Annotated in this window: 108 protein-coding genes, 2 tRNA genes and 2 pseudogenes (1 of these 112 cut by a window edge); 62 read left to right on the forward strand and 50 right to left on the reverse strand. The window is 71.8% G+C overall.

The genetic code is table 11. From position 1 onward, the window contains the following. Window positions 1-348: 348 nt before the first annotated feature. Both ABZS40_RS10455 and ABZS40_RS10460 read right to left on the reverse strand, forming a co-directional pair. Window positions 349-540 (reverse strand): annotated as a pseudogene (locus tag ABZS40_RS10455) (XRE family transcriptional regulator); the annotation flags it as partial. A gap of 242 nt (window positions 541-782) precedes the next feature. After that, window positions 783-1,685 carry an NADP-dependent oxidoreductase gene (locus ABZS40_RS10460; RefSeq protein WP_354943054.1) on the reverse strand — a complete coding sequence of 301 codons (903 nt, stop codon included), beginning with the start codon at window positions 1,683-1,685 and terminating at the stop codon, window positions 783-785. Window positions 1,686-1,794: 109 nt separating this feature from the next. Between ABZS40_RS10460 and ABZS40_RS10465 the strand changes: the two genes are divergently transcribed. Together ABZS40_RS10465 and ABZS40_RS10470 are read left to right on the forward strand one after the other, a co-directional pair. Continuing rightward, complete coding sequence (locus tag ABZS40_RS10465) at window positions 1,795-2,193, forward strand: helix-turn-helix domain-containing protein (protein WP_354943055.1); 399 nt, start codon at window positions 1,795-1,797, stop codon at window positions 2,191-2,193. 232 nt (window positions 2,194-2,425) lie between these two features. Further along, window positions 2,426-2,839, forward strand: a complete 414-nt coding sequence (locus tag ABZS40_RS10470; RefSeq protein ID WP_354943056.1) for a nuclear transport factor 2 family protein — start codon at window positions 2,426-2,428, stop codon at window positions 2,837-2,839. A gap of 3 nt (window positions 2,840-2,842) precedes the next feature. Here ABZS40_RS10470 and ABZS40_RS10475 read toward each other — a convergent pair whose 3' ends face one another. The 3 genes from ABZS40_RS10475 to ABZS40_RS10485 all read right to left on the reverse strand — a co-directional run bounded on the left by ABZS40_RS10475 (window position 2,843) and on the right by ABZS40_RS10485 (window position 6,417). Beyond that, window positions 2,843-3,073, reverse strand: coding sequence for a DUF1737 domain-containing protein (locus ABZS40_RS10475; RefSeq protein ID WP_354943057.1), 231 nt, complete (start codon window positions 3,071-3,073; stop codon window positions 2,843-2,845). 151 nt (window positions 3,074-3,224) lie between these two features. Then, the gene (locus tag ABZS40_RS10480) at window positions 3,225-4,145 is read right to left on the reverse strand and encodes an alpha/beta hydrolase (RefSeq protein WP_354943058.1); all 921 of its coding nucleotides are present in this window, start codon (window positions 4,143-4,145) and stop codon (window positions 3,225-3,227) included. A gap of 127 nt (window positions 4,146-4,272) precedes the next feature. Next, window positions 4,273-6,417 (reverse strand): prolyl oligopeptidase family serine peptidase, encoded by a 2,145-nt coding sequence (locus ABZS40_RS10485; protein WP_354943059.1) that lies wholly within the window; start codon window positions 6,415-6,417, stop codon window positions 4,273-4,275. An 87-nt stretch (window positions 6,418-6,504) separates the two neighbouring features. Between ABZS40_RS10485 and mshB the strand changes: the two genes are divergently transcribed. The 3 genes from mshB to ABZS40_RS10500 all read left to right on the forward strand — a co-directional run bounded on the left by mshB (window position 6,505) and on the right by ABZS40_RS10500 (window position 8,466). Beyond that, a complete protein-coding gene (gene mshB, locus ABZS40_RS10490) occupies window positions 6,505-7,431 on the forward strand; it encodes an N-acetyl-1-D-myo-inositol-2-amino-2-deoxy-alpha-D-glucopyranoside deacetylase (RefSeq protein WP_354943060.1) in 927 nt (308 codons plus the stop codon). Between the two features lie 17 nt (window positions 7,432-7,448). Beyond that, on the forward strand, window positions 7,449-7,886 hold the full coding sequence (locus ABZS40_RS10495; RefSeq protein WP_354943061.1) for a hypothetical protein: 438 nt from the start codon (window positions 7,449-7,451) through the stop codon (window positions 7,884-7,886). A gap of 115 nt (window positions 7,887-8,001) precedes the next feature. Next, window positions 8,002-8,466, forward strand: coding sequence for a hypothetical protein (locus ABZS40_RS10500; protein ID WP_354943231.1), 465 nt, complete (start codon window positions 8,002-8,004; stop codon window positions 8,464-8,466). A gap of 19 nt (window positions 8,467-8,485) precedes the next feature. On the opposite strand, the gene ABZS40_RS10505 is transcribed toward ABZS40_RS10500, so the two are convergent. Then, window positions 8,486-9,457, reverse strand: coding sequence for a GNAT family N-acetyltransferase (locus ABZS40_RS10505; protein ID WP_354943062.1), 972 nt, complete (start codon window positions 9,455-9,457; stop codon window positions 8,486-8,488). Window positions 9,458-9,536: 79 nt separating this feature from the next. Here ABZS40_RS10505 and fdxA point away from each other — a divergent pair, with 79 nt between their 5' ends. From fdxA to ABZS40_RS10530, 5 genes are read left to right on the forward strand one after another with little or no spacing between them, the layout of a single operon-like run. Next, complete coding sequence (fdxA, locus tag ABZS40_RS10510; RefSeq protein ID WP_354943063.1) at window positions 9,537-9,863, forward strand: ferredoxin; 327 nt, start codon at window positions 9,537-9,539, stop codon at window positions 9,861-9,863. After that, entirely contained in the window at window positions 9,860-10,963 is a 1,104-nt protein-coding gene (gene dapC / locus ABZS40_RS10515; protein ID WP_354943232.1) for a succinyldiaminopimelate transaminase, read from the forward strand. The genes fdxA and dapC overlap by 4 nt, the downstream gene beginning before the upstream one ends. A 22-nt stretch (window positions 10,964-10,985) precedes the next feature. After that, window positions 10,986-12,005, forward strand: coding sequence for a prephenate dehydrogenase/arogenate dehydrogenase family protein (locus tag ABZS40_RS10520; RefSeq protein WP_354943064.1), 1,020 nt, complete (start codon window positions 10,986-10,988; stop codon window positions 12,003-12,005). A 13-nt stretch (window positions 12,006-12,018) separates the two neighbouring features. Continuing rightward, window positions 12,019-12,666: an SIMPL domain-containing protein gene (locus ABZS40_RS10525; protein ID WP_112675777.1), complete on the forward strand. Its 648-nt coding sequence runs from the start codon at window positions 12,019-12,021 to the stop codon at window positions 12,664-12,666. After that, window positions 12,666-13,313 (forward strand): nucleoside/nucleotide kinase family protein, encoded by a 648-nt coding sequence (locus ABZS40_RS10530; protein WP_354943065.1) that lies wholly within the window; start codon window positions 12,666-12,668, stop codon window positions 13,311-13,313. Before ABZS40_RS10525 ends, ABZS40_RS10530 begins: the two co-directional genes overlap by 1 nt. On the opposite strand, the gene ABZS40_RS10535 is transcribed toward ABZS40_RS10530, so the two are convergent. Next, window positions 13,310-13,867 (reverse strand): sugar O-acetyltransferase, encoded by a 558-nt coding sequence (locus tag ABZS40_RS10535; RefSeq protein WP_354943066.1) that lies wholly within the window; start codon window positions 13,865-13,867, stop codon window positions 13,310-13,312. The genes ABZS40_RS10530 and ABZS40_RS10535 overlap by 4 nt on opposite strands. 172 nt (window positions 13,868-14,039) lie before the next feature. Between ABZS40_RS10535 and ABZS40_RS10540 the strand changes: the two genes are divergently transcribed. Further along, window positions 14,040-17,363, forward strand: coding sequence for a S8 family serine peptidase (locus tag ABZS40_RS10540; protein ID WP_354943233.1), 3,324 nt, complete (start codon window positions 14,040-14,042; stop codon window positions 17,361-17,363). Between the two features lie 52 nt (window positions 17,364-17,415). On the opposite strand, the gene dapD is transcribed toward ABZS40_RS10540, so the two are convergent. Next, a complete protein-coding gene (gene dapD / locus ABZS40_RS10545; RefSeq protein WP_354943067.1) occupies window positions 17,416-18,375 on the reverse strand; it encodes a 2,3,4,5-tetrahydropyridine-2,6-dicarboxylate N-succinyltransferase in 960 nt (319 codons plus the stop codon). A gap of 78 nt (window positions 18,376-18,453) precedes the next feature. Between dapD and dapE the strand changes: the two genes are divergently transcribed. After that, window positions 18,454-19,527, forward strand: a complete 1,074-nt coding sequence (gene dapE, locus ABZS40_RS10550; protein WP_354943068.1) for a succinyl-diaminopimelate desuccinylase — start codon at window positions 18,454-18,456, stop codon at window positions 19,525-19,527. A 50-nt stretch (window positions 19,528-19,577) separates the two neighbouring features. Here dapE and ABZS40_RS10555 read toward each other — a convergent pair whose 3' ends face one another. Continuing rightward, window positions 19,578-19,745, reverse strand: a complete 168-nt coding sequence (locus tag ABZS40_RS10555) for a hypothetical protein (RefSeq protein ID WP_238677800.1) — start codon at window positions 19,743-19,745, stop codon at window positions 19,578-19,580. A gap of 154 nt (window positions 19,746-19,899) precedes the next feature. On the opposite strand from ABZS40_RS10555, the gene ABZS40_RS10560 reads away from it, so the two are divergent. The 7 genes from ABZS40_RS10560 (at window position 19,900) to ABZS40_RS10590 (ending at window position 30,980) form a co-directional block, all read left to right on the forward strand. Further along, window positions 19,900-20,766: a TIGR00730 family Rossman fold protein gene (locus ABZS40_RS10560; RefSeq protein WP_354943069.1), complete on the forward strand. Its 867-nt coding sequence runs from the start codon at window positions 19,900-19,902 to the stop codon at window positions 20,764-20,766. Next, entirely contained in the window at window positions 20,766-21,311 is a 546-nt protein-coding gene (locus tag ABZS40_RS10565; protein ID WP_354943070.1) for a TIGR00730 family Rossman fold protein, read from the forward strand. The genes ABZS40_RS10560 and ABZS40_RS10565 overlap by 1 nt, the downstream gene beginning before the upstream one ends. 168 nt (window positions 21,312-21,479) lie before the next feature. Then, window positions 21,480-25,040, forward strand: coding sequence for an ATP-dependent DNA helicase (locus tag ABZS40_RS10570; RefSeq protein ID WP_354943071.1), 3,561 nt, complete (start codon window positions 21,480-21,482; stop codon window positions 25,038-25,040). 79 nt (window positions 25,041-25,119) lie between these two features. Further along, entirely contained in the window at window positions 25,120-28,563 is a 3,444-nt protein-coding gene (locus ABZS40_RS10575; protein ID WP_354943072.1) for an ATP-dependent DNA helicase, read from the forward strand. A 226-nt stretch (window positions 28,564-28,789) separates the two neighbouring features. After that, on the forward strand, window positions 28,790-28,993 hold the full coding sequence (locus tag ABZS40_RS10580) for a cold-shock protein (protein WP_007464836.1): 204 nt from the start codon (window positions 28,790-28,792) through the stop codon (window positions 28,991-28,993). A 227-nt stretch (window positions 28,994-29,220) separates the two neighbouring features. Continuing rightward, a complete protein-coding gene (locus tag ABZS40_RS10585; RefSeq protein WP_354943073.1) occupies window positions 29,221-30,534 on the forward strand; it encodes a DEAD/DEAH box helicase in 1,314 nt (437 codons plus the stop codon). A 245-nt stretch (window positions 30,535-30,779) separates the two neighbouring features. After that, a complete protein-coding gene (locus tag ABZS40_RS10590) occupies window positions 30,780-30,980 on the forward strand; it encodes a hypothetical protein (protein WP_354943074.1) in 201 nt (66 codons plus the stop codon). 107 nt (window positions 30,981-31,087) lie between these two features. Here the strand turns inward: ABZS40_RS10590 and ABZS40_RS10595 are convergent, their stop codons facing one another. The 4 genes from ABZS40_RS10595 to ABZS40_RS10610 are packed head-to-tail and all read right to left on the reverse strand — an operon-like array spanning window position 31,088 to window position 34,240. Next, complete coding sequence (locus ABZS40_RS10595; protein WP_354943075.1) at window positions 31,088-31,522, reverse strand: Rrf2 family transcriptional regulator; 435 nt, start codon at window positions 31,520-31,522, stop codon at window positions 31,088-31,090. A gap of 3 nt (window positions 31,523-31,525) precedes the next feature. Next, window positions 31,526-32,410, reverse strand: a complete 885-nt coding sequence (locus ABZS40_RS10600) for an ABC transporter permease (RefSeq protein ID WP_354943076.1) — start codon at window positions 32,408-32,410, stop codon at window positions 31,526-31,528. After that, window positions 32,400-33,179 carry an ABC transporter ATP-binding protein gene (locus tag ABZS40_RS10605; RefSeq protein ID WP_354943077.1) on the reverse strand — a complete coding sequence of 260 codons (780 nt, stop codon included), beginning with the start codon at window positions 33,177-33,179 and terminating at the stop codon, window positions 32,400-32,402. The genes ABZS40_RS10600 and ABZS40_RS10605 overlap by 11 nt, the downstream gene beginning before the upstream one ends. Beyond that, window positions 33,176-34,240 (reverse strand): ABC transporter substrate-binding protein, encoded by a 1,065-nt coding sequence (locus ABZS40_RS10610; RefSeq protein ID WP_354943078.1) that lies wholly within the window; start codon window positions 34,238-34,240, stop codon window positions 33,176-33,178. The genes ABZS40_RS10605 and ABZS40_RS10610 overlap by 4 nt, the downstream gene beginning before the upstream one ends. Before the next feature lie 172 nt (window positions 34,241-34,412). Here ABZS40_RS10610 and ABZS40_RS10615 point away from each other — a divergent pair, with 172 nt between their 5' ends. From ABZS40_RS10615 to nudC, 4 genes are all read left to right on the forward strand, one after another. Then, a complete protein-coding gene (locus ABZS40_RS10615) occupies window positions 34,413-35,528 on the forward strand; it encodes an LLM class flavin-dependent oxidoreductase (protein WP_354943079.1) in 1,116 nt (371 codons plus the stop codon). A gap of 10 nt (window positions 35,529-35,538) precedes the next feature. Then, entirely contained in the window at window positions 35,539-36,849 is a 1,311-nt protein-coding gene (locus ABZS40_RS10620; RefSeq protein ID WP_354943080.1) for a pitrilysin family protein, read from the forward strand. Further along, window positions 36,846-38,195, forward strand: coding sequence for a pitrilysin family protein (locus tag ABZS40_RS10625; RefSeq protein ID WP_354943081.1), 1,350 nt, complete (start codon window positions 36,846-36,848; stop codon window positions 38,193-38,195). Before ABZS40_RS10620 ends, ABZS40_RS10625 begins: the two co-directional genes overlap by 4 nt. Before the next feature lie 76 nt (window positions 38,196-38,271). Further along, on the forward strand, window positions 38,272-39,231 hold the full coding sequence (gene nudC / locus ABZS40_RS10630) for an NAD(+) diphosphatase (RefSeq protein WP_354943082.1): 960 nt from the start codon (window positions 38,272-38,274) through the stop codon (window positions 39,229-39,231). Between the two features lie 127 nt (window positions 39,232-39,358). On the opposite strand, the gene ABZS40_RS10635 is transcribed toward nudC, so the two are convergent. The 3 genes from ABZS40_RS10635 to ABZS40_RS10645 all read right to left on the reverse strand — a co-directional run bounded on the left by ABZS40_RS10635 (window position 39,359) and on the right by ABZS40_RS10645 (window position 41,166). After that, window positions 39,359-39,634, reverse strand: coding sequence for a hypothetical protein (locus ABZS40_RS10635; protein ID WP_091406149.1), 276 nt, complete (start codon window positions 39,632-39,634; stop codon window positions 39,359-39,361). 237 nt (window positions 39,635-39,871) lie between these two features. Further along, on the reverse strand, window positions 39,872-40,111 hold the full coding sequence (locus tag ABZS40_RS10640; RefSeq protein WP_354943083.1) for a DUF397 domain-containing protein: 240 nt from the start codon (window positions 40,109-40,111) through the stop codon (window positions 39,872-39,874). A gap of 74 nt (window positions 40,112-40,185) precedes the next feature. Then, the gene (locus ABZS40_RS10645) at window positions 40,186-41,166 is read right to left on the reverse strand and encodes a helix-turn-helix transcriptional regulator (protein ID WP_354943084.1); all 981 of its coding nucleotides are present in this window, start codon (window positions 41,164-41,166) and stop codon (window positions 40,186-40,188) included. 215 nt (window positions 41,167-41,381) lie between these two features. On the opposite strand from ABZS40_RS10645, the pseudogene ABZS40_RS10650 reads away from it, so the two are divergent. Then, a pseudogene (locus ABZS40_RS10650) lies at window positions 41,382-42,575 on the forward strand (MFS transporter); the annotation flags it as partial. 169 nt (window positions 42,576-42,744) lie between these two features. Here the strand turns inward: ABZS40_RS10650 and ABZS40_RS10655 are convergent. Next, complete coding sequence (locus ABZS40_RS10655; protein ID WP_112681335.1) at window positions 42,745-42,987, reverse strand: mycoredoxin; 243 nt, start codon at window positions 42,985-42,987, stop codon at window positions 42,745-42,747. Window positions 42,988-43,079: 92 nt separating this feature from the next. Here ABZS40_RS10655 and ABZS40_RS10660 point away from each other — a divergent pair, with 92 nt between their 5' ends. The 3 genes from ABZS40_RS10660 to ABZS40_RS10670 all read left to right on the forward strand — a co-directional run bounded on the left by ABZS40_RS10660 (window position 43,080) and on the right by ABZS40_RS10670 (window position 46,110). Continuing rightward, a complete protein-coding gene (locus ABZS40_RS10660; protein WP_354943085.1) occupies window positions 43,080-45,245 on the forward strand; it encodes an ATP-dependent DNA helicase UvrD2 in 2,166 nt (721 codons plus the stop codon). A gap of 120 nt (window positions 45,246-45,365) precedes the next feature. Next, on the forward strand, window positions 45,366-45,614 hold the full coding sequence (locus ABZS40_RS10665; protein WP_354943086.1) for a hypothetical protein: 249 nt from the start codon (window positions 45,366-45,368) through the stop codon (window positions 45,612-45,614). Between the two features lie 130 nt (window positions 45,615-45,744). Further along, window positions 45,745-46,110 carry a WhiB family transcriptional regulator gene (locus tag ABZS40_RS10670; protein WP_030490434.1) on the forward strand — a complete coding sequence of 122 codons (366 nt, stop codon included), beginning with the start codon at window positions 45,745-45,747 and terminating at the stop codon, window positions 46,108-46,110. A 317-nt stretch (window positions 46,111-46,427) separates the two neighbouring features. On the opposite strand, the gene ABZS40_RS10675 is transcribed toward ABZS40_RS10670, so the two are convergent. From ABZS40_RS10675 to ABZS40_RS10685, 3 genes are all read right to left on the reverse strand, one after another. Beyond that, window positions 46,428-47,774 (reverse strand): AarF/ABC1/UbiB kinase family protein, encoded by a 1,347-nt coding sequence (locus ABZS40_RS10675; protein WP_354943087.1) that lies wholly within the window; start codon window positions 47,772-47,774, stop codon window positions 46,428-46,430. Beyond that, complete coding sequence (locus tag ABZS40_RS10680) at window positions 47,771-48,883, reverse strand: hypothetical protein (protein WP_354943088.1); 1,113 nt, start codon at window positions 48,881-48,883, stop codon at window positions 47,771-47,773. The genes ABZS40_RS10675 and ABZS40_RS10680 overlap by 4 nt, the downstream gene beginning before the upstream one ends. A 273-nt stretch (window positions 48,884-49,156) precedes the next feature. Beyond that, complete coding sequence (locus tag ABZS40_RS10685) at window positions 49,157-49,327, reverse strand: DUF5679 domain-containing protein (RefSeq protein WP_167457767.1); 171 nt, start codon at window positions 49,325-49,327, stop codon at window positions 49,157-49,159. 513 nt (window positions 49,328-49,840) lie between these two features. Between ABZS40_RS10685 and ABZS40_RS10690 the strand changes: the two genes are divergently transcribed. Further along, window positions 49,841-50,365 (forward strand): M48 family metallopeptidase, encoded by a 525-nt coding sequence (locus ABZS40_RS10690; RefSeq protein WP_354943089.1) that lies wholly within the window; start codon window positions 49,841-49,843, stop codon window positions 50,363-50,365. Between the two features lie 182 nt (window positions 50,366-50,547). After that, complete coding sequence (locus tag ABZS40_RS10695; RefSeq protein WP_091406135.1) at window positions 50,548-51,156, forward strand: hypothetical protein; 609 nt, start codon at window positions 50,548-50,550, stop codon at window positions 51,154-51,156. 82 nt (window positions 51,157-51,238) lie between these two features. On the opposite strand, the gene ABZS40_RS10700 is transcribed toward ABZS40_RS10695, so the two are convergent. Beyond that, a complete protein-coding gene (locus ABZS40_RS10700; protein ID WP_354943090.1) occupies window positions 51,239-52,555 on the reverse strand; it encodes a zinc-dependent metalloprotease in 1,317 nt (438 codons plus the stop codon). 115 nt (window positions 52,556-52,670) lie between these two features. Between ABZS40_RS10700 and ABZS40_RS10705 the strand changes: the two genes are divergently transcribed. From ABZS40_RS10705 to ABZS40_RS10735, 7 genes are all read left to right on the forward strand, one after another. Further along, window positions 52,671-53,684 carry a PDZ domain-containing protein gene (locus ABZS40_RS10705; protein WP_354943091.1) on the forward strand — a complete coding sequence of 338 codons (1,014 nt, stop codon included), beginning with the start codon at window positions 52,671-52,673 and terminating at the stop codon, window positions 53,682-53,684. Between the two features lie 96 nt (window positions 53,685-53,780). Then, window positions 53,781-56,765: a UPF0182 family protein gene (locus ABZS40_RS10710; RefSeq protein ID WP_354943092.1), complete on the forward strand. Its 2,985-nt coding sequence runs from the start codon at window positions 53,781-53,783 to the stop codon at window positions 56,763-56,765. 185 nt (window positions 56,766-56,950) lie between these two features. Next, entirely contained in the window at window positions 56,951-57,460 is a 510-nt protein-coding gene (locus ABZS40_RS10715; RefSeq protein ID WP_354943093.1) for a SigE family RNA polymerase sigma factor, read from the forward strand. Next, on the forward strand, window positions 57,450-58,379 hold the full coding sequence (locus ABZS40_RS10720; RefSeq protein WP_354943094.1) for a hypothetical protein: 930 nt from the start codon (window positions 57,450-57,452) through the stop codon (window positions 58,377-58,379). The genes ABZS40_RS10715 and ABZS40_RS10720 overlap by 11 nt, the downstream gene beginning before the upstream one ends. A gap of 81 nt (window positions 58,380-58,460) precedes the next feature. Then, window positions 58,461-58,534, forward strand: a tRNA-Met gene (locus tag ABZS40_RS10725). A gap of 125 nt (window positions 58,535-58,659) precedes the next feature. Further along, window positions 58,660-58,736 (forward strand) — tRNA-Met (locus ABZS40_RS10730). Window positions 58,737-58,942: 206 nt separating this feature from the next. Continuing rightward, the gene (locus tag ABZS40_RS10735; RefSeq protein WP_354943095.1) at window positions 58,943-59,191 is read left to right on the forward strand and encodes a hypothetical protein; all 249 of its coding nucleotides are present in this window, start codon (window positions 58,943-58,945) and stop codon (window positions 59,189-59,191) included. 56 nt (window positions 59,192-59,247) lie between these two features. Here ABZS40_RS10735 and ABZS40_RS10740 read toward each other — a convergent pair whose 3' ends face one another. Next, the gene (locus ABZS40_RS10740) at window positions 59,248-60,567 is read right to left on the reverse strand and encodes an extracellular solute-binding protein (RefSeq protein WP_354943096.1); all 1,320 of its coding nucleotides are present in this window, start codon (window positions 60,565-60,567) and stop codon (window positions 59,248-59,250) included. 138 nt (window positions 60,568-60,705) lie between these two features. Between ABZS40_RS10740 and ABZS40_RS10745 the strand changes: the two genes are divergently transcribed. Next, complete coding sequence (locus ABZS40_RS10745) at window positions 60,706-61,539, forward strand: phosphoribosylaminoimidazolesuccinocarboxamide synthase (RefSeq protein WP_354943097.1); 834 nt, start codon at window positions 60,706-60,708, stop codon at window positions 61,537-61,539. Between the two features lie 15 nt (window positions 61,540-61,554). Here the strand turns inward: ABZS40_RS10745 and glpK are convergent, their stop codons facing one another. After that, window positions 61,555-63,039, reverse strand: coding sequence for a glycerol kinase GlpK (glpK, locus tag ABZS40_RS10750; protein ID WP_354943098.1), 1,485 nt, complete (start codon window positions 63,037-63,039; stop codon window positions 61,555-61,557). A 101-nt stretch (window positions 63,040-63,140) separates the two neighbouring features. Between glpK and ABZS40_RS10755 the strand changes: the two genes are divergently transcribed. Further along, the gene (locus ABZS40_RS10755; RefSeq protein WP_328652263.1) at window positions 63,141-64,079 is read left to right on the forward strand and encodes a ribose-phosphate pyrophosphokinase; all 939 of its coding nucleotides are present in this window, start codon (window positions 63,141-63,143) and stop codon (window positions 64,077-64,079) included. A gap of 120 nt (window positions 64,080-64,199) precedes the next feature. On the opposite strand, the gene ABZS40_RS10760 is transcribed toward ABZS40_RS10755, so the two are convergent. After that, entirely contained in the window at window positions 64,200-64,655 is a 456-nt protein-coding gene (locus ABZS40_RS10760) for an ATP-binding protein (protein ID WP_354943099.1), read from the reverse strand. A 119-nt stretch (window positions 64,656-64,774) separates the two neighbouring features. Here ABZS40_RS10760 and ABZS40_RS10765 point away from each other — a divergent pair, with 119 nt between their 5' ends. Both ABZS40_RS10765 and ABZS40_RS10770 read left to right on the forward strand, forming a co-directional pair. Next, window positions 64,775-65,908, forward strand: a complete 1,134-nt coding sequence (locus tag ABZS40_RS10765) for a DUF5931 domain-containing protein (protein WP_354943100.1) — start codon at window positions 64,775-64,777, stop codon at window positions 65,906-65,908. A gap of 14 nt (window positions 65,909-65,922) precedes the next feature. Next, complete coding sequence (locus ABZS40_RS10770; RefSeq protein ID WP_354943234.1) at window positions 65,923-66,576, forward strand: response regulator transcription factor; 654 nt, start codon at window positions 65,923-65,925, stop codon at window positions 66,574-66,576. A 7-nt stretch (window positions 66,577-66,583) separates the two neighbouring features. On the opposite strand, the gene ABZS40_RS10775 is transcribed toward ABZS40_RS10770, so the two are convergent. The 3 genes from ABZS40_RS10775 to ABZS40_RS10785 form a co-directional block, all read right to left on the reverse strand. After that, entirely contained in the window at window positions 66,584-67,156 is a 573-nt protein-coding gene (locus ABZS40_RS10775; protein WP_354943101.1) for a DUF5709 domain-containing protein, read from the reverse strand. Between the two features lie 88 nt (window positions 67,157-67,244). Beyond that, the gene (locus tag ABZS40_RS10780) at window positions 67,245-67,976 is read right to left on the reverse strand and encodes an ATP-binding protein (protein WP_354943102.1); all 732 of its coding nucleotides are present in this window, start codon (window positions 67,974-67,976) and stop codon (window positions 67,245-67,247) included. Window positions 67,977-68,035: 59 nt separating this feature from the next. Then, window positions 68,036-69,034, reverse strand: coding sequence for an SDR family oxidoreductase (locus ABZS40_RS10785; protein ID WP_354943103.1), 999 nt, complete (start codon window positions 69,032-69,034; stop codon window positions 68,036-68,038). A gap of 225 nt (window positions 69,035-69,259) precedes the next feature. On the opposite strand from ABZS40_RS10785, the gene ABZS40_RS10790 reads away from it, so the two are divergent. Further along, the gene (locus ABZS40_RS10790; RefSeq protein WP_354943104.1) at window positions 69,260-70,459 is read left to right on the forward strand and encodes a glycosyltransferase; all 1,200 of its coding nucleotides are present in this window, start codon (window positions 69,260-69,262) and stop codon (window positions 70,457-70,459) included. Window positions 70,460-70,504: 45 nt separating this feature from the next. Here ABZS40_RS10790 and ABZS40_RS10795 read toward each other — a convergent pair whose 3' ends face one another. From ABZS40_RS10795 to aroA, 4 genes are all read right to left on the reverse strand, one after another. Continuing rightward, window positions 70,505-71,359: a hypothetical protein gene (locus tag ABZS40_RS10795; RefSeq protein ID WP_354943235.1), complete on the reverse strand. Its 855-nt coding sequence runs from the start codon at window positions 71,357-71,359 to the stop codon at window positions 70,505-70,507. A 59-nt stretch (window positions 71,360-71,418) separates the two neighbouring features. Continuing rightward, on the reverse strand, window positions 71,419-72,237 hold the full coding sequence (gene hisN / locus ABZS40_RS10800) for a histidinol-phosphatase (protein WP_354943105.1): 819 nt from the start codon (window positions 72,235-72,237) through the stop codon (window positions 71,419-71,421). Between the two features lie 28 nt (window positions 72,238-72,265). Further along, on the reverse strand, window positions 72,266-73,261 hold the full coding sequence (rsgA, locus tag ABZS40_RS10805) for a ribosome small subunit-dependent GTPase A (protein ID WP_354943236.1): 996 nt from the start codon (window positions 73,259-73,261) through the stop codon (window positions 72,266-72,268). Window positions 73,262-73,400: 139 nt separating this feature from the next. Continuing rightward, window positions 73,401-74,702: a 3-phosphoshikimate 1-carboxyvinyltransferase gene (gene aroA, locus ABZS40_RS10810; protein ID WP_354943106.1), complete on the reverse strand. Its 1,302-nt coding sequence runs from the start codon at window positions 74,700-74,702 to the stop codon at window positions 73,401-73,403. Between the two features lie 103 nt (window positions 74,703-74,805). Between aroA and ABZS40_RS10815 the strand changes: the two genes are divergently transcribed. From ABZS40_RS10815 to ABZS40_RS10850, 8 genes are all read left to right on the forward strand, one after another. Continuing rightward, window positions 74,806-75,516, forward strand: a complete 711-nt coding sequence (locus tag ABZS40_RS10815; RefSeq protein WP_354943107.1) for an SOS response-associated peptidase — start codon at window positions 74,806-74,808, stop codon at window positions 75,514-75,516. 195 nt (window positions 75,517-75,711) lie between these two features. Beyond that, window positions 75,712-76,104 carry a WhiB family transcriptional regulator gene (locus tag ABZS40_RS10820; RefSeq protein WP_354943108.1) on the forward strand — a complete coding sequence of 131 codons (393 nt, stop codon included), beginning with the start codon at window positions 75,712-75,714 and terminating at the stop codon, window positions 76,102-76,104. A gap of 51 nt (window positions 76,105-76,155) precedes the next feature. Next, the gene (locus ABZS40_RS10825) at window positions 76,156-76,773 is read left to right on the forward strand and encodes an alpha/beta family hydrolase (RefSeq protein WP_354943109.1); all 618 of its coding nucleotides are present in this window, start codon (window positions 76,156-76,158) and stop codon (window positions 76,771-76,773) included. Window positions 76,774-77,008: 235 nt separating this feature from the next. After that, entirely contained in the window at window positions 77,009-77,833 is an 825-nt protein-coding gene (locus ABZS40_RS10830) for a sigma-70 family RNA polymerase sigma factor (RefSeq protein WP_354943110.1), read from the forward strand. A gap of 1 nt (window position 77,834) precedes the next feature. Beyond that, entirely contained in the window at window positions 77,835-78,122 is a 288-nt protein-coding gene (rsrA, locus tag ABZS40_RS10835; RefSeq protein WP_030490399.1) for a mycothiol system anti-sigma-R factor, read from the forward strand. Between the two features lie 59 nt (window positions 78,123-78,181). Beyond that, on the forward strand, window positions 78,182-78,346 hold the full coding sequence (locus tag ABZS40_RS10840; protein ID WP_210784647.1) for a hypothetical protein: 165 nt from the start codon (window positions 78,182-78,184) through the stop codon (window positions 78,344-78,346). Window positions 78,347-78,551: 205 nt separating this feature from the next. Continuing rightward, on the forward strand, window positions 78,552-78,773 hold the full coding sequence (locus ABZS40_RS10845; protein WP_181518367.1) for a biotin/lipoyl-binding carrier protein: 222 nt from the start codon (window positions 78,552-78,554) through the stop codon (window positions 78,771-78,773). After that, window positions 78,770-79,279 (forward strand): GNAT family N-acetyltransferase, encoded by a 510-nt coding sequence (locus ABZS40_RS10850; protein ID WP_354943111.1) that lies wholly within the window; start codon window positions 78,770-78,772, stop codon window positions 79,277-79,279. The genes ABZS40_RS10845 and ABZS40_RS10850 overlap by 4 nt, the downstream gene beginning before the upstream one ends. Window positions 79,280-79,321: 42 nt before the next feature. Here the strand turns inward: ABZS40_RS10850 and ABZS40_RS10855 are convergent, their stop codons facing one another. Beyond that, complete coding sequence (locus ABZS40_RS10855; protein ID WP_354943112.1) at window positions 79,322-79,900, reverse strand: helix-turn-helix domain-containing protein; 579 nt, start codon at window positions 79,898-79,900, stop codon at window positions 79,322-79,324. Window positions 79,901-80,011: 111 nt separating this feature from the next. Between ABZS40_RS10855 and ABZS40_RS10860 the strand changes: the two genes are divergently transcribed. After that, on the forward strand, window positions 80,012-81,598 hold the full coding sequence (locus ABZS40_RS10860) for an MDR family MFS transporter (protein ID WP_354943113.1): 1,587 nt from the start codon (window positions 80,012-80,014) through the stop codon (window positions 81,596-81,598). 101 nt (window positions 81,599-81,699) lie between these two features. Here ABZS40_RS10860 and ABZS40_RS10865 read toward each other — a convergent pair whose 3' ends face one another. After that, entirely contained in the window at window positions 81,700-83,526 is a 1,827-nt protein-coding gene (locus tag ABZS40_RS10865; RefSeq protein WP_354943114.1) for a tetratricopeptide repeat protein, read from the reverse strand. Between the two features lie 188 nt (window positions 83,527-83,714). Here ABZS40_RS10865 and ABZS40_RS10870 point away from each other — a divergent pair, with 188 nt between their 5' ends. Together ABZS40_RS10870 and ABZS40_RS10875 are read left to right on the forward strand one after the other, a co-directional pair. After that, on the forward strand, window positions 83,715-84,746 hold the full coding sequence (locus ABZS40_RS10870) for an SIS domain-containing protein (RefSeq protein ID WP_124776247.1): 1,032 nt from the start codon (window positions 83,715-83,717) through the stop codon (window positions 84,744-84,746). A 25-nt stretch (window positions 84,747-84,771) separates the two neighbouring features. Further along, window positions 84,772-86,364, forward strand: coding sequence for a histidine kinase N-terminal domain-containing protein (locus tag ABZS40_RS10875; protein ID WP_354943115.1), 1,593 nt, complete (start codon window positions 84,772-84,774; stop codon window positions 86,362-86,364). Between the two features lie 150 nt (window positions 86,365-86,514). Here ABZS40_RS10875 and ABZS40_RS10880 read toward each other — a convergent pair whose 3' ends face one another. Next, entirely contained in the window at window positions 86,515-88,023 is a 1,509-nt protein-coding gene (locus ABZS40_RS10880) for a glycosyltransferase family 39 protein (protein WP_354943116.1), read from the reverse strand. Between the two features lie 309 nt (window positions 88,024-88,332). On the opposite strand from ABZS40_RS10880, the gene ABZS40_RS10885 reads away from it, so the two are divergent. From ABZS40_RS10885 to ABZS40_RS10900, 4 genes are read left to right on the forward strand one after another with little or no spacing between them, the layout of a single operon-like run. Further along, on the forward strand, window positions 88,333-90,045 hold the full coding sequence (locus ABZS40_RS10885) for a nitrite/sulfite reductase (RefSeq protein ID WP_354943117.1): 1,713 nt from the start codon (window positions 88,333-88,335) through the stop codon (window positions 90,043-90,045). Next, window positions 90,042-90,203, forward strand: coding sequence for a hypothetical protein (locus tag ABZS40_RS10890; protein WP_165435836.1), 162 nt, complete (start codon window positions 90,042-90,044; stop codon window positions 90,201-90,203). Before ABZS40_RS10885 ends, ABZS40_RS10890 begins: the two co-directional genes overlap by 4 nt. Continuing rightward, window positions 90,200-90,961: a phosphoadenylyl-sulfate reductase gene (locus ABZS40_RS10895; RefSeq protein ID WP_354943118.1), complete on the forward strand. Its 762-nt coding sequence runs from the start codon at window positions 90,200-90,202 to the stop codon at window positions 90,959-90,961. The genes ABZS40_RS10890 and ABZS40_RS10895 overlap by 4 nt, the downstream gene beginning before the upstream one ends. Window positions 90,962-90,978: 17 nt before the next feature. Continuing rightward, a complete protein-coding gene (locus ABZS40_RS10900) occupies window positions 90,979-91,746 on the forward strand; it encodes a CbiX/SirB N-terminal domain-containing protein (protein ID WP_354943237.1) in 768 nt (255 codons plus the stop codon). An 87-nt stretch (window positions 91,747-91,833) separates the two neighbouring features. Here the strand turns inward: ABZS40_RS10900 and ABZS40_RS10905 are convergent, their stop codons facing one another. Beyond that, on the reverse strand, window positions 91,834-92,091 hold the full coding sequence (locus ABZS40_RS10905) for a WhiB family transcriptional regulator (RefSeq protein ID WP_088950012.1): 258 nt from the start codon (window positions 92,089-92,091) through the stop codon (window positions 91,834-91,836). A 448-nt stretch (window positions 92,092-92,539) separates the two neighbouring features. After that, window positions 92,540-93,490 (reverse strand): diacylglycerol kinase family protein, encoded by a 951-nt coding sequence (locus ABZS40_RS10910; protein ID WP_354943119.1) that lies wholly within the window; start codon window positions 93,488-93,490, stop codon window positions 92,540-92,542. Window positions 93,491-93,533: 43 nt separating this feature from the next. Here ABZS40_RS10910 and ABZS40_RS10915 point away from each other — a divergent pair, with 43 nt between their 5' ends. Then, window positions 93,534-93,923, forward strand: coding sequence for a hypothetical protein (locus ABZS40_RS10915; RefSeq protein WP_354943120.1), 390 nt, complete (start codon window positions 93,534-93,536; stop codon window positions 93,921-93,923). A 22-nt stretch (window positions 93,924-93,945) separates the two neighbouring features. Here the strand turns inward: ABZS40_RS10915 and ABZS40_RS10920 are convergent, their stop codons facing one another. From ABZS40_RS10920 to sodN, 3 genes are read right to left on the reverse strand one after another with little or no spacing between them, the layout of a single operon-like run. Beyond that, entirely contained in the window at window positions 93,946-94,353 is a 408-nt protein-coding gene (locus tag ABZS40_RS10920) for an ATP-binding protein (protein WP_354943121.1), read from the reverse strand. Continuing rightward, complete coding sequence (locus tag ABZS40_RS10925; protein ID WP_354943122.1) at window positions 94,350-94,907, reverse strand: GNAT family N-acetyltransferase; 558 nt, start codon at window positions 94,905-94,907, stop codon at window positions 94,350-94,352. Before ABZS40_RS10925 ends, ABZS40_RS10920 begins: the two co-directional genes overlap by 4 nt. Then, window positions 94,904-95,308: a superoxide dismutase, Ni gene (gene sodN / locus ABZS40_RS10930; RefSeq protein ID WP_354943123.1), complete on the reverse strand. Its 405-nt coding sequence runs from the start codon at window positions 95,306-95,308 to the stop codon at window positions 94,904-94,906. The genes ABZS40_RS10925 and sodN overlap by 4 nt, the downstream gene beginning before the upstream one ends. Before the next feature lie 84 nt (window positions 95,309-95,392). Between sodN and ABZS40_RS10935 the strand changes: the two genes are divergently transcribed. The 3 genes from ABZS40_RS10935 to ABZS40_RS10945 all read left to right on the forward strand — a co-directional run bounded on the left by ABZS40_RS10935 (window position 95,393) and on the right by ABZS40_RS10945 (window position 98,068). Continuing rightward, the gene (locus tag ABZS40_RS10935) at window positions 95,393-95,743 is read left to right on the forward strand and encodes a S24/S26 family peptidase (RefSeq protein ID WP_238677854.1); all 351 of its coding nucleotides are present in this window, start codon (window positions 95,393-95,395) and stop codon (window positions 95,741-95,743) included. Window positions 95,744-95,888: 145 nt separating this feature from the next. Further along, on the forward strand, window positions 95,889-97,067 hold the full coding sequence (locus ABZS40_RS10940) for an NADP-dependent malic enzyme (protein ID WP_354943124.1): 1,179 nt from the start codon (window positions 95,889-95,891) through the stop codon (window positions 97,065-97,067). A gap of 38 nt (window positions 97,068-97,105) precedes the next feature. After that, window positions 97,106-98,068: a zinc-binding dehydrogenase gene (locus ABZS40_RS10945; RefSeq protein WP_238677856.1), complete on the forward strand. Its 963-nt coding sequence runs from the start codon at window positions 97,106-97,108 to the stop codon at window positions 98,066-98,068. A gap of 258 nt (window positions 98,069-98,326) precedes the next feature. On the opposite strand, the gene ABZS40_RS10950 is transcribed toward ABZS40_RS10945, so the two are convergent. Continuing rightward, window positions 98,327-99,295: a chlorophyllase gene (locus ABZS40_RS10950; RefSeq protein ID WP_354943125.1), complete on the reverse strand. Its 969-nt coding sequence runs from the start codon at window positions 99,293-99,295 to the stop codon at window positions 98,327-98,329. Window positions 99,296-99,383: 88 nt separating this feature from the next. Then, window positions 99,384-100,433, reverse strand: coding sequence for an aldo/keto reductase (locus tag ABZS40_RS10955; protein ID WP_354943126.1), 1,050 nt, complete (start codon window positions 100,431-100,433; stop codon window positions 99,384-99,386). A gap of 91 nt (window positions 100,434-100,524) precedes the next feature. Here ABZS40_RS10955 and ABZS40_RS10960 point away from each other — a divergent pair, with 91 nt between their 5' ends. Beyond that, the gene (locus tag ABZS40_RS10960) at window positions 100,525-100,986 is read left to right on the forward strand and encodes a MerR family transcriptional regulator (RefSeq protein WP_354943127.1); all 462 of its coding nucleotides are present in this window, start codon (window positions 100,525-100,527) and stop codon (window positions 100,984-100,986) included. On the opposite strand, the gene ABZS40_RS10965 is transcribed toward ABZS40_RS10960, so the two are convergent. After that, window positions 100,868-101,413, reverse strand: a complete 546-nt coding sequence (locus ABZS40_RS10965) for an aminoglycoside adenylyltransferase (protein WP_354943128.1) — start codon at window positions 101,411-101,413, stop codon at window positions 100,868-100,870. The two genes, ABZS40_RS10960 and ABZS40_RS10965, sit on opposite strands and share 119 nt — an antisense overlap. 27 nt (window positions 101,414-101,440) lie before the next feature. Further along, complete coding sequence (locus ABZS40_RS10970; protein WP_354943129.1) at window positions 101,441-101,677, reverse strand: hypothetical protein; 237 nt, start codon at window positions 101,675-101,677, stop codon at window positions 101,441-101,443. Between the two features lie 157 nt (window positions 101,678-101,834). Between ABZS40_RS10970 and ABZS40_RS10975 the strand changes: the two genes are divergently transcribed. Next, entirely contained in the window at window positions 101,835-102,008 is a 174-nt protein-coding gene (locus ABZS40_RS10975; protein ID WP_238677859.1) for a hypothetical protein, read from the forward strand. A gap of 50 nt (window positions 102,009-102,058) precedes the next feature. On the opposite strand, the gene ABZS40_RS10980 is transcribed toward ABZS40_RS10975, so the two are convergent. The 7 genes from ABZS40_RS10980 to ABZS40_RS11010 form a co-directional block, all read right to left on the reverse strand. Further along, entirely contained in the window at window positions 102,059-103,174 is a 1,116-nt protein-coding gene (locus ABZS40_RS10980) for an acetate kinase (protein ID WP_354943130.1), read from the reverse strand. Continuing rightward, complete coding sequence (gene pta, locus ABZS40_RS10985) at window positions 103,171-105,240, reverse strand: phosphate acetyltransferase (RefSeq protein ID WP_354943131.1); 2,070 nt, start codon at window positions 105,238-105,240, stop codon at window positions 103,171-103,173. Before pta ends, ABZS40_RS10980 begins: the two co-directional genes overlap by 4 nt. Before the next feature lie 72 nt (window positions 105,241-105,312). Then, a complete protein-coding gene (locus tag ABZS40_RS10990; RefSeq protein ID WP_030490374.1) occupies window positions 105,313-105,498 on the reverse strand; it encodes a DUF6104 family protein in 186 nt (61 codons plus the stop codon). A 116-nt stretch (window positions 105,499-105,614) separates the two neighbouring features. Next, the gene (locus tag ABZS40_RS10995) at window positions 105,615-109,367 is read right to left on the reverse strand and encodes a multifunctional oxoglutarate decarboxylase/oxoglutarate dehydrogenase thiamine pyrophosphate-binding subunit/dihydrolipoyllysine-residue succinyltransferase subunit (protein WP_354943132.1); all 3,753 of its coding nucleotides are present in this window, start codon (window positions 109,365-109,367) and stop codon (window positions 105,615-105,617) included. 271 nt (window positions 109,368-109,638) lie between these two features. Continuing rightward, the gene (locus ABZS40_RS11000) at window positions 109,639-110,463 is read right to left on the reverse strand and encodes an ABC transporter permease (RefSeq protein WP_354943133.1); all 825 of its coding nucleotides are present in this window, start codon (window positions 110,461-110,463) and stop codon (window positions 109,639-109,641) included. Further along, the gene (locus tag ABZS40_RS11005; RefSeq protein WP_091406038.1) at window positions 110,460-111,395 is read right to left on the reverse strand and encodes an ATP-binding cassette domain-containing protein; all 936 of its coding nucleotides are present in this window, start codon (window positions 111,393-111,395) and stop codon (window positions 110,460-110,462) included. Before ABZS40_RS11005 ends, ABZS40_RS11000 begins: the two co-directional genes overlap by 4 nt. Before the next feature lie 142 nt (window positions 111,396-111,537). After that, window positions 111,538-111,892: the 3' portion of a hypothetical protein gene (locus tag ABZS40_RS11010; protein WP_354943134.1), read on the reverse strand. The gene runs 293 nt beyond the window's last position; the window shows 355 of its 648 coding nt (coding positions 294-648); the start codon falls outside the window, past its right edge; it ends in the stop codon at window positions 111,538-111,540.

The raw sequence follows: 111,892 nt of genomic DNA on the forward strand, positions 1-111,892 counted from the left end.
CTCAACGACCGCCCCCGAATGACCCTGGGCTGGGCCACCCCAGGTGAGAAGATGACCCAGCTCCTGGGTGTTGCAACCACCGGTTGAGCCCGCCGAGCTAACGGAAACTTTCCAAGATTGCAGCAGTTTGTGGTGGGTGAGAAGCGGCTTGGGCGCGCCGCGTTGCTGCTCGGCCGCCTGGCTGAGGCAGCCGGCGGTTCACGTCGAACCGCACCACTAATTTTGGCTGTCAACGCTCTGATCTCGGCACCTGCGTGGGCATGGGGCGTCCGAGTGAACGCTGCGGGCGGGGCAACAGGCAGCGGCTGATGACGCGAAGCATCCGTGCGGCCGGTGATGGGCCACCTTCTATTCGGGCGAGGTGTTGTACTGGTCGAGCGTCGCCTTGGACGTGGAAGCATCCCGGAAGGTCAGCTCCCAGGGGCCGGTGTTGACGTCCATGTCCTTGCCGAACCCGACCCATTTCCCGGCCATCCGTCGGCCGGTGGGCTCGACCAGTAGCTGGATTGCGCCGTGGTATCGGGCACCTCGGTAGTAGCCGGCCGGGTCGGGATGCCCAGATCGCGGCGATCATGGAGTTGTGGTGCCCGTTCTGGTCATTTAGGGGCGTTTTGTAGCCCACCACAACTCCATGATCGGCGAGGCGGTGCTGGTTGGTGAAGAGCCGTTCCGCCAAGCTCAGGCCGGTCCACCGGGCGACATCCCCGATGGGGTCCACGACGCCACTATGCGACCTCAAGCGGCTTGAGATACAGCCCAAATCGAGCCTCCGCTGCGGCGGATCAGGGGACGATCACCACGCCGCCGCGCACGCCGCCCTGGGCCAGCCGCTCGTGGGCGCTCGCCGCGTCGGCGAAGGGGTACACGTCAGCGACGCGGAGCGGGATGTCGCCGCGGGTGACGAGTGTGACCAGTTCGCCCAGCCGGGTTCCGTCCGGTAGCACCTCCAGCGCGAGGGTCCGGATTCCCCGCACCGGCTCCGGGCGAAGCGGGGGTGACGCGGCCACGTAGCCGCCGCCGTTCCGAACGAGGTCCAGCAGCGAGGAGCCGATCACCGCCAGGTCGATGACGGCGTCGAACGTCCCTGTCGGATCGTCGGTGCGCGACAGGAACGCGGCGCCCAGCGACTCGACGAACTCGCGGTCGTCGGCCCCGGCCAGTCCCGTGGCGTGCAGACCGGCCGCGCGGGCCAGCGCCAGAACGAACCCACCCACCTGCCCGGCGGCGCCGGTGACGAGCACCGTCGAACCCGCCGGGAGCGCGAGCAGGTCGAGCGCTTGGGCGGCGGCGAGGCCATTGGTCGGCAGGGTCGCCGCCTCGGTGGCGGGGACGCCGGCGGGCGCCGACGTCAGCCAGGCGGCGTCGAGGACCACGTACTCGGCGTGGGCGCCGGCAGTGGTTTGCAGCCACGGCGAGAAGCCGATGACCTCGTCGCCGATCGTGAAATCCTCGACCGACGGGCCGACCGCGTCGACGCTGCCGGCGACGTCCCAACCGGGCGTGTATGGCAGACCGGTCGGCAACGGGGCGGGGAAACGCCCGGCGCGGACCATCAGATCGACCGGGTGTACGACCGACGCGGCGACCCGCACCCGCACCTGCCCCGGACCGGGCTCGGGCACCGGCACCTCGGCCACGTGCAGGACCTCCGGCCCTCCGAACGTGTCATAGCTGACTGCGCGCATCGCCGTCGTCTCCTCGGTGGGATTTCGTGATCACCACGACCGTACGAACCAGCAGCACTATGAGAAAGTAGGTACCTAAAAGTGCCTAGGGCACCCAAGGGGGAGAAAAATGGCGACGTCGACCGCAGCCCAGCGCCGCGAACAGGCAAAACGTGACTACGACGCGTTCCTGGACCAGTGCCCGACCCGTGAGCTGCTGAGCAGGCTCACCGACAAGTGGGTCGCCCTGGTGATCCCGGCGCTCGTCAACGGCCCGCAACGGCACGGCGAGCTCGCCCAGCGCATCGCCGGCGTCAGCCAGAAGATGCTCACCCAGACCCTGCGCACCCTGGAGCGCGACGGCCTGGTCACCCGCACTGTCACTGCCTCGGTGCCGGTGCGCGTCGACTACGAGCTCACCCCGCTCGGCCATGAACTGTTCCCGGTCATGATCGCGATCAAGGACTGGGCGGAGACGCACATGGACCGTGTCTTCGAAGCCCGGACCCAGTACGACACACGCCCCTGAGAACCGGCGACGCCGATCACGTCGGAGGCCGCAGCGACGTATTCGCCAAGGCCACCGTGAAAGAGGAGATCTTGGACAGTTTCCGTTTCGCGCTGACGGAAAGTGTCCAAGATTCACGGCCCCGGCGTCGCCGGAGATCAGCCAGGAGGGGTACGCCGGGCGGCGCTGACGCTCAGGCTGGCGTGCTGGGGCATCGGCGCGGGTAAGGCGCTGATGCGCCGGGCTCGTCGGAGTGTCGCTGGTGGAGGCTAGGGTCCGCGTCGTGGATGACACCTCGACGGCCCGGCGGACCGCCCACGCCTACGTTGATCTTCTAGAGCGCCGCGACTGGTCCGGGTTGGCTGCCCTGCTCACCGATGATGTGGTCTACGAGATGCCGCAGACTCGGGAGCGCATTCGCGGCAAGGACGCGTTCCTGCGGTTCAACACCGAGTATCCGGGCGACTGGCACCTGCGGCCGCGACGGGTGATCGCCGATGGCAGTCTTGCTGCCCTGGTGCTCGACGTCAGCGTCGGCGACGAGCAGCAGGACGCGTGCGTCTGGCTGGAGATGTCCGAGCAGGGGCTGATCAGCAAGATCACCGACTACTGGCCCGAACCGTACGACCCGCCGCAGGGCCGGGAACACCTCGTGGAACGTTGGTGATCGTCAGCTTGCCGCAGCGGCGGGCCAGGCACTTCCCGCGGACGCCTCGGAGCCGACAGGGTGCGACAGCACCAACGCTTGAGCGGCGATGACGCGTTCGCCGTCGAAGGTCAGCGCCGGCGACCCGTGCAGCCGATAGCCCTGATCGAGAAGCCCGCTGACGCGGGCGCAGAATTCGGCATCATCGGGCCCGGTGATGAGGCGGTAGCCGAGGGGCTTCGTGGAATCCGACACCGCTGCATTGTCCGTACTCGGATGCCGGAGCGCCGCCCCGGCCCGGATACCACTAGATCCTGGATCGAGCGCGATCTTGGGAGTGCGGAGTGCGGAGTGCGGAGTGCGGGCGGCGGCGACGGGCGGCGGACTGGCCGATCTGCCCCTGCGTTCAGGATCGACCGATGGAGCGGTCCAGGAAATCGTGGATCATCGGTGCGGCGACGTCGAGCTTGTCTTCCAGTAGGAAGTGGCCGGTGTCGAGCAGGTGGAACTCGGCCGAGGGCAGGTCGCGCCGATAGGGATGGGCCCCGTCGGGCGGGAAGATCGCGTCGTTCTGGCCCCAGATGATCAGCGTCGGTGGCTGGTGGTCGCGGAAGAAGGCGTGGAACTCCGGGTACAGCGTCACGTTGCTGCCGTAGTCGTAGAACAGGTCCAGCTGGATGTCCGCGTTTCCGGGGCGGGCGAGCTGCGTGTCGTCGTGGAGCCACATGTCGGGGTCGAGCCGGGTGAGGTCCTTCACGCCTGCCGTGTACTGCTGCTTGACCGTGTCGGAGTTGAGGATGAACGCGATGGCCTGACGGTGCGCGTCGGTCTTCTCGGCCCAGTACGCCTTGATCGGATCCCAGAACGGGCTCAGGCCCTCTTCGTACGCGTTGCCGTTCTGCACGATGAGCGCGCTGACCCGCTCGGGCCTCTTGAGAGCCAGCCGGAACCCGGTCGGTGCCCCGTAGTCGAAGCAGTAGAGCGCGTAGCGATCCACGCCGAGCTGGCCGATCAGGCCGTCCATCAGGTCGGCGAAATTGGCGAATGTGTAGTCGAACGTCGACCGGTCCGGGCTGGCGCTGTGGCCGAAACCCGGGAAGTCCGGCGCGATCACCCGGTAGCGGTCCGCGAGCAGGGGGATCAGATGACGGAACTGCGCGGAGGACGTGGGGAATCCGTGCAGCAGCAGAACAGCGGGCCCGTCGGCCGGTCCGGCTTCGCGGTAGAAGATGTCGATCCCGTTCACGGTCGCCGTGCGAAAGTGCGTGACCGGAAGTTCGCCTTCCTGGACGGCGGCGACCGAGGGTTTCTGCGCGATGCCAACCATCCTGGAGTCCTTTCCGCACAAGGGAAAGCGGTGTCTCCCCGGGGTGATCGCGCCGCCGGGTGCCGCTTCGGCCAGCATGGCATTCACCGGACGGCTCGGTGTGCCGAACGCACTTATCGAATACCGCTTACAGCAGGTGGGTGCGGAGGAAGTTGAGTTCCAGGGGGAGAAGCCGCTCGGCGGTCCCGTTCGCGGCCAGGTGGGTGGCCCCGGTCAGCGGCAGCACGGCGTGTGGCCGGCCGGTGCTCAGCAGGGCGGCCGAGAGCCGGAGCGTGTGCGCGGCCACCACGTTGTCGTCGGCCATCCCGTGCACCAGCAGCAGCGGGCGGGCCTGGTCCGGGCTGGTGACCGGCTCGGCGGCCAACTCGACGAGCGAGTGGTGCGCGTAGATGTCCTGGCCGTCTTCCGGCAACCCCAGATAACGCTCGGTGTACGCGGTGTCGTACAGCGCCCAGTCGGTCACGGGGGCACCCGCGATCCCGCAGCGGAACAACTCCGGGTGGCGCAGCACCGCAAGCCCGGCCAGCCACCCGCCGAACGACCAACCACGCACCCCGACCCGGCCCAGATCCAGGTCCGGGTGCTTGCCGGCGAGCGCGGTGAGCGCGTCGATCTGGTCGGTCAGGATCACGTCGGCGAGGCGCCGGTGGATCGCCTTCTCGAACGACGGCGCCACGCCCGGCGTACCCCGGTTGTCGATGGTGACCACCGCGAACCCGGCGTCGGCCCACCACTGCCGCTCCAGCCACGCGGCCCGCGCCGCCACGACCTCCTGGTGCCCCGGGCCGCCGTAGATGTCCAGCAGCACCGGCAGCCGCCGGCCCGTCACGTGGTTGTCCGGGTAGAGCACCGCCGCCGGCAGCCGCCGGTCGGTCACCCGTTCCAGCAGCGGCAACGGCGAGTACGGCGGGGTGGCGGCGAACGAGCAGAGCTCGGCGATCTCCTGATCAGCGCGGCGGACCGTCCAGCGCACCCCGGCGTGATCCAGCGACGCGACGCCGACGGCCAGCACGTCCCCGCCCACCGCGGCGGTGTACCAGCCGGAGTCGGTGGTGAGCCGGCGCGCGTCCACCCCACCGCCGATGGTGGTGCGGACCCGGAACAGGTGCCGCTCGCTCGGCTCGCCGTCGCTCGCCTCGACCAGCAGGTCGGCGGGGCCGGCGGTGGCCGGCAGCCGACCCACCACACGTCGTACGTACAGCGACGGCGGGGTGAGCAGGGTGCCGTCCGCGAACAGGCACCGGGCGTCGTACCCGTCGTGGGCCAGCTCTCCACCGACCAGCACCCGGCCGTCCGGCAGGTGCGCGGGGGTGCCGGTGATCGGCTCGACCCAGCGCGGATCGGCCAGCTCGGCGTGCACCTGCGTCTCACCGGTGCGCGGGTCCACCGCCAGCACCAGCCCGTGCTGCTGCGAGCGGCGCAGCACGGTGATCAACGGGCTGCCCTCACCCCAGCTCACCCCGGTCAGGTACGGGTAGGTCTCCCGGTCCCAGTGCACGTCGACCCAGCCGTCGTCCAGGTCCAGCAGGTGCAGGCTGACCTCCGCGTTCGGGCCACCAGCCCGGGGGTACGCGACGGCGGTCGGCGGGCTCGCCGGCTGCGCCGGGTCGTGCAGGTGCCACCGCTCCAGGCGGGACTCGTCGACCCGGGCGGCCAGCACCGAGCGGCTGTCCGGCGCCCACCAGTACCCCCGGAACCGGCCGAACTCCTCCGCCGCGATGTGCTCGGCCAAGCCCCAGCTCACCCCGGCGTCCTCGCCCGCCAGCAGGGTGTCGGTGCCGTCGGGGTCGATCACCCGCAGCTCACCCCGGCGCACACCCTCGGCCGCGTCGGTCACGTACGCCAGTCGCTGCCCGCTCGGGTCCGGACGTGGGTCCAGCACCGGGCCGACGGCCGCGACCTCCACCACGTCGCCGTGCACCAGATCGGCCCGGAACAACCGCCCGGCCAGCGCGAACACCGCAACCCGACCGGCGGCGTCCAACGCGTACGAGCCGATGCCGGCGGTGCTGAGCCGCAGCCGCTCGCGCAGCGCGCGTTCACCGGGGGAGAGGGAGCGGACGTCCCCGCTCTCGCCCAGCAGGGCCGCCGGATCGGCGACCAGCCGTTCCTCGCCGGTGCCAACGTCCAGCAGCCAGAGCGCGTCCGCCGGGTCCTCGGGGCCGGCGGAGCGCAGGAAGATCACCCGGGAGCCGTCCTCAGCCACCGAGACAGCGCGTGGCGCGCCGTGGCTGAACCGGCGGGTGCGGGCGGCCAGCTCCGGAAAGTCCACAGCCCAAATCGTAGAGCGGGAGCGGGGGTGATGTGGCCGACCTGGGCGGACGCGTCAGCGTCGGCCGGGGGAGAACCGCCAGTTAGAGTGACCGTCGTGACGATGCTGCCCGACCGCCGCCTGCTGCTGGTCCACGCGCACCCCGACGACGAGTCGATCGGCACCGGCTCGACGATGGCCCACTACGCCGCCGACGGCGCTCACGTCACGCTGGTGACCTGCACGCTCGGCGAGGAGGGCGAGATCCACGTGCCCGCGCTCGCGCAGCTCGCGGCCGCCGAGGCCGACCAGCTCGGCGGGTACCGGGTGGCCGAGCTGGCCGCCGCGTGCGCCGCGCTCGGCGTCAGCGACCACCGCTTCCTCGGCGGTGCCGGCCGCTACCGCGACTCCGGGATGATGGGGCTCGCGACAAACGAGCACCCCCGGGCCTTCTGGCAGGCCGACCTCGACGAGGCCGCCGGGCACCTCGTGGAGATCATGCGAGAGGTACGCCCGCAGGTGCTCGTCACGTACGACCCGAACGGCTTCTACGGCCACCCCGACCACATCCAGGCGCACCGGGTGGCAATGCGCGCCGTCGAGCTGGCCACCGCCGAGGGCTGCGCCCCGCTCAAGGTCTACTGGACGGCCATGCCGCTCAGCGTCCTGGAGGCCGGCATGACGCATTTCGCCGAGTCGTCCGACAACCCGTTCGGCGGCATCGAGGACATCGCCGACCTGCCCTTCGGCACCCCGGACGCCCAGATCGCCGCCCGGATCGACGGCACCGACCAGCACACGGCCAAGGAGGCCGCGATGCGGGCGCACGCCACCCAGATCCCGGCCAGCTCCTGGCTCTACTCGATCGCCGGCAACTTCGGTGGCGAGTTCATGGGCGTGGAGTTCTTCACCCTCGCGGTCGGTGAGAAGGGCCCGGGCGCCGGGCCGTACGGCTGGGAGGACGACCTCTTCGCCGGCCTGCCCGCGGAGACCGCCCCGGACCGGTCCCCGGTCGCGGCGGCGGGTCTCCGGTGACAGTGCCGGCCGCGCCGATGACGGTCGTGGAGGACCAGGAAGCCCCGCCCCCGGCGGGGCCACCGCCGCGACTGCTGGACCTGGGCGTCCGGCTGGTCGGTGCGATCGTTGTGGTCCTCGCCGGTGTGCTGACCGGCGTGCTGGAGCTGCTGCTCGTCACGGTCCGCGTCGGCGGGCAACTGATCGGCGTGTCGGTACTCCTCGCCATCGGCGCCAACATCGTGCTGAGCTGGTTCGCGTACGAGGCGGTCGGCCGTCGCTGGGCGGTGGCGTTGCCGGCGGTGCCGTGGTTCGCGCTGATGGCGGTGGCCGCCATCCGGACCAACGAGGGCGACCTGTTGCTGGCCGGCGACAACTGGGTCGGGCTGGCCATGATCGTGGCCGGCGCGATGACTTTCGCGGTGATGGGCTTCCGGCAGATCCTCGCCCCGCAGCCGCCCATGCTCGGCAGCTGACGCCGGGCTGGTTCCAGGTTGCTGCCGGGTGATGACGTCTCCCAGGTAAGGGTGGTAGATATTCCTGCCAGGGATGCGAACCCCGCGACGGGGCGTACGGCAGGAGGGTCTGGCGTTGGACAAGCGGTGGCGTGACATCGGGGTGCTCGTAGCAGCACTGTTCGCGGTCAACGTGGTCGCCCGACTGATCACCCGGTTCGGCTTCGACGACGACGAGGCCGCCGCCGATCGGGTGTCGCTGGCGATGTTCGCGGTGATCGGGCTGATCCTCGCCGTGGCCGCCTTCCGTTGGGGTCGTCGCCGGCCGCTGGCGGGCTGGGCCGCCGACATGGCCCTCGTGGTGCCGGTGGCGATGCTGCTGACCGTGCTGGTCGGGCCCCTGCTGGTCGGTCAGAACCCGTTCGACGGCGACGCGGCGGCGTTCCTCCTCCGGATCGGCTTCTACCTGCTCGCCACCGGCGCAGGGCTGCTGATCGGCTACCTGTTGCTCACCGCGCTCGGGCGTGACTACCGCTCTCAGCAGCTCAAGCGGTACGCGGAGGTCAAGGCCGCCAAGCCCCGCCGAGCCGTCCGCCGCTGACCACCAGGGCCGGTCGGGGTCAGTTCGGGGCGACCCGGGTCAGGTAGGTGTGGTGGGTGACGAGACCGAGCCGCTGGTAGAGCGCGACCGCTGCCGCGTTGCGCTGCTCGACCTGAAGGAACGCGTGTGTCGCGCCGCCCGACACGCCCCAGCTGGCCAGTTCGTGGATCACGCGGCGGGCCAACCCCTGGCGGCGGACCGCCGGTACCACCTCGATCAGGCTGAGCCCCAGCCAGCGCCCCTGGCCGGTCACCGTGCCGCGGCCGACGGCCACCAGGACGCCGTCGGCGTACACGTGGGCGAAGCGGACCTGGTCCACGGCGGTGAGCACGTGCCGGGCGGCGTCCGGCAGGCCGCCCTTGCGGCCGGCGGCGATGGCCAGCCACCCGTCGCTGGGCGCGGTGGCCAACTCGACGAGCGCACTGCCCCACAGGTCGGCCTGGTCGCCGGTGGGCGTCGACGCCGGCAGGGGCAGCGGCGCTGTCTGCACCAGCGTCGGCGGACGGGTGCTCCAGCCCCGGGCGTCCAGCTCGGCACCGACCGGTGCGGCGAGCGGCAGTGGCGTGTTGATCAACGCGGGTTGGCCCCGCTCGGCGTACCAGCGCTCCACCGCGTCGACCGCGGCGGCCAGGGGCCGGTCCGGGTCGCCGATCGGCAGCGCCGAGTTGGCGCGCCCGGTCCAGCCCTCGGCCGACCGGAGCAGCCAGTCACCGAGCCGGCCCCGGGTCGGTGCCGGCCATGCCTCGTCGGCGGCCCGCTCCAGCGCCACGACCGCGGCGGCGGTCGGCCGACGGGTCGGCGGTACGCGCTTGGCGCGGTGGACCTGCGCCACCGGGACCCGTAGCTGCCCCTGCGCGGTGGCCAGGGTGAGATGAGTCTCGCTCAGCTCGACCAGCTCGCCGAGGGCATCGGAAAATTGTGGGCGGCCCTCGCGAATCCCCACAATCCGGCGGACCACGATCCGGTGTCCCACATCCTGCTGTCGGAGCACGATCGACCCCCTCCCCGGCGAGATACTAGGCTCTTACCGTCGCGGGAGATCGCGGCGAGTCTTGCGGAGGAGAAGACCGGTGACCTACATCATCGCCGAGCCGTGCGTAGATGTGATCGACAAGGCATGCATCGAGGAGTGCCCGGTCGACTGCATTTACGAGGGCAATCGGATGCTCTACATCCACCCCGACGAGTGCGTCGACTGTGGTGCCTGTGAGCCCGTCTGCCCCGTGGAGGCGATCTTCTACGAGGACGACGTCCCGGAGCAGTGGAAGGACTACACCGGCGCGAACTACGAGTTCTTCGAGGACCTGGGCTCGCCCGGTGGCGCCTCGAAGGTCGGCAAGGTGGAGAAGGACGCCACCTTCGTCGCCGCGCAGCCGCCGCGCGGCGAGGGCCACTGAGCCGGCCCGCGCCGGTCTCGTCGCGGCTGCCCGAGTTCACCTGGGACACCCTGGACGCCGCGGCCACGCTGGCCGCGGCGCATCCGGAGGGCCTGATCAACCTCTCCATGGGTACGCCGGTCGATTCGGTGCCCGAGGTGATCCGGCGGGCGTTGGCTGACGCGTCCGATGCTCCCGGCTACCCGCTGACCGCCGGCACGCCGGCATTGCGGGCCGCGATCGCGGCGTGGGTGTCCCGAGCCTGTGGCGCCGCCGTCGACGGTCTCGGTGTGCTGCCGACCATCGGCTCGAAGGAGCTGGTGGCCTGGCTGCCCACGCTGCTCGGCATCGGCCCGGGTGACGTGGTGGTGGTGCCGTCGATCGCGTACCCCACCTACGAGGATGGTGCCCGGCTGGCCGGTGCCACAGTCGTCCGTACCGACTCGCTCACGTCGGTCGGGCCGACCTCGCGGGTCCGGTTGGTCTGGGTCAACTCGCCCGGCAATCCGACCGGCCGGGTGCTGCCCGCAGCGCACCTGCGCAAGGTGGTCGACTGGGCCCGCGAACGTGGCGCGGTGGTCGCGAGTGACGAGTGCTACCTGCCCCTGGGCTGGTCGGCCGCGCCGGTCTCGGTGCTGTCTCCGCAGGTCAGCGGGGGCAGCTACGCCGGGGTGCTGGCCGTGCACTCGCTCTCCAAGCGGTCCAACCTCGCCGGCTACCGGGCCGGCTTCGTCGCCGGCGACCCGGCGCTCGTCGCCGAGCTGCTCAAGGTCCGCAAGCACGCGGGCATGATCGTGCCCGCGCCGGTGCAGGCGGCCATGGTGGCCGCGCTCGACGACGAGCGACACGCCGAGGAGCAGCGGGAGCGTTACCGCGCCCGGCGGGAGGTGCTCGCCGAGGCGTTCACCGGTGCCGGGTTCACCGTCGAGCACTCCGAGGCGGGCCTGTACCTCTGGCTCACCAGGGGTGAGGACTGCTGGCAGACGGTCGACTGGCTGGCCCGACGCGGCATCCTGGTCGCCGCCGGCGTCTTCTACGGCCCCACTGCCGGGCAGCATGTCCGGGTCGCCCTGACCGAGTCCGACGAGCACATCGCCGCCGTCGCGGCACGTCTCGCCTGATCGCGGATCCGGGCGGCCGACGGTGGTGGACGGGCCAGGCACGCGGGTGCGGGCGGCGGTGGTCGGCACCGGCCTGATCGGTGGTTCGGTGCTGCTTCGGATGTACGCCGCCGGCATCGACGTGGTCGGCTGGGACCCGGACGAGGCCACCCGGCGGGAGACCCGCCGGGTGGGCGTACCCGCGCCGGACCGGCTGGTCGAGGCGGTGGCCGACCGGGACGTGGTCTTCCTGTGCGGGCCGTTGCCCACCCTGCCGGCGACGCTGGTCGAGGTGGCGGCGATGACCGGTGAGCGGTGTGTGCTGACCGACGTCGGTAGCACCAAGGAGCAGGTGGCGGCGTTCGCCGCCGCGCAGGGGCTGACGCACCGGTTCGTGCCGGGCCACCCGATGGCGGGCACCGACCGGGCGGGCTTGACGGCGGCGCGAGCGGACCTGCTCACCGGCGCGGCCTGGGTGCTCTGTCCGGCGCCCGGGCCGGCCACCACCGCGTTCCGTTGGCTGGCCGAGCTGCTGGTGGAGGTCTTCGAGGCCCGGGTGGTGCCGATGTCCGCCCCGGAGCACGACTCGGCTGCCGCGCTCGCCTCACACGTGCCGCACCTGCTCGCCGGCGCGCTGGCCGGCGCCGTGCAGCGCGCACCGCTGCGTGACGCGATCCTCGCGCTCGCCGCCGGCAGCTTCTCCGACGGCACCCGGGTCGCCGGAACCCCTGCCGACCGGACCGCGAACATGCTGCTCGGCAACCGGGACCGGGTGCTGCGTGAGGTGGCCGCGGTCACCGCGTTCCTGGACGACCTGACCGCCGCGCTGCGCGCCGACGACGCCCCGGCGCTCACCGCTTGCTACGACGAGGCGCGGGCCTCCCGTGCGGCACTGCGCGACCGGCGGTTCGACGCGGACGACCGGCAGTTCCCGGCCGGTGGTGACCACGCCGCAGAGGCGTCCTGGCTGCGCGAGCTGGGGGTGGCCGGCGGCCACCTGACCGGTCTGCGCGTCGACGCGGACACTGTCTCCTACGCGGCGCGGCGCCCTGTCGCTGACTAGGCTGAGGGGCATGGTGGTCGACGGTCCGGTGGTGCAGGTGCGCGGCGAGGCGTACCGGGAGGTGCCGCCCGAGCTGGCCCGGTTCGCGGTCACCGCGACAGCCCGCGACCGGGACCGGGAGGCGACGCTGACCCGGTTGGCCGAGCGGGCCGCGGCGGTCCGGGTGCTGCTCGACGGCTCCGGGCCGGCGGTGGCGCGGCGGGAGACCGGCGACCTGCGGGTGCGGCCGGAGACCCGGCGCTCGGGTGAGCGGGTGGTCGCCTGGCACGGCAGCGTCACCACCACCGTCACGGTCACCGACTTCACCGCGCTGGGTGAGCTGATGCTCCGGCTCGCCGACCAGGACCAGGTCGAGGTGGCCGGTCCGTGGTGGGAGCTTCGTCCGGACAGCCCCGCCCATCGTGCGGCTCGGCACGCCGCGATCAGTGACGCCCTGCTGCGGGCACGGGAGTACGCGGAGGCGCTGGGCGCCCGGGTCACCTCGTTGATCGAGCTGGCCGACGCGGGCCCCGCCGACCGGCCGATGTTCGCCCGTGCGGCCTTCGCCGGGGGCGGTGGCGCGGGCGGTGGTCCGCCGGAGCTCGAGCTGGACCCGCAGCCGCAGACTGTGCAGGCGGCGGTGCAGGCGCGGTTCACCATCAGCGACCCGGTCCTGGGCTGATGCCGCAGGCCCGGGTGCTGTCCGCCGACGAGTTGGTGGCGCGGGCGTTGGTGCTCGCCGAGGCCGGTCCGCGACAACTGCTCGGCATCGCCGGCCCGCCGGGCGCCGGGAAGTCCACTTTGGCGGAGCGGATCGTCGCCGAGGTCGGGTCGGCCGCCTGCCTGGTGCCGATGGACGGCTTCCACCTGGCGCAGTCGCAACTGGTTCGCCTGGGTCGCGCCGACCGCAAGGGTGCGGTGGACACCTTCGACGCCAACGGGTATGTCTCGCTGCTGCGCCGGCTGCGCCGGTTGGAGCCGACGTCGGTCTACGCGCCGGAGTTCCGCCGGGAGCTGGAGGAGCCGGTGGCCGGCGCCATCGAGGTGCTGCCGTCGGTCCGGCTGGTGGTGACCGAGGGCAACTACCTGTTGTTGTCGGACTTCCCCTGGCAGGAGATCCGACCGCTGCTGCACGAGGCGTGGTTTCTCGACCTGGACGCCGAGGTGCGGCACCGCCGGCTGGCCGCCCGGCACGAGGCGTTCGGCCGGTCTCCGGAGCAGGCGCGGGCGTGGGCGCTGGGCAGCGACGAGTCGAACGCCGCTCTGATCACCCCCACCGCCGACCGGGCCGACCTGGTGGTCCGCCTGTCGGATCCGCCGACGGTCTAGCCGAGTTCGCGGACCGGTCGGGCCGGGTTGCCGACGGCCACCACGTTGGCGGGCAGGTCCCGGGTGACCACAGCGCCAGCGCCGACGACGGTGTCCGCGCCGATCGTCACGCCGGCCAGCACGATCGCGCCACCGCCGAGCCACACGTTGTCGCCAATGGTGATCGGCTTGGCCGCCTCCCACTTGTCCCGTCGCGGGCCGGGCTCGACCGGATGCGTCGGGGTGAGTAGCTGCACGTTCGGGCCGACCTGGACGTCCGCGCCGAGGGTGATCCGAGCGACGTCGAGGAAGACAGCGTTGTAGTTGACGAAGCTGCGCGGGCCGATCCGGATCTGCCAGCCGTAGTCGCAGTAGAACGGTGGGCGGATCCAGGTGTCCTCACCCAGTTCGCCGAGGAGGTCACGCAAGGCCGCGATCCGGGCCTGTGGATCGGCAGCGGGACTGGTGTTGAAGCGCTCCATCAGCCGGGCGGCCCGGTCCAGGTCGGCGATGATTTCGGGATCGTCGGCGATGTATGGCTCGCCGGCGAGCATCTTGTCCTTCATGGAGGTCACCGCCCGATCATGCCGGCCCGGTTCGTCGGCTCGTGGCGGGTCCGTCATTTTTTGGCCTTCATTTTACATACCCGGTATGCAATTCTGGGTTGTCAATGTGACTCCATCCATCAAGACGCTTGACGAGGAGGATCCGTTGCACCAGGGAAGAAGATTGGCCGCTCTCGGCCTCGTGTTCGCGCTGGCGCTCTCCGCGCCGGCTCCCGCCTCAGCCACGGCCGCCGTGCCCGCCCCACCCGGCGGCACCGGCCAACAGTCCACTCCGGGTGGACCCACAGCCAACCGCTCGACGACCGTCACGCTGATCACCGGTGACCGGGTCACCGTCACCGCGTCCGGTGCCTCGGTCCGGCCCGGCGCCGGCCGCGAGGACGTGCAGTTCCTCATCCAGCGCGAGCGCAGCCGCCTCACTGTGACGCCGACGGACGCGCTGCCGTTGCTGCGCTCGGGTCGGGTGGACCGGCGGCTCTTCGACGTCACCGGGCTGATCGAGGCGGGTTACGGCGACGCCCACCGCAACACCCTGCCCCTGCTGGTGTCGTACGGCTCGACGGGTACCGCCAAGCGCGCCTCGGCCGCTCTGCCCGGCACGCGGCTGACCCGCGACCTGCCGGTGATTCGCGGTGCCGCCCTGAGCAGCGACAAGTCCTTTCTCGGATCGGTCTGGGAGAAGGTGACCACCGGTCCCGCTGGGGCCCGGCTCGACGCGGCGGGGGGCGTCGAGCGGATCTGGCTGGACGGCCGTCGCCGGGTGACCCTCGACCACAGCGTGCCGCAGATCGGCGCGCCCACCGCCTGGGCGGCCGGTTTCACCGGTACGGGCGTGTCCGTCGCGGTGCTGGACACCGGCGTCGACGCGACCCACCCGGATCTGGCCGGCAAGGTGGCCGAGGCCCGCAACTTCACCGAGGTCGCCGACGCTCAGGACACGGTCGGCCACGGCACCCACGTGGCCTCGACCATCGCGGGCAGCGGCGCCGCCTCCGGTGGCAGGTACCGGGGTGTGGCGCCGGACGCGACGCTGCTGGACGGCAAGGTCTGTGAGGACGCGGGCTGCACCGATTCGGCGATCCTCGCCGGCATGCAGTGGGCCGCTGTGGAGAAGAAGGCCGCAGTGGTCAACATGAGCCTCAGCGGCTGGGACACTCCGGAGCTCGACCCGGTCGAGGAGGCCGTGCAGACCCTGACCGCCCAGACCGGCACGCTGTTCGTCCTCGCCGCCGGCAACGACGGCTCGGACGGCTCGGTCGGCTCCCCGGCCAGCGCCGACGCCGGGCTCGCCGTGGGCGCTGTGGACCGCGACGACGAGCTGGCCGAATTCTCCAGCCGGGGACCGCGGGTCGGCGACGACGCGCTGAAGCCGGACATCACCGCGCCCGGCGTCGACATCGTCGCCGCGCGGTCCGCCACCGGCGTCATCGGCGATCCGGTGGGGGACCGCTACGTCACGCTCTCCGGCACCTCGATGGCGACCCCGCACGTTGCCGGGTCGGCCGCGCTGCTGGCCCAGCAGCACCCGGGATGGCGGGCCGACCGGCTCAAGGCCACCCTGATGGCCGCCGCCAAGCCGCACCCGGACCAGACCGCCTACCAGCAGGGTGCCGGGCGGGTCGACGTCGCACACGCGATCACCCAGCAGATCACCACCGACCCGGTGAGCGTGTCGTTCGGGCGTACCCTCTGGCCGCACACTGACGACGCCCCGATCACCCGCACGGTGACCTGGCGCAACGACGGTCCGGCTCCGGTCACCGTGGACCTGAGCATCGAGGGCGCCGGCCCCGGCGGTCGGGCGCTACCGGCCGGCCTGTTCGTCCTGGGCGCCAACCAACTCACAGTGCCGGCGGGCGGCACGGCCGCCACCACCGTCACCACTGACACCCGGCTCGGCGACGCCGACGGTTACTGGACCGGGCGGATCGTGGCCCGGTCCGGTGCGGCGGTCGCTGTCACTCCGCTGGCGGTGAACCGGGAGGTGGAGAGCTACACGCTGACTGTGGAGCACCTGAACCGCGCCGGCGCGCGCACCGCCGACCACTGGACCTCCCTGGTCGGGCTGGACTCCTTTGGCTTCTGGGACGTCGTCAGCTCCGACGGGGTGGCCACCGTGCGGGTGCCCAAGGGCCACTACGGCCTGACCGGCCTCGTCTTCGAGCCCGGGCCGGAAGATGAGCAGCGCGGGATGTCCCTGTTGGCGCAGCCCGAACTGACTGTCGATCAGGACACCCGGATCGTCGTGGACGCTCGCCGGGCCAAGCCGGTACGGACGACGGTGCCGGACCGGACCGCCGTCCCGCAACTGATCGACCTCAGCGCGAACTTCACCGCCGACGACGGCAGCGGGTACGGCGTCGGGCTCTGGGCGGAGACGTTCACCGGCCTGACCAGCGGGCAGCTCGGCAAGCCGGTCTCCGCTGACAAGTTCGTCGCCACCGTCAGCAGCAGCTGGACCAAGCCGGACCCGGCCAACAGCCCCTACCTGTACGCGTTGGCCGAGGCAATTCCGGGCCGGATGCCCACGGGGTTCGTCCGCGACTACGCCCGACGGGACCTGGCCACCGTTGTGCACCAGTTCCGCGGTGGCTACCCGGGCATGGAGGCCGAGCGGATCGTGTTTCCCGTGCTGGAGTACAACGTCGGTGGTTCGGCCCTCGTCCTGCCCACAGCCGTGCCCGGCCAGCGCGTCGAGTACTACAACACCAGGGGTGTGAAGTGGGAGTCCGACCTCTACATCGGCACCCGTGACGACGAGGGCTGGCTGATCCCGCAGTTGGCGCTCTTCTCGGTCCCCACCGCGTACCGGGCCGGGCGGACGGTCCAGGAGATCTGGAACCAGGCTCCGTACGGACCGTCCTTTCCGAAGCCGCGCTGGCCGGAGCAGAGCGTCACCCGGGTCGGCGACACCATCCTGGTCGACGTGCCGATCTTCAGTGACGCGGCCGGGCACCCGGGCTTCTCGCTGAGCGACAGTGAGCACACCACGCTCTGGCGCAACGGCAAGCTGGTCGGCGAGAGCGAGTACGCCGGCTACGGGGAGTTCACAGTGCCACCGGGTGCGGCGGACTACCGGCTCGTCACGTCGTCGAAGCGAAGCTTCACCGACCTGAGCACCGCTGTGGAGTCCAGTTGGACCTTCCGGTCGAGGCACGTCGCGGGTGAGACGCCGGCCCGACTGCCCCTGTCGGCGGTGCGGTTCGCGCCGCCGCTGCGGCTCGACAACAGCGCTCCGGCCGGTCAGGGCTTCGTCGTACCGGTACGGGTGCAGCGGCAGCCCGGCGCGCCGGCCGCCCGGGTGGAGAAGCTCGCCGTTGACGTCTCGTACGACGGCGGGAAGACCTGGCGCAAGGCGAAGCTGGTCCGCACCTCGGCCGACGGCTGGTCGGCAGTGTTGCGGCATCCGGCCGGCGCCGGCCACGTCTCGCTGCGGGCCACCGCCCGGGACACCGCCGGCAACACGGTGACCCAACGGATCATCCAGGCGTACCGGTTGCGCTGAGGCGTACCCCGTCCGGGTCCGCGGCCGAGCGCCGCGGACCCGGGCGGGTCCGTCAGTCGTTGGCGTGCAGGGCGGCGTTCAGCTCGATGCCCCGGCCGGTGCGCGGCCGGGCCTCCAGCGCGCCGGTGATCGAGTTGCGCCAGAACAGCAGGCCGTCGACGCCGGACAACTCCCGGGCCTTGACCACCCGGCCGTCGGGGAGCGTGATCTTCGACGCGGCGGTGATGTAGCAGCCGGCCTCGACCACACAGTCGTCGCCGAGCGAGATCCCGACGCCGGCGTTCGCGCCGACCAGGCTCCGCTCACCGATGCTGATCTTGTCGGTGCCACCGCCGGAGAGGGTGCCCATGATGGAGGCCCCGCCGCCGATGTCGGAGCCGTCGCCGACCAGCACGCCCTGCACGATCCGCCCCTCGACCATTGAGGTGCCGACGGTGCCGGCGTTGAAGTTGACGAAGCCCTCGTGCATCACTGTGGTGCCGGCTGCCAGGTGGGCGCCGAGGCGGACCCGGTCGGCGTCGGCGATCCGCACACCGGCGGGCACAACGTAGTCGGTCATCCGCGGGAACTTGTCGACCCCGTACACCGCCAGGTGCCGGCCGGCGGCCCGCTCGATCACCCGCAGCTCGTCCACCCGCTCCGGGGGGCACGGCCCGGCGGACGTCCAGGCCACGTTGGCCAGCTTGCCGAAGATGCCGTCCAGGTTGAGCTGGTTGGGTCGCACCAGGCGGTGCGAGAGCAGGTGCAACCGGAGGTACGCGTCGGACGCGTCCTTGATCGGGTCGTCCAGCGAGCCGATCACGGTGACCACCTGCACGGTACGCAGACCGGGCAGGGACCGGTCACCGAGCGCGGCCGGCGGCAGGTCGAGCACGTCCGCCTTGTCCTCGCCGGCGACCAGCGGCAGCTCGCCCAGGCCCAGCTTGCCGGTCGGGTACCAGGTATCGAGCACCTGCTCGTCGGCGGTGACCGTGGCCAGGCCGATGCCCCAGGCGGAATCTGCGGACGTCACTGTTACACCTCTCGGTCACGGCCGGGCTGACCTCGGCTCGCTCCTCGCGCTGACAGACCTGAAGGTACCGTGCGAACCATGGAGAACCCGCTGACCCCCGAGGTCCTCGCCGATCCGGTGCAGCTGACCCGCGCTCTGGTCGACATAGAGTCCGTGTCCCTCAACGAGAAGGCGATCGCCGACTGTGTCGAAGAGGTGCTGCGGGGCGTACCGCACCTGACCACCCACCGGCACGGCAACACGGTGATGGCGCGCACCGACCTCGGTCGGTCGCAGCGTGTCGTGCTGGCCGGGCACCTCGACACTGTGCCGTTGAACAACAACTTCCCCTCGACCATGCGCGGCGACCTGATGTACGGCTGCGGCACCTCCGACATGAAGTCCGGCACCGCGTACGCCCTGCACCTGGCGGTGACGCTGCCCGAGCCGCGCTACGACGTGACGTACTTCTTCTACGAGGCCGAGGAGATCGAGTCCCGGTACAACGGCCTCAACCTCGTCGCCCAGGCGTTCCCGGAGTGGTTGCAGGCGGACTTCGCCGTGCTGCTGGAGCCGACGTACGGCATCGTCGAGGCGGGCTGCCAGGGCACCATGCGCTCGGTCGTCACCACGACCGGCGTACGCGCCCACTCGGCGCGCTCCTGGCACGGGGTGAACGCCATCCACGCGGCCGGCGAGGTGCTGCGACGCCTCCAGACGTACGAGGCGCGTCGGGTCACCATCGACGGCTGCGACTACCGCGAGGGCATGAACGCCGTGCGGATCAACGGTGGGGTGGCCGGCAACGTGGTCCCCGACCTCTGTGAGGTCGAGGTCAACTACCGGTTCGCCCCGGACCGCACCCCGGCCGAGGCGGAGGCGCACCTGCGTGAGGTGTTCGCCGGCTTCGAGGTGGCAGTCACCGACACGGCTGCCGGTGCCGCGCCCGGGCTCGACGCGGCCCCCGCGAAGGAGTTCCTGGCGGCGGTCGGCGCCGCGCCGATCGGCAAGCTGGGCTGGACGGACGTGGCCCGGTTCGCGGCGATGGGCATCCCCGCGCTGAACTTCGGCCCGGGCGACCCGAACCTCGCCCACCACCCCGACGAGCACGTCGAAATCAGCAAGATCCGCGACGGTGCGGCAACCCTGCACCGCTGGCTGGCCCCGGCCTGACCCTGGTCGCCCCGTCGCGTCCGGTCGCCCCGGTGATCAAGAGGTTTGCGTCAGCCTGGCCCGTTGTCGGCGACGCAAACCTCTTGATCGGTCCCGGAGGGGATGGGGGAGGTGGGGGTCGGGTTCTGCTGGCGGGTGCGGCGGCGTTCGGCCACCACGTCTCGGATCCGTCGCTGCATCTGGCGACGGATCCGGATCATCTCGTTGTTGCTGATCACGCTGTCTCCTCCCCCGAAGGCGCGCGCCGGGGCATACCCGGTATGTGAATAGTAAGACGTACGGGAGCGCCGAATAGTTGCCCATGATCCCGAACAATTTCTCGGCGTCCCCGCCCCGCGCACCCGGCCGGTGCTGCTCCACTACGGTTGCCCCATGAGCCAGAGCAACGGGCGGGAGGCCGGTCGCGGTCCGGGACAGGAGCGGCATCGCGGTGCGGTCACGCTGCGCAGGGGGGCGATCACCAGCAGCACCGCCGACCAGCGGTTGCTGGATTCACGGGGTCGGGGCGACTGGAAGACCAAGGACGCCTGGCGCGCGCTGCGCATCCTCTCCGAGTTCGTCGAGGGTTTCGACACCCTCGCCGACCTGCCGCCGGCGGTCAGCGTCTTCGGCTCCGCGCGCAGCGCGCCGGACAGCGTCGAGTGCCAGCTGGCCGAGCAGTTGGGTGGCGCGCTGGCTCGAGCCGGCTACGCGGTGATCACCGGCGGCGGGCCCGGGGTGATGGAGGCCGCCAACCGCGGCGCCAGCGAGGCCGGTGGGCTCTCCGTGGGGCTCGGCATCGAGCTTCCGTTCGAGCAGGGCATCAACGAGTGGGTCGACCTGCCCATCGACTTCCGCTACTTCTTCGCCCGCAAGACGATGTTCGTCAAGTACGCCCAGGCGTTCGTCGTGCTGCCCGGCGGGTTCGGCACCATGGACGAGTTGTTCGAGGCGCTCACCCTGGTGCAGACCGGCAAGGTCACCCGCTTCCCGGTGGTGCTCATGGGCGTCGCCTACTGGCAGGGCCTGCTCGACTGGCTGCGCGACACGATGGCCGCCACCGGCAAGATCGGGCCGGTCGACCTGGACCTGATCTGTCTCACCGACGACGTCAACGAGGCGGTCCGCTACATCGTCGCCTCGGAGGCCGCGCTCTCCGTCGAGCAGGAGGCGGTCCGCGAGGAGGCTGTCGCCCGCACCGGCGCGGACCAGCAGGCCGCAGCCGAACAGGCCGCCGAGCAGCCCCGGGACCACGACTGATGGCGGCGATCTGCGTCTTCTGCGCCTCCTCTCGTACCCTCGATCAGCGCTGGTTGGACCTGGCCGCCGAGACCGGCGCGGAGCTGGCCCGGCGCGGCCACACGCTGGTCAGCGGTGGTGGCTGCGTCGGCATGATGGGCGCGCTGGCGGACGGCGCCCGATCCGCCGGTGGGCGGACGGTCGGCGTGATCCCGCAGTCGCTGGTCGACCTGGAGGTCGCCGACCTGGCCTCGGACGAGCTGCTGGTGACCGACTCGATGGCCAGCCGCAAGACCCTGATGATCGACAAGTCGGACGCCTTCCTCACCCTGCCCGGCGGGCTGGGCACCCTGGACGAGTTGTTCGAGGTCTGGACCACCGCCACCCTCGCCCTGCACACCAAGCCGATGGTGCTGATCGACACCGACGGGTTCTACCGCCCCCTGGTGGACTGGCTGGACGCGCTGGCCGACCAGACCTTCCTCAAGCCCGCCGGCCGCGACCTCCTGACGGTCACCACCACCGTCACCGAGGCCCTCGACGTCCTGGAATCCCACCTGACCTGACCGCCCCACCTCGGGCCCACCCCGCCCGTCCGCGGTGATCATGAAGTTGACGACGTCGCTGTCGGCGTGTCGCGCCGCCAACTTCATGATCGACGGGGGTTGATGGGGTGCGGTGTGGGGGTGGGGTTTGGGTGGGTGGGTGTCGTATGGGTCTGATGGGATGAGCTGATGCAGGCGTACCGGTTGGTGCGGCGGCCCGGAGGGCCGGCGCGGGGAGACGGGACGACGCCTGACAGCGCTCCCGTGCCCGCCGGCGGCGGCCTGTCAGTGGGCGTTGTCGGCGCGTCGGGTGGGCCCGATGGCGTGGCCGGGCCCGAGCTGGCCCTCGGCGGCGGCTGGCGGGCCGATCCGGTGCAGGCCGAGGTGGTCGGGCACACCGACGGGCCGATGCTCGTGCTCGGCGGCCCGGGCACCGGCAAGACCAGCACGCTGGTCGAGGCTGTCGCCGCCCGGGTGGCCGAGGGGGTCGACCCCGAACGGATCCTGGTGCTGACCTTCGGCCGTCGAGGCGCCACAGCGCTGCGACAGCGCATCGAGGCCCGGGTCGCGCAGGACGGCCACCGGGTGCTGCGCGAGCCGCTGGTGCGCACCTTCCCGGCGTACGCCTTCGGGCTGCTCCGCCGCGCCGCCGCCGAGCGGGGCGAACCATCGCCCCGGCTGCTCACCGGCCCCGAGCAGGATCTGATCATCCGTGAGCTGCTGGACGTGGTGGGCGAGGAGCCCGAGGACGACCCGGTCGGCTGGCCGACCGACCTGCGCCCCGCCCTGCGGACCCGGGCGTTCGCCGGCCAACTGCGCGACCTGCTCATGCGCGCCGCCGAGCGCGGCGTGGGCCCGGTCGACCTGGCCCGGCTGGGTGACAGACTCGGCCGTGCCGACTGGCCGGCCGCCGCGCGCTTCCTGCGGGAGTACGTCGCAGTGCTCGCGCTGCGCGACGTCAGCAACCGGGGCTCCATCGCGTACGACCCGGCGGAGCTGGTCCGGGCGGCCACCGGGCTGCTGCGCGACGACGAGGAGTTGCTGGCCGCCGAGCGCCGTCGGCTCGCGTACGTCTACCTCGACGAGCTGGCCGACACCGACCCCGCCCAACTGGAGCTGCTCTCGGTGATCGCCGGCGGTGGCAAGTCGCTCGTCGCGTTCGCCGATCCGGATTCCTCCACGTATGCCTTCCGGGGCGCCGACCCGGCCGGGGTGGCGACGTTTCCGCACCGGTTCCGGACGGCGTCCGGTGCTCCGGCCGCGCAGGCGCTGCTGACCACGTCGTACCGGGCCGGGCCGGGTCTGCTCGCGGCGATCGCCCGGCTGGGTCGCCGGCTGCGGGGTCCGGCCGCACACCGTCGGCTGCACCCCCTGCCGGACGCGCCGCCCGGCGTGGTCGAGGTGCACACCTTCCGCTCGGCGACCAGCGAGGCCGCCTGGCTGGCCCATGCGCTGCGCTCGGCCCACCTGCTCGACGGCGTGCCCTGGTCCCGGATGGCGGTGCTGGTGCGGTCGACAGCGTTGCAGCTGCCCACCCTGCGACGGGCGCTGCACGCTGCCGGCGTACCCACGGTGGTGCACGGTGAGGATCTGCCAGTGCACCTGCAACCGGCGGTAGCGCCGCTGCTCCTTCTGCTGCGCTGCGCGCTGGAGCCGGCACGACTCGACGAGGAGGCCGCCGTCGCGCTGCTGCACTCGCCGCTGGGCGGGGCCGACCCGCTGGCCGAGCGGCGGCTGCGGCAGGGCCTTCGCGCGCTCGCGCTGGCCGGTGGTGACCGACGCCCCTCCGGGGAGCTGATCGTCGAGGCACTGCAGGACCCGGAGGAGTTGGCCGGCATCGAGCGGCGCTGGGCGGAGCCGGCGCAGGCGGTGGCCGGGCTGCTGGCCATCGCCCGCGAAGCCGCCGCCCGGCCGGGTGCGACAGCCGAGGACGTGCTCTGGGCCGTCTGGCACGCCAGTGGTCTCGCCGAGCGGTGGGCCGGCGCGATCAACCAGGGGCGTCCGGAGGCCGGCGAGGGCGACCTGGCCCGGCGACGGCGGGCCGAGGCGGCCGACCGCGATCTGGACGCCGTGCTGGTCCTCTTCGACGCGGCGGCCCGGTTCACCGATCGGCTGCCCGGCGCCCGCACCGAGGTCTTCCTCGATCACGTGCTCGCCCAGGACCTGCCGGCCGACACCATCGCCCCGACCGCCGACCGGGGTGCGGCGGTACGCCTGCTCACCGCGCACGCCGCGAAGGGCCTGGAATGGGACCTGGTCGCGGTGGCCGGCGTGCAGGAGGGCATCTGGCCGGACCTGCGGCTGCGCGGCAGCCTGCTCGGCTCCGAGCGACTGGTCGACGTGCTGGCCGGTCGGTCGGTCGACGGCGCGACCGCGGCGAACGTGGTGGGCCAGACCTCGGCGTTGCTGGACGAGGAGCGCCGGCTCTTCCACGTCGCCATCAGCCGGGCCCGGCACCGGCTGCTGGTCAGCGCCGTGGCGTCGGCCGCCGTGGGCGGGGACGACCACGAGGAGCAGCCCAGCCGCTTCCTGCACGAGCTGGGCCCGAGCACGCCGCCGCCGAGCACGCCGCCGCCCGGCCCGCCGCCCACCCCGCCGAGCACACCGCCGACTCCGCCGACGGCGCCCGGCCCGCCGCCCGGTCCCCGCACCGAGCCGGCCTCCGGCGGTACCGGGGGCGCTGCGACGGGCGAGACCGGCGACGAGGAGCCGGACCGCCCCGGGGCACTGCCGGTGACCCGTCCACCCCGGGCGCTGACACTGCCGGCGTTGGTCGCCGAACTGCGTACCGCCATCACCGACCCGGCCGCCCCGGCGGCCCGGCGGCGCGCCGCGGCGGCCGAACTGGCCCGGCTCGCCGCCGCCGGCGTGCCCGGCGCGCACCCCGACGACTGGTGGGGGTTGCGGGTGCTCTCCGACGACCGGCCGCTGGTCGACGACGGCGACCCGGTGCGGGTCACCCCGTCGGCAATGGAGAGCGCGCTGCGGTGCAGCCTGCGCTGGCTGCTGGAACGGCACGGCGGCAGCGGCCCGACCAGCACCGCGCAGGGAGTGGGCAACCTGGTGCACGCCGCCGCGATGCTCGCCGAGGACGCCAGCGCCGACCGGGGCGCGCTGCTCGACTACGTGGCCGCCCGGTTCGACGCGATCGAGCTCGCCGCCCGGTGGATGGCCGGGCCGGAGCGGGAACGCGCCGAGGCGATGGTCGACAAGCTGCTGCGCTGGCTGGCCACCAATCCGCGCCGGTTGCTCGCCATCGAGCACGAGTTCGCCGTCCGCCTGGACGACCCGAGTCGGCCCATCGACCTGACCGGTCGGGTCGACCGGCTGGAGGTCGACGAGGCCGGACGCCTCGTGGTGATCGACCTGAAGACCGGCAAGTCCACAGCTGTCACCGGCACCGACCTGGCGGAGCACCCACAGCTCGGCGCCTACCAGGCGGCGGTGGAGGCGGGGGCGTTCGCCGAGTTCGGTGACGAGTCCGGGGGTGCCGCGCTGGTGCAGCTCGGCACCTCAGCCAAGGACGCCAGGGAGCAGAATCAGCCGGCCGCCAGCGAGGGGCCGGCGGCCGGTTGGGCGACCGCGCTGGTCCGGCGGACCGCCGATACGATGGCAGCCGCCACGTTCGCCGCGGTGGCCAACTCGAAGTGCCGGGTCTGCCCGGTGCGCACCAGCTGCCCGGTCTCCGGGCAGGGTCGCCAGGTCGTCGAGCCGCCCACCGTCCGACGCACAGGTGAGGGCGAGGAGTGAGCGTGCGAGCCCAGTCGCGACCTGGGACGGCACCCGTGAGGGCGAGGAGTGCGCCGGTGTTGGGAACTGAGACGGCACTGTGAGTCAGCCCACCCTGTTCGGCGCGGGTCCCGCGCCAACGCCCCGACTCGCGGACTCCGGCCCCCGGTACACACCGGTCGAGCTGGCCAAACTGCTGCGGTTGCCGGCGCCCACCCGGGAGCAGGCCGCGATCATCGCCGCCCCGGTGGAGCCGCTGCTGGTCGTCGCGGGCGCCGGGTCGGGCAAGACCGAGACGATGGCCGCCCGGGTGGTCTGGCTGGTGGCCAACTCGTACGTGCGGCCGGAGCAGATCCTCGGGCTGACCTTTACCCGCAAGGCGGCCGGCGAGCTGGCCCACCGGGTACGAACGCGGCTCGACCAGTTGATCCGCCGACTGGGCCGGCAGGAACGGAACCCGCTGGACGACCCGCTCGCGGGTGAGCCCACCGTCTCCACCTACCACTCGTACGCCGGGCGGATCGTCACCGAGCACGGGCTGCGGGCCGGCTACGAGCCGTCCACCCGGCTGCTCACCGAGGCGTCCCGCTGGCAGTTGGTCGACCTGCTGGTGCGCAACTACGACGGCGACATGTCCGCTGTGGACCGGATGCCGAGCACCATCACCGACGCGGTGCTGGCGCTCGCCGGGGAGCTGGACGAGCACCTTGTCGCACCGGACGACCTGGCGGCCTGGACCGGTCGGTTCTTCGCCGAGGTGCAGTCCCGGCCGGGTCGGGTGTACGCCGACGTGCGCAAGGCGCTCACCCTCCAGCAGACCCGGTTGCGTCTGTTGCCGCTGGTGCGGGCGTACGCCCGGCGCAAGGAGGACTTCGAGGCGATGGACTTCGCCGACCAGCTCGCCCGGGCGGCCCGGGTGGCCCGGGACCACCCGGGGGTCGGCGTGATCGAGCGGGACCGCTTCCGGGTGGTGCTGCTCGACGAGTACCAGGACACCAGCCACGCCCAGGTGGTGTTGCTCAACGCGCTGTTCGGTGGCGGGCACCCGGTGACCGCTGTGGGTGACCCGTGCCAGTCGATCTACGGCTGGCGGGGGGCCAGCGCGGGCACCCTGGACCGGTTCCCCACCGAGTTCGCCCGCGCCAACGGCGAGCCGGCCCCGGCGCTGGGGCTCACCACGAGTTGGCGCAACCGCCCGGAGATCCTCCGGGTGGCGAACACGCTCTCCACCCCGCTGCGGGCGGCGGGTGCCCGGGTGCCGGAGCTGCGCTCCGCGCTGACCGTCCGGGACCCGATCCCGCACCGCAGCCCGGGCGGTACGGCCGGCGGCACTGTGCACTGCGCGATGCTGCCCACGTACGCCGAGGAGGCCGACTGGATCGCCGACAGCGTGCTCGCCGCCTGGGGCGGGGCGGCCGGGATGCCGGGCGCGGCCCCGGAACACATCCCGGTGGCCCGCCGCCCGACGACCGCCGTGCTGGTCCGGGTGCGCAGCCAGATCCCGGCGATCGAGTCGGCGCTGCGGGAGCGGGGCCTACCGGTCGAGGTGGTCGGGCTGGGCGGCCTGCTGGACACCCCCGAGGTACGCGACGTGGTCTGCACGCTGCGGGTGCTGGCCGACCCGACCGATGGCGCCGCGCTGCTGCGGTTGCTCACCGGCGCCCGTTGGCGGATCGGGCCGCGTGACCTGGTGGCGTTGCACCGGCGGGCCCGGGCCATCGCGAACGCCCGGCGACAGGTGGCCGCCGACGAAGCCTCGGAGATCAGCCCCGACCTGTTGGACGAGGCGACTCTGGTGGAGGCGTTGGCCGACCTCGGGCCGGCGCAGGCGTACTCGGCGGAGGGGTTCGCGCGGCTGCGCGCGTACGGCCGGGAGTTGGCGCTGCTGCGCTACCGACTGGACCAGGCGCTGCCGGACCTGATCGCGGACATCGAACGGACCATCGGTCTGGACGTGGAGGTCGCGGTGCGGGCCGGCCGGGACGGCGCCGGCGACGCGGGCCTGGCCCGGGGGCATCTGGACGCGCTCGGCGACGTGGCGGCCCGGTTCAGCGGGGAGACGCCCGGGGCGACCCTGTCCGGGTTCCTGTCCTACCTGGCCGCCGCCGAGGACGAGGAGCGTGGTCTGGCGCCGGGCGAGGTCGAGGTGGTGGAGGGCGCGGTGCAGGTGGTCACCGCGCACGCCGCCAAGGGCCTGGAGTGGGACGTGGTGGCGGTGGCCGGGCTCAGTCGCGGGCTGTGGCCGGGGCCAGTCCGCAACTCCGACCACTGGCTGGGTGGGCTGGGCGTGCTGCCGTTCCCACTGCGCGGCGACGCCGACGGGCTGCCCGAGCTGGCGCTCGACGAGGCGGGGGACCAGCGGGCCGTGGCGCGGGCGGTGACCGACTTCACCGACGCGTGGCGGGCCCACGACGAGCGGGAGGAACGCCGGCTGACGTACGTGGCGGTCACCCGGCCGCGCCGGCTGCTGCTCTGCTCCGGTTACTGGTGGGGGGAGGGCACGAAGCGACCGCGGGGTCCGTCGGTCTTCCTGCGTGAGGTGTACGACGCCTGCCTCGACGGCGGCCCGGGGCACCTGATCGACGCGTGGGCGCCGGAGCCGACCCCCGACGCGACGAACCCCACGGCCGAGGTGGTGCTCCGCGCCGAGTGGCCGGCCGACCCGCTGGGCGGTCGCCGGCCGGCGTTGGCCGAGGCGGCCGGGCTGGTGCGTCGCCTGATGACCGACGGTCCGGCGGCGGCGCTCCCCGGGCCGGTCGGGCCGGTGCTCGCCACGCCGGTCACGCCGACCGGGTCGACGGCCGAGCCGGTCGAGCCGGTCGAGCCGGTCGAGCCGGAGGTGGATCCGGAGGTGGCGCGCTGGCAGAGTGAGGCGGACCTGTTGTTGGCGGAACGCGCCGAGCTGACCCGGCTCTCCGGTGCGATCGAGGTGGCGCTGCCCGGGGCGCTGAGCGTCACCCAGCTGGTCGCGCTGCGGCGCGATCCGGCGGCGCTGGCCCGTACGCTGCGTCGCCCGGTGCCGGCCGAACCCAACCCGTACGCCCGTCGAGGCACCGCCTTCCACGCCTGGTTGGAGCAGCGCTTCGGCGCCGACCGCCTGTTGGACCTGGACGAGCTGCCCGGCGCGGCCGACGCCGATGCCGCACCCGACGAGGCGCTGGTCGAGCTTCAGGAGCGGTTCCTGGCCAGCGAGTGGGCCGACAGGTCACCGGTGGAGGTGGAGGTGCCGTTCGCCTCGGTGATCGCCGGAGTGGTGGTGCGGGGCCGGATGGACGCGGTCTTTGCCCGGCCGGGCGGTCGGTTCGACGTGGTCGACTGGAAGACCGGCGCACAGCCGACCGGGCCGGCGGCCGACGTGGCAGCCGTGCAGCTGGCCGTGTACCGGCTGGCCTGGGCGGAGTTGGCCGGCGTGCCGGTCGACCGGGTGGGCGCGGCGTTCCACTACGTCCGGCACGGGGTGACCGTCCGGCCCGCCGACCTGCTTGATGTGACGGGCCTCACGGCCATGATCGCCCAGTTGCCCGAAGATTCCGCCCAAGCTTGACCCTGACGGGGGAAGCTGTGGTAGCTTAGCCGGGTTGCAGTTTTGGTTACCAGAGACTCTGTGTGCGCCTGGCGGGATTGTGGCCCCAGGCGCTCTTTGTTGTGTCCGGAGTTCTCCGGGCGGGGCGACCAGAAGCGACAGGCGATTCGCGCATCCCCGCGCGGAGCGCTCCTCTTCGGGCAGGCAACACGTGCGTGTCCGACGTTCCGTCAAGGAGACGAAACACATGGCTATTGGCACCGTGAAGTGGTTCAACGCTGACAAGGGCTTCGGCTTCATCACCCCGGACGGCGGCGGCGCTGACGTCTTCGCCCACTTCTCGGCGATCCAGTCCTCCGGCTACCGGAGCCTGGACGAGAACCAGCGGGTCGAGTTCGAGGTGACCCAGGGCCAGAAGGGCCCGCAGGCGGAGAACATCCGCCCGCTCTGATCTTCGGATCGGTCAGCATTATCTGTCCCGCCCTCCGGGTGTGACGGTGACGGGACCGGCCCGCCCCGCTGTCGCCTGCGCATGCAGGCGGCGGCCCGGCGGCGGGCCGGCCCGTACTCCAATCGGTTCGTGCTTGTGAGTCCTGGCTGCCTTGCGCCGCCGGTTGACAGCGCCGACTTCGGCGCCCTCCCTCGACACGTTCCGCGTCGAGGAAGGCTCGTTTCCGCATGACCACAGTTATTCCTTCGTTCGCTCATACCGGTCTGGCACCGGCGCTGCTCACCGCGCTGACCGCGCAGGGCATCACCGAGCCGTTCCCGATCCAGACGGCGACGCTGCCCGACTCGCTCGCCGGCCGGGACGTGCTGGGCCGGGGTCGTACCGGCTCCGGCAAGACCCTCGCCTTCGGGCTTCCGCTGCTGTCCCGCACCGCCGGCCGTAAGGCCCGTCCGGGTCGCCCGCTGGCCCTGGTGCTGGTGCCGACCCGCGAACTGGCCCAGCAGGTCACCACCGCGCTGGCCCCGTACGCCCGCGCCGTCGGGCTGCGCTGCACCACAGTCGTCGGCGGCCTGTCGTTGCAGCGGCAGGCGGACGCTCTGCGCGCCGGCGCCGAGGTGGTCGTCGCGACCCCCGGCCGGCTGCACGACCTGATCAACCGTGGCGACGCCCGGCTCGACCAGGTCGAGATCACCGTCCTGGACGAGGCCGACCAGATGGCCGACATGGGCTTCCTGCCGCAGGTCACCAAGCTGCTGGAGCAGGTCGCGCCGCAGGGGCAGCGGATGCTGTTCTCCGCCACGCTGGACGGCGGTGTGGACCGGCTGGTCCGCCGCTTCCTGAGCAACCCGGTCACCCACTCGGTCGACCCGGGCACCGCGACGGTCACCGCGATGACCCACCACGTGCTGCACGTCGACGCGCTGGACAAGCCCGACGCGCTGACCCGGATCGCCGCCCGTGAGGGCCGCACCATCCTGTTCATGGGCACCAAGCACCGCGCCGACCGGCTGGCCCGCCAGCTGCTCTCCAAGGGCGTACGCGCGGCCGCGCTGCACGGTGGCAAGTCCCAGCCGCAGCGCACCCGGATCCTGGAGCAGTTCCGCAACGGTCAGGTGACCGCCCTGGTCGCCACCGACGTGGCGGCCCGTGGCATCCACGTGGACGGCCTGGACATGGTGGTCAACGTGGACCCGCCGACCGAGGCGAAGGACTACCTGCACCGGGGCGGCCGTACCGCCCGGGCCGGCGAGTCCGGTTCGGTGGTCACCCTGGTCCTGCCGGAGCAGCGCCGGGACGTGTCCCGGCTGATGGCCACCGCCGGCATCCGGCCCGAGTCTGTCCAGGTGCGCCCGGGTGACGGTGCGCTGGCCCGGGTGACCGGTGCCCGCGAGCCGTCCGGTGTGCCGGTGACCATCGTCGCTCCGCCGGCGCCCGCCTCTCGGGCCCGTACCTCCGGCGGCTCGGCCGCTGACGGTGGCGCCCGGCCGGCGCACCGCGCGTCGGGCCGGTCCCGTCGCCCGCGTCGCCCTCGTACCGTCTGATCCTCTGCGCGTCGACCGACCCGTCCCGCTTCGGCGGGGCGGGTCGGTTTTGTCTACGCGGTGTTCCGGGCCGGTCGGCTGTTCCGTGCGACCCGACCGGTCAGCCGGCAGCCCTGTGTGGCCCCTCCACTGCGTCGGTAATCAGCCTCCGCTGGGTCGGCTGGCCGACTGCGCCCCGGCCGGTCGTGGTCGAGGCTGACCGACGGGGGAAGTCGGGCGGGGGGCCCGGCTCGGGAGGGGTGACCATGGCGGGCGAAGCCGGCTCGGGCGCACTGCGTGAACTGATCCTGGTGGTCGCGGTCGCGCTCGCCGGCTTGTTGCTCGCCATGGTTGCGGCCTTCGCGCCCTGGCATGCCTCCCCGGCGGGTAACGCTCCCGCCGGTCTGGTGGAGCTGCACAGTCCCGGCGACCCGGGCCTCGGCCCGGCGACCGCACACGTGGGCTGAGCAGCGACCGGCCTACCGGTGCCGGCGGAGGGGCAGGCCCGGTCAGGATCGGTACGAGGTGTGGTCGGGTCGGCGGGGCACCGACCCGACCACATCGCCTTCGCCGCTCAGGAGGTGGTGGGGGCGTGGGTGAGCAGGTCGGCCAGGGTGGTGCTGTCGACCACAGTGGCGATCGCACCGTGCACCGCCAGCCAGACGTCGGTGAGCCCGGCGGCCACCCCGTGATAGCCGGCCCGCTCGGCCGGCAGACCGCGCACCGTGGTGAGCGAGCCGCCGACCGCACGCAGCACGTCTCCGACGGTGATCTCGTCGGCTGGGCGGGTCAGCGCGTACCCGCCGTCGGCGCCGCGGTGGCTGTGCAGCAGACCGGCCCGGCGCAGGTCGAGCAGGATGCCCTGGAGGAAACTGAGCGGGATGTCCTGCACCTCGGCCAGGCTGGCCGCCTTCACCAACTCTCCTACCCTGTCGCCGTCGCCGCCACTGGCGGCGGCGACGGCGAGCATCGCCCGGAGCGCGTAGTCGCTGCGCGCGGAGACGTACACGGGTCAGTTGCCCGCCTGGTCGAGTACGCCCCAGCGACGCCGGATCGCCTTGTCCGCCGCGCCGAACGCGGCGTCCACGACCAGGCCGACGACCAGGATGACGATCATCGTGGAGAGCAGCCAGGGCGCGTCGGACAACTCCCGGGAGTAGGTGAGCTGGGCGCCGAGCGAGGTCTGCGAGATGCCGCTCACGAGCAGCTCACCGGCCATCAGGCTGCGCCAGGAGAAGGCCCAGCCCTGCTTGAGTCCGGCGACGATCGCCGGAAGGGCAGCCGGCGCGATGACGTACCGGTAGAGGTTGAGACCCCGCGCGCCCAGGTTGCGGCCGGCGCGCTTGAGCAGCGGCGGCACGTAGTCCACGCCGGAGATCACCCCGTTGGCGATGGACGGCGCCGCGCCCAGCACCACCACGAAGAAGATCGCCTTCTCGCTCAGCTCGAAGAGCAGGATGGCCAGCGGGAACCAGGCGATCGACGGCATGGTCTGCAAGGCGGTGATCATCGAGCCGATGGCGGCGCGCAGCACCGTGGACCGGGCCACCGCGAGGCCCAACAACAGTCCGACGGCGACCGAGAAGACGTACCCGAGGGCGGCCCGTTGCAGCGTGGTGAGCAGGCCGTCCCAGAGCTGCGGGCCCTGGGCCTGCTCGACAAGCTCGCGGCCGACCTCCAGCGGCGCCGGCAGTGAGTACGGCGGCTTCCAGCCCGTCCAGACCACGAGCTGCCAGGCGGCGATGGCGATGGCCAGCGCGGCCAGCTTGGGCCAGGTGGCCGCCCAGATCCGGGCGCCCCGGGAGACCTCCTTGTCCCGGCCGGCGATCTCCAGTGCGTCGAGCCCCGAGATCTCCGCGTCGGTACGCGCCGAACTGGTGAGGGTGTCACTGGCCATGGCGGCCCACCTCCGTACGGAGCCGCTCGGTGACCTCGGCGGCGATGGCGGCGACCTCGGGGGAGTCGATCCGGCGCGGGCGCGGGATGTTCACCTCGGTGGAGTAGATGATCCGGCCGGGTCGGCTGGAGAGCAGGATGATCCGGTCGGCCAGCCGGGCCGCCTCGCGGACGTTGTGCGTCACGAAGAGCACCGAGAGTTTGCGCTCGGACCAGATCCGTTCCAGCTCGTCGTGCAGGATGTCGCGGGTCATCGCGTCCAGCGCGCCGAACGGCTCGTCCATCAGCAGCACCGGGGTGTCGAGGGCCAGGGTGCGGGCCAGCGCGACCCGCTGCCGCATTCCGCCGGAGAGCTCGTGCGGGCGCTTGCGGCCGAAGTCGGACAGATGCACAGTGCGCAGCAGTTCGGCGACCCGCTCGCGACGCTGGGCGCGGGGCAGGCGGCGCAGCTTGAGGGGCACCTCCACGTTGGCGTCGACGGTCAGCCACGGGAAGAGCGCGGGCTCCTGGAACATCAGGCCCGGGTTGGCGTCGCCGGCCAGGGTGATCTGCCCACCGCTGACCCGGTCCAGCCCGGCCACCAGGTTGAGCAGGGTGCTCTTGCCGCAGCCGGACGCGCCGACCAGGCAGACGAACTCGCCGGGCGCGACGTCCAGCGACACACCGTCCAGGGCCAGGACGGCGTTCGTCCCGCGCCCGTACACCTTGGTCACGCCGGAGAGCGCGACCGCTGTGGTCGCGCTCCCCGGCGTCGTCGTGGTCGACGTCATGGCTGGACGACCTCGGGCCTGCCCTGCGCCTTGAGCGCGTTGTTGAGGTACTTCAGGTCGTACAGGCCCTTGAGGTCCACCGGCTCGGTCAGGTCCACGTCGACGGCGTGGTCGAGCCCGGCCTTGAGCGAGGACGAGATCGGGTCGTTGGTGAACTCCAACGTCGGCCACGCCTGCTTGATGAGCTTCAGGTCCAACGGCTTGCCGGTGATCTTGCCGATCGCGTCGGAGATGGCCTGCTGTGCCTCCTCCGGCTTGGTGTTGACGAACTCGTTGGCGGCCACCTGGCCGTCGACCAGCTTCTGCACCACGTCCGGGTGCGCCTTGAGGAACTTCGTGCTCACCAGCAGGTTGGTGATGACGAACTTCTTGTCCGGCCACAGGTCGCGCTCGTCGACCAGCACCTTGCCGCCGGCGTTGACCAGGCGGGAGACGAACGGCTCGGGCACCCAGGCGCCGTCGATCCCGCCGCTGTTGAACGTCTCGATGGTCTGGGCGTTCTCCTGCGGCACGATCTTGACGTCACCACCACCCTCCTTGGTGGTGGTGAGGCCCTGCTGCTTGAGCCAGTACCTGATCGCCACGTCCTGGGTGTTGCCCAGCTGCGGGGTGGCGATCTTCTTGCCCTTCAGGTCCTGCGCGCCGGTGATGCCGGGCTTGACCACCAGCGCCACGCCGCCGGAGGCCGCGCCGGAGACGACCCGGACGGCCTCACCCTTGGACTTGGAGAAGGCGTTGACTGTCGGGTTCGGACCGATGTAGGTGGCGTCCAGCGCGCCGGAGAAGACCGCCTCGATGGCGGCCGGGCCGGCGTTGAAGGTCTTCGGGTCCAGCTTGACGTTGGCGCCGAGCTTCTCCGCGAAGATGCCCTTCTCCACGCCGACGACCGCCGACGCGTGGGTGATGTTGGGGAAGTAGCCGAGGCGCAGCGTCACCGGGCCGGAGCTGCCGCCCGCGCCCTCACTGTCGTCGCCGCACGCGGCGGTGCTGCCCAGGGTCGCCGCGCCGACCGCGGCGAGGGTGGCCAGGGTGACCAACCGGCGCAGGGGGAGCCGTCTCATCGTCATCCAATCCGCAGTATTCCTACTTAGTTGGTAGGAAGACTGGGCCAGGGCGAGGTCAGCGTCAAGGCCCATCCACATGGCGGGATGGCGCGTCTCAGTTATGTCGGTATTTCCTACCAGCTTGCTAGGGTAATCGGCATTCGGTCACCGGCAGAGAGGCGACTTCGCGATGACCTTCCACTGGTTCCTGCCCACCTCCGGCGACGGCGACCAGGTCGGTGCCGCCACCGTCACCGCCGGCGCCGCGAGGCACGACCGGGCCGCGACGGTGGCCTATCTGGCCGAGGTTGGCCGGGCCGCCGAGACGAACGGGTTCAGCGCCGTTCTCACCCCGGTGGGCGCCGGCTGCCCCGACCCGTGGATCGTCTGCGCCGCTGTCGCACAGCACACCGAGCGGCTCGGCATGTTGGTCGCGGTCCGGGCCGGTTTCGCGCTGCCCACCCTGATCGCCCAGCAGGCCGAGGCGTTTCAGGCCGTCTCGGGTGGCCGGCTCTCGCTCAACATCGTGACCGGGGGCGACCCGGCCGAGCAGCGGGCGTACGGCGACTTCCTCGGGCACGACGACCGCTACGCGCGTACCGGCGAGTTCGTCGAGGTGCTTCGCCGCGCCTGGGCCGGCGGGCCGTTCGACTACGCCGGAGAGCACTACCGGGTCGACGGCGGCGGCCTGGCCACACCACTTGCCGCGCCTCCGCCCGTCTACTTCGGCGGCGCGTCACCGGCCGCCGAGACGGTGGCCGCCCGACAGGCCGACGTGTACCTGATGTGGGGCGAAGCACCGACGTCGATAGCGGCCCGGGTCACCCGGGTCCGGGCGCTCGCCGCCGGGCACGGCCGCACCCTGCGCACGGGCCTCCGCCTGCACGTCATCGCCCGGCCGACGAGCGCCGAGGCGTGGGCCGAGGCGGACCGGTTGCTGGCCGGGATGAGCCCGGAGCGGATCGCCGCCGCCCAGGCCCGGTTCCGCCGGATGGACTCGTTGGGCCAGGCCCGGATGGCCGCGCTGAACGCCGGCCGCGCCGACGGGCTCACCGTCGCACCGAACCTCTGGGCCGGCGTCGGCCTGGTCCGCGAGGGCGCCGGCACCGCGCTGGTCGGCAGCTACGCCGAGGTAGCGGCCCGCATCGACGAGTACGCCGCGCTCGGCGTCGACGAGTTCATCCTCTCCGGCTGGCCGCACCGTGAGGAGGCGGAGCGGGTCGGCACCGAGGTGCTGCCCCTGGTGACGGCCCCGGTCGCGGCGGCTCCGGGAAGGTCGCGGGTGGCGGAGGTGTCGACGCGCTAGGGTCGACTCCGTGGCGGCGCGGAGATCCAGAATTCCAGCGACGAAGTATCCGGTCGAGCGGTTCACCCTCGACAACGGCCTGCGGGTGGTGCTCACCCCCGATCGCAGTGCCCCGGTGATCGGGGTGGCGGTGGTCTACGACGTCGGCATCCGCTCGGAGCCGGAGGGGCGGACCGGCTTCGCCCACCTCTTCGAGCACCTGATGTTCCAGGGCTCGGAGAACCTGGAGAAGCTGGCCCACTTCCGGCACGTGCAGGGCGCGGGTGGCACCTTCAACGGCTCCACCCACCTGGACTACACCGACTACTTCGAGACGCTGCCGAGCAACGCGCTGGAACGCGCGCTGTTCCTGGAGGCGGACCGGATGCGGGGCCCCCGGCTGACCGAGGAGAACCTGCGTAACCAGGTCGACGTGGTCAAGGAGGAGATCAGGGTCAACGTCCTCAACCGGCCGTACGGCGGCTTCCCCTGGCTGACCCTGCCTCCGGTCATGTTCGACACCTTCCCGAACGCCCACGACGGCTACGGCTCGTTCGACGACCTGGAGTCGGCGACCGTCGCCGACGCCGCGGACTTCTTCCGCCGCTACTACGCCAGCGGCAACGCCGTGGTGGCCGTCAGCGGCGACATCGACGTGGCCGAGGCGACCGAGCTGGTCACCCGGCACTTCGGCGACGTGCCGGCCCGACCGGCACCGCAACGGCCCGACTTCACCGAGCCCGACCTGAGCGCCGAGCGGCGCACCTCGTACACCGATGCCCTGGCGCCGCTGCCGGCGGTGGCCGGCGCCTGGCGCGTGCCCGACCCGGTCACCGACTTCGCCGGCTACCTGCCGTACGTGGTGCTGGCCGAGGTGCTCACCGACGGCGACGCGTCGCGACTGGTCGAGCGACTGGTGCAGCGGGACCGCACGGTGACCAGCCTCGGCGGATACCTCGGTTTCATGGGCGACCCGTTCGACGTCCGCGACCCCACCGCGCTGCTGTTGCAGGCGCACCTGCCGCCGGGTGGCGATGTGGACAAGGTGCTGCGCACCATCGACGAGGAGCTGGACCGACTGGCCACCGACGGGCTGACCGACGGTGAGCTGGCCCGCACCCAGGCCCGGATGGCGACCCACCTGCTGCGCGACACCGACGCGGTGCTCGGTCGGGCACTGCGGATGGCGGTGCTGGAGCAGCAACGCGGCGAACCAGGCCTGCTCAACGAACTGCCCCGGCTGGTCGGCGAGGTCACCGAGGAGCAGGTCCGGGCCGCCGCGGCCACCCTGCGCCCGGAGCGCCGGGCCGCCATCGAGGTCATCGCCGGAGGTGCCCGATGAGCGCGACCACCGCTACCGCTCCGGTCGGGCCGCGTACGCTGCCGCCGCTGGGGCCGACCCGCAAACTGAAGGTGCCCCGGCAGGCCGAGCGCACGCTGCGCAACGGTCTCACCGTGATCGCCGTACGCCGGCCCGCCGTACCCCTTGTCGAACTACGACTCTGGGTGCCGTTCGGCCGGGTCCACCTGGCCCGAGGCGCGATGCTCTCGCAGACCATGCTCTCCGGCACCGAGTCGATGACCAGCGTGCAGATCGCCGCCGAGTTGCAGAAGGTGGGCGGTGGGCTCTCCGCAGGCGTCGACCCGGACCGGCTGATGCTCTCCGGCGCCGGCCTGGTCACCGGTCTGGACCGGATGCTGGAGCTGCTGGCCGAGGTGCTGACCGGTGCGAGCTACCCCAGCGACGAGGTGGCCACGGAACGGGACCGGCTGGTCGACCGGATCCAGGTGGCGCAGAGCCAACCGGCGCACCTGGCCCGGGAGGCGCTGCTCAAGCGGATCTACGGCCGGCACCCGTACGCGACGCAGACGCCGGATCCCGGCCAGATCCGTGCCGTCCGGCCTGCGGCGCTGCGCACCCTGCACTCGGAGCGGGTCCATCCGACCGGCGCGCAGTTGGTGCTGGTCGGTGACGTGCAGCCGGAGAAGGCACTCGATGCGGCCGAGCGGGCGCTCGGCGGCTGGTCGGGTGCCGGGCGGGTGGCCGAGCTGCCGGCGACCCCGCCGCTGGAGCCGGGGCCGCTGCTGCTGGTCGACCGGCCGGGCTCGGTGCAGTCCTCGCTGCGGATCGCGCTGCCGGCGGTGCCGCGCACCGACCCTGACCACGCCCCGCTGCAACTGGCCAACCTGATCTTCGGCGGCTACTTCTCCTCCCGGTGGGTGGAGAACATCCGCGAGGACAAGGGCTACACCTACGGCCCGTACTCCTTGATCGAGCACTCCGTCGCCGGTTCGGTGCTGGTCGCCGCCGCCGACGTGGCCACCGAGGTCACCGGCCCGGCTCTGCTGGAGACGACGTACGAGCTGGGTCGGTTGGCGTCGCTGCCGCCGAAGCCCGAGGAGTTGGAGCAGGCCCGGCAGTACGCCCTGGGCACCCTTCAGCTCGGCATGTCCACCCAGGCCGGGTTGGCGGCGTTGACAAGCGCGTACGCCGGCAACGGTCTGCGCTTGGACTTCCTCGCCGAGTACGCGGCGAGGTTGGCGAAGGCGAGCATCGACGACGTCGCGCAGGCGGCGGCCCGCTACCTGGCCCCGGCCCGAGCGGCGATCGTGGTGCTCGGCGACGCGGAGCGGATCACCCCGGGGCTGGCCGCGCTGACCACGGTTCACACCGAGCAAGACGCGTGAGCGAGCGGAGCGAGCGAGCCATGGGGCTCAGCAGCGGGCTGTCTCACGGCGGTGCGCAGCGAAGCGGAGCGCCGGCGTGAGCGGGGAGGCGGCGCCGCCGTTGGCGCGGTCCACGCTGGATCGGGCTGCGCACCGGCGGGGTGACTCGCAGTGGTTGACCGAGGCGTGGTTGCGCGCCCGCGTGCTGCTGCTCGATTCGACCGACGAGGGTCGGACGCTGGCTCGCACCGAGACGTCTCCGCCGACGTTGGTGCTGTTCGGGGCGGGTGATGTGCCCGCCGGGTCCGAGTCGATGGCGATGTTCCTGGGTGTCGAGCCGGACGGGGTGCCGGTCTTCGCTGTCGACACGCCTCTTCCGGCGATCCCGGGGACCCGGGCGGTCCACCTCCGGGAGGTGGGTCACCTGCTCGCCGACCGGGAGGCCGGCATCTTCACCACAGCGTTGGCGCTGGTCAACTGGCACACCCGACACGGCTATTCGACGAGCACCGGCGCGCCGACCGCTATGGACGAGGCCGGTTGGTCGCGGGTGGACCGCAATGGTGGGCGGATCTGGCCGCGTACCGACCCGGCGATGATCGTGCTCGTTCACGACGGCGTGGACGGCCCGGACGGTCGCTGCCTGCTCGGCAACAACGCCGGCTGGCAGGGCACCCCGGGTGGTCGCCGTTACTCCTGCCTGGCCGGCTACGTGGAGCCGGGCGAGTCCGCGGAGGCGGCCGTGCTGCGCGAGGTCCGCGAGGAGGTGGGCATCGGGGTCGAACGTATCGGGTACGTGGGCAGCCAGGCCTGGCCGTTCCCCGGCTCGCTGATGCTGGGCTTCCTGGCCACCGCGAACCCGACCGAGCCGGTGCGGGTCGACCCGTCCGAGATCGCGTACGCCCGGTGGTTCTCCCGTCGGGAGATCGGGGCGGCGTTGGCCGGGCAGACGGTGGACGTGGGCGACGGGGCCCGGCTGATCCTGCCGCCTCCGTCGTCGATCGCGCTGTTCCTCATTCACCGCTGGCTCGACGGTTGGGTGGACGCCGACCGCTGAGCACGGTCCCGACCCGTGGCCGCCGTTGCCGCGGCGGTCACGGGCCGGGAACACGGGCCGTCGTGGTCGGCGGGTGCGAGTAACGCGGCGGGGGAGCCGGTCCGACCACGACGGACGACCTGTGGAATCAGGTGCCGGTGCGGCCTGGTCTGTGTCGGAAGGCGGGCCGCGACTCGATCAGCGGGAGGACCTTGACCCGTTGCTTGCCGGCGCGGACCGCGCCGACGGTGGCCAGGGCGCGGGCCAGCAACAGCGCGGCGTCCCGGTCCTCGGCGTGCACGATCTGCCGGCGCGGCTCGGGCGTGGTCGTCTCGTCGCGAAGTCGGTGGCCGTCCGCCCAGGCGGCGGCGATGTCCCCGTCAGCGACGGCGCGGATGTCGGTGCGAACGATCAGGAACCGCATGAGGGTCTCCGGATGAACCGCGACGGATGAGCCAGTGTGGAAGTTCCACGTACTCGAGGGCCATGTTACGCCCCGTGTTCGTCCCAGCAACTGAAACGCGCCTATCGGTTTCGAGCCTCGTCCGATCGGCGGATGGCTGCTCAGCAGGGTCGTCGGGTCGCGAAGCGACGGAGCTCGTCGGGTGCGACGCGACGGGGCCGCCGGCAGTGCGCCGACGGCCCCGTACCAGTCACTGAATCAGTTCAGATCGAACTGGCCCTTCTTCGCCCCGGTGATGAAACCGAGCCATCCCGCGCGGTTGAACAGCAGCACCGGGCCGCCCCGGTCCTTGCTGTCGCGCAGGGCGACCGCCGACGTGCCGGTGGCGAGTGGGGCAACCTCCACGCAGTTCGAGGTCTGGCTACGTGTGCTGGTACGCCACGGGGCGTCCGCCAACGAGTGGGCGGAGACGGACGGCGTGTTGCGGATGTCTTTCATGGTTCTGCTCCTGATGTGCAGCGATCCGATGGGACGAGTGGTGCCGCACGTCCCGACGGAGGGTCCCCCGTGGATCACCGGTCCGTCAGTCGCCCCGATTCCCGGCGGCGTTGGGTCGGCGCCGTTGCCGGCCCGAACGCCACTGTGGATGGGGGCGTCGCCTCGGTCAGCCGTCCCGTCGCCTCGATCAGCCAGGAGAGGGTGTCCGAAGCGTTAAGTGCCGCCGTGCATAGCCACTCGAACACCACTTTATAGCGATTTAGCGTGATTGACTCGGTCGACATGACGTCGGTGAACCCACCTTCGATGGCCAATGTCTCCGGATCGAGGGGATCGGCGAACCGATAGACCGAGAAGGCGGTCGGCGGAAGGTACCAATTTCCGATCTGGGTCTCCCGGGGCAGCACGTGCAGGGCCACGTTGGGCAGCAACGCCAACTCGCAGAGTTGGAGCAGCTGCTCGTGCAGCACCTCCGGCGGCCCGGCCCGACGGCCGAGAGCCGCCTCCTCCAACACCGCTGTGTAGCGGGGAGCGTGCGGTTCGCGGGTCAGCAGCGACTGGCGGGCCAGCCGGGCCTGCACCTCGGTCTCCGGCTCGTCGCCGGGCTCCGGCTCGCCCGCGCCCGCGTTCACCTGCCGGGCCGACACGATCCGGAGCTGGGCGTACCCGGGGGTCTGCATCAGGCCCGGCACCAGCACCGGGTTGTACTCGGAGATCTCCGCGCAGCCCGCCTCCAGCTCGGCCCAACTGCGCTGTTGCTGCGTCATCACCGGAAAGTTCTTCAGCCAGCCGCGCATGTCGCCGGCCTCGTTGGTGATGCCCAGCAGCTCGTCGTGCACCGCCTGGTCGGCGCCGTAGAGGTCGAGCAGGTCGCCGACGTCCTGCGGGTCCGGTCGGCTGCGGCCGTTCTCCAAGCGGGACAGTTTGGACGCGGAGGCCCAACCGATACGCTCGATGACCTGATCGCCGGTGAGGCCCGCGGCCTCACGTAGGCGGCGCAGCTCGATGCCCAACCGGCGACGACGCAGGATCGGGCTGGGTGCGGCAGGAGGCACAGTGTCCTCTTTCCCGTCGACCGCCGCAGACGCGACGGTAACTGTATGAAATTCGCCCCCCACGGTCAGTATGGACGGCGCGACCGGTGTCGGAGGTTCCGGCGAGGGCGTGTCTTGCGAAAATCGCACCACGGGAATGCCGGATGACGACGGACCCGCGGTCGCGGCCCGTCGACCTCGCCCATCTGGGCACGCCATCCCGCCGGAGGGACCCCATGCGCACGATCCTGCGCCGACCCGACTTCCGCCTGCTCTTCGGCGGCCTGCTGGCCAGCATGACCGCCGAGTCGATCCTGCTGCTCGCACTCGCCATCTGGGTCAAGGATCTGACTGGCTCGAACGGGTTGGCCGGCGCCACGATCTTCGCGGTCATCGCGCCGATGACGCTGGCGCCCCTGGTCGGCTGGGTCGTCGACCGCTACCCGCGCCGGCCGTTCTTCGTGGCCGCGAACGTGCTGACCGCGGTCCTGCTCGCCCCGTTGTTCACCGTCCGCGACGCGGGCGACGTCTGGGTCGTCTATCTGGTGGCCGCCCTGTACGGACTCTCGTCCATCACGCTCGGCGCGGCGCTCAGTGGGCTCATCCGCGAGATGGTGCCTGTCGAGCTGCTGGCCGACGCGAACGGCGTGCTCCAGACCGTGCGGCAGGGGATTCGACTGGTCGGCCCGCTGGTGGGCGCGGCGCTCTACGCGGCGCTCGGCGGGTGGGTGCTGGCAGGGATCGGCATGGTCGGATTTCTGACCGCGGCGGCGGTGGTCACCGCGCTGCCCAGACCGCAGCAGCTGCCACCGGCCGTACGGCTGCGGTGGCCGGCCGAACTGGGTGCCGGCCTGCGGCACCTGGCCGGCGAGCCGGCCCTGCGGCGGGCCCTGCTCGGCTACGGGCTCGGGTCGCTGGTGATGGGCTTCAGTGAGTCGCTCATCTTCGCCTACGTCGACCAGGGGTTGAACCGGGATGCCGCGTTCGTGGGCGTGCTGGTCACCGTGCAGGGCGTCGGCGGGTTGCTCGGCGGACTCTGCTCACCGACGCTGGTCCGCCGGCTCGGAGAGGTCGGCACGCTGGCCGCCGGGGTCGCCTTCTTCTCTCCGGCCGCGCTCGCGCTCGCGTTCCCCGATCTGCGGCTCGGTTTCGCGGCGGTGCTGCTGGCCGGGGTCTCGCTCCCGCTGACGATGGTGGGGTTGCACACGCTGATCCAGCGCCGCACCCCGCCGTCGCTGGTCGGTCGGGTCGCCGCGGCCACCCAGGCTGTGGTCAGCGGGCCGCAGGCGTTCTCCATCGGGGCGGGCGCCCTGCTGGTCGGGTTTTTGGACTACCGGCTGCTGTTCGCGCTGGTCGGTGTGGCCACGCTGGCCGCCGGCAGCTACCTGTGGCGGGGCCGGCACCTGAGCGCGCCGGCCGGGGCCCGCCCGCCGACGCCGCCCACCCGTCCGACGCTCCCGGCGCCCCGCCGACCGGTCGAGGACGCCGACCGACCCGGGCTTGCGGCGCCCACCGACCGTCGCCACCGTGACCCGGTCCCGGACACGACGAGCGGCCGCCCCGGGTGGGGCGGCCGCGCACCGAGAATGAACCGGCAGATCAGGCGTTGAGCGTCTCCAGGTGCTGCTTCACCTGGGTGATCGAGGGATTCGTCAGGGCACTGCCGTCGGCGAAGCGCAGCGTCGGCACCGTCTGGTTGCCGCCGTTGACGCTCATCACGAAATCCGCGGCCTTCGGGTCCTGCTCGATGTCGACCACCTCGTACCCGATGCCCTCCCGGTCGAGCTGCGACTTCAGCCGGTGGCAGTAGCCGCACCAGGGGGTGGAATACATCGTCAGCATCCTCGGATCCTCCAACTCCTCCGGCCGCGGCTTGCGGATCAAGCCGAGCCTGTTCGCTGCAACGCTGGGAGGAGCTGAGATGATTCCTGGTTGTGGTGGTTCACTCAGCGTCGGAACAGGTGCTCGCCGGGCTGGACCCTGAGCAACGCTCCGCCGTGACCGCACCTGCCGGCCCGGTCTGCATCCTGGCCGGCGCTGGCACCGGCAAGACCCGGGCGATCACCTCCCGCATCGCCCACCGGGCGCTCTCCGGGGAGATCTCTCCCCGGCACGTGCTCGCTGTCACCTTCACCGCCCGCGCCGCCGCCGAGATGCGACAGCGTCTCACCCTGCTCGGGGCGCAAGGTGTCCAGGCGCGCACATTTCACGCGGCGGCGCTACGCCAGGTGCGGTACTTCGCGCCCCGGCTGCTGTCCGGCCGCGCCATGCCCGAACTGCTGGACAGCAAGGTACGACTGGTCACCCTCGCCGCCGCCCGGGTCGGCCTGCGTACCGACCGGGCCGCCGCCCGTGACCTGGCCGGCGAGATCGAGTGGGCGAAGTCGTCGCTGGTCGAGCCGACGGACTACGTGGTGGCCGCGGCCCGGGCGCTGCGTGACACACCGCACGAGCCGACGAAGGTCGCCGACGTGTTCACCGCGTACGAGCAGATCAAACGGTCGAACGGCGTGATCGACTTCGAGGACATGCTGCGAGCCGCCGTGTGGGGCATCGAGGAGCACCCGGACGTCGGCGAGCAGATCCGCACCCAGTACCGGCACTTCGTGGTCGACGAGTACCAGGACGTCAACCCACTCCAGCAGCGGCTGCTGGAGGCCTGGCTGGCCGGCCGCAACGACCTGACCGTGGTCGGCGACGCCAGCCAGACGATCTACTCGTTCACCGGGGCGACCTCCGCGTACCTGGTCGACTTCCCACGCCGGCACCGCAACGCCACTGTGGTGCGGCTGGTCCGCGACTACCGCTCCACCCCGCAGGTGGTCGGGCTGGCCAACGCGGTGATCTCCCAGGCCCGAGGCACCGAGGCGCGGTTGCGGCTGGAGCTGAGCGGGCAGCGCCTACCCGGCCCCGAGCCCGACCTGCGGATCTTCACCGACGAGCCGGCCGAGGCGAACGCGGTGGCCGCGCGTTGCCGCGCGTTGATCGACGCGGGCACGCCGGCGAAGGAGATCGCCGTGCTGTTCCGGGTCAACGCGCAGTCCGAGGCGTACGAGAAGGCGCTCACCGAGGCCGCGGTGCCGTACGTCGTGCAGGGCGCGGAGCGGTTCTTCGAACGGACCGAGGTGCGACAGGCGATGGTCGCGCTGCGTGCCGCCACCCGCTCGATCCCGGGGGAGACACCGCTGCCGGCCGCCGTCGTCGAGGCGCTCACCGCCGTCGGCTGGGCCCCGGACGCGCCCCCGGCCGGCGGCGCGGCCCGCGAGCGGTGGGAGGCGCTGTCCGCGCTGGTCCAGCTCGCCGAGGAGTACGCGGCCACCCCCGAGGTCGTACCGATCGGCGAGGCCGCCTCGGTGGAGCGCCCGGTCACCCTCACCGACTTCACCGAGGAGTTGGCGCGCCGAGCCGCCCAGCAGCACGTGCCGACGGTGGACGGCGTGACGTTGGCGTCCCTGCATTCGGCGAAGGGGTTGGAGTGGGACGCCGTCTTCCTGGTCGGCCTCGCCGAGGGCACCCTGCCCACCACGTACGCCAAGACCGTCGAACAGGTCGAGGAGGAGCGCCGGCTGCTCTACGTCGGGATCACCCGCGCCCGGGAGTGGCTGTGGTTGTCGTACGCCGCCGCGCGCTCGCCGGGCGGACGGGCCCGGCGGCCGTCGCGGTTCCTGCCCCAGCTGGACCGCTCCGGCGGCACCGAGCGGGCGACCGGCGGCACCGGTCCGGCCGGTCGTCCCGAGCGGCGGCGAACCCAGATCGTCTCCTGCCGGATCTGCGGCGCCACCCTGCTCGCCGGCCCGGACCGCAAGCTCGGCCGCTGCCCCACCTGCCCGTCCGACATAGACGATGAGCTGCACGAACGGCTGCGCGAGTGGCGGCAGCGGGTGGCCGGTGCGCAGAAGGTCCCGGCGTACGTGGTCTTCACCGACGCGACGCTTGTCGCGTTGGCCGAGCGGCGACCGGGCCGGTCGGAAGAGTTGATCGCCATCGCCGGCATCGGCCCGCGCAAGCTGGGCCTCTACGGCGAGTCGGTGCTGGCCCTCGTGGCCGGTGCCGGGGTGGACGATGTCTGCCCGGAGAAAACTTTCGAAATCTCGTCGTAAATTCGTTTGCCCTCGCCCCGGCGCGAGGAATAGCCTCAGAACACACCACGCGAGCGGCGCCATTCCGGCTGCTCACGGGGTCGGTCCAGTCGATTCGAGGAACGTGAGGGAGGTGGCACCGTGAAGATCTTCACCTATGAGCGTCTGACGGCGATGCCGTCTGTCTGCGCTCCGCTGTCGGCTGTCCGGGTGGCCCTTGCGGCTGCACGACCGTCGGTTCCACAGGTGCACCAGGTTCAGGCCGAGCTGATCCTGACCGTCGCGCCCGCTGGAGTCGAGGGGACCAGTGGCTTCACGGGCAATGGCATCCGGGTCGCCAAGAAGCGCATGGATGTCCGCGGCGTTCCACCTCGAGGTAAACCGGTCTGACCATCAGACTCCGGCTCACCTCGAGGCCGCGGAACCCGCTTACCGGGATCCGCGGCCTCAGTTTTTTGCCCGCCGTAAGTACGTCGGAATGCGATCCACGAGATCGAAGTGAGAGAGAGGTGACCGGGAGATGAGTCTGGCGTTGGCCCCCCTCGACATGAGCGTCGAGATGGAGGCGAACCTGCCCTGCCGGAAGTTCGACCCCGACCTGTGGTTCTCCGACTCGCCCACCGAGCTCGAGCTGGCCAAGTCACTCTGCGGGGACTGCCCGCTGCGTGTCGAGTGCCTGGCCGGAGCCGTTGAGCGAGCGGAGCCCTGGGGCGTCTGGGGCGGCGAGATCTTCGAGCGTGGCGCGGTTGTCCCGCGTAAGCGGCCCCGTGGCCGTCCGCGTAAGGAGGACGTCGCCCGTGACGCCGAGCTTCGGGTCGAGGCCGAGGCGCGCTTGGCGGCCAGTGGGCTGTCCGAGGTGCGTGGCGCGGTCCGGCTGGCAGCCTGACATGTTCCCGACCCGTTCCAACTACGCCGGTGGTACACCGGCAGTGAGTGAGAAAACGATGTTGAACGTTCCGAGTGGAGCCTTCGAGATGCAACTACTCCACGAAGCGTTGACCAGGGCTCGAATGCGCCGGCCTCAGGCCGGTCGTACCACCACGAGCACTGAGGCAACCCGATCCGCCCGCACCGTCGCCATGACCGGCCGCAACCAGGCGGCTCGCGACCTGGGCGTTCTCTAGTACCACCCCACGCAGAAGGGCGGGTGCCGACCGGCACCCGCCCTTCCCCATGTCGTCAGGCGCCGGTGCCTCGTCGTGGTCAGGCGACCGGGGCGAAGCCGGGCAGCCAGCGCTCCAGGATGCTCCGGTAGGGGGCCTTCGCCTCCAACTGGCAGAGCACCCCGATCGACCCGAGCGTCACCCGGTGGATCAGCAGGTACGACGGAGGCAGGTTGAGCTGCCTGCTCAGCTGGTACGTGGGGGAGCGGGGGCTGGCCAGCCGACCCGCCTCGGCCCGTAGCCAGGCCCGCGTGAACCGGAAGCCGTCCGCCGCGATGGGCTCCAGCATGGGGCGGATGAAGTCGAGCACGCCCTCGGCGTCGATCTCCTCGGCCGAGCCGATGAACCCCTCCGACCGCAGCCCCGCCACGACCTCGTCGGCATCGCCGCGCAGGGCCATCGCGGCGATACGACCGATCGGCTCCGGGGTGCCCTCCGGCATCCGGGCCACCGCACCGAAGTCGATCACCCCGAGCCGGCCGTCGGGCAGCAGCCGGAAGTTTCCCGGGTGCGGGTCGGCGTGCAACAGCCCGGCCCGCTGCGGCGCGGAGAGGTGCAGGGTGGCCATCAACCGGCCCGCCTCGTCCCGGTCCTCCTCGGTGCCCTCGCGGATGATGTCAGCCAGCGGGGTGCCCGTCACCCATTCGGTGACCAGCACCCGGGGCGCGGCGTTGACCACCTCCGGGATGTAGATCTCCGGGTCGTCGGCGTACGCGGCGGCGAAGGTGCGCTGCGACTCAGCCTCCAACTCGTAGTCCAACTCCTCGGTGATCCGTTCGCGCAGCTCGGCCAGGAGCGGCTTGACGTCGAGGCCGGGCTGGATGGCCCGGAACATTCCGCCCAGTCGGGAGAGCTGCTTGAGGTCGGCGAGCAGGGCGTCGCCTGCCCCCGGATACTGGATCTTGACCGCCACGTCGCGGCTGTTGGGTTCGCCCGACTCGTCGAAGCCCGGCTCGCGCCACCGCGCCCGGTGCACCTGGCCGATGCTGGCGGCGGCGGCCGGAACGTCGTTGAACTCGACGAACAGGTCCCGCCAGTCGGGGCCGAGCTGCTCGGCCAGCACCTTGTGCACGCTGGCGACCGGCAGCGGCGGGGCCGCCTCCTGCAACTTCGTCAGCGCCTGCCGGTAGGGCGCGGCGATCTCCTCCGGCAACGCGGCCTCGAAGACCGACAGCGCCTGCCCGAACTTCATCGCCCCGCCCTTGAGCTGGCCCAGCACGCTGAACAGCTGCTCGGCGGTGCGCTGCTGAATCTCCGCGGAGATCACGTCGGAGGCCAGCCCGGTGACGCGCTTCCCCATCCCGAGAACGGTCCGGCCGGCGAAGCCGAGCGGCAGGGCGGCGAGCTTGGCGGTGCGGGACACGGCGCGGCGCGGGATGTCGGTCACTCGGTCATTGTTACCGACCGGAGGGCCCCGCTGCTGCTCTGCGGCCGGGCTGGTGCGGACACTCGGCCCCGCGAGCACCCACAAGCCGGGTGTGGCGGCCAACCCCGACGACGGAAACGGCCGGCACCGGTGATCTCCATGGCGCTACCCAGCGTCTCCGGCTGGCCGCCGTCCAGCTGCGTCAGCGCCTCGGCCAGCGCGTACCCGCAGGCGGCGAACAGCGTGCCGGTCGTTCCGGCGGCCGCCGGGTCGGCGGCGGCGAGTTGCGCGGCGAGCCGGGGCCAGTCCGGGTCACGGTCGGCCCGGTGCAGCTCGACGCAGTACAGGCAGGGCCCGGCGGGTGGGCGGACCAGCGGCCCGATCACCGGTACGCCCTCTCGCAGCGTGACCAGCAGGTGCGGCTGTCGGCGCTGGGCGAGGCCGGCGGCGAGCAGTGCGGGAGGCCGGTCCGTGCCGCACTGGATCACCAGGTCGATCCGCCCGGCGCGGCTGGGGTGGGTGCCGGTGCCCGGTGCGACGCGGTTGACCGCAGCTCGCACCGCCGGCGCCAGTGGGCGACCAAGTTCGGTGGCGGGGATGCCAGTGCCGATCAGGTCGACGGGGCGTACCGGGCCGGTGAGCTGGGGAATCACCTGCCCCACGCCGGACTGGGCCAACGCCACCGTCAGCGGCCCGCCGAGCGCGCCGGCGCCGCTGAGCAGGACGCGGGCCGCCCGCCGCCGACGCAGGACCTGCGCGGGGCTGCCGGGCAGTCGGGCGGCGGCCAGGGCCAGCGCGCCGGCCTCCGCCGCGAGCCGGGCACGGACCGGGCCGGTCAGGTCGCGGGGGAGCAGGCTGTGCGCGGGCACCAACAGGCCGGCGGCCCGCAGGGTGTCGAGCAGGGTACGCGCGTCGTCGGCGCTGACCTGGGCGGCCGCAGCCTGGGCCAGCACGGTGCGCTCGCTACGGGTGCCGTCGAGCAGGTCGAGCAGGTGGGCGGCGCGGGGGTTTGCCAACTCCAGGAGGACTGCCGGCCCAGGGCCGATGCCGAGCTGGAGGGTGTGCCGGTCCCGCCAGAGCCGGTTGAGGCCGGGCAGCAGGGTGGGGCGGGGCAGTGCGGTGCGGCTCATGGTCACGAATCGTGACCGCATCTTCGCGTTCGGTCGATCGTTGTCCACAGGCGGCCAGGCCGCTGTCCAGCGTTATCCACAGGATTTGAAGGGTTTTCCACAGCCCCTCATGCCTGTTGTCGGTCACCCGACAGGGCTTCTGTTGTCGGGTCACCCGACAGGGCTTTGTTGTCGGTCACCCGAAGGGCTACCGACGCCGGTGGCACCGAACTCCCGATCGGCAACGGGGGTGGGATGGCCACCGGCCACCCCACCCCCGTTCACCCGTTCGGGTCAGACCTTGGCCTTGCCCAGGATGCGGTTCACTGTTGTACCGCATACCGGACACTTGCCCTTGGCCATGTTCATTCCGGTCTTCGAGACCTCGACGTGTCCCTCGAAGTCCCGCTTCTCCTTGCACTTCACGCAGTAACCGTTGTAGGTCGTCTGGGCCTGGTCGGCCACGGTGCCCTCCTCGTCTCGTCCGCCGGTCAATGCCGTTCCGGCGGGGTGCCCGGCGGCGGGCCACACAAGGCGCCGGCGCTGGGTCTCACTCCGCGGCCACCTTCGTGACCGCTGGTCCGCGGACCCTACCCAGGTCTGGGCAGTTCCATGTCAGCTGTGCATCGACACTGTGAGCAAGTCGACGTCGAGAGTGTGCATGGCGAAATAGGTCGGATAAGTCAGTTTGGCGGGGACACGCCGACCAAACCCTGACAGCCACCCGTGCGAGTGCCCCCGCGGCGGCATCCGGGGCGGTGATCACCTACGGTGGGGACGTGCCGCGCACCGGCGCCATCGCCGTTCACCAAGGGTGACGAGATGGCGCGATGGCGCTGAGGTCAAGAAATTTTCGGGACGCCTGGCGACCAATCACCATTTTCTGGGCGCGTGTCGTGCGGTTGACTCTTGCGGACCCCTGGTCAGTGGGCATTAGCTGTCCTTCGTGACACGTAGTCGAGGCTGCGCGGGCCAGTGATGGCGGGGACGCGCAAGCCGGTCGTCGAGGTGCGGCGCAGCCAGCGTCGGCGACGCACGGTGTCCGCGTACCGTGACGGTGAGCGAGTGGTCGTCCTCATCCCCGACCAGTTCTCCCGTGCCGAGGAGAGCGAGTGGGTCGACCGGATGCTCGCCCGGCTCGCCGCCCGGGAGGGGCGCCTCGCCCGCTCCGACGCCGAACTGCTGGCCCGCGCCCACCGGCTCATCGACCTCTACCTCGCCGGGTACGCCACGAAGGCGGTGCCGGCCAGCGTCCGGTGGGTCACCAACCAGAACGGCCGGTGGGGCTCCTGCACGCCGGCAGACCGCAGCATCCGAATCTCGCACCGCGTCCAGGAGATGCCCGAATGGGTGATCGACTACGTGTTGCTGCACGAGTTGGCGCACCTGATCGTGCCCAGCCACAACGCCCGGTTCTGGGCATTGGTCGGTCGCTACCCCAAGTCGGAACGCGCCCGCGGCTACCTCGAAGGGGTCGCTGCCTGCGCACCGCTGCCCACCTGATCCCACACCCCGCGTCCGAGCCGGGGCGCCGCGCGTCTGGATCCACTCGCGGTTCTGAATACCGCGCTGTTGGGGGCTCCGGGACACCGCGACTTCAATGAAACCGAGTCGATCATGTCGGCGAGCCCCGTTCAGCTAGGCGGGTCGGGTGGCCGTGCGGGGCGGGGCGCTAGGGTCGGGGGATGGCGCGACGGGTGGTGGTGGCGTTGCTCGGGCCGGTGCACTGGTCGCCGCCCGGCGTCGACCTGGCGCAGTGGCGAGCGGCTCTCGCGGAAGACGTGATCGACCTGTTCGCCACGCTCAACGAGGTGGAGGTCGCCGTCGCGGTGACCCCGGCCGACCGGGCTCTGGCCGATGCCCTGGTGTGGCCCGGCACGGCGGTGTACGAGGTGGCCGAGCCGACACCGAACGCCGTCTTCGCCGCGCTGGAGGGGTACGACCAAGCGGCCGTGCTGGTCAGTGACGTGCCTGACCTGCCCGCACTGACCGTCGGCAAGCTGCTCCGCCCACTCACCAGCCGGCCGGTCGCGGTGGCCCCGGTCGAGGGCGGCGGCCCGGGTCTGCTCGGGGTCGCGGTACGACTGCCCGCGCCGGACTGGCTGCCCACGCTGGAACTGGACACGGCGACGCCGGCTGAGGCGCGCGCCAACGCACCGCGCCCGGGTGACGTGGCGGTCACCACCGGCTGGCGACGACTGCGCGGCCCGGCCGACCTGGCCACGCTGGACCCGGCCTTCGAGGGCTGGGAAGCGACCCGCGCCCTGCTCTCCGGGTCGGGCCGACCCACCTGAACCGTCGGCACCGCCGAACGCGCCACGGGTGCCCGCTGTCGATCTGCGGGCACCCGTGGCGCAAGCCGTCGATGCGCGGGCGTCAGGCCTTGGCGTCGCCCTCGCCGTCGGTCTCGTCCGACGGACCGGACCGGCCCGGCTGATCCGACTGGCCCGGGGCCTTCTCCTCCACGCCGCCGGGGGCGGTGAAGTCGAAGCTGTCCAGCTCGCTGAGGTCCGTGTCGTTCATCGCGAAGGCGACCGGGTCGGCGAAGTCGTCGTCCGACGGGAGCAGGTCCGGGTGGCCCCAGACGGCGTCGCGGCCCTCGATGCCACGGTGCTGGGTGAGCGCGGCCCAGAGCGCCGCGGCCTCGCGCAGTCGGCGGGGGCGCAGTTCCAGACCGACCAGCGCGGCGAAGGTCTGCTCGGCGGGACCGCCGGCGGCCCGGCGACGACGGAAGGCCTCGCCCAGCCGGACGACGTTGGGCAGCCGGTCGCTGGCGGCGCTGTCCACGACGTGGCACACCCAGCCCTCGACCAGGGCGAGTGCGGTCTCCAGGCGGGCCAGTGAGGCCTTCTGTGCCGGAGTGTCCTCCGGGGTGAAGATGCCCTCCAGGGCGATCGCCTGCATCGACTCGGGGTCGGTCGGGTCGACCCGGCCCATCGCCTCCTCGATCGCCTCCCGGTTGACCCGGATGCCCGAGGCGTACATCTCGACAGCGCTGAGCACATGCCCACGCAGCCACGGGACGTGCTGGAACAGCCGCTGGTGGGCGGCCTCGCGCAGCGCCACGTAGAGGCGGACCTCGTCCTCGGGCAGCTCCAGGCCCTCGCCGTACGCCCGGATGTTGGCCGGGATCAGCGCGGCCGTGCCGGCCGGGCCGAGCGGCAGCCCGATGTCGCCGGCGGAGAGCACCTCTGCGGCGAGCGAACCGAGGGCCTGGCCAAGCTGGCCGCCGAAGAGCGCGCCACCGAGGGAGGCCACCATCGACTGCATCGGGCCGAGCTGGGCGCGGGCCTCCGGTGGCACCAGGTCGCCCATCGCGCCGACCATCCGGCTGGCGACCGGGTCGCACAGCTTGCGCCACACGTCCAGCGTCTTGAAGATCCACTCGTTGCGGTTCCACGCAACGGGGTTCTGGATGCCGGAGGGCCACGCCGAGGCGGGCTCCAACCACAGGTCGGCAAGGCGCAACGCCTCCTCGACAGCGTTGCGCTCGTACATCGACACCGCCGGGTCACCGGCGGCCGCGAGCTGGCTGGCTGCTACCTGCCGGGCCAGGTCCCAGTTGACCGGCCCGCTGCCCGGCGCGGAGAGCAGGTGCTGCAACTGCGACATGAACTGCTGCATCTGCGCGGGATCGTTGGGGTCTGGTGGCTGCCCACCCGGGAGCGCGAAACCGAACGGAATATCAGGCACGCCATCTACGGTACGCGGACCGCGCCCCAGGTAGCCGCCGCTGGCGTTGCGCTGAGGGCGAAGTCGCGCGGCGCATCCGGCGGGTGACCCGCGACCGGTCGGTACGCTCTGCGGCATGAGACGTCGTGGCCTGACGGTCCTGCTCGGTGCCCTGTTCACCGCCCTGCTGAGCATCGGGGTGCTCCGGGTGCCGATTCCGTACGTGGTGCTGGGCCCGGGGCCGACGGTCAACACCCTCGGTACGACCGACGGCAAGGAGGTCATCCAGGTCTCCGGTCGGGAGACCTCGACCTCGGCCGGTCAGTTGCGGTTGACCACGGTGGGGGTGCAGCCCACCGTGCGGTTGCGAGGGGCGATCGCGGGCTGGTTCTCCGACGACGAGGCGGTGGTGCCGCGTGAGCTGGTCTACCCGCCGGGGGAGTCGACGGAGCAGGTCGAGCAGCGCAACGCCGAGGACTTCAAGGCGTCGCAGACCAGCGCGGAGACCGCCGCGCTGCGGGAGCTGGGCTTTCCGGTACAGGTGGTGATCAAGACCGTGGCCGGGGACGGCCCGGCGGCCGGGGCGCTGAAGGCCGGCGACCTGATCACCTCGGTCGACGGCCAGCCGGTGCCGGTGGCCGCGAAGGTCACCGAGCTGGTCCGGGCCAAGCCGGCGGGCACGGCGTTGACCATCGGCTACACCCGTGACGGCGCGCCGGCCACCGCGACGGTGACCAGTCAGGAGCAGGACGGCCGACCGCGAATCGGCGTCGAGATCGATCAGCAGCAGCCGCACCCCTTCACGCTCGGCATCGACCTGGGGGACATCGGCGGCCCGAGTGCCGGTCTGATGTTCGCCCTGGGGATCGTGGACAAGTTGACCCCGGCCGACCTCACCGGCGGCCAGGTCATCGCCGGCACCGGCACCATCGACGACGAGGGCGCCGTCGGCCCGATCGGCGGGATCGCGCAGAAGCTGGTCGGCGCCAAGCGCGCCGGGGCGAAGGTCTTCCTGGTGCCGGCGGACAACTGCGCCGAGGCGGTCCGCAATCCACAGCCCGATCTGCCGCTGTTGCGGGTGGGCTCGTTGGACGAGGCGATGACCGCTCTGGAGGCGTTGCGCGCGGGTGGTCAGCCGACGCGTTGCTGACCGGTGTGACCGTGCCCCGACACGCTCAGGAACAACCCGTACTCTGGGTGCCTGGTCGGAGCCGATCATATCGAGCGTGCGGAGCCAACAGTGGTCATGCGTAGCAGCAGCCCCCTCCCGAGGATGAGCCGGCGCGGGCGCGTCACCATCGCGGTCCTGGTCGGGGTTTTCGTGCTCTTCACCCTGCTCGGCTGGGGTGTCCAGGCGTGGACCGACTGGCTCTGGTTCGACGAGGTCCGCTACACCGAGGTCTTCACCGGTGTCCTGCTCACCCGGTTGGTGCTCTTCCTCGCCATCGGCCTCGGCATGGCGGTGATCGTCGGCGGCAACCTGTGGCTGGCGTACCGGTTGCGCCCGCGACTGCGTCCGCACTCGGTGGAGCAGGCGACCCTGGAGCGCTACCGGATGGTGCTCAGCCCGCGTCTCGGCACCTGGATCTCGCTGACCGCCGCGGTGGTCGGGCTCTTCGCCGGTCTCTCCGCGCAGAACCGCTGGAACCAGTGGCTGCTCTTCCGCAACGGTGGTGACTTCGGCATCAAGGACCCGGAGTTCGGTGTCGACATCGGCTTCTACGTCTTCCAACTGCCGTTCTGGCGTTACCTGCTCGGGGTCGCCTTCACCGCTGTGGTGCTGGCCGTGATCGGCGCGCTGGCGGTGCACTACCTCTTCGGCGGGGTCCGCCTGCAGGGCGTCGGCGACCGGATGAGCAACGCGGCCCGCGCGCACCTGAGCACCCTGGTCGCTGTCTTCGTGCTGTTGAAGGCGATCGCGTACGTGTTGGACCGGCGGGCCATGCTGCTGGAGTACAACGAGGGCGCCAAGTTGTACGGCGCCGGCTACGCCGACGTCAACGCGTTGCTGCCGGCGAAGGAGATCCTCGCCTACATCTCGATCGTGGTCGCCATCGCGATCCTCGTGTTCTCCAACGCCTGGATGCGGAACCTGGTCTGGCCGGGGATCTCGCTGGCGCTGCTCGGTGTGTCCGCGGTGGCCATCGGCGGCATCTACCCCTGGGCGGTGCAGACCTTCGAGGTCAAGCCGAGCGCCAAGGACAAGGAAGCGCCGTACATCCAGCGCAGCATCGACGCGACGCGGGCGGCGTTCGGGTTGGGGGCCACCGAGACGACGCCGTACGCGGCGAACAACCTCACTCCACCGGGGAACCTGGCCACCGACACGTCGGTGGTGTCGAACGTGCGGCTGCTCGACCCGCAGTTGGTCAGCGAGACGTACACCCAGCTCCAGCAGGTGCGTGGCTTCTACGACTTCGGTCCGAAGCTGGACATCGACCGGTACGGGGTGAACGGGAAGGTGACCGACTACGTGGTCGGCGTCCGGGAGATCAACTACGGTGAGCTGACCGACCAGCAGAACACCTGGATCAACCGCCACACCGTCTACACCCACGGGTACGGCCTGGTGGCCGCCCCGGGCAACCAGGTGGTCTGCGGCGGGCAGCCGTTCTTCGTCTCCGGCTTCCTCGGCGAGAAGACCCAGGAGGCGTGCTCCTCGCAGACCGAGCAGATCCCGGCCAAGCAGCCGCGCATCTACTACGGCGAGCGGATGGCGGCCGACGACTACGCCATCGTCGGGCAGGCCGACCCGAACAAGAAGGCCGAGTTCGACAGGCCGGTCGGTGAGGGTGGCGGCGAGTCCTACACCTACACCGGTGAGGGCGGCGTGGAGATCGGCTCCTTCACCCGGCGACTGCTGTACGCCATCAAGGAGCAGGAGTCGAACTTCCTGCTCTCCGAGGCGGTCAACGAGGACTCCAAGCTGCTCTACGTGCGTAACCCGCGCGACCGGGTGGAGAAGGTCGCGCCGTTCCTCACCCTGGACGGCGACCCGTACCCGGCGGTGGTCGACGGTCGGGTGCAGTGGATCGTGGACGGCTACACCACGGCGGCCTCCTACCCGTACGCGGAGAAGGTCAACCTCCAGACCGAGACCACCGACGAGTTGACCAACCGGGGCACCTTCCAGCTCGCCCGGGAAGACGTCAACTACATGCGCAACTCGGTGAAGGCCACCGTCGACGCGTACGACGGCACCGTCAAGCTCTACGAGTACGACGACACCGACCCGGTGCTCAAGGCGTGGAACAAGGCGTTCGGCGGTGACCTGGTGCTGCCGAAGGCGGAGATCCCGGTCGAGCTGAGCGAGCACCTGCGCTACCCGGCGGACATGTTCAAAGTGCAGCGCAACCTGCTCACCAAGTTCCACGTGACGAACCCTGGTGACTTCTACTCCGCACAGGACTTCTGGCAGGTGCCCAACGTGCCGGACGCTCCGGACAGCGGTCAGAAGCAGCCTCCGTACTACCTGTTCACCCAGTTCCCGGGGCAGGAGAGCCCTCGGTTCCAGCTCACCTCGGCGGTCACCCCGAACGGCCGGCAGAACCTCGCCGCGCTGATCTCCGGGTCGTACGTCGACGGGCAGCCCCGGCTGGAGGTGCTGGAGTTGCCGGATCAGACCCGCGTCTCCGGCCCGGTGCAGGTGCACCAGCAGATGACCAACAACGCGAACATCCGTCAGCAGCTCAACCTGCTCTCCAGCAACCAGGCGCAGGTGCAGTACGGCAACCTGCTCTCGTTGCCGTTCGCCGACGGGATGCTCTACGTCGAGCCGGTCTACGTGAAGAGCAACCAGCAGGACGCGTACCCGCTGTTGCAGAAGGTGCTGCTCTCGTACGGTGACGGCGGCTCCTTCGTGGCGCTCGCCGACAACATCAACGACGGCATCAAGCAGTTGGTCGAGCAGGGTAAGAAGGCCGGGCAGGGCACGTCGCCGCCGCCGACGACGGGGGGCAACCCGACGACCCCGACGCCGACGCCGACGCCTTCGGGGACGGCGGCGCCAACTCCGACCCCGAGCGCCGGCACCCCACCGCCGACCGGTGACCTGGCTGCCGCCGCGGACCGGGTGCAGACCGCGATCACCGAGGTCCGGGCCGCGCAGACGTCGGGCGACTTCGAGCGGTACGGGCGTGCGCTGAAGGCCCTCGACGAGGCGCTCACCGCGTTCCAGCAGGCGCAGCAGGCCGCTGGTGCGCCGGGTGCCAGCCCGAGCGCCGGCGGCTGACCCGCCACCACCGGGAGTACGTCTCGGAGCCCCCGTCGTCGGACCGCACCGGTCCGAACGGCGGGGGCTCCGCCGCGTCCGGAACCGGGCTCCTGTCACCTCGCCGACAGGGCGCGGCTGGGCCGCAACCTGCGGCGCCGGTCCACCGTCCTCAATTGCAACGGGGTGGATGAGGGGGAGCAGTTGTGAGGGACGGGCAAAGCTTCGATGACTTCTACCGCAGTACGACGCGGCGGATGATGCGGTACGGCTACGCCGTGGTCGGCGACTACAACGAGGCGCAGGACCTGGTGCAGGAGGCGTACGCCCGGGCCTGGCGGCAGTGGGGAAGGTTGTCGGCGCATCCGGCGCCAGAGGCGTGGCTGCGGCTGGTGGTGGCCCGGTTGGCGACCGACCGCTGGCGGCGGCTGCGCGGTCTGCGGGGCGCGTTGCGGTTGGCGGGGCCTCCGCCGTCGGTGTCTCCGCCCAACGAGGACAGCGTGTTGCTGGTCCAGGCCCTGCGTCAGGTGCCGGCGACCCACCGGCGAGCGTTGGCGCTGCACTACCTGTTCGACATGCCGGTCGAGGAGATCGCCGATGAGATCGGCGTACCCGTTGGCACTGTGAAGTCCTGGCTCTCCCGGGGTCGGGCCCGACTCGCCGCGTTGCTGCCCGATCTGGCTGTCGTGGAATTGGAGGCCACCGATGTCGCGTGAACTGTCCGAGCTGTACAGGTCCCTCGCCGCCGACGCTGACGCTCGCGAACTGGGCCTTCCTGACGTCCTCCGGCACCAGGCCGACCGTCGGGCCCGGTTCCGTGCGGCCGGGGGCACCCTCGCCGTGGCGCTGGTGGTGGTGGGCGCGGTGATAGGCGGCCAGGTGGTCGCTCCGCCGTCGACGTCCGTGCCCGCGCCGGCCGGCACGCCGACGCCGTCGGTGTCGCCGTCTCCGAGCGCGACCGGCGGTTCGCCATCGCCGTCCGTCTCGCCGACGACGCCCGGCCGCACTCCGAGTGCGACGGCTACGTCTCCGGGTACCGACGCGCCGCAGCCCCCCAGGACGCCGACGCGCATTCCGGATCGGGCGTTCTATGCGATCCCGCCGAGCAACGACAACGGCATCGCGCCGGAGTTCCGGGACGAGGCCGTGCTGCCGGACCTGTGTGGCGCATACATCGGGGGTGAGGCGATCGTGCACCGCCGAACCCGGCTCCTGATCTACAAGCTGCCGCAGGCCCCCAAGGGGCAAGTCCCGTACGGCAGCTACACGCACTCCATCACGATCTACCGGGCCGGGCGCGCCGACGACGTGCTGAGGGAGTTGCGGCAGGCGGTGCGGGACTGCCCCGAGCAGGACTGGTCGAGCGGCGGCGGTTCCGTGCGGAGCAGGCAGCGGCTGCTTCCCGACAGCGGGTTCGGCGACGAGTCGGTGCTGTTCGAGATACGCAACGCGGGTCAGGACGTCAACGGCACGCCGACCGGTGCGGACGAGGTTCGCCTGATCCGGGCGATCCGGATCGGCGACGTGGTGACCATCCTCTCGGAGCATGGCTGGGAGGGCACCTCCAGCGATCGGGCGCAGGTCGACGCGGACGGTCGCCGCGCGGTCGCCGCCATCCGGAGGTGGCTTGACTGACCGGGGTGTCGGCCGCTGTCCGGCGGATTCGGGTGTCGTTTTGCGGGGCCCGGGGGTGGTGCGCTACGGTTAGCGAGCCGACGCGGGGTGGAGCAGCTCGGTAGCTCGCTGGGCTCATAACCCAGAGGTCGCAGGTTCAAATCCTGTCCCCGCTACAAGTGCGAAGCCCGCCTCCGGGTCACCGGAGGCGGGCTTTCGACTTTCTGGCAGGCGGGCCACAGCGGTTGGTGACCCCCGCTGATCATCGCTCTGAACGGGTGGGTTAGTCTTAACCAGTCGACGCGGGGTGGAGCAGCTCGGTAGCTCGCTGGGCTCATAACCCAGAGGTCGCAGGTTCAAATCCTGTCCCCGCTACCACTGAAAGTGATATGAGTCCGGCCCCCACAGTGTGGGGGCCGGACTTCTTTGGTGCCGCTGCGCAATGAGGGGTCCGGTGGGGCGCCGTGCGCCGCGGCGGGGGTGAGGGCGTTGCGCGCCTGCCCGGAGGGCTGCTGGACCAACCGGTCCCGTGATTCGGCGTGGACCGACGTGCCGAGGTTGCGCCCTTCGGCGAGGATGGGCACATGTCTTCATTCGGTAAGTGGTGGGGCCGCCTGAGCGCGGTCTTCGGTGCGGTCGTACTGGCGGTCTTCGTGCCCGTCGCTGCCTGGGCGTCAACGGGCACCGGCGAAATCGTGGTGGAGGCCGCCCGGCGGCGAGGCCGCAGTGGCTTCGGGGTGCTCCCGCTGCTCTGCTGCCTGGTGGTGGTCGCGATCGTCGTGTTCCTGGTGCTGCGTCTGATGCGCAACCGCCGGGGTGGCCCGCCGCGCTGAGCGGGCCCGAGGCTCGACGGGTCACCAGCGGCCGGCTTTGCGCCGGCCGCCGGTGTTCACACCGCCAGGGCCGCGATGGCCTGGGACAGGAAGCGCGCGGTGGCCTCGCGGGTGCCGTCGCGCTTGACGCGGATGCGCTCGGCGGCGGCGACCAGCAGGGTGCGCACCTTGGCGTGCCCCTTGGGCGGCGGCGCCGGCGCCGGCCCGAGCAGGTCGGCGATGCTGGCACCGAAATCGGCGGCACGTCGCTGGGCCGGGTCGGTGATGCTGCCCTCGGCGTAGCGGCGGACCGCGGCACTGGCGTTCAGCCCACGCTCGTGGCCGAGAACGGCGCCAACCTCACCATTGGTGGTCAGAAAGTTGATCACGTCGGCGACCGTGTCCGGGTGGCGGGTGCCCCGGAACCCCGCCCAGTACATCGACGCTCGCGCCCACTGCGCGCCCGGCGGGCCGGGAACGCCGACGATGCCCAACTCGGACTCGGTGAGACGTTGCAGCTCCGGTAGCTGGTGCGACCAGGCGAAGGACGCCGCCGTCACCCCGCTCACCACCAGTTGCCGGGCCGGCTCGCCGCTGTCGGCCTGCTCGATCAGTGCCGCGCTCGGCGTGGCGCGGTCCCGGCGGGCCCGCTGCCACAACTCGAACCACGCGATCAGCTCGTCCGCGCCGAAGCCGAGCTGGTTGCCCCGGTAGAACTCGCCGCCCTGCGACCGCAGCCAGAGCCAGAGCGCCCGGTAGTCGCCCGACCCGTCCATGGTGCCGGCCACGCGACGGTCGCTGGCCTCGGTGACCTGCGTGGCCCAGGAGATGTAGTCGGCCCAGGTCATCCCGGCGCGCGGCTCCGGCATCTCCAGCTCCCGCAGCAGGTCCCGGTTGAACACCACGACGGCGTGGGTCTGCCCGGCGGCGACCGCCATCGTCCGCCCCTCCACCGTGCCGTAGCGGATCAGACCCTCCGGCAGGCCCCGAAGATCCAGGTGGCGGTCGGTGAGGTCGAGGATGACCTGACGTTGGGTGTACTCGGTCAGCATGGCGTCGTCGATCTGGATCAGGTCCGGTACGTTGCCGCCGCTCGCCTGGGTGGCCAGCCGGTCGTAGTAGCCGTCGGCGCCCTGCCAGGTGACCCGGAACGTGACCCGGGGGTTGCGATCCGAGTAGAGCCGCAGCGCCTTCTCGGTGAGCTCGGCCCGCTTGGTGCCACCCCACCAGAAGACCGACAGCTCGACGGGCCCGTCCTGGGTCGAGGTGGCGGCGCCGTCGCTGCATCCCGCCAGCGCGCCGGACGCGAGCAGAGGTGCGCCGAGCAGCGCGCCGAGCAGTCGGCGCCGGCCCGGGTCGGCGCCGAGGCGGACGAGCGGCTGTCGAACAACGGGCACGGGGCTCTCCTGGACCTACGGGGGTGGCGGTCGGACCATTCACGCAGGCAGCGCACGAAGGTGTCAACGTCCGTCCGGTCACCCTCGGTCGGGTGGTCGAATCAGGCCCGCCCGATGTCGCGTGGTGTACTAGGGCGCGTGGAACTTCTGCACTCGGGCAAGGTCCGGGACGTCTACGCCGACGGCGACGACCTGATCCTGGTGGCCTCGGATCGCATCTCGATCTACGACGTGGCGCTGCCGACACCGATCCCGGACAAGGGTCGCCTGCTCACCGCGCTCTCGCTCTGGTGGTTCGAGCAGCTCGCCGACCTGGTGCCGAACCACGTCATCTCGGCCACCGACGTGCCCGCCGAGTTCGCCGGGCGGGCCATTCGCTGCCAGCGGCTGGACATGGTCCCGGTCGAGTGTGTCGCTCGCGGTTACCTGACCGGTGGCGGCCTGCGGGAGTACGAGCAGACCGGCGCGGTCTCCGGCGTGCCACTGCCGCGAGGGCTCGGCGAGGCGTCGATCCTGCCCGAGCCGATCTTCACGCCGTCGAGCAAGGCCCCGATGGGTGCGCACGACGAGCCCATCACGTACGACGACGTGGTGGACAAGGTGGGTCAGGCCACCGCCGAGCGGCTCCGGCAGATCACCATCGACATCTACCGGCGCGGCGCCGAGCTGGCCGCCGAACGGGGAATCCTGGTTGCCGACACCAAGATCGAGCTGGGTTGGGCGCCGGACGGCACCCTGGTCCTCGCCGACGAGTTGCTCACCTCCGACTCGTCGCGGTTCTGGCCGGCCGAGTCGTACCAGCCGGGCCGGGTGCAGTTCTCCTACGACAAGCAGTACGTGCGGGACTGGGCCACCGGCAGCGGCTGGAACAAGCAGGCCCCCGCCCCGGACATGCCGGCCGACGTGGTCGAGGCGACCCGGGCTCGCTACGTCGACGTCTACGAGAAGCTCACCGGCAACCGCTGGAAGTGACCGCCGCAGCGGCGGTCACTCCACCCAGTCGAGGGTGCGCTGCACGGCCTTGCGCCACTGGTGCAGCTCCTTCTCGCGCAGGTCCGGGGCCATGGCCGGCTCCCACTGCGCGTCGGAACGCCACTGCGCCCGCAATGTGGCCAGGTCCGGCCAGAAACCGACCGCCAGACCGGCCGCGTACGCGGCGCCCAGGCAGGTGGTCTCGGTGATCCGGGAACGGACCACCGGCACGTCGAGCACATCGGCGAGGAACTGCATGAGCAGGCCGTTGGCGGTCATCCCGCCGTCCACCCGGAGACGGCGCAGCGCCACATCCGAGTCGGCGTTCATCGCGTCGACCACCTCGCGGGTCTGCCACGCCGACGCCTCCAGCACCGCACGCGCCAGGTGCCCCTTGGTGATGTAGCCGGTCAGGCCGGCGATCACCCCGCGGGCGTCGCTGCGCCAGTGCGGAGCGAACAGCCCCGAGAACGCCGGCACCACGTAACAGCCGCCGTTGTCGTCCACGGTGCGGGCCAACTCCTCCACCTCGGCGGCGGTGGAGATCAGCCCGAGGTTGTCCCGCAGCCACTGCACCAGCGAGCCGGTGACCGCGATGGCGCCTTCGAGGGCGTACGCCGGCGGTTGGTCCTTGATCCGGTAGGCGACCGTGGTGAGCAGGCCGTGCGTCGACGGGACCGGGCTGGCGCCGGTGTTGAGCAGTAGGAAGCTGCCGGTGCCGTAGGTGCACTTCGCCTCACCCGGCTGGAAGCAGGTCTGCCCGAACAGAGCGGCCTGCTGGTCGCCGAGCGCACTGGCCACCGGCACCCCGGCGAGCACCCCGCTGGCAGTGCCGTACACCTCGGCGGAGCAGCGGATCTCCGGCAGCATCGCCGCCGGAACGCCCATCGCGTCCAGCAGCTCCGGGGCCCAGTCGAGGGTGGTGAGGTCCATCAGCATGGTCCGGCTGGCGTTTGTCACGTCGGTGACGTGCTCGCCGGTCAGTTTCCAGATCAGCCAGCTGTCCATGGTGCCGAAGAGCACCTCGCCGCGCTCGGCACGCTCGCGCAGGCCGTCCACCTCGTCGAGCAGCCAGCGCAGCTTCGGCCCGGCGAAGTAGGTGGCCAGCGGCAGGCCCGTGCGGGCCCGGAACTGCTCCTCGCCGTACGCCGAGGCGAGCTCGCGCAGCAGCGGCCCGGTCCGGGTGTCCTGCCAGACGATGGCGTTGGCCACCGGGCGGCCGGTGGCCCGGTCCCAGACGACTGTGGTCTCCCGCTGGTTGGTGATGCCGACGGCGGCCAACCCGGACGTGTCGGTGCCGGCGGCGCGCAGCGCCTCGGCGACCACCTGCTGGACGTTGTCCCAGATCTCCTCGGCGTCGTGCTCCACCCAACCCGGTCGGGGGAAGATCTGCCGGTGCTCGCGCTGGGCCGCGGCGACGATGTCCCCGGCCCTGTCGAAGACGATGCACCGCGAGGAGGTGGTGCCCTGGTCGATGGCGGCGACGTACTGGGGGGTCACCGCAGCACCGTACCCGGACGGCGGCGCGGCGCGACAGGCGTCGCGGCGGGTTCCGGCCCGCCGCCGTCGGCGGCCGTCGGCTTCCCCTACGATGTGCGAACGTGCGCGACATCGCAGTTTTCAGTGGAACCGCCCATCCCGACCTGGCTGCCGAGATCTGCGCCCACCTGGGGGTGCCGCTGCACCCGGTGCGGGTCTCCCGGTTCGCCAACGACTGTCTGGAAGTCCAGTTGCAGGCCAACTGCCGGGAGCGGGACGTCTTCCTGATCCAGCCGTTGGTGCCGCCGGTGCAAGAGCACCTGGTCGAGCTGTTGCTGATGATCGACGCCGCCCGGGGCGCCTCCGCCGGTCGGATCACTGTGGTGCTGCCGCACTACGCGTACGCCCGGTCGGACAAGAAGGACGCGCCACGGATCTCGATCGGCGCGCGGCTCGTCGCTGACCTGCTCACCTCGGCCGGAGCGGACCGGGTGCTCGCGATGACACTGCACTCGCCGCAGGTGCACGGCTTCTTCAGCGTCCCGGTGGATCACCTGCACGCGCTGCGGGAGCTGGCCACCCACTTCCGGCGCTACGACCTCAGCAACACTGTGGTGGTCTCGCCCGACCTGGGCAACGCCAAGGAGGCCGCGGCATTCGCCCGGCTGCTCGGCACGCCTGTCGCGGCCGGGGCGAAGCAGCGGTTCAGCGACGACCTGGTCAAGATCAGCGCTGTGATCGGCGACGTGGCCGACCGGGATGTCATCGTGCTGGACGACGAGATCGCCAAGGGCAGCACTGTGGTCGAGCTGATGGAGCATCTGCGCGGCCTGAAGGTCCGGTCGATCCGGCTCGCCTGCACGCACGGCCTCTTCTCCGGCGACGCGTTGCAGCGGCTCAGCGACCAGGACGGCGTCCTGGAGATCGTCTGCACCAACACGGTGCCCATCCCGGACGCCAAGCGGGTTCCCAAGCTGCAGGTCCTGTCGGTGGCCCCCGCCCTGGCCGAGGCGACGCGCCGAATCCACAACGGAGAATCCGTCTCCGCCCTCTTCGCCTGACCCGCCCTCGCCCGTCCCCTGACCCGCGCGATCTTGCACTTTGTGTCGCCGGGATGAGCGGTTTCGGGTGGTTAGTCGGGACAGAAAGTGCAAGATCGCGTGCAAAGAGGGGGCGCGGGGTCAGCGTGGGGTGCGGTTGTGGATCGTCAGGCCGGTGGTGATGCGGACTGTGGTGCCGGCGGTGCCGGTCACGACCTCCATCGCGTCGGTCAGCTCGCGGGCCAGCCAGAGGCCCCAGCCGCCGGCGGTGTCCGGGGCGGGTCGAGTGCGGTCGCCCAAGCGTTGCGGGCTGATCCCGTGCCCGTGATCGGCGACCTCGCAGACCAGCACACCCGACTCGTGCCAGAGCCGCAGCCACCCGCGCCCGCCGCCGTGTCGCACCGCGTTCGTGATCAGTTCGTTGATCGCCAGCACGAAGTCGTCCAGCCGTTGGCCACTGAGACCCGAGGCGTGCGCGCAGGAGATGACCGAGTGTCGAATCTCGGTCACCTGGGCCTGGTCAAAGGCTTCGGCGATCAGGAGGGCAGGGTCGATGGGCACAACCGTACGCGGTGCGTGCGGATCTGCGTTCGTCATGGGCCCGTCCCGGCGGCGCATCTCGGAGTATTTCGCGGCTTTTCCACCGTACGTCAGGGTTTCCCGAACCGCACTCGCTGCTCGCCGTGCGCCGGCCCGGTTATGGCATCCTGACCGCCATGCCGTCGCCGCCGGGTGGGTTCGAGGTGCCGCTGTGGCGTGCGCTCACCGTGTTCAGGCTGGCCTCCCTGGCGTACGTCTGCGCGCTCGCGGTGCGCGACGCCGACCGGTACGCCCACCCGTACGCCGTCGGCGCCCTGATCCTTCTGATGATCGCCTGGACCGGCGTGACAGCGATCGGGTACGCCCGACCGGCCTGGCGGCGCTGGCCGCTGCTGCTGGCCGACCTCGGAGTGGTCGTGGCCATCGTGCTGGCCACGCCGTGGGTGGTCGGCCGGGCGGCGCTCACTCACGGCGTACCCACCCTGGGGGTGGCCTGGATGGCCGGCCCGGTGCTGGCCTGGGCCGTCTCCGGCGGCCGGCGGCGGGGCACTGTCGCCGCGCTGCTGGTCGCCGGCGCGGACCTGGCCACCCGTGAGCGGATCGGCCAGTCCTCGTTCACCGGGGTGATCCTGATGCTGCTCGCCGGGGTGGTGGTCGGGCACGTGGCCCGGCTGACGGCGAGCGCCGAGGAGCGGCTGCAGCGCGCGGTGGAGCTGGAGGCCGCCACCCGGGAGCGGGAGCGGCTGGCCCGGGACATTCACGACTCCGTGCTCCAGGTGCTGGCGCTGGTGCAGCGACGCGGCGCCGACCTGCCCGGCGAGGCCGGCGAGCTGGCCCGGCTGGCCGGCGAGCAGGAGGTTGCCCTGCGGGCGCTGATCGCCGGCGGCGGCCCGGCCGCCGCGAGCCTCTCCGACGGCGGCGAGGCGGTGGACCTGCGGACCCTGCTCGGCCGGTACGCCTCGGCGGCGGTGGCGCTCTCCGCCCCGGCCACCCCGGTGCCGCTGCCCCGACGGGTGGCCGGAGAGTTGGCCGCCGCGACCGGCGCGGCGCTGGACAACGTGGGGCGGCACGCCGGTGGGCGGGCCTGGGTGCTGATCGAGGACGAGGGGGCGACGGTAACCGTGTCGATCCGCGACGAGGGGCCGGGCATCCCGGACGGTCGGCTGGACGAGGCCGCCGCCCAGGGTCGGCTCGGCGTGACCCAGTCGATCCGGGGTCGGGTGGCCGACGTGGGCGGGACGGTGCGGATCATGTCCGCCCCCGAGGCGGGCACCGAGATCGAGCTGAGCGTGCCGAGGTCACAGCGGTGAACCCGATCCGCGTGATGGTGGTGGACGACCATCCGATGTGGCGGGAGGGCGTGGCCCGCGACCTGACCGAGGCCGGTTTCCTGGTGGTGGCGACCAGCGGCGAGGGACGACAGGCCATCCGGGTGGCCGCCGCCGCCCGGCCCGACGTCGTCGTCCTCGACCTGCAACTACCCGACATCTCCGGCGTCGAGGTGATCCTGGGGTTGCGTGCGGCACTGCCCGCCGTGCGGGTGCTGATGCTCAGCGCCAGCGGCGAACAGCAGAGCGTGCTGGACGCGGTCAAGGCCGGGGCCACCGGCTACCTGGTGAAGTCCACAGCACCCGCCGAGTTCCTGGAGGCGGTGCACCGCACCGCGGCCGGCGAAGCGGTCTTCACCCCCGGCCTGGCCGGGCTGGTGCTCGGCGAGTACCGCCGGCTGGCCGCCGGACCGGGGCGGGGGACCGGCCCGGCCGGGGCTGCCGAACCCGCGACGCCCCAGCTCACCGAACGGGAGACGGAGGTGCTGCGGCTGGTGGCGAAGGGGATGTCGTACAAGCAGATCGCCCAGCGACTCGGCCTGTCGCACCGCACTGTGCAGAACCACGTGCAGAACACCCTGGGCAAGCTGCAACTGCACAACCGGGTCGAACTGACCCGGTACGCCATCGAACGCGGCCTGGACGACTGAGCGGACGTCAGACCGAGCGCGGCGGCTCCGTCTCGTGGATGGCCAGCTCCTCGGCGGTCGCTCCGCCCCCGGCCGATCCGGCGTCGTACGCCACCGAGTCGGTCTCCTGGTCGGTGTGCGACCCCTCGTCCGGTTCCACCAGCCGGCCCACAGTGGCGTCGGCCACCGTGCCGAGCTGACCATGGTCGTAGAGGGAGACCGGTGAGTTCGGGTCCGAGGTCGGCCCGGGATTTATCACGTCGGCGTCCAGCTGAGCCTCCGCCGCGGCTTCCAGGTTGTCCGCCTCGAAGGCGATCTTCGGGTCGATGGTGCCGGCCAGCGGGTCGTCCGCCGGGCGCTCGTAGACCTCGCGGTTGAGCTTGTAGTCCAACGACTCACCGTCGAGCTGCTCCTGGGCGGTCGTTCCGAACCGGTCAACCGCCACCGGCGTCCGATCGCCGGGCAGTTGGGCCGGGTCCGGGCCGTCCGCCTCGCGCCCGGTGAGGACGTCGTCGTTGGCGGTCGAGTCGTCATCGGCGGTGTCGGGCAGCCCTTGCGCCTCGGTGTCGGACAGGGGGGTCGGGTACTCGTTGTCGCGCATGTCTGATCACTACCCGCTGCCCTGCCGCCATAACCGGGCGGGCTCCGGCGGTACGTCGCCGAACGGGGCGCCGATGGCGAAAGCCCCGTCAGGCGGCCTCGTCGTCGGGGTGCAGCACACACCAGACGACCTTGCCGTCCGGTACGGCACTGCTGCCCCAGCGGCGTGTCACAGTGTCGATCAGCAGCAGGCCCCGGCCGCCGACCCGGGTCGGCGGGGATATCCCGGCGAACGTCGGCTGACGCGGGGAGTGGTCGCGAACCGCCAGGTGCAGGGTGCTCTCCTGGGGTGCCAGCCGAACCGTCATCGGGGTCCGGGCGTGCGCCACCACGTTGTTGACCATCTCGGTGATCGCGATGCACGCCGGGTCGGTGAGCGTCGGCATGCCCCAGCGCTCGCAACCGGTGGTGACCAGCTCGCGCGCCTGCCGCGCGGCTCCCACCGCCGGAGCCAGTTCGGCGGTGAGCACCGCCGCCAGTGGTGTCGCCGCCACAGCGGCCAGCGCCCCGTCGAGCGTCGGCCAGGCCGGCACCCCGGCGAGCGCGGCGTCCGGATGGGCGGGCCCGTCCACCGCCGGGTCACACAGCAGCAGGTCCGCGGCGGGCCAGTCGGCGACCTCCCGGCGTACGTCGGCGAAGACGCCCCGCCCGGCCGGGTCGACGACCCGCAGGCCGGTCACGTCGGCCACCACCGGGCCGGGCCGGGCCAGCAGACGGGCGAGCAGCGCGCCGCGTAGCGCCTCGGCGCCGGCGGCATCGAGCACACCGGTCAGCCGGACCACCGCTGACGACTCGTCGATCTCCACGAGACAGCTCGACATGATCGCCCCATTGTGCGCGCCGGTGACGGTCAGCGCATTCGGGCGCTCAACATCGGCCATCATCGGTCCGACCGGGAGCGGCGGTTGATGGCCGCCAGGGTGCCGACAGCGGTGCCGGCGGCGGCCAGACCGAACGCGGCGGTCATCCGCACCACCTGTCGCCGGCGACCGTGCCAGCCACCGTCCTGGCGTGCCTGAGCATCGGCGTGGAACACGTTGCCGCTGCTGTCCACCCGGGCGCCCGGGCCGAACTGGGTGCGGTGGGCGTACCAGCCGAGGGTGCGCTCCACCAGCGCGGGGGCCAGCCGCCACTGGAGGCCGATCAGCCGGGCCGCGCCGCCGGCGTACGCCTCGCGGCGGGGCCGGCGCAGCAGCCGGACGATGGTCTCGGCGACCACCTCCGGCGGGTAGACCGGAGGAGGCGGCACCAGCTCCCGGCCGCTGTGGTTGCCGCTGTGCCGGAAGAACGGCGTGTCGATCGTGGCCGGCAGCACGGTGCAGACGGAGATGTGACCGCGACCGGTGACCCGCAGCTCCTGTCGGACGGTGTCGGCCAGCCCGCGGATGCCGTGCTTGGAGGCGTTGTACGCCGACTGGTACGGCATGGCCACCTCGGCCAACACCGAGGCGTTGTTGACGAGCACACCGCCACCAGCGGCGCCCAGGTAGGGCAGGGCCGCCTTGATGCCGTGCACCGCCCCGAGCAGGTTGACCTCCAACACCCGGCGGAACTCGGCGACCGGGATCTCGTCGAACAGCCCCACGGCGCTCACCGCGGCGTTGTTCACCCAGGCGTCGATGTGGCCGAACTCGGCCGCCGCCTGCTCGGCCAGCCGCCGCACCGACTCCGAATCGGTGACGTCGGTCGGCACGACCAGCGCTTGGCCGCCCAACTCCCGGCAGCGCTGCGCGACCTGTAGCAGGGCGGGCTCGCTGCGGGCGGCCAGCACGACGGCGGCGCCCCGGCGGGCCAGTGCGTACGCGGTCGCCGCGCCGATCCCGCTGGACGCGCCGGTGATCACCACTGTCGAATCGTCGAGGCTGCGGGTCAGCGGCATTGTCCAGCGGTACCCCCGGCCGGGCCTGGTCACACCGCCGACGGCTTGTCGATCATCGTCGAACCGTGCTGTCGCGTGCCGGGTGTGCTTGTCGTGGCGCAAGTGTCGGTGGCACTCGCGCGGACTCTTCCCGATCTGCCAGGTTTCGGCTCAGCGTCGCGGGGTTAATGGGACGCTCTGACCGGGAGGACCACCGCCGAGGAAAAGATCGCAGGGAGGTGACCCATGCGCGTCGGCCTCGTCTGCGCGCACGCCAGTTCCTACCGCCACGCCGACGGCCCGCCGGTCGGCACCCGCCAGCACACCGCGCGGGTCGCCGCCGAGCTGGCCGAGCGAGGCCATGACGTCCGGCTCTACGTGCGCCGCGACGACCAGACGCTGCCGGCGACAATGACCGTCGACGGCTATCAGGTGCATCAGGTGCCCGTCGGCCCGCCCACCCCACTACCCACCGCCGAGCTGATCCCGTACGTGACGGAGGTCGGTCGCTGCCTGGCCGACGACTGGTCGGGTGCCTGGCGGCCCGAGGTGGTGCACGGGCACTACTGGGTCGGTGGCCTGGCCGCCGCGCACGCCGTTCGGGAGACCGACATTCCGGTGGTGCAGACGTTCCACTCGCTCGGCATCGAGCAGCTGCGTCACCTGGGCGGCCACTACGACGGGCCGGGCCAGCGGATCACGCTGGAGCGCGCGTTGACCCGGGCGGTCGACATCGCCGTGGCACAGTCCAACGACGAGGTCGACGAGCTGACCCGGATGGGTCTGCAGCGCAGCTCGGTCGCGTTGGTGCCGGCCGGCGTGGACATCGACCTGTTCCATCCCGACGGCGAGGCCGCACCGCGCGAACAGCGGTCCCGGATCCTCTCGGTGGGCTCGCTGGCCGCCGGGCACGGCCAGGAGGACCTGATCCGGGCCATGCGGCTGGTCGGTGACGCCGAGCTGGTGATCGCCGGCGGGCCGCCGGCCGACCAGTTGGCCAACCACGCCGAGGCGCGCCGGCTGCGCGAGCTGGCCGAACAGCTCGGCGTCGTCGACCAGGTACGGCTCGTCGGGGCGGTGCCGCACGACCAGATGGCCACCTGGTACCGGTCGGCGGACGTGGTCGCCTGCACGCCGCACTACTCCTCGGCCGGGCGGGTCTCGCTGGAGGCGATGGCCTGCGGGGTGCCGGTGATCGGCTACGCGATGGGCGGCTTGGCGGACGCCGTCGTCGACGAGGTCACCGGCCGCCTGGTGCCCCCCGGCGACGTCCGCGCACTCGGAGTGTCGATGCGCCGGCTGCTCTCCGACAACGCCGGCCGGTTCGCGTACGGGCACGCCGCTGTGGACCGGGTGCGCAGCAGCTACACCTGGGAGCGGACCGCCGGAGCGTTGGAGCGTCTCTACGAACGGGTGGTGAGTCGCCGCAAGCCGGTCGAGGCCTGAGCTGGCGGTGCTGTGGCAGCCCTGCCGTGGTGCGGTGCCGGATGGTCAGCCCGGCCGACCGGCACCGACCATGGCGCGGTCCCGACGGCGCGCCACCGAGCGGTGCTGCTGCGGTTCGGCGTACCGGGTCAGGCCGATCACCGCGGCCAGGGTGACCAGGAAGCCGGCCGCGGCCAGCCACTCCCGCCCCGGCCAGATCTTGTCGTTGAGCAGCAGCAGGCCGACGATCGCGGCCGGCACCGCACCGGCCGCGTCCATCGCGGCGACGGCGGCCGTCGTCGAGCCGCGCTGCATGGCCAGACCGAGCAGCAACTGGCCGACGATCGAGTGGACGATCAGCAGATAGAACAGCGGGTCGGCGAGGAACGCCTCGGCGGACGGCGCGGATGCCAGTGGCCGGGCGGCGACCGCGGCCGAGCTGAACGCCAGCCCGGCGAGTGCGCCGAGGGCCACCGACCCCGGCGCCCCCCGAAGCCGGACGGCGAAGACACCGAGCACCGCGATCACGCCCAGCGCCACCAGCAGGGCGATCGAACCGGCGGTGCCGAGCTGCTTCGACGGCGCCGGCCGGGCGGACAGCACCAGCGCGGTGATGCCCGCGAAGAGCAGCGCCAGCAGCACCACCTCCGCCGCCGGCAGCCGCCACTTGAGCACCAGCACCCCGAGGATGGCGGTCACCCCGAGCCCGGCGGCCACGCTGGCCTGCACGAGGAACAGCGGCAGGTCCCGTCGGGCCAGGAAGGCGAGCACGAAGCCGCCGATCTGACAGCCGAGGCCGATCAGGTACGTCCGGTGCCCGGCGAGGCGCAGCAGCAGGCCCGGATCGAAGGTGTGGTGGACAGTGGTGCGGGCCGCCGCCACCGACTGGAGCAGGTTGGCGAAGCCGTACGCGACGATCATCGCCGCGAGAAAGCACCAACCGGAGGAGACCACCTGGCGAGGATAGAGGTTGCCGGGGGTCAGCGCTCGGCTGGTCGATTGAGGCGGGCGAGGATGTCGGCGTGCAGCACACCGTTGGTGGCCACCACGCTGCTGTCGGTGCCCGGAGCGCCGGCGGGGGCCGGTTGTCCGGTCAGATCCGTGACCGTGCCACCCGCCTCCGTGACGATCGGCACCAGCGCCGCCACGTCCCACAGTGACAACTCCGGCTCGGCCATCACGTCCAGTGCGCCCTCGGCCAACAGCATGTAGCCGTAGAAGTCGCCGTACGCCCGGTTGCGCCAGCTGTCCCGCATCAGGTCGAGCACCGCGTCGAGCCGCCCGGCGTCCTCCCACCCGTTCAGTGACGAGTAGCAGAAGCTGGCGTCCGCGACCCCACGCACCGCGGACACACCGATCCGTTCGCCGGCGTCGGGGCCCGGCCCGGCGTACGCGCCCGCGCCCGCGCTGGCCCACCAGCGCCGTCCGAGCGCTGGTGCGGACACCACGCCGACCGCCGGCCGGTCGCCGTCGTAGAGCGCGATCAGGGTGGCCCAGATCGGTACGCCACGGACGAAGTTCTTGGTGCCGTCGATCGGGTCGATGATCCAGCGGCGGCCGTTCGGGTCGGCGGACGGCTGCGCGCCGTACTCCTCACCGAGCAGGCCGTCGGCCGGTCGGCGCTCGGTCAGCAGGGCGCGGATCTCCCGCTCCACGGCGGTGTCCGCGTCGGAGACCGGGGTGAGGTCGGGCTTCGCCTCGACGCGCAGGTCGAGCGCGCGGAACCGGGCCGTGGCAATGGCATCGGCCCGGTCGGCGAGCAGGTGGGCGAGGGCGAGGTCGTCGGCGTACCCGGTCATGCCGGCAACCTAGCCCACGCCCGTCGGGTCACTCGTCAGGCCCGCGCCGGTCACCCTCACCGGGGCCGCGCTGGTCGCTGTCGCCGCGCGAGTCACCCTCGCCGGCCCGGGAGGCGAGCAACCGACGGTACGAGGCCAGCCGGCGCGGGTCGGCCTTACCGGCGGCCACCCAGGCGTCCAGCCCACAGTCGGCCTCGTCGGCCGTGTGGGGGCAGTTCGGTGGGCAGTCGACGGTGCCCTCGACCAGGTCCGGAAAGCCGTGCAGCAGGCTGTCGGCCGAGACGTGCGCCAACCCGAAGCTGCGGATCCCGGGGGTGTCGATGATCCAGCCCGGGTCGGTGTCGATCCCGGGCGCCGGTGGCAACCGCAGCGCCACCGCGCTGGTCGAGGTGTGCCGGCCCCGGCCGATCGCGCTGACCACGCCGACCGCGCGCAGCGCTTCCGGAACGAGGCGGTTGACCAGCGTCGACTTGCCCACGCCGGAGTGCCCGACCAGCACCGACACCTTGCCGCTGAGCAGCGCACGGAGCGCGTCGAGGTCGGAGTCGGGGCGGTTGAGCACGTACGGCAGCTCCAGCTCGGTGTAGTAGCCGATCACCTCCTCCGGCCCGGCCAGGTCGGCCTTCGTGAGGCAGAGCAGCGGCTCGACGTCCGCGTCGTACGCGGCCACCAGGCAGCGGTCGATGAACCCGGTGCGCGGCGGTGGGTCGGCCAACGCGCTGACGATCACCAACTGGTCCGCGTTGGCCACCACCACCCGTTCCAGCCGACCCTCGGCGGTGGTCTCGTCGTCGTCGGCGGTGCGGCGCAGCACCGAACGGCGCTCGGCGATCCGGACGATGCGGGCGAGAGCGCCCTCCGCGCCGGACGTGTCGCCGACCAGGCTGACCCGGTCACCGACCACCACCGACTTGCGGCCCAGCTCGCGGGCCCGCATGGCAGTCACCGTGGGCAGCTCGGCGCCGACCACGCCGCGCTCGGCCCCGGCCAGCACGCACTGGTAGCGCCCCCGGTCGACGGCGATGACGAACCCGTCGACCGCGTCGGAGTGCTGTGGGCGGGTGCGCGTACGCGGGCGCGACGACTTCCCGGGCCGGACCCGTACGTCGTCCTCGTCGTACTCCCGCCGTTTGGTCGCCAGGACCTGTCCTCTTCTCGCGTCGTCAGCTCTTGCCGGTCACCATCGCTGACCATAGCGCCGGGAACTCGGGCATGGTCTTGGAGGTACACCCCACGTCGTCCACCTCGATGCCGGGCACGGCGAGCCCCGTCACCGCGGCGGCGTGTGCCATCCGGTGGTCGTGGTAGGTGCGGAAGACCCCGCCGCGCAGCGGCCGGGGCCGGATCTCCAGCCCGTCCGGTGCTTCGGTGACGTCCGCCCCGAGCGCGGTGAACTCGCGCGTGAGCGCGGTCAGCCGGTCGGTCTCGTGGCCACGGATGTGCCCGACGCCGGTGAAGACCGACGGCGAGTCGGCCAGCATGGCCAGTGCGGTCAGCGCCGGGGTCAGCTCACTGACGTCGGAGAGGTCGGCGGTCAGGCCGTGCACCACGCCGGTGCCCCGGACGGTCAGCCCGTTGGTGGAGAGGGTGACCTCGCCGCCCATCTGTTGCAGCAGCGAGCGGAGTTGCTCGACCGGCTGCGCGCTGCTGTGTGGCCAACCCTGCAAGGTGACCTCGCCGCCGGTGACCAGGGCGGCGGCGAAGAACGGCACCGCGCCGGAGAGGTCCGGTTCGATCTCCCAGCCGCGGCCGGTGAGCGGGCCGGGCTCGACGGTCCACACGTCGGGGGTGCTGTCGTCGACGGCCGCGCCGGCGGCCCGCAGCATCCGCACCGTCATCCGCAGGTGCGGCGCGGAGGGCACCGGGGGGCCGACGTGGCGGACCACGACGCCCCGGTCGAAGCGCGGGGCGGCCAGCAACAACGCGGAGACGAACTGGCTGGACACGGACGCGTCGATCACCACCTCGCCCCCGGTGACCCCACCGGTGCCGAACACGGTCAGCGGCAGGCTGCCCGTGCCGGTGACGTCGATCCGAACGCCCAGCGAGCGCAGTGCGCCGACCAGCGGGCCGAGCGGCCGGGTGCGCACGTAGGGGTCGCCGTCGAAGGTGACCGGCCCGTCGGCCAGCCCGGCCACCGGCGGCACGAACCGCATCACGGTGCCGGCCAGGCCCACGTCGACGTGGGCGGGGCCGACCAGCGGGTGCGGCCGGACCAACCAGCGCTCGTCGTCGCTGATCGACACGTGCGCGCCCATCGCGCGCAGGCCGGCGGCCATCAACTCGGTGTCGCGGGCGCGCAGCGGCCCGGCCAGCGTCGACGGGCCGGCGGCCAGCGCGCTGAGCACCAGGGCCCGGGCGGTCATCGATTTGGAACCGGGCAGGCGCAGCGTCGCCGCCACCGGGTCGGATGCGGTCGGTGCGGTCCACGGCTGCGGCGGCCGGGTCGCGGTCAGGTTCCCCACGGTTACATTCTGCCGTGTCGGCGGGTGGACGGCGGCGTCCGGCGCTCGTACTCCCGGTTGGCGGGACAGCCGACGGGGCCTCCGACGCGTTAGCGTGTGCCCCATGTGCGGCAGGTACGCGACCACTCGGAGCTCCGGCGAGCTGAGCGCGCTGTTCGAGTCGTCCGATGACTCCGACGGCCTGGTCCGAGCGGATCACAACGTCGCGCCGACCGACCCGGTGCCACTGGTCCGGGTCAGTCCGGAGGGGCACCGCAGCCTCTGTGTCGGCCGCTGGGGTCTTTTGCCGCACTGGTCCCGGTCCGCTTCGGGGGCCGCCCGCATGATCAACGCGCGGGCGGAGACGGTGGCCACCAGCCGGGCGTACGCCGCCTCCTTCTCCCGTCGCCGTTGCCTGGTCCCGGCCGACGGCTGGTACGAGTGGGTCCGGCTGCCCGACGGCGGGCGACAGGCGTACTTCATGACCCCCCGGAACGGTTCGGTGCTCGCGCTGGCCGGCATCTGGTCGGTCTGGGAGTCCGACGCCGACAGCCGGCTCACCTTCAGCGTGCTGACCACCGCGGCGCTCGGCGACCTGGCCGAGGTGCACGACCGGATGCCGGTGCTGCTGCCACCCGAGCGTTGGGCGTCGTGGCTCGCGCCGACCGACGAGCCGGGGCGGCTGCTCAGCCCGGCGTCGGCGGAGCAGTTGGCGGGGTTGGAGATCCGCCCGGTGGGTGCGGCGGTGGGAGACGTTCGTAACGACGGGCCGCAGCTGGCCGCCCGGGTGGCGGTGGCGCCGACGGTGACACCGCAGGAGTTGACCCTGTTCTGACGCTCTGTGCATCGTCGGCCGCCGATTTGCCAGGGTTCCGCGCGATTCGTCTCCTGACTGTTCAGTCATGTTCCCGGCAGACCCTTGTCTCGGTGTTGCGAAGTGCGATAGAACACAGCGCCGGTAGTGGCTGCCGATCCGCACGGGGCGGACGGCGTCCACAGATCTTGCCGGTCCCACGGGGGAGGTGGGTGGATGACACGGGCACGTATGCCGCGCCCGCACGAGGTGGCGGCGGCGCGGCGAGATCCGCGACTGCTGCGGGCCGTGCGAGAACGGCGAGAGGACGACGCGTGGCGCACCAGGGGAACCTGCCAGAGCGTCGATCCGGAGACATTCTTTCCGGCACCGAACGAGCCGGCGGACGCCGCCGTCGCGCTGTGTCGCAGTTGTGACGTGCAGGGGTCCTGCCTGGCCTGGGCCCTCGACGTCGGTGACTGCCACGGCGTGTGGGGCGGCACCACGCCGCGGGAACGACGGGCGATGCTGGTCGCCTGGCGCGGCGAGGTCGAACCCGACCCGGACGCCATCGACGACGCCGGCCCACCGGTGCGCGATCGTCTGCTCGCCCTGGTCCCGCTGAGCTGATCGGCGGCCGGGTTCGCACCCGACGCCCGTCCGGCGGCGCAGAATAGGCCGGTGCCAGCCAGCAACGAGATCGACACCCCCCGCGGGCCGGCGTGGATCGACACCGACCTGCCGGTCCGCCCGGCCACCGCCCTGCTCGTGCTCGGGCACGGCGCGGGCGGCAGCGTCGACGCGCCCGACCTGCTCGCGGTCCGGGACGCGTCGGTGGCGGCCGGCCTGGCGGTGGTCCGGGTGACCCAGCCCTACCGGGTCGCCGGTCGACGTGCGCCGGCGCCGGCAGGTCACCTCGACGAGGCCTGGGCGGCGGTGCTCGCCGAGCTGCGTGAACGGCACGCCGACGTTCCGACGGTGGTGGTCGGTGGGCGTTCCAGCGGCGCCCGGGTGGCCTGTCGGACGGCCCGTGCGGTGGGCGCGGTGGGCGTTGTCGCGTTGGCCTTTCCACTGCACCCGCCCGGCCGGCCGGAACGCTCGCGCGCCGCCGAACTGGACACCGGTCTGCCGACACTGGTCGTCAACGGCGACCGGGATCCGTTCGGGACGCCGGAGCCGGGGCCGGCCGTTCAGGTGGTGAGTCGACCCGGTGAGACGCACGATCTGCGCCGGGATCCGGCCGGCACCGCGGCCGCCGTGCGGGACTGGCTGTCCGCCCAGGGCTGGGCGGACAACTGATCCGTCGCGGCCGGCTCGCCGGGGCGACCGTTTCCGGCGCCGGCACGGTTCGTTGCATCCGATGGTGCCGCCGGGCCGAACGGGGCCGGTGACACCAGTCCTCCCAGGCCCTTCCTGGTCCCAGCGCCGGCCGCCGTCGGGGCCGGGACCAGGAACGGGGAGGGCCGGCCGGAATGCCCCAGTGGCCATCTCGCGTTACTACCCCCGGACGACTTTTCTGCGAGGGGGGTGACCGGTGCCAACCGAGACACGAAGCCTGGAACGGGACGAACGGGATGCCCGGCAGCTGAAGCGACTGCTGGATGGCCCGGATTGGCCCGCGACGGCGGGACCGGGCGGGGTGGGTGCGGTGAGCACGGGCACACCGGCCGGAAGTGAATCTGCGGGCAGGTCCGTGCGCGTATCCTCGGCGGGAAAGCATCCGACGCGAGGGGATGTGCGGTTGACCACCGAGAAGACGGACGAGCGCAGGGCCCGATTCGAGCGGGACGCGATGCCATTCGTCGATCAGCTCTACGCCGCTGGGCTGCGGATGACACGCAACCCGGCGGATGCCGAGGACCTGGTCCAGGAGACGTACCTGAAGGCGTACGCGGCCTTCCACCAGTTCGAGCAGGGCACGAACCTCAAGGCCTGGCTCTACCGGATCCTGACCAACACCTACATCAACTCCTACCGCAAGCGGCAGCGCCAGCCGATCCAGGCGCCCACCGAGGAGATCACCGACTGGCAGCTCGCGGAGGCCGAGTCGCACACCTCCAGCGGGTTGCGCTCGGCCGAGACCGAGGCACTGGACCGGCTGCCGGACAGCGACGTCAAGGAGGCCCTCCAGCAGCTGCCGGAGGAGTTCCGCCTGGCCGTCTACCTCACCGATGTCGAGGGCTTCTCCTACAAGGAGGTCGCGGACATCATGGGCACGCCGATCGGCACCGTGATGTCGCGTCTGCACCGCGGCCGTCGTAATCTGCGCAAGCTGCTCGAGCGTTACGCGGGGGAGCGGGGCTTCAGTGCGGCCCGCTCAGCGAAGGGCTCGACCGCCGCTGCCGGCCGGGAGGTGTGACGTGAGCTGTGGGGAGCCGCACGAGACGGACTGCCGCGAAGTGCTCGCGGAGGTGTATCTCTACCTGGATCTGGAGTGCGCCGACGAGCGCCGCTCGCTGATCCGCCACCACCTGGACGAGTGCGGGCCCTGCCTGCGCGAGTACGGGCTGGAGCAGGAGGTGCGGGCGTTGGTGGCGCGTTGCTGTGGCAACGAGACCGCCCCGGATCAGCTGCGTGAGCGGCTGCGGGTCAAGCTCACCGAGTTGGTGGTCTTCGAGACCAGCGACTCCCGTGAGCTGGCCGACTGAGCGTTTGAGCTGGCCGACCGAGCGTCGGCACCAGCTGGCAAGACCGGTGGCCCGGGTCGATGTCGACCCGGGCCACCGGTGTACCCGGCCTCGGCCGGTTGAGCGGCGACGGGCAGTCGGCCCGTCGACCCGTTCAGGAGTTGGGACGCTTGCCGTGGTTCGCGGCGCTCTTCTTACGAGCCTTCTTCTTCCGGGACTTCTTCGCCATGCTGACCTCCTCGTGATGGGTCGGATCCGTCCTGCGCACGACCTCGGCGCGGATGCGGCCACCGGCGGTCCGGCGTCGGGTCCGACCCGCTGATGGTAGTGCGGTCGACACCCGCCGCCTTCCCCAGGGCGGGCCTGTCATCCCGGCTGTGCCGCTGCCCGCCCATCGTCGGTCGGCGCATGATTGGATACATCGGCAGGCACGTCGCGAAGAGGGAGGGCCTGGACATGGCCGAGGAGATCCGCGCCGAGATGGTGGCCAACGTCTGGAAGGTCGTCGCCACGGCGGGTGACACGGTGACCGAGGGTGACACCCTGGTGATCCTCGAGTCGATGAAGATGGAGATCCCGGTCGTCGCCGAGTCCGATGGTGTGCTTCAGCAGCTCGTCGTCAACGAGGGCGACGTCGTGCAGGACGGTGACCTGATCGCTGTGATCGCTTGACCGGGTTGCGGGTCCGTCCGGCCGAGTCGGCCGACTTCCCGGCGGTGGCCCGGCTGACACTGGCCGCGTACGAGGCGGACGGCCAGCTCAAGGGCGAGCACGGGTACGGCGAGGTGCTGGCCGACGTGTCGACCCGAGCCGGCAGCGGCGAGGTGCTGGTCGCTGTCGACGAGGTGACCGGGGCGGTGCTCGGCTCGGTGACGTTCGTGCTGCCGGGCACCCCGTTCGCCGAGCTGTCCGGGCCGGGCGAGGCGGAGTTCCGGATGCTCGCGGTCGACCCCGGCGCGCAGGGGCGGGGTGTCGGTGCCGCGTTGGTCGAGGCGTGTGTCGACCGGGCGACCGAGCTGGGTTGCACGGCGGTGGTGATCTGTGTCCGGGCCGGGATGGCCGATCCTGCGCACCGGCTCTACTCGCGGCGCGGGTTCGTCCGTTCGCCGGAGAAGGACTGGTCGCCGGCGCCGGGTGTGGACCTGCTCGGCCTGCGGCTGGAGCTGACGCGCGGCTGAGCCGCCGACCGACGAGCCCGGGCCGGGACGATCACGACCGGGTCAGGCGTCGGGCTGCGTGCCGATGGCGGCCAGCAGTTCGTCGGCCACCTCCAGGGCGAGCTTGCGGCGTTCGTCGTCGCTGATGTGCGGCGCGCGGACCGCGAACCAGCTGGTGTGCACCGCGAACAGGGACAGCGCGGCGCGCAGTTGGGCGGCGGGGGAGTCGTCGCCCCGGCAGAGCGCGTCGGCCAGCTCCAACATCCGACCGCGCATCTTCTGCCCGGAGGAGAGGCTCTTGAGCGCGGTCTGGTTCTGCTCGAAGAAGCGCATCACCGACGGCTGGCTGCCGTCGAACATCGTGTCGGCGTACCGGGAGATCAGCTCGCGCCGGGTGGCCAGGGTGGCGGGTTGGGTGGCGGCCCAGGCGGTCAGGGCGTCCATCCGCTCCAGCCGGTCCTCGACGAAGCTGGCGACGATGTCGTCCTTGCTCTTGAAGTGGTAGTAGAGCGCGGCCTTGGTGACGTTGAGGCGCTCGGCGATTTCCCGCAGCGAGGTCTTCTCGTACCCCTGCTCGGTGAAGAGTTCGAGCGCGACGGCCTTGATCCGTTCCCGCGTGCCGCCGCCTGTGCTCTCGCTCACCTACGCCCTCCAAATGGCTTGACCGTTGCTCGTACCCAACTTACCGTGCGGCTAGTAAGGTGACTAGCCGGGCGGCAAGTAAGTACGGCAATCTTCGGGGGGAGCTTACCCATGACTCAGGCAACCCAGGCCGGCACACGACCCAACAACATCCGGGTCGTGCTGTTCGGGCTGATGATCGCGATGATGCTCGCGATGCTCGACAACATGATCGTCAGCACCGCGTTACCGCGGATCGTCGGCGAGTTCGGCGGGCTCAACCACTTCACCTGGGTGGTTACCGCGTACGTCCTGGGCACCACCGTCTCCACCCCGATCTGGGGCAAGCTCGGTGACCTCTACGGCCGCAAGTCGGTCTTCCTGACCTCGGTGGTCGTCTTCCTGGTCGGCTCCGCCCTCTGTGGCATGGCCGGCTCGGGGATGCTCGGCGGCCCAGAGGACGGCATGGTCCAGCTCATCGCCTTCCGGGCCGTGCAGGGCCTCGGCGCCGGCGGTCTCATGGTCGGCGTGATGGCGATCATCGGTGACCTGGTCCCGCCCCGCGAGCGCGGGCGCTACCAGGGCATGATCGCCGGCATCATGGCCATCGCCATGGTCGCCGGGCCGCTGGCCGGCGGATTCATCACCGACCACCTCTCCTGGCGCTGGGCGTTCTACGTGAACCTGCCGCTGGGCGGAATCGCGCTGCTCGTGCTGATCACCACCATGCACCTGCCGAAGTACCGCACCGAGCACCGGATCGACTGGCTCGGCGCCGGGCTGCTCTCGGCGGGCATCACCGCGATCGTGCTCATCACCACCTGGGGTGGCAACGAGTACGACTGGACGTCGCCGCAGATCCTCGGCCTGGCCGTGCTGGCCGTCGTCGCGTTGGTGGCGTTCGGCCTGGTCGAGCGCCGGGTGACGGAGCCGATCCTGTCGCTGAAGCTCTTCGCCAACCGCAACTTCGCGCTGATCTCTCTGATCGGTTTCCTGCTCGGCTTCGCGATGTTCGGCGCGATGAACTTCCTGCCGCTCTACCAGCAGACGGTGCAGGGGGCGTCGGCGACGAACAGTGGCCTGCTGCTGCTGCCGCTGATGTTCGGCATGCTCGTCGTCTCGCTTGTCGTCGGCCGGGCAATCACGAAGACCGGACGGTACCGGGCGTACCCGATCATCGGTGGCGTGGTGATGACCACCGGCATGGCGCTGCTGTCGATGCTCGACGTCAACACCAGCAAGCTGGTGTCCTCGCTGTACATGGTCGTGCTCGGCGCCGGTATGGGCTTCCTGATGCAGACGTCGATGCTGATCGCGCAGAACAGCGTGGAGCAGAAGGACCTCGGCGCGGCCAGCGGCGCGGCGACGTTCTTCCGGTCGATCGGCGGCTCGTTCGGCATCTCGCTGTTCGGCGCGATCTTCGCCAACCGGCTCGCCGACTCCGCCGCCGGCGCGGCCTTCGATGGCGGAGGCGGCGGAGGCGGGATGGACCTGGCGAAGCTCAGGGAACTGCCCGCCCAGGCGCGTGAGGCGGTGCTCGGCGGTCTCGCCGACTCGATCTCGCACGTTTTCCTCTGGGCGGTGCTGTTCACCGTCGCGATCCCGGTGCTCGCCTGGTTCATCAAGGAGATCCCGCTGCGCACCGCGAACGAGGCGCCGCCGCAGGCCACCCCGGAGGAGGACGCCGAGGTCGCCCTCGGCAAGGCCCCGGTCGCCTGACCCCCGAACCTCCGCGATCTTGCACTTTGTGCTGGTGCATAAGCACTGTTTCCGACAAAACGGCGACAGTAAGTGCAAGATCGCGGGGGTTGGCGGGGAGTTCAGCGGCGGCGCAGCCGTTGCCAGAGGCGGCGCAGGGGGTTGCGGGGGCGGGGGAGTCGGGGGGAGTGGGTGGCCAGCAGATCGGTGGCCAGTGCCGCCGTCTCCGGATCCAACTGCGGGGCGGCGAGAGCCAGATGAGCCAGCGAAGCGGCGATCGGGACCGGTCGGCTCCGCGCCACGGCAGCCGCGTCGGCCAGCCGCTCCGCCACCACCCGGGCCACGTCCGGCCGCACCGAAGGGTCCACCCAGGCGGCGGTGACCAGGGCGAACAGCGCCGCCTCGGTGACCCAGTCCTCGACGCCCCAGATCAGATCGAGCAGCACCCGACGTCGGGTCGAGCTCTCCCACGGCTCGTCGGTGCGATGGTGCAGCAGCCCCAGACAGGCCCACACCTGCACCCCACGGACCCAGACCGACGGGTCGTGGGCGGCCAGCAGCCGCCCCACAGCGTTGGCCGGCGCCGCCGGCGGGTGCACCAGCAGGCCGAGCAGGTCGGCCAGGTCGAGGCCGGCCAGACCCACCGCCGCGTCGTACGCCGCCGGTGGGTGTGCCCACGCCGGGTGGGCGATCTGCCCGATCCGTTCCACCGCCGTCGCCGAGGGCGCCGCCAGCGCGGGCGTGGGCACCGCGTCCGCGTAGTGCCACAACCGCTGGGCGGACGCCCGTCGGGGCTTGCGCGGGTCGGGCTCCGGCGTTCCGACGACCTCGATCCGCAGCCCGGGGGCGGTGGAGATCGCCGTCCCGACCGCGCTCGGCGGGGCGGCGGCGGGTAGGCGTACGGCCCCGCCGAGACCGTTGTCGTCATCGGCCACCGCCTGGCGCATCGCGTCGACCAGGGGCCCGCCGGCCGGGGTGAGTTGGCCGAGCCAGGGACGACCCCGGCAGCACTGGGCCAGGTCGCCGTGCTCGTGGCTGTCGTCCGGGTGGTCCCGCACGAAGTCGGCGAGCGCGACCAGGTGGGCGAGGTCGCCGTCGCGCAGGTGCCGCAGGCGGTGGGCGGTGTGCACCGCGCAGTCGAACGACGGATCGCGCGCCAGCGCCCGCTCGGTCCACTCCAGCGCCTCGTCGAGCCGGCCGATCTCGGCCAGGGTGCCGGCGATGTCCGCGTAGATCGCCAGGTCGTCGGGGTCCAGCTCGACGGCCCGACCGAGGGCCGCGAGGCCGTCACGGGTCCGGCCCGAGCTGCGGTACGCGTACCCGAGCCACACCTCGCCCATCTTCGAGGGCTGTGCGCGTACCCCTCGGGTGGCCCAGCGGACCGCCAGCTCGACCTCGCCGAGGCGCCGGGCCAGCGCGGACGCCGCGCCCAGCAGCAGGCCGTGGTCGGGGTGCACGGTGGCCGCGTTGCGGGCGAGCGTGAGGTACGGGGTCAGCGGGGCCCGGCCGATCCGCGGCACCGGGTCGGGCAGCGCGGCGCAGACCTGCATGAGGACGCGGGCGATGTGCGCCGGGTCCAGTCGTTCGGCCAGCTCGGGCGCGGTGACCCAGGGCACGCCGGCCCACTCGGTGCCGGGCGCGTACGACGTCGCCGCGGCCAGCAGCTCCAGCCCTTCGGCGGGGCGGCCGGCGGTGGCGAGGAGGTGGGCGCGGGCGACGACGGCACCGACGAAGGTGTGGTGGTTGATCGGGAAGAGGTCGAGGCCGCCGCCGTTCGTCGCGGCGAGCCGGGCCAGCGTCTCGTGCACCTCCGGCAGGGTGGGGGCCCGTGCCAACGCGCCGGCGAGGTGGCCGGCGGCGTGGTGCAGGTCGCCCTCGTCGAGTGCCTGCCGGGCCAGCGCCAGCTCCTCCGTCGCGGAGAGCGCGGGATCGTCCGTTCCCTCGGGCACGTCGTCCTCTCGTGGCAGTGAGACCGGGTGTAACGGGTAAAGCCTAGTTGATGTTGAGATCAACTGGTGATCACCTGCGCAGTCCTGCTCGTTCGATTGCTGAGATACGCTCAAAAGTGCAAGACTGAGCAAGAATCGCGCGGCAATCGCGCAGGGGAGGGGTTTCCGTGACACGTGCAGGGGCTGGAATGGCCGCCGACATCGACGAGCAGCCGGCTGGCTACGCGCGCCTGCTCTCCGCTGCCAACGCGGCCGAGATCGCCCGGGTGGCGGCGGTCATCGCGGAACGTCGGCCACGCCACGTGGTCTTCACCGCGCGGGGGACCTCCGATCACGCGGCCCTCTACGGGGCCTACCTGACCGAGATCCGGCTCGGCCTGCCCGCCGGGCTCGCCTCGCCCAGCGTCGTCACCCTGTTCGGGGCCCGCCCCGACCTGTCCGACGCGCTGGTCGTCGGTGTCAGCCAGAGCGGCGGCTCACCCGACCTGGCCGAGGTGCTGCGTGCCGCCCGAGCCTCCGGGGCGCTGACCCTCGCGGTGACCAACGCCCCCGACTCGCCGCTGGTCGACGTGGCCGAGCTGAGCGTCGACATCGCCGCCGGGCACGAGCGGGCGGTGGCCGCCACCAAGACGTACACCGCCGAACTGCTCGCCCTGCTGATGCTGGTGGAGGGGATCCGGGCTGGCGACGGCGTGCTCCCGAAGGCCGAACGGGAGGCGCTCGACGCACTGCCCGAGCTGGCCGCCCGCACCCTGGCCGACGGCACCCCGGCCCAGCTCGCCCCGCGCTACCGGTTCGCTCGTCAGCTGGTCACCACCGGCCGGGGGTACGCCTACCCGACGGCCCGGGAGGCCGCGTTGAAGCTGATGGAGACCTCGTACCTGCCCGCCCTCGCCTTCTCCGGCGCCGACCTGCTGCACGGCCCGCTCGCGATGACCGACCCCGAGGTCCCGGTGCTCGCCGTGGTCGGCTCCGGCCCCGGTGGCCGGTCGATGGGCGAGGTGCTGCCCCGCCTCGGCGAACGCCGCGCCGACGTGGTGGTGGTCGGCTCCGCCGACGTGCCGGGCGCCACTCGGCTGGCCGTCCCCGAGGTCGACGAGCGGTACGCCCCGCTGCTGGACATCCTGCCGATGCAGCGGTTGGCGCTGGCCCTGGCGCTCACCCGGGGCGAGGACCCGGACGCGCCGCGCGGGTTGAAGAAGGTCACCGCGACGATGTGAGGCGCGGCGTGGCACCCTGGTCACCGTGTCCACGCTGCGCGACCTCGCCGAGGAGCACACCCATCTCCGTCCGGCCGACATCGACCACCTGCACCGGATCGCCGGCGACTGGCAACTGCTCTCCGATCTGTCCTTCGCTGACCTGCTGCTCTGGGTGCCGGTCGACGCCGACGGCACGTTCCTCTGCGTCGCCCAGGTGCGCCCGACCACCGCACCGACCGCCTACCAGGACGACCAGGTGGGTCGGATCGTCGGCGGTCCGGAGGTGGCCCACCTGGGGGTGGCGTACTCCCAGGGCCGGATCTGGCGCGAGGGCGACCCGGTCTGGTATGGCGACGTGCCGGCGCGGCACGAGGCGATCCCGGTCCGGCTGCGTACCGCCGAGGGGGAGGCCGGCGAGGTGATCGCCGTGGTGGGGCGGGACACCAACCTCTCCACCGCGCGTACGCCCAGCCAGCTGGAGTTGAACTACCTCACCACGGCCGACGACCTGGCGCAGATGATCGCGGACGGCACCTTCCCGCCGCCGCGGCATCCGGGCGAGACCACCTCCGCGCCCCGGGTCGGCGACGGCCTGGTCCGGCTCGACGCCGGCGGCAAGGTCACCTACGCCAGCCCGAACGCCCAGTCCGCGTACCGCCGACTGGGCTACGCCTCGCACCTGGTGGGGGAGGACCTGGCCGTGTTGCACCGCCGGTTGGCCGGTGACCCGCTGGACGGCACCGAGGCCTCGAACGGCATCCTGGCCGCGCTGCGCGGTGAGGCGCCACCCCGCCGGGAGATCGACGCACGAGGTGCCACGATGCTCACGCGGGCGTTGCCGCTGATGCCGGCCGGGGTGCCGATCGGAGCGTTGGTGCTGGTCCGGGACATCACCGAGGTCCGCCGCCGGGACCGGGCACTGATCACCAAGGACGCCACCATCCGGGAGATCCACCACCGGGTGAAGAACAACCTCCAGACGGTGGCCGCGCTGCTGCGGTTGCAGGCCCGCCGGGTGGCGATGCCGGAGGCCCGGGTCGCGTTGGAGGAATCGGTCCGTCGGGTCGCCTCGATCGCCCTGGTGCACGAGACACTCTCGATGTCCAGCGACGAGGCGGTGGAGTTCGACGGCATCGTCGACCGGGTGGCCAGCGCGGCGACCGAGGTCGCGGCGACCGAGGTGAGCGTCGGCATGCGTCGGCGGGGCAGCTTCGGCGTGCTGCCGGCGGAGATCGCCACCTCGCTGGTGATGGTCCTCAACGAGTTGCTGCTCAACGCGGTCGAGCACGGCTTCCCGCCGGCAGACGAGACGGAGGCGGCTCCGGTGGCCGCCGCCTCCGGCATGGTGCCGGTCGCCCCTCCCGAGGTCGACCCGTCACTGCGGCCCGAGGTGGTGGTCTCCGCGCACCGGTTCCGCAAGATGCTGCACGTCTCGGTGACCGACAACGGACGCGGCCTGCCCCCGGACTTCGACGCCGAACGCGGCAGCCGGCTCGGCCTCCAGATCGTCCGAGCCCTGATCACCGGGGAGCTGCGCGGCACCATCGAACTGCGTGCCGGCGCCAACGGTGGCACCGAGGCCATGCTGGTCGTCCCGCTGGCCCGCAGCACCCACGACGGCCGCTCGCAGGGCTGACCCGCCCTTTCGCCTCCGGTGGGGCGGGGTCTGCGGCGGGAGCGGATATCAGGATGGGCGTGATGCCTCACAGTCATCACGATGACTCACCGGCATCAGGCGCTCCGAGGTGGGCGAGCCCGGTCGCCGGCCGGCGCCCGGGGGGCCGGGTCAGCGGCCGGGGCGGCTGGTCAGTAGGGCGACGGTGAGGCCGGGGCGTTGCCAGACCTGGGTGACGGTGAAGTCCGTGCGAAGCGCGTCGCCCTTGGCGCCGGGCACGGCGGCCAGCGGCTCGGCGTGCCGGCCGGAGACGACGAGCCACACGCGTGTCGTACCGGCCAGGCACGGTGCTGGCTGCGGGCACTCGGCGGCCCACAGATCGCCGCGGCGGACCTCGTCCTCGGTGACCAGCACGTCGCGGGGCGGGTCGCTGAGGTGGTACTCGATGCCGAGGTCGAGGAAGAGCCAGCTGTGCCGGGGTGAGTAGACCACCGCGTCCCCCGGGCGCTGACCGTCGGCGACCACCCGGGCCGCCCCCGCGTAGTCCACCGGCGCGCTGCGCGGCCACTCGTGGGTCCGTCGCAGCGCGGCCTGGTCGGGTAGGCCGAGCAGCCCGGCCAGGACCACGACGACGAGCGCGGTCGGAGCGGCCACGGCGGCCAGCGCCGCGCCCGCCAGCAGGCACGCGAAGGGCACCACGAAGACCAGGTACCGGGGCACCCACAGCGGTACGACAGTGCCGGCGGCGAAGAGCAGCAGTACGGGCAGCAGCACCGCGCTGACCGGCAGCAGGGCGCGCCGCCCGAGCCGGGCCGCGCCCAGCGCGGCGACCCCGACCAGCAGGCCACCGACAACGCTGCTCTGTGCCACGCCGCCGGGCAGCGCGGTCAGGTCGTCCAGCCGGGCCAGGTGGACCCAGTTCAACTGCCGGGACTGCTGGGTCCGGGCCTTGACCAGCAGCGGGCCGGCCAACAGCGCGACCGGCACAACGGCGACCAGCCACCGCCACACCCGCCGGTCCCGCTCGACGTCGGGCTGGGCCGGGGTGGCGATGCCGGCCGGGGCCGGGCCGCGCCACCAGGTTATGAGGACGACCAGCGCGTGGGCGGCGAGCACTGTGAGCGCGATCAGGTGGATGAGCCCGAGAGCGGCGACGGCAGCGGCGTAACCGGCCCAACGGGCCCAGCTCGGCCGACGCAGCGCGGTCACCAGCAGCAGTGTGGCGAGCACGGCGAGCATGGTGGCCAGCGCGTACGGGCGAGCCTCCTGCCCGTAGCGGGAGGTGCCCGGGAGCACCGCGAACAGCAGCCCGGCGAAGAGGCCGCCGCGCCGGTCGACGAGCCGCGCGCCGAGCACGGCGAGCAGCCCGGCGGCCACTGTCATCGCCAACACCGCCGGTACGCGCAGGGCGATCGTGGAGTCGCCGAAGACGCTGGTCCAGAGGTGCATCAGCAGGTAGTACGGCCCGGTGGCGGCGTCGATGGTGCCGGCCAGTCGGGCCAGGTCACCGGGCGACCGGGTGGCCGCGCTCCACGTCGCCAGCTCGTCGCGCCAGAGCTGGGCGGAGCCCAGCCCGGTCACTGTCACCGCCAGTGTCAACAGTGCCGGGGGGAGCCAGACCGGCAGGCGGCGCAGGTGCTCCCACGCCGCCCCGGCCGATTTCTCGGACAATTGCCCCACGGTCCGAGCCTGCCACGCCCCGGCCCGTGATGTGGGATCCAGCACGTGGACATTGGCCGGCCCCCATGGGGTGTGGCAGCATGGGCCCCATGACCGCCGCAGTCGTCCGCCGCTTCGTGGCACGTCGCCACGTCGATTACGGCCGCGTGCGCAGCGCGATCTGTCCGGCCTACTGACGACGCCCGACCCATCTGTCTCGGGCGCGCTCCGCGCCGGCTGTCTGAAGACACCGTTGTCCCGCCCGCTTCGCCGGGCCGGCCGCCGCGCCCCGCGTATCCCGAGGCACAGCAGACAACGGAGGACGCCGCGATGGCGGTCAGCAGCATCCCGGCCCGTTCCGAGGACCCGACGGCTCGCCCGACCCGAGCGCCGCGCCGGCCACGGGGTGAGGGTCAGTGGGCGCTCGGCCACCGCGAGCCGCTCAACCCCAACGAGCGGATCAAGAAGGACGACGACCCGCTCAACGTCCGGGCCCGCATCGAGACCATCTACGCGTACCGCGGCTTCGCCTCGATCGACCCGCAGGACCTGCGGGGCCGGTTCCGCTGGTGGGGCCTCTACACCCAGCGCAAGGCGGGCATCGACGGCGGGCGCACCGCCGTGCTGGAGCCGCACGAGCTGGAGGACGAGTTCTTCATGCTCCGGGTCCGCATCGACGGCGGGCAGCTCAGCCTGGCGCAGCTGCGGGTGATCGCTGACATCTCCCGGGAGTTCGCGCGGGACACCGCCGACATCACCGACCGGCAGAACATCCAGTACCACTGGATCCGGGTCGAGGACATGCCGGAGATCTGGCGTCGGCTGGAGTCGGTCGGTCTGCAGACCACCGAGGCGTGCGGCGACTGCCCGCGGATCGTGCTGGGCAGCCCGGTCGCCGGGGTGGCCCGCGACGAGCTGCTCGACCCGACCCCGGCGATCGACGAGATCGTCTCCCGTTACGTCGGCGACAAGCAGTTCTCCAACCTGCCCCGCAAGTTCAAGACGTCGATCTCCTGGCTGGTGGACACCCCGTACGAGTCGAACGACATCGCGTTCCTCGGTGTCGACCACCCGGAGCACGGGCCCGGCTTCGACGTCTGGGTCGGCGGGGGCCTCTCCACCAACCCGATGCTCGCCAAGCGGCTCGGGGTCTGGGTTCCGCTGGCCGAGGTGCCGGACGTGTGGGCCGGGGTGGTCGGGATCTTCCGCGACTACGGCTACCGCCGACTGCGCAACCGGGCCCGGTTGAAGTTCCTGGTGGCCGACTGGGGCGTGGAGCGCTTCCGCGAGGTCCTGGAGAAGGACTACCTCGGTCGTACGCTGCTCGACGGCCCGGCGCCGATCCTGCCGTCGAAGCCGGTCGACCACGTGGGTGTGCACGAGCAGGCCGACGGGCGGCACTACGTGGGCGCCGCTCCGGTGGTCGGGCGGGTCTCCGGCGCGCAGCTCAGCCAGCTGGCCGACGTGGTCGAGGCGCACGGCAGCGACCGGGTGCGGCTCACTCCGTACCAGAAGCTGCTGGTGCTCGACGTGCCGTCGGAGCGGACGGAGTCGCTGATCGACGCGCTGCGCGGGATCGGTCTGGAGGCCCGGCCCTCGGCCTGGCGGCGCGGCACGATGGCGTGCACCGGCATCGAGTACTGCAAGCTCGCCATCGTCGAGACGAAGGCCCGCGGCGAGGAGTTGGTGGCCCGGCTGGAGCAGCGGCTGCGCGACTTCGACACGGACATCTCGATCCACATCAACGGCTGCCCGAACGCGTGCGCGCGCACCCAGGTGGCCGACATCGGGCTCAAGGGTCAACTGGTGGTCGGCCCGGACGGCCGGCAGGTCGAGGGTTTCCAGGTGCACCTGGGCGGCGGCCTGGGCATGGCCCAGGGGCAGACCGCCGGTTTCGGCCGCAAACTGCGCGGCCTGAAGACCACCGCCGACGACCTTCCGGAGTACGTGGAACGGCTGGCCCGTCGCTATCTGGCCGGTCGGAGCGAGGGCGAGACGTTCGCCAACTGGGTGATCAGAGTCGACGAGGAGGAACTGCGGTGAGCAGCGAGAACCGAGCGGCACCTCTGTACTGCCCGTACTGCGGCGAGGAGGACCTGCGGCCGCACGAGGCGGGTCACGGCGCCTGGGAGTGCCACGCCTGCACCCGGGTCTTCTCGGTGAAGTTCACCGGGTTGCTGAGTCGGGCGGTGACCTCATGAGTCTCGTCTCGGCCGCGAGCCTGCGCCTGGTGGGTCCGGGCGGCTCGACGCCGGTCGACCCGGCCCGGCGCGGCCCGGACGAGCTGCGGGCACTGGCCGAGCAGGCCGCTCGGGACCTGGAGGGCGCCCCGGCACTGGAGATCGCCCGCTGGGCGGCGCAGACCTTCGGTGAGCGGTTCTGCGTGACCAGCTCGATGGCGGACGCCGTGCTGGCGCACCTGGTGTCCCGGGTGGCCCCCGGGGTGGACGTGGTCTTCCTCGACACCGGCCTGCACTTCCCCGAGACGCTGCGGGTACGCGACGAGGTCGCCCGGACGCTGCCGGTGAACGTCCGGTCGATCCGGCCCCGGCTCACCGTCGGCCAGCAGGACGGTCAGTACGGCCCCCGGCTGTTCAACAAGTCGCCGGACGACTGCTGCCAGCTGCGCAAGGTGGAGCCGCTGGAGCGGGCTCTGACCGGGTACGACGCCTGGGCCGCCGGTCTGCGGCGGGACGAGTCGCCGAGCCGGGCCAACACGCCGGTGGTGACCTTCGACGCGCGCCGCGGCAAGATCAAGGTCAACCCGATCGCGGCCTGGTCGCAGAAGGATGTGGACTCCTACATCGCCCGCTTCAACGTGCCGGTCAACGAGCTGTTCAAGCAGGGTTACGGGTCGATCGGCTGCTGGCCGTGCACCCGCCGTACCAAGGCCGGCGAGGACGCGCGGGCCGGCCGGTGGGCCATGTTCGAGAAGACCGAGTGCGGGCTGCACGTCTGACCTCCCCGGCGACGACCCTGACCGGCGTCGGTGCGGCCGGCGGGGCGGACCCGGTGGTGCTTGTCGCGCACGGCAGCCGTGACCCACGGGCGGCCGATGCCACCCGGGCGCTGGCCCGGGCGGTGTCGGCGGCCCGGCCGGGCACACCGGTGTGGGCGAGTTGGCTGGACCACACCGAGCCGGGGCCGACCGAGGTGCTGCGCGACCTGGCCGTGGCCGGTCACCGCCGGGCGGTGCTGGTGCCGCTGCTGCTGACCGCCGCGTACCACCACCGGGTGGACATCCCGGCGGCGGTCGCCGCTGCGGCGCAATCCGGGCCACCGCTGTCGGTACGGGTCACCGACGTGCTCGGCCCGGCGGACGACACGCCTGATCCTGGGCTGTTGGCCGGGCTGTGCCGTCGGCTGGGTGAGACGCGTCCGGGCCGCTTCGACGCGTTGGTGCTGGCCGCGGCGGGCACCCGGGACGCGCGGGCGCGCCGCTCGGTGGGTCGGGTCGCCGATGCGCTCGGTGTGGAATTCGGGGTGCCCTGCCGGGTGGCGTACGCGTCGGCGGCGCCGCCGACGGCCGGTGTGGCGGTGTCCCGGCTGCGGGCGGCCGGCGCGCGCCGGGTCGCGGTGTCCGCGTACTTCCTGGCACCGGGGCTGTTCCACGACGCGGTGACCGAGGCGGCCGGGGCGGCGGGTGCGGTGGCGGTCGCCGCGCCGCTGACCGACGCTCCGGAGTTGGTCGAGTTGGTGCTGCGTCGGGTCGACGACCGGCCCACGCTGGCGTCCACTGGCTGAGCAGCGCCGGCACGGGGTGACCCGGTGCCGGACAGCAGAACGCCCCGGCGGGCGGACCCACCGGGGCGTACAGCTGTGTGTTGGGAATCAGGCGGAGTGAGCGCGCAACACCCGGAGACCGCCGCGCCGCTTGACGGCGCGCCGCTCCTCCTCGCTCATTCCGCCCCAGACGCCAGCGTCCTGACCTGACTCGAGTGCCCACTGCAGGCACTGGTCGGTCACGGAGCAGCGCCTGCAGACGGCCTTGGCCTGCTCGACCTGCAGGAGAGCCGGACCGGACGTCCCGATCGGGAAGAACAGCTCCGGGTCCTCGTCACGGCAGACACTATGGTGACGCCAGTCCATGGCGGCAACACTCCTCATTCTGGATGGGTGGCAACAATTGCTTGGTCGTGCTTTTCCTATATGCATCCGCGTGCCGATGGTGACAGTTAGCGTCCGTCCATTCGGCAGTGCGTGAGCAGGCAGTTAGTGCCGGGGACCTGCTGGAACAGCTCAACTTGACGAGCATATCCAGGCGGTGTCCCGGTAACTCAAGTTCGCTTGTGAATACTTTCACGAACAGTCGTGATGTCAAGGGTGACGCTTGGAAAAACTCCGGGCGGTGAGCAAGCCCACAACCCATTTGTCCGGGTTCCCGTGCATTCCTGGTTACCCGCCGTGCCACAGTCGAGGATCAATATAGTACAGTCCGCGTGACATTGCTGACATTTCCGGCACCTGTCCTCGGTGTGGCGGCGATCGTGTCGATCGGTTGTGGCTACCGCGTCGACCAAGGGCAGTACCCCGAGACCTAGCAGATTACTCTCAGTGCGGCCGGAACGGAGGTGAATCTGACCTTTTCCCGCTCGCCGAGATAGTCCCCGTCCAGCTGGAACGCCTGTGGGCGACTCGAGACCAGCGTGAACTCCGCCGTGTCATGGAGTCGTAACACCTGTCGGCCGCGTGGATCCGGCTGTCGGGACAGGAACTGCGTCACTGTCCGTGTTGTGCTAGCCACCCGGAGCTGACGCAACGCCAGCACATCCAGCCCGAGATCGAACGACGCCGCCGGGTTCGGGTTGACCTCCCGGTCGCCCAGGTACGTCCAGGGTGCCGTGTTCTGAATGATGACGGTGGCCAGCTCGGCCTCCGCCGGCTCGCCCGGACGCTCCAGCACGATCGCCGGGTGTCGCCGGTCCGAGGCGAAGAAGTACTGATTCATGATCGAACGCAGATAGAGCGACGGCGTGGACACCCGCCCCTTCCGCCGGGCCTGCTCCACCCGGTGGATCACTGCGGCGTCCAGGCCGAAGCCAGCGCAGAAGGTGAAGTAGCGGTCGTCGGCGAGGCCAAGCCCCACCGTCCGGCTCCGGCCCAGCCGCAGCCCTTCCAGGATCATGCTGGTCGCCTCCGGCCACTCCCGGGGCAGACCCACGGCGCGGGCGAACACGTTTGTCGAGCCACCGGGGACGGTCGCCAGCGCGGGCAGTCGCTCGGCCATCGGCACGTCGCCGGCGCGAGTCGGCGGTTCGGCCGTCATCAGACCGTTCACCACCTCGTTCACAGTGCCGTCGCCACCCAGGGTGACGACCAGGTCGACCCCCTCGGCCGCTGCCTCCCGAGCCAGCGCCACGGCGTGCCCACGCCGACGGGTGTAGCGCACGCTGAGATCGACTTCGCTGCGCAGCGCCCGGACGAGCACGTCCCGGCTGCGTTCGCTGGTGGTGGTGGCCTTCGGATTGACCACCAGGACGGCCCGCATGGGCGGCACTGTACCTTCCGGAAGCCCGGGTATCGTGGCGCGCGTGACCATCGACTCGGACCCGATCCCCGTCACGCTCCGCTGGGCGGTCCGGCTGCTGTGGGCGGAGGCGGCCGTCGTCGGGCTGATCGCCGTCTGGCTGGTCTGGGCCGACCTCACGGCCACCCGCACCGACCTGCTGGTGGCGTTGCTGGTGACTGTGTTCGCCATCGGGGCTGCCGTCGCGCTCTGGGCCCTGAGCCGCGCGCTGCTGCGCCGTCAGGCGGGCGCACGGGCCCCCGCGATCGTGCTTCAGTTGATGCTGCTGCCGATCGGGTGGTTCATGATCCAGGCTGGCCTCGGCTGGCTGGGCGTGCCGCTGATGGCGCTCGGCCTGGGCGTGGCCTGGTTGTTGATCTGCCCACCGACGACCCGCGCCCTCGGCTTCGAGTGACCGCGCCGGCCTGTCGGGCCGGTCAGTAGCCGCCGGAGCGGCGGGTGAGCAGCGCGATAGTGGCCCGATCGTGGGCGGACGTGGCGGACGCCGAGGTGGTCAGCGCGGTGAGCACCTTCCAGGCGAAGGACGACTCGGCGGGCAGCGTGGCACCGCGCACGGTCGGCACTGTCACCTCGACGGTCAGCGCGTCCTCGGTGACCGCGAAGCGGCACTCCAGCTCGGCGTCGCGGGTGGCGATGGCGAGCAGCATGGCGCACGCCTCGTCGACAGCGATCCGCAGATCCTCGATCTCGTCGAGCGCGAACTGCAACCGGGCCGCGAGACCGGCGGTGGCGGTGCGGAGCACGCCGAGGTAACCGCCGTCGGCAGGCACCGTGAGGTGCACCACGTCGTCGTCGGTCGCTGGCTGGCCAGTCAGTTGAGTCACGCCTCATCCCCCCGGTCGGGGACTCTACCCGGTCGGTCGCCCGTACGCGTGCCGGCGGTGATGGCCTGCTCGGCCAGCTCGCGGAGCGCGGCGCCGCCGAGTCGGTAGGGAACCCACTCGCTCGTCTGCTCGGCGCCGATCGAGGCGTAGAAGCCGGCGGCCGGATTCCAGTCGATCATTTGCCAGTCCAGCCGCTGGTAGCCGCGTCGTACGCAGATGTCGGCCAGCGTGGCGAGCAGCAGTCGACCGGCTCCGGTGCCCCGGGCGGCCGGCCGGACGTAGAGGTCCTCCAGGTAGATGCCGTGCACGCCGGCCCAGGTGGAGAAGTTGAGGAACCACAGCGCGAACCCGACCGGCTCGTCGTGCTCGTCCACAGCGACGTGACCGAAGAGCGCTGGAGCAGTCGTGAAGAGCGCCGAGGTCAGCTGCTCGGTGGTGAGGTGGCACTGTTCCGGGGCACGCTCGTACTCGGCCAACTCGTGCACCATGGCGACGACGGCCGGCACGTCCTCGGGACGTGCCGGCCGGATCGTCGGGATGGCCGGGGAGGTCACGCCTTCTTGGTCTCCCAGAAGATCTTCGAGATCTCGTCGATCTTCGCGAGCAGCTTGTCGGCGGTGGCCGGGTCGAGGCTGCCCTTGACGCCACCGGCGCCGGCGAGCTTGGTGGCCTCGTTGAACAGGCTGTGCAGGTTCGGGTACTTCTCGAAGTGCGGCGGCTTGAAGTAGTCGGTCCACAGCACCCAGAGGTGGTGCTTGACCAGCTCGGCGCGCTGCTCCTTGATGATGATGGCGCGGGTGCGGAACTCCGGGTCGGTGTTCGACTGGTACTTCTCGCAGATCATTTTGACCGATTCGGCCTCGATCCGGGCCTGAGCCGGGTCGTAGACACCGCACGGCAGGTCGCAGTGAGCGCTCGCGATGACGCGGGGCGCAAGGATGCGCGGAAGTCGCATCGGGATCCTCCATGGGAAGTTTGCGATGATCAAAGGCGACATTACTCCTGGGGATGCTCCCCGAACCGGGTGGAGGTGAAACCAGTGGTCGCCGATCACCCGGCTGAGGTGCCCCGGTTGCGGAGGCCGCTGACCGCCGTTCTGGTGACCGGCCCGTCCATGGCCCCGACCCTGCGGCACGGTGACGCGGTGCTGGTTCGTCCCGGTGGCCGCCCGATCCGAGCCGGCGACGTGGTGGTCGCGGTCTTCCGGACCCGGCCCGATCTGCTGGTGGTGAAGCGTGCGGTCCGGCCGCAGGACGGCGGCTGGTGGCTACGCGGCGACAACGACCTGATCACCGACGACTCCCGGGCGTACGGGGTCGCCGACGTACGCGGGCGGGTGGTGGCCCGCTACTGGCCCCGCCCCGGACGGGTACCTCGTCGTCAGTTATGACCCTGCTCACATCCGAGGGGTGGTGCCGACACTATGCTCGGAAAGTGCCCGGGTGACCCCCCGCACCGCGTGCCACCGCTCGCCGCCCACCTCGCGGCGGGGCCGGCCGCCTCACATCTGCTCGACAGATCCTGGAGTCACCACCATGTCTTCGTCCACCGTGGACCCCGCTGATCCCGTCTTCCAACTGCACCGGGGCGGCAAGATGGCCGTCACCTCGACCGTGCCGCTCACCAGCCGGGAGGACCTCTCCCTGGCGTACACCCCCGGGGTGGCCCGGGTGTGTGAGGCGATCGCCGCCGACCCCGCACTGGTGGACGACTACACCTGGGTGTCGCACACGGTCGCGGTGGTCACCGACGGCTCGGCGGTGCTCGGGCTGGGCAACATCGGCCCCCGGGCAGCGATGCCGGTGATGGAGGGCAAGGCGGTGCTGTTCAAGCAGTTCGCCGGGGTGGACGCGGTGCCGGTGTGCCTGGACACCCAGGACGTGGACGAGATCGTCGCGGTGGTGCGGGCGTTGGCCCCCTCCTTCGGTGGGATCAATCTGGAGGACATCAGCGCGCCGCGTTGCTTCGAGATCGAGCGTCGGCTCGACGAGGCGCTGGACATCCCGGTCTTCCACGACGACCAGCACGGCACTGCCATCGTGGTGCTGGCCGCGCTGCGCAACGCCGCGATGTTGCTCGACCGCAAGCTCGGTGACCTACGGGTGGCGGTGAGCGGCGCGGGCGCGGCCGGTGTGGCAGTGACGAAGATGCTGATCGCCGGGGGCGTCAACCCCGACCAGGTGGTGGTCTGTGACTCCAAGGGGATCATCGGCCGGCACCGCGCCGAGCTGACCGGCACCAAGGCCGAGCTGGCGGCGAGCACCAACGCCGACGGCCGTCACGGCGACATCACCGAGGCGCTGCGCGACGCGGACGTGCTGGTCGGGGTCTCCGGCGGGCAGATCCGCGAGGCGGCGGTGGCCGGGATGGCGCCCGGCGGGATCGTGTTCGCGCTGGCGAACCCGACCCCCGAGGTGCACCCCGAGGTGGCCGCCCGGCACGTCGCGGTGGTTGCCACCGGGCGCAGCGACTACCCCAACCAGATCAACAACGTGCTGGCCTTTCCCGGCGTGTTCCGCGGCGCGCTGGATGCCGGCGCCACCCGGATCACCGAGGCGATGAAGGTCGCCGCCGCGGATGCCATCGCCGGTGTGGTGGCGGAGTCCCTGACCGCCGACGCGATCGTTCCGTCCCCGCTCGACCCGCGCGTCGCGCCGGCCGTGGCCGAGGCGGTCGCCGAAGCCGCCCGCCGCGACGGCGTCGCCCGCCGCTGATTGCGCACGGCTTCTTAACGAGTGCTCAGCTTGTTACCGTGCCGATCATGCGTGCTGCCTTTGCCTCCCGTTTCGACGACGCCGATCCGCTCGCCGCACTCACCGTCGGCGAGCGGCCCGAGCCGACCCCTCCGGCCGACGACTGGGTGACCGTGCAGTTGCGGGCCACCTCGCTCAACCACCACGACCTCTGGTCGCTGCGCGGGGTGGGTCTCACCGAGGCCCAGCTGCCGATGATCCTCGGCTGCGACGCGGTCGGGCTGGACCCGGAGGGGCGCCAGGTGGTCGTGTACCCGGTGGTCGTCACGCCGGGTGACCCGCGCGGGGTTTCCATCCTCTCCGAGCACTTTGCCGGCACCCTCGCCGAGCGGGTGGTCGTACCCCGGTCGAACCTGATCCCGCTGCCCGACGGCATGGCGGCTACCGACGCGGCGTGCCTGCCCACGGCCTGGCTGACCGCGTGGCGGATGCTGACCACCAAGGGCCGCGTCGCGGACGCCGACAGCGTGCTGGTCCAGGGCGCGGGCGGTGGCGTGGCCACCGCGGCCGTCGCGCTCGCCGTCGCGATGGGCAAGCGGGTGTACGCGACCAGCCGCGACGCCGCCAAGCGGGACCGGATCTCGGCCCTCGGCGCCATCGCTGTGGAGCCCGGCACACGGCTGCCGGAACGAGTGGACGTGGTGATCGAGACGGTCGGCGCCGCCACCTTCGACCACTCGCTGAAGTCGGCCGCGCCGATGGCCCGGATCGTGGTCTCCGGCGCGACCGCCGGGCACGAGCCGTCGGTCAACCTGCGCCGGGTCTTCGCCATGCAGCTGGAGATCCTGGGCACCTCGATGGGCACGCCCGGCGAGCTGTACGAGCTGCTGGCGTTCTGCTCCGACAACGAGGTGCGCCCGGTGGTGGACAGCGTCATCCCGTTCAGCCGGGTAGAGGACGCCTTCGCCCGACTGCACTCCGGCGACGCCTTCGGCAAGGTCGTCATCGACCACACCGCCTGACGCGCCGCCCCGCCGCGGTAAGTGCTAGATCGCAGCCCGGCCTCGGCGATCATGGGGTTGTGGTGCCTGGTTTGGTGCTCTGCGGGCACTTTGTCACCCAACACAACTCCATGATCGACGAGGCGGTGCGGGGTTGACGAACAGCTACTCCGCCTAACGCAACGGTGTTGTCATGGAAATAGTGGCCTCCGTCTCGTGGAGGCCACCACTTCCTGGTTACTGCGCGATCCTGGGTCGCCGGCGCGGTCGGGGCGGGTGTCAGAGGTGGTCGTCGAAGGTGGCGATGTCGCCACGCGTCGCGTCGGTGGGGATGCGCTTCCTGGCGTCGGCGTCGCCGTAGAGCGACCAGCGGAGGAACTCGACGGACGTGTCCGAGACGACCCGCAGCGTCGCGCCGTCGCTGAGCAGCGCCCGGCCGTGGTCGCCCTTGGGCAGGCTCAGCATCGCCTTCGGCCAGGGCACCTTGTCGTACGCGGCCCTGCCCGCCGCGTACTCGACCACCTCGTCCAACTCGCCGTGCACGAACAACTGCGGTGCGGCCGCGCCGGCGAACGCGGTGCCCACGCCGAGCGCCGTGCCGGCGAACACCACACCCGCGTCCAGCCGTTCGTCCCGGCTCGCGGTGAACAGGCCGATGGTGGTCACCCCACCCGCCGAGTGCCCGGCCGCTGCCACCCGCTCACCGTCCAACCGGCCGCGCAACGCGTCGCCGGCCTTGCCGTCCAACGCCAGCACCTGGTCCAACGCGTACGACACGTCGGCGGGCTGGTTGAGCACGTCGAGGACGTTGTTGTCCGCGCCACGGGAGGTGTGTGGGAACGTCGGGGCGGCCACCACGAAACCCGCCGCCGCCCAGCGGGTCAGCAGCGTGGCGTAGTCGTCCGGTCGCCCACCCAGGCCGTGACTGAACATCACCACCGGGAACCGGCCCTGCGCCGCCGTCGCCGACCGCTTGGCCGCGCCGCCGGACTGCCCGGCCGCCGGGTACCAGAGCGTCGTCGGCAGCGCGCGGCCGTCCCGGTTCAGCTTGAGCTGGCGTACGCCGACCGCGAAGGCGCGCTGCGGGGCCTTGCCGGCGGGGACCTGTGGTGTCGGTGTGGCGGCGGGCGGTGGTTCGACGGGCGCCTGCTGCTGGCCCTCGGTCTTCCTGGCGTCCGCCGAGCAGCCGACCAGACCGGCCATGAGGACGGCGCTGGCCAGCAGGGCGGGGGTGACGCGACGTGGCATGAATCCGATTGTGCCTTGCCCCGCAGACGCGCCTGGTGGACTTCGACACGGTGTGCCCGCCCGCTTACCCAGCGCTGGGCGGCCGGCATCAGGCCGCGGCACGTTCGGCGAGCGGGCGTCGCCGTCGTGCGGTGTCGGTCAGTGCGCGCGGAGGGAAGGCGGCGTTGGGGTTGTACCGGTTCGTTCCGGGCGGAACGATCTCGTCGATCCGGTCGAGGGTCGCGTCGTCCAGGGTGAGCGTGGCGCCCTTGAGTAGATCCTCCAGTTGCGGCCTCGTTCGCGGCCCGATGATTGCCGAGGTGACGGCCGGATGGGCCACGGTGAACGCGATGGCGAGCTGCGGAAGCGTGCAGCCGATGCTCGCCGCGAGATCGACGAGCTGTTCCACGATGTCGAGCTTGGCGGCGTTCTCGGCGATCGTGGGGTCGAACTGCGCCGGCCGGAGTACGGCACGCCCGGTCGACAGGTCGATGGGCTGGTCCCTGCGGTACCTGCCGCTGAGGAACCCGAAGGCGAGCGGGCTCCAGACCAGCACCCCCATGCCGTAGCGCTGGCAGACCGGAAGGGTCGACGCCTCGACCCCGCGGGCCAGGATCGAGTACGGCGGCTGCTCGGTGCGCAGGCGTCCGAGGCCGCGCCGTTCGGACACCTGGTGCGCCTCGACGATCTCCTCGGCCGGGAACGTCGAGCAGCCGAAGGCACGGATCTTCCCGTCGCGGACGAGGTCGGTGAGCACCGAGAGCGTCTCCTCGATGTCGGTCGAGGGATCAGGACGGTGGATCTGATAGAGGTCGATCCAGTCGGTGTTCAACCGCCGGAGGCTCCCCTCGACGGCCTTGAGGATCCACCGCCGCGAGTTGCCACACTGGTTGGGGCCCTCGCCCATCGGAAAGTGCACCTTGGTGGCCAGCACGACGTCGTCCCGGCGCCCACGCAGCGCCTTGCCCACGATATCCTCGGACTCACCCCGGCCGTACATGTCGGCGGTGTCGACGACGTTGATGCCCTGGTCGAGGGCGGTGTGGACGATGCGGACACAGTCGTCGTGGTCGGGGTTGCCGACGGCACCGAACATCATGGTCCCGAGGCAGTGGGTGCTCACCTCGATGCCGGTGCCGCCGAGGGTGCGATAGCGCATGTCGATGCTCCTTGGCTGGTTCAGTGACGATCACCGAGCACCCTAGGAGCTCGAGTCGGCTCTAGGTCAACTCCTCGTTACTCTGCTCGGCATGGCTGAGGTCACCGCGAGTCTGAGCATCGGACAGGTCGCCGAACGCACCGGCTTGAGCGTGCACACCCTCCGCTTCTACGAGCAGGAGGGCCTCTTCATCAGCCCGGTACGCCGTGGGCCTGCCGGGCGTCGCAGCTACCGCCAGGACGACGTGGACTGGCTGACGGTCTGCATCATCCTTCGCGCCTCCGGCATGCCGCTGCCCGCGCTCCGCCGGTACACCGACCTCGTTCGGGAAGGCGCCGGCAACGAGGAGGAAAGACTCGCGCTCCTCCGCGAGCACCACGGGCGCGTCACCACCCAGATCGGCAGGCTCACCCAGAGCCTGGACCTGATCACCTTCAAGGTCGGGGTGTACGAGGATCTGCTCGACCAGGACCGGCGCGCAGCCGGGCCAGGTCGTCGGCGTCCTTCGGGCGGCGGGGACGTTCCGGCATCCAGACCGGGTACATCTGCTTGAACTCGATCTGGGCCGCCACCGAGATGGTCGGCGCGGTGAGAGAGCCGATCCGGCCGGGTGGGGCGTCCAGGATCCCGGCCGGCAGCGGGGTGCCGGCCCAGGACCCGGCACCCACAGTCGGTCGGCCGGCGGCATCCCGACCCAGGTACGCGAAGCTGACCTCCACGTCGGCGGCGAACAGCTCGAGCTGCGACTCCACCGGCATCCGTGGGTCGGGAAGCCAGCCCTGGGCCAGCAGCAGGTCGGCCAGCCGGTCCGCGTCGTCGCGCCAGCAGTACCAGTCGACGTCGACGTGCGGGCGGGTCACCGCGCCGAGCTGGAAGTCCATCGCCCAACCGCCGCGCAGCCACACCGGGATGCCGCCCGCCCCGCTCACCGCGACGACCTCGGCGATGCTCCCCAGCTGCCGGCGCGTGAGCTCGTCCACCGGAAGACCGTACCGGCGTCGGCCGGGTCAGTGGGCCGGGCGGGACTCGTAACGGGTCAGGGTGGGGGAGTGGGCGTCGGCGGGGCCGGATACCAGATCGTCACCGGCAGGGGGCGCGCCGAGCGCGGACCGAGGGTGAGCGTACGCACGCCGACGGCGTACGACCCCTCGGGCGCCCGGCGCGCCGACACCGGCCCGCCGGCCACGGCCGTTACCGGCCAGCAGCGCCGTCACCAGTACGGCCACCAGCCGGCCCGCCCCCATCGTTCCACGGTAGGTGCCCGGCCGGGCGTAGCGGCCCCGCCGTCCGGCTCGGGTGCACCCGCCACCCGGTCGGGTCACCTCCGCCGGCCGGGTCCACCAGTGGGACGCCGCGGGCCGGGGACGGTGCCGCGTGACCAGCTTCGCTAGGGTCACCGACATGCCTGAGAACTACACGGATCCCAGCGGCAACACCGAGGCGTTCCGCGCCTTCAACCAGACGCCGGAGGCCGCGGCGCCGACGGAGGCCCCGTCCCGACTGCCGCTCATCATCGGCGCGGCAGTGGTCGTCGTGGTGCTGGTGGCACTCGTCGCCTGGCTGGCGACCGGCTGACCGGGTCGCGCGCACCCTCGGGCCTCCCGGGGGTGCGCGCCTCAGTGGCGTCAGGTCGCTCCGACCACGTCCCGGGTCTGCCGGGCGATCTCCCGCTCCTCGTCGGTGCGGATGACGCAGACGCTCACCTCGGCGCCGTCGGGCGAGATCAACCGGTCGCCCTCGCCGTCGTTGCGGGCGTCGTCCACTGTGATGCCGAGCCGCCCCAGGCCGGCCAGCGCGGCGGCCCGCACCGGCGCGGCGTGCTCGCCGACCCCGGCGGTGAAGGCGATCGCGTCGACCCGACCGAGCAGCGCGTAGTACGCCCCGACGTACTCGGTGATGCGCCGGCAGTACACGTCGAAGGCGAGGGCCGCCGCCCGGTCACCGGCCGCCCGGCGTTCGAGCACCTCGCGCATGTCGTTGACGCCGGTCAGCCCGAGCAGGCCGCTGCGCTGGTTGAGCAGGTCGTCGATGTCGTCCACCGACAGCCCGCCCTCCCGGCGCAGGTGGAAGATCACTGCCGGGTCCACGTCGCCGCTGCGGGTGCCCATCACCAGCCCCTGCAACGGGGACATGCCCATCGAGGTGGCGACGCTGCGACCGTTCGCCACCGCGCAGGCGCTGGCCCCGTTGCCCAGGTGCAGGGTGATCGTGTTGACCTGCTCGTACGGGCGGCCCAGCAGCTCGGCGGTGCGCCGGGACACGTACGCGTGTGAGGTGCCGTGGAAGCCGTACCGGCGGATGTCGTACCGCTCGGCGGTCTCCCGGTCGATCGCGTACGTCGCGGCGGCCTCCGGCAGGGTGTGGTGGAACGCGGTGTCGAAGACGGCGACCTGCGGGACGTCCGGCAGCGCCGCGCGGGCCACCTCGATGCCGGCCAGGTTGGCCGGGTTGTGCAGTGGGGCGAGCGGCACCAGATCCTTGATCGCGGCCAGCACCGCGTCGTTGACCAGCACCGGCGCGCTGAAGGTCCGGCCACCGTGCACCACCCGGTGTCCGACCGCCGTCAGCCCGGTCAGGTCCAGCCCGTCCAGGATCTGCCGGACCGCCTCGGCGTGGTCCGCCGGGCCGCCACCGGGCTCACCGATCCGCTCGACGGTGCCGTGGTCGAGTGCCCGGTCGCCGTCGTAGCGGCGCCACTTCACCGACGACGACCCGCAGTTGAGCACCAGTACCCGACTCACGACGCCTCCTCGGTGGCCGCCTGGATGGCGGTGATCGCCACCGTGTTGACGATGTCCGGCACCGTGGCGCCCCGCGACAGGTCGTTCACCGGCCGCCGCAGGCCCTGCATGACCGGGCCGACGGCGACCGCCCCGGCCGAGCGCTGCACCGCCTTGTAGGTGTTGTTGCCCGTGTTCAGGTCCGGGAAGATGAAGACCGTTGCGTGCCCGGCGACGGCACTGTCGGGCAGCTTCGTGGCCGCCACCGCCGGGTCGATCGCCGCGTCGTACTGGATGGGCCCCTCGACCAGCAGGTCGGGCCGGCGTTCCCGGACCAGCGCGGTGGCCGCGGCGACCTTCTCCACGTCCGCGCCAGCGCCGGAGCTGCCGGTGGAGTACGACAGCATGGCCACCCGGGGTTCGATGCCGAACCGGGCGGCGGTGTCGGCCGACGAGATCGCGATGTCGGCGAGCTGGGCCGCGTCCGGGTCGCGGTTGACCGCGCAGTCGCCGTAGACCAGCACCCGGTCGGCGAGCAGCATGAAGAAGACGCTGGAGGCCACCGAGACGTCCGGCAGCGTACGGATGATCTCGAACGCCGGCCGGATGGTCGCGGCGGTGGTGTGCGTAGCGCCGGAGACCATGCCGTCGGCGCGGCCGGTGGCCACCATCAGCGTGCCGAAGTAGTTGGGCTGCGCCACGATGTCGTGCGCCGACTCGGCGGTGACGCCCCGGTGGGCGCGCAGCTTGGCGTACTCGGCGGCGAAGTCGTCGCGCCACCCGCTGGTGCCCGGGTCGACCACCTGCGCGTCGCCGAGGTCGATGCCCAGCTCCCGGGTGCGCCGGGCGATGTCGTCCGGCCGGCCGAGCACCGTCAGCTCGGCCACCCCACGGCGTAGCAGGATCTCCGCAGCGCGCAGGATCCGCTCGTCGCTGCCCTCCGGTAGCACCAGGTGCCGGGGCTTCGAGCGGGCCCGGTCGATCAGCTCGTTCTCGAACATCAGTGGAGTGACCCGCGCCGACCGGCTGACCCGCAGCCGACGGGCCAGGTCGTCGGTGTCCACACAGCGCTCGAACGCGCCGAGCGCTGCCTCCACCTTGCGGGGATTGGTAGCGCTGGGCCGGCCCTCGATGCGACTGGACGCGGCCACAGTGTCGTAGCTGTCGAGACGCACGGAGAGCACCGCCAACCCGGTGTTGAGCCCCTCCACCAGCCGCATCACCCGGGGGTCGGGCTGCTCACCGAGGGTGAGCACCAGCCCGGCCACCGACACCTGCCCGGCCACGTGCGCGGCGCTCGCGGCGACGAGCAGGTCGGCCCGATCCCCGGGGGTGATCACCAGGGCGCCCTCGGTGAGGTGGCCCAGCAGGGTCGGCACATGTGCCGCGCCGACCACGAAATCCAGCACGTCGCGACCGAGCGCGGCGTCGTCCCCGGCCAGCAGGGTGGCGCCGAGCGCCGCCGCCACCTCGGCGACCGTCGGCGCCGACACGGTCGGCACCTCCGGGATGGCGTACGCGGGGACCGGCAGCTCGGGCAGCGTCATCGGCTCGGTCACCCGGTTGGCGATCACCGCGAGCACTGTCGCGCCCAGGTCGGCTAGGTCGTGGTACGCCCCCCGCATCGCCGACGCGACGGCCGCCGGCTCCTGCCCGAAGCCGTCCACCACCGGCACCACCACGCTGCCGAACTCGGTGGCCAGCCGGGCGTTGAAGGCCAGCTCCCGGGGGTGGGCCGGGTCGCCCGGCTCGTCGAAGTCACTGCCTACCACGACCACCGCCGGGCACTGCCGCTCCACCGCCCGGTAGCGCTCGACGATGGCGGAGATGAGCTGCTCCCGTCGGCCGTCGGCGACCAGCGCCGCCGCCTCGGCGTAGCTCGCCCCGGCCAGTTCGGACAGGGGCACCTCGACGCGGTACCGCTCGCTCAGCAGGGCGAGGATCGGGTCCTGGCCGGTGTCGGCCACCAACGGTCGGAACACGCCGATCTGCCCGACCTGGCGAGACAGCAACTCCGCCAACCCGAGGGCAATCGTCGACTTGCCCCCGCCGGACCCCACGCTCGTCAGATACACACTTCGGGCCACAGCCCCACCCTAGAAGATCGCAAGGCCGCCCACCCGAATCCTCCGCCCCTGGGGTGGGCGTGGGGGTGGGGTTTAGGCGTCTTCGTCGTCGGGGTCGTCCAGGCGCGCCAGGTAGGTTGCCAGGCGCTCGATGGGGGTTTCGAAGTCGGGGTTGAGGTCGACGAAGTCGCGCAGGCGCTCGCCGAGCCACTCCAGTGTCACCTGCTCCTCGCCCCGGCGCTCGACCAGCTCTTCGATGCCACGGTCGGTGAAGTACATGGGTACGTCCTCGTGCTCGGCCCGGCTCGGGCCGGGCGGGTGATGGGTGGGCCCACGAGAGCCGGGGCAGGACCGTGGTGAAACGGCCCTGCCCCGGCTTCCGTGCTCAGGTCAGGTCACGGGCGGGGGAGAGCCGCCTCGATCAGCGCGTTCAGCTCGACCTCGTGGGTCTTGGCCGAGCCGACCGCCGGGGCGGCCGCGGCCGGGCGGGAGATCCGCCGCAGCCGAACGTCGGTGAGGTGCTCCAGCAGGTTGAGCGCGACGAACGACCAGCCACCCTGGTTGGCCGGCTCCTCCTGCACCCAGGCGAAGTCCTCCGCGTTCGGGAACTGCGCGAGGGCGGCCCGGATCTCCTCCACCGGCAGCGGGTACAGCTGCTCCAGCCGGAGGATCGCGGTGTCGGTGACGCCGCGCTCCTGCCGGGCCTGGAACAGGTCGTAGTAGACCTTGCCGGAGCAGAGCAGCACCCGCTTCACCGCCTCCGGCGCCGGGGCGGCCGTGTCGCGCAGCACCGGCTGGAAGGTGCCGGTGGTGAAGTCCTCCACCGACGAGACGCAGAGCTTGTGCCGCAGCAGCGACTTCGGCGTGAACACCACCAGCGGCTTGCGCTTGGGCGACAGGGCCTGGCGGCGCAGCAGGTGGAAGTAGTTCGCCGGGGTCGTCGGGATGGACACCCGCATGTTGTCCTCGGCGCACATCTGCAGGAACCGCTCCGGCCGGCCGGAGGTGTGGTCCGGGCCCTGACCCTCGTGGCCGTGCGGCAGCAGCAGGGTGATGGCGGAGCGCTGGCCCCACTTGACCTCACCGGACGAGATGAACTCGTCGATCACCGACTGGGCGCCGTTGACGAAGTCGCCGAACTGGGCCTCCCAGGCGACGAGGGCGTCGATGTTCTCCACCGAGTAGCCGTACTCGAAGCCCATCGCCGCGTACTCGCTGAGCAGCGAGTCGTGCACGAAGAACCGGGAGCGGTCGCCGTCGCCGGTGAGCGACTTCAGCGGCAGGTAGTCGTCGCCGGTGCGGGAGTCGACCACCGAGGCGTGCCGCTGGACGAACGTGCCGCGACGCGAGTCCTGCCCGGCGAGCCGGACGGTGACCCCGTCGTGCAGCAGCGCCCCGAGCGCGATGATCTCGCCGAAGCCCCAGTCGATGTTGCCCTCGACGGACATCTTGGCCCGCCGGTCCAACAGCTGCTGGATCCGCTTGTGCGGGGTGAAGCCCTCCGGCAGGTTGATGTGCGCCTCGCCGATGGCCTTGACCACCGACGCGTCGGTGGCGGTGTCGACCTGCGGCTCCGGCTCCTCCTCGCGGCGCGGCCGGTTGAGCTGGCGCGGTGCCGAGGCGGCGTCCCGGGTGGCCTTGAAGACCTTCTCCAGCTGCGCCTGGTAGTCGCGCAGCAGCTCCTCCGCGTCCTCCACGGTGATGTCACCGCGACCGATCAGCTCCTCTGTGTAGAGCTTGCGGACCGAGCGCTTCGAGTCAATGATCTTGTACATCTGAGGGTTGGACATCGACGGGTCGTCGCCCTCGTTGTGCCCGCGCCGGCGGTAGCAGACCATGTCGATCACGACGTCCTTGTTGAACGTCTGCCGGTATTCGAACGCCAGCCGGGCCACCCGGACCACTGCCTCCGGGTCGTCGCCGTTGACGTGGAAGATCGGCGCCTGGATCATCCGGGCCACGTCGGTGCTGTAGAGGCTGGACCGGCTGTACTCCGGGGCGGTGGTGAAGCCGACCTGGTTGTTCACCACCACGTGCACGGTGCCGCCGGTGCGGTAGCCGCGCAGCTGGGACAGGTTGAGCGTCTCGGCGACCACGCCCTGCCCGGCGAAGGCGGCGTCACCGTGCACCGCCAGCGGCAGCACCGTGTAGCCCTCCAGCTTGAGGTCGATCCGGTCCTGCTTGGCCCGGACGATGCCCTCCAGCACGGGATCGACGGCCTCCAGGTGCGACGGGTTGGCCACCACCGACACCTTGACCGCGTGCTCGCCGTCGGGGGTGGTGAACTTGCCGTTCTGACCCAGGTGGTACTTCACGTCGCCGGAGCCCTGCGTCGAGCGCGGGTCCAGGTGACCCTCGAACTCCGAGAAGATCTTCTCGTACGGCTTGCCGACGATGTTGGCCAGCACGTTGAGCCGACCGCGGTGGGCCATGCCGATGACGACCTCGTCCAACCCGTTCTCGGCGGAGGATTCCAGCACCTCACCGAGCAGCGGGATCAGCGACTCGCCGCCCTCCAGCGAGAAGCGCTTCTGGCCGACGTACTTCGTCTGGAGGAAGGTCTCGAACGCCTCGGCGGCGTTGAGCCGGTTGAGCACGTGCTTCTGCTCGTCGGCGGACGGCTTCTCGTACTTGCGCTCGATCCGTTCCTGGACCCAGCGCCGCTCCTCCGGGTCCTGGATGTGCATGTACTCGATGCCGACCCGGCGGCAGTACGAGTCGCGCAGCACGCCGAGGATCTCGCGCAGCTTCATCCGCTGCCGGCCGGCGAAGCCGTTGACCGGGAACTCGCGGTCCAGGTCCCACAGGGTGAGCCCGTGCTGGAGGACGTCCAGGTCGGGGTGCTTGCGGATCTTGAATTCCAGCGGGTCGGTGTCGGCCATCAGGTGACCGCGCACCCGGTACGCGTGGATCAGCTCGTGCACCCGGGCGGTCTTGTTGATCTGACCCTCGGAGTTGACGGCGACGTCGCGCATCCAGCGCACCGGCTCGTACGGGATGCGCAGCGCGGTGAAGATCTGGTCGTAGAAGCCGTGCTCGCCCAGGATCAGCTCGTGCATCACCTTGAGGAACTCGCCGGACTGGGCGCCCTGGATGATCCGGTGGTCGTACGTGCTGGTCAGCGTGATGATCTTGCTGACCGCCAGCTCGGCCAGGGTGGCCTCGGACATCCCCTGGTAGGGGGCCGGGTACTCCATCGCGCCGACGCCGATGATCGCGCTCTGCCCCTGCATGAGCCGCGGCATCGAGTGCACGGTGCCGATGCCGCCCGGGTTGGTCAGCGAGATCGTGGTGCCGGAGTAGTCCTCCATGGTCAGCTCGTTGCGCCGCGCCCGTCGGACCACGTCCTCGTACGCCTGCCAGAACTGCCGGAAGTCCATCTGCTCGCAGCCCTTGATGGAGGGGACCACCAGGTTGCGGCTGCCGTCCGGCTTGGCCAGGTCGATAGCGATGCCGAGGTTGACGTGCGCCGGGCGGACCACCGCCGGCTTGCCGTTGGCCTCGGCGAAGGAGTTGTTCATCTCGGGGTGCTGGACCAGCGCGCGCACCATGGCGTAGCCGACCAGGTGGGTGAAGCTGACCTTGCCGCCCCGCCCACGGGCGAGGTGGTTGTTGATCACGATGCGGTTGTCCACCAGCAGCTTGGCCGGGACCGCGCGCACGCTGGTCGCGGTGGGCACGCTCAGCGAGGCGTCCATGTTCTGGACGATCTTCGCCGCGACGCCCCGCAACGGGGTGGTCTGCGGGCCGTCGGTGCTCGGCGCGGCGGCCTTGGCGGCCGGCTTGGCCGGGGCGGCCTTCTCCGGCGTGGCCTTCGGCGTTGCCGGGGCGGGCTTGGCCGGCGCCTGCTGGGCGGCGGCCGGCTTGCTCGCGGTCGCCGGCTTGGCCGGGGCGCTCGGCTGGGCCACAGTGGCGGCTGCCTCCGGCTGGCCGTCCGGCTCCGGGGCGGCGGCCGGCTTGTCCGACGAGTCGGCGCCGCGCGGGGTGCCCGCACCCGGTGCCGGTCGGTAGTCGGCGAAGAAGTCGTGCCAGGCCGAATCAACGCTCGATGGGTCGGCGAGGTAGCGCTGGTACATCTCCTCGACGATCCACTCATTCGGGCCGAAACCCGCCAGTGGGTTCTCCTGCGAAGTCTGCTGGGTCGACACGGCCGGTAATCGCCTCTTTCACGCGGGTTTGTGTGGCACGCGGTGGGTCCGTCGCGCCCGATTAGGAGCACGGACTGGACGGGTTCCAGGCTACGCCGTACCGATCCCGCAGGCATTTCCGCCTCGGTCCCGTGGCCGGTTTCACAGAAGATGCCAGAAGTTCAGCAACACCTGCGTGACCGCTCCCCGGCTGGTAGGGCACGACCGAAAGCCGACCGGCGGAGAGCACCGGGGTGGCGGCCGTGCGGCTGCCACCCCGGAACGTCGTCGGTCAGGAGATGTCGCGCCTGCGCATCAGCAGGGTGCCGACCACGCCGGTCACCACCGCGTACCCGATGAGCACGGCGGCGCCGGCCCAGCGCGGCGGGTTGCCGGGGATGTCCGCCCCGGTGACCATCAGCGACGAGGCCAGCGACGGCACCAGCAGTTGCAGGTTGTTGATCCAGTCGCCCCAGCGGTCGGCCAGGATGGCGATGACGAAGATGGCACCGATCGAGCCGCCCAGGTAGAGCAGGATGCCGGTCACGGTGGCACCGATCTGGCTACGGATCAGCACGCCGATGCCGACGCCGAACACTGCCCAGAGCAGGTACGCGAGCAGGTTCAGCCCGATCGCCCGCCAGGCGGCGTCGTTGCCCAGTTGCGACTCCATCCCGACCGCGTTCAACACCGCCGACCCGGCGATCAGGTTGAACACGGTGGTGACCAGCCAGAACAGCAGCGCCAGCACACCGGCCGCGACCAGCTTGGCGGTCATCACGGCGGTGCGGTGCGGGTTGGTGAGGAAGGTGGTAGTCACCGTCTGGTGGAAGAACTCGCTGGTCACCACGATGATGCCGAGCAGCATCACGATCAGCAGGCCGAAGAACTGCCCGGTGGTGAAGAGGTTCGACGACAACGCGTCCGCGCTGGACGCCGCCGCCAGGGTGTCGGCCTGGTCCGCCGGCACGTCGCCGAGGTTCCCATTGGTCAGGGTGTCGGCCTGGAGCCAGTTGATGAGTAGCGTGAGCGCCCACAGCGGCAGCGAGATGAGCGCGAAGATCCACCAGGTGTTGGTGGTACGGATCTTGAGTAGCTCGGATCGGACCAGGTTCATCGGATGCCCGCCTTTCCGGCCGTCAGCTCCAGGAAGACCCGTTCCAGATCGGGCCGTTCGGTGGTCAGTTCGTGCAGCTCGACCCCGGCCGCGAGGGCGGACCGGCCGATCGTCGGGGCGTCCACCCCGCCGACCAGCAGCACACCCTGCTCATCGGTCTCGATGGTCGCCGACTGCGCCTTGAGGGCGGCGGTCAACGCCTCGGCCTGCGGGGTGCGGACGCGGACCCGGGCGCCCTGGGCCATCGACCCGAGCACCTGGTCGACCGGACCCTGCCGGACCAACTGCCCGGCCGCGATGATCACCACGTCGTCGGCGAGGAGCTGCATCTCCGACAGCAGGTGGCTGGAGACCAGCACCGTACGGCCTTCGTGGGCGAGGTTCTTGAGGAACCCACGCATCCACCGGATGCCCTCCGGGTCCAGCCCGTTGGCCGGCTCGTCGAGGATCAGCACGCGGGGGTCACCGAGCATCGCGGCGGCGATGCCGAGCCGCTGCTTCATGCCCAGCGAGTAACCCTTGAACTTGCGCTTCGCCGCCGGGGTCAGCCCGACCAGGGCCAACGCCTCGTCGGCCCGCTGCTTGGGCAGCCCGGCCGCCGCGCAGATGACCCGCAGGTGGTTGATGCCGGTGCGGCCCTTGTGCGCGCTGGACGCCTCCAGCACCGCGCCGACCTGCCGCAGCGGGGTGGCGAGGTCGGCGTACCGCTGGCCGCTGATGGTGGCGGTGCCGGCGGTCGGCGTGACCAGGTTCAGCAGCATGCGCAGCGTGGTGGTCTTGCCTGCGCCGTTCGGGCCGAGGAAGCCGGTCACCCGCCCCGGCGCCACCGTGAAGGACAGGTTGTTCACCGCCCGGACGTTCTTGTACTGCTTCGTCAGACCGGACACCACGATCTGACCGTCGCTGGTGGGGCTTCGCTGCCCGTCAGTCATCGTTCTCCTCCCGTGTGTGGCGTCGAGGTACGCCGTGGCACAGCGTGACGGCCCGTGGCAACAAGGTCAATCAGGCGCGGTCGGTACGTTCGCCTCCGTCGCGGGGTGGAGGCGACTCATCCCTGCGGACGACGGCCCGGGTTCAGCTGGCGATCCAGGTTGCCCGTGCCGCGCCGAGCAACGACCCGTCCGGGCCGTACAGACTGGTGTGCACGAGCGCCTTGCGCCCATCGACGCGCAGCAACGCCCCGGTCACCACGCACTCGTCGCCCGGCGCGGGCAGCGCCGCGATCACGGCGGCGATCCGACCCAGCAGGTACGGGCGGCCCGGCGCGAGCACCGCCCAACCGCCGGGGCAGTCCAGCGCCGCCCAGACCGTAACCCCGCTGACCTGCGTGGGCACGCGGAACGGCGCTGCGGTCCGGCCATCGGGTAGCCGGCCGGGGAAGATCCGCAGCCCGTCGGCCCGCTGCGGCCCGCAGACGTAACAGCTGGGG

Origin of the sequence: Micromonospora sp. NPDC005324 (assembly GCF_040607155.1) — a bacterium.
In the GTDB taxonomy this organism is placed as follows: Bacteria; Actinomycetota; Actinomycetes; order Mycobacteriales; family Micromonosporaceae; genus Micromonospora; species Micromonospora trifolii.

What these genes read in the sequence shown, in the direction of transcription:
- ABZS40_RS10460 (WP_354943054.1), bottom strand. Translation starts at nt 1,685, where the DNA reads ATGCGCGCAGTCAGCTATGACACGTTCGGAGGGCCGGAGGTCCTGCAC.
- ABZS40_RS10465 (WP_354943055.1), top strand. Translation starts at nt 1,795, where the DNA reads ATGGCGACGTCGACCGCAGCCCAGCGCCGCGAACAGGCAAAACGTGAC.
- ABZS40_RS10480 (WP_354943058.1), bottom strand. Translation starts at nt 4,145, where the DNA reads ATGGTTGGCATCGCGCAGAAACCCTCGGTCGCCGCCGTCCAGGAAGGC.
- ABZS40_RS10495 (WP_354943061.1), top strand. Translation starts at nt 7,449, where the DNA reads ATGACGGTCGTGGAGGACCAGGAAGCCCCGCCCCCGGCGGGGCCACCG.
- ABZS40_RS10530 (WP_354943065.1), top strand. Translation starts at nt 12,666, where the DNA reads ATGCCGCAGGCCCGGGTGCTGTCCGCCGACGAGTTGGTGGCGCGGGCG.
- dapE (WP_354943068.1), top strand. Translation starts at nt 18,454, where the DNA reads ATGGAGAACCCGCTGACCCCCGAGGTCCTCGCCGATCCGGTGCAGCTG.
- ABZS40_RS10560 (WP_354943069.1), top strand. Translation starts at nt 19,900, where the DNA reads ATGAGCCAGAGCAACGGGCGGGAGGCCGGTCGCGGTCCGGGACAGGAG.
- ABZS40_RS10565 (WP_354943070.1), top strand. Translation starts at nt 20,766, where the DNA reads ATGGCGGCGATCTGCGTCTTCTGCGCCTCCTCTCGTACCCTCGATCAG.
- ABZS40_RS10570 (WP_354943071.1), top strand. Translation starts at nt 21,480, where the DNA reads ATGCAGGCGTACCGGTTGGTGCGGCGGCCCGGAGGGCCGGCGCGGGGA.
- ABZS40_RS10580 (WP_007464836.1), top strand. Translation starts at nt 28,790, where the DNA reads ATGGCTATTGGCACCGTGAAGTGGTTCAACGCTGACAAGGGCTTCGGC.
- ABZS40_RS10585 (WP_354943073.1), top strand. Translation starts at nt 29,221, where the DNA reads ATGACCACAGTTATTCCTTCGTTCGCTCATACCGGTCTGGCACCGGCG.
- ABZS40_RS10590 (WP_354943074.1), top strand. Translation starts at nt 30,780, where the DNA reads ATGGCGGGCGAAGCCGGCTCGGGCGCACTGCGTGAACTGATCCTGGTG.
- ABZS40_RS10600 (WP_354943076.1), bottom strand. Translation starts at nt 32,410, where the DNA reads ATGGCCAGTGACACCCTCACCAGTTCGGCGCGTACCGACGCGGAGATC.
- ABZS40_RS10605 (WP_354943077.1), bottom strand. Translation starts at nt 33,179, where the DNA reads ATGACGTCGACCACGACGACGCCGGGGAGCGCGACCACAGCGGTCGCG.
- ABZS40_RS10610 (WP_354943078.1), bottom strand. Translation starts at nt 34,240, where the DNA reads ATGAGACGGCTCCCCCTGCGCCGGTTGGTCACCCTGGCCACCCTCGCC.
- ABZS40_RS10615 (WP_354943079.1), top strand. Translation starts at nt 34,413, where the DNA reads ATGACCTTCCACTGGTTCCTGCCCACCTCCGGCGACGGCGACCAGGTC.
- ABZS40_RS10625 (WP_354943081.1), top strand. Translation starts at nt 36,846, where the DNA reads ATGAGCGCGACCACCGCTACCGCTCCGGTCGGGCCGCGTACGCTGCCG.
- ABZS40_RS10635 (WP_091406149.1), bottom strand. Translation starts at nt 39,634, where the DNA reads ATGCGGTTCCTGATCGTTCGCACCGACATCCGCGCCGTCGCTGACGGG.
- ABZS40_RS10640 (WP_354943083.1), bottom strand. Translation starts at nt 40,111, where the DNA reads ATGAAAGACATCCGCAACACGCCGTCCGTCTCCGCCCACTCGTTGGCG.
- ABZS40_RS10655 (WP_112681335.1), bottom strand. Translation starts at nt 42,987, where the DNA reads ATGCTGACGATGTATTCCACCCCCTGGTGCGGCTACTGCCACCGGCTG.
- ABZS40_RS10670 (WP_030490434.1), top strand. Translation starts at nt 45,745, where the DNA reads ATGAGTCTGGCGTTGGCCCCCCTCGACATGAGCGTCGAGATGGAGGCG.
- ABZS40_RS10680 (WP_354943088.1), bottom strand. Translation starts at nt 48,883, where the DNA reads ATGAGCCGCACCGCACTGCCCCGCCCCACCCTGCTGCCCGGCCTCAAC.
- ABZS40_RS10690 (WP_354943089.1), top strand. Translation starts at nt 49,841, where the DNA reads ATGGCGGGGACGCGCAAGCCGGTCGTCGAGGTGCGGCGCAGCCAGCGT.
- ABZS40_RS10695 (WP_091406135.1), top strand. Translation starts at nt 50,548, where the DNA reads ATGGCGCGACGGGTGGTGGTGGCGTTGCTCGGGCCGGTGCACTGGTCG.
- ABZS40_RS10705 (WP_354943091.1), top strand. Translation starts at nt 52,671, where the DNA reads ATGAGACGTCGTGGCCTGACGGTCCTGCTCGGTGCCCTGTTCACCGCC.
- ABZS40_RS10710 (WP_354943092.1), top strand. Translation starts at nt 53,781, where the DNA reads ATGCGTAGCAGCAGCCCCCTCCCGAGGATGAGCCGGCGCGGGCGCGTC.
- ABZS40_RS10720 (WP_354943094.1), top strand. Translation starts at nt 57,450, where the DNA reads ATGTCGCGTGAACTGTCCGAGCTGTACAGGTCCCTCGCCGCCGACGCT.
- ABZS40_RS10735 (WP_354943095.1), top strand. Translation starts at nt 58,943, where the DNA reads ATGTCTTCATTCGGTAAGTGGTGGGGCCGCCTGAGCGCGGTCTTCGGT.
- ABZS40_RS10760 (WP_354943099.1), bottom strand. Translation starts at nt 64,655, where the DNA reads ATGACGAACGCAGATCCGCACGCACCGCGTACGGTTGTGCCCATCGAC.
- ABZS40_RS10765 (WP_354943100.1), top strand. Translation starts at nt 64,775, where the DNA reads ATGCCGTCGCCGCCGGGTGGGTTCGAGGTGCCGCTGTGGCGTGCGCTC.
- ABZS40_RS10770 (WP_354943234.1), top strand. Translation starts at nt 65,923, where the DNA reads ATGGTGGTGGACGACCATCCGATGTGGCGGGAGGGCGTGGCCCGCGAC.
- ABZS40_RS10775 (WP_354943101.1), bottom strand. Translation starts at nt 67,156, where the DNA reads ATGCGCGACAACGAGTACCCGACCCCCCTGTCCGACACCGAGGCGCAA.
- ABZS40_RS10780 (WP_354943102.1), bottom strand. Translation starts at nt 67,976, where the DNA reads ATGTCGAGCTGTCTCGTGGAGATCGACGAGTCGTCAGCGGTGGTCCGG.
- ABZS40_RS10785 (WP_354943103.1), bottom strand. Translation starts at nt 69,034, where the DNA reads ATGCCGCTGACCCGCAGCCTCGACGATTCGACAGTGGTGATCACCGGC.
- ABZS40_RS10790 (WP_354943104.1), top strand. Translation starts at nt 69,260, where the DNA reads ATGCGCGTCGGCCTCGTCTGCGCGCACGCCAGTTCCTACCGCCACGCC.
- ABZS40_RS10795 (WP_354943235.1), bottom strand. Translation starts at nt 71,359, where the DNA reads ATGATCGTCGCGTACGGCTTCGCCAACCTGCTCCAGTCGGTGGCGGCG.
- hisN (WP_354943105.1), bottom strand. Translation starts at nt 72,237, where the DNA reads ATGACCGGGTACGCCGACGACCTCGCCCTCGCCCACCTGCTCGCCGAC.
- ABZS40_RS10815 (WP_354943107.1), top strand. Translation starts at nt 74,806, where the DNA reads ATGTGCGGCAGGTACGCGACCACTCGGAGCTCCGGCGAGCTGAGCGCG.
- ABZS40_RS10820 (WP_354943108.1), top strand. Translation starts at nt 75,712, where the DNA reads ATGACACGGGCACGTATGCCGCGCCCGCACGAGGTGGCGGCGGCGCGG.
- ABZS40_RS10840 (WP_210784647.1), top strand. Translation starts at nt 78,182, where the DNA reads ATGTCGACCCGGGCCACCGGTGTACCCGGCCTCGGCCGGTTGAGCGGC.
- ABZS40_RS10860 (WP_354943113.1), top strand. Translation starts at nt 80,012, where the DNA reads ATGACTCAGGCAACCCAGGCCGGCACACGACCCAACAACATCCGGGTC.
- ABZS40_RS10870 (WP_124776247.1), top strand. Translation starts at nt 83,715, where the DNA reads ATGGCCGCCGACATCGACGAGCAGCCGGCTGGCTACGCGCGCCTGCTC.
- ABZS40_RS10885 (WP_354943117.1), top strand. Translation starts at nt 88,333, where the DNA reads ATGGCGGTCAGCAGCATCCCGGCCCGTTCCGAGGACCCGACGGCTCGC.
- ABZS40_RS10895 (WP_354943118.1), top strand. Translation starts at nt 90,200, where the DNA reads ATGAGTCTCGTCTCGGCCGCGAGCCTGCGCCTGGTGGGTCCGGGCGGC.
- ABZS40_RS10905 (WP_088950012.1), bottom strand. Translation starts at nt 92,091, where the DNA reads ATGGACTGGCGTCACCATAGTGTCTGCCGTGACGAGGACCCGGAGCTG.
- ABZS40_RS10910 (WP_354943119.1), bottom strand. Translation starts at nt 93,490, where the DNA reads ATGCGGGCCGTCCTGGTGGTCAATCCGAAGGCCACCACCACCAGCGAA.
- sodN (WP_354943123.1), bottom strand. Translation starts at nt 95,308, where the DNA reads ATGCGACTTCCGCGCATCCTTGCGCCCCGCGTCATCGCGAGCGCTCAC.
- ABZS40_RS10940 (WP_354943124.1), top strand. Translation starts at nt 95,889, where the DNA reads ATGTCTTCGTCCACCGTGGACCCCGCTGATCCCGTCTTCCAACTGCAC.
- ABZS40_RS10950 (WP_354943125.1), bottom strand. Translation starts at nt 99,295, where the DNA reads ATGCCACGTCGCGTCACCCCCGCCCTGCTGGCCAGCGCCGTCCTCATG.
- ABZS40_RS10955 (WP_354943126.1), bottom strand. Translation starts at nt 100,433, where the DNA reads ATGCGCTATCGCACCCTCGGCGGCACCGGCATCGAGGTGAGCACCCAC.
- ABZS40_RS10960 (WP_354943127.1), top strand. Translation starts at nt 100,525, where the DNA reads ATGGCTGAGGTCACCGCGAGTCTGAGCATCGGACAGGTCGCCGAACGC.
- ABZS40_RS10970 (WP_354943129.1), bottom strand. Translation starts at nt 101,677, where the DNA reads ATGGGGGCGGGCCGGCTGGTGGCCGTACTGGTGACGGCGCTGCTGGCC.
- ABZS40_RS10975 (WP_238677859.1), top strand. Translation starts at nt 101,835, where the DNA reads ATGCCTGAGAACTACACGGATCCCAGCGGCAACACCGAGGCGTTCCGC.
- ABZS40_RS10990 (WP_030490374.1), bottom strand. Translation starts at nt 105,498, where the DNA reads ATGTACTTCACCGACCGTGGCATCGAAGAGCTGGTCGAGCGCCGGGGC.
- ABZS40_RS11000 (WP_354943133.1), bottom strand. Translation starts at nt 110,463, where the DNA reads ATGAACCTGGTCCGATCCGAGCTACTCAAGATCCGTACCACCAACACC.
- ABZS40_RS11005 (WP_091406038.1), bottom strand. Translation starts at nt 111,395, where the DNA reads ATGACTGACGGGCAGCGAAGCCCCACCAGCGACGGTCAGATCGTGGTG.